General features: G+C 67.0%; 112 protein-coding genes and 1 pseudogene (2 of these 113 only partly in view). 62 read left to right on the top strand and 51 right to left on the bottom strand.

Going from position 1 to position 113,013, the window contains the following annotated elements; translation table 11 throughout:
• Window positions 1–26, top strand: partial view of a lipocalin-like domain-containing protein gene (locus tag LDL21_RS12790; RefSeq protein WP_225280203.1) — the 3' portion only. It extends 1,060 nt beyond the left edge of the window; 26 of the gene's 1,086 nt are visible here — the last part of the coding sequence; its start codon lies beyond the left edge, outside the window; its stop codon occupies window positions 24–26.
• 22 nt (window positions 27–48) lie between these two features.
• On the opposite strand, the gene LDL21_RS12785 is transcribed toward LDL21_RS12790, so the two are convergent.
• From LDL21_RS12785 to LDL21_RS12775, 3 genes are all read right to left on the bottom strand, one after another.
• Complete coding sequence (locus tag LDL21_RS12785; protein ID WP_225280202.1) at window positions 49–672, bottom strand: TetR/AcrR family transcriptional regulator; 624 nt, start codon at window positions 670–672, stop codon at window positions 49–51.
• Window positions 673–783: 111 nt separating this feature from the next.
• Window positions 784–2,559, bottom strand: coding sequence for a hydroxysqualene dehydroxylase (locus tag LDL21_RS12780; protein ID WP_225280201.1), 1,776 nt, complete (start codon window positions 2,557–2,559; stop codon window positions 784–786).
• Entirely contained in the window at window positions 2,549–3,958 is a 1,410-nt protein-coding gene (locus LDL21_RS12775) for an NAD(P)/FAD-dependent oxidoreductase (RefSeq protein WP_225280200.1), read from the bottom strand. Before LDL21_RS12775 ends, LDL21_RS12780 begins: the two co-directional genes overlap by 11 nt.
• 202 nt (window positions 3,959–4,160) lie before the next feature.
• Here LDL21_RS12775 and LDL21_RS12770 point away from each other — a divergent pair, with 202 nt between their 5' ends.
• Complete coding sequence (locus tag LDL21_RS12770) at window positions 4,161–4,808, top strand: TetR/AcrR family transcriptional regulator (protein ID WP_225280199.1); 648 nt, start codon at window positions 4,161–4,163, stop codon at window positions 4,806–4,808.
• Between the two features lie 101 nt (window positions 4,809–4,909).
• Here LDL21_RS12770 and LDL21_RS12765 read toward each other — a convergent pair whose 3' ends face one another.
• The 6 genes from LDL21_RS12765 to LDL21_RS12740 form a co-directional block, all read right to left on the bottom strand.
• The gene (locus LDL21_RS12765) at window positions 4,910–6,238 is read right to left on the bottom strand and encodes a hypothetical protein (RefSeq protein WP_225280198.1); all 1,329 of its coding nucleotides are present in this window, start codon (window positions 6,236–6,238) and stop codon (window positions 4,910–4,912) included.
• The gene (locus LDL21_RS12760) at window positions 6,235–6,603 is read right to left on the bottom strand and encodes a hypothetical protein (RefSeq protein WP_308017127.1); all 369 of its coding nucleotides are present in this window, start codon (window positions 6,601–6,603) and stop codon (window positions 6,235–6,237) included. The genes LDL21_RS12765 and LDL21_RS12760 overlap by 4 nt, the downstream gene beginning before the upstream one ends.
• Window positions 6,600–6,791, bottom strand: coding sequence for a hypothetical protein (locus tag LDL21_RS12755; protein WP_181696471.1), 192 nt, complete (start codon window positions 6,789–6,791; stop codon window positions 6,600–6,602). Before LDL21_RS12755 ends, LDL21_RS12760 begins: the two co-directional genes overlap by 4 nt.
• Window positions 6,791–8,620, bottom strand: a complete 1,830-nt coding sequence (locus LDL21_RS12750) for a hypothetical protein (protein ID WP_225280347.1) — start codon at window positions 8,618–8,620, stop codon at window positions 6,791–6,793. Before LDL21_RS12750 ends, LDL21_RS12755 begins: the two co-directional genes overlap by 1 nt.
• Window positions 8,621–8,784: 164 nt before the next feature.
• A complete protein-coding gene (locus tag LDL21_RS12745) occupies window positions 8,785–9,987 on the bottom strand; it encodes a lipid-transfer protein (RefSeq protein WP_225280197.1) in 1,203 nt (400 codons plus the stop codon).
• On the bottom strand, window positions 9,980–10,426 hold the full coding sequence (locus tag LDL21_RS12740) for a Zn-ribbon domain-containing OB-fold protein (RefSeq protein ID WP_370465644.1): 447 nt from the start codon (window positions 10,424–10,426) through the stop codon (window positions 9,980–9,982). Before LDL21_RS12740 ends, LDL21_RS12745 begins: the two co-directional genes overlap by 8 nt.
• Before the next feature lie 122 nt (window positions 10,427–10,548).
• Between LDL21_RS12740 and LDL21_RS12735 the strand changes: the two genes are divergently transcribed.
• Entirely contained in the window at window positions 10,549–11,289 is a 741-nt protein-coding gene (locus LDL21_RS12735) for a GTP-binding protein (protein WP_225280196.1), read from the top strand.
• A gap of 20 nt (window positions 11,290–11,309) precedes the next feature.
• On the opposite strand, the gene LDL21_RS12730 is transcribed toward LDL21_RS12735, so the two are convergent.
• Genes LDL21_RS12730 through LDL21_RS12720 form a run of 3 tightly spaced genes read right to left on the bottom strand, consistent with a single transcriptional unit; the run spans window position 11,310 to window position 16,379 of the window.
• Window positions 11,310–12,920, bottom strand: a complete 1,611-nt coding sequence (locus tag LDL21_RS12730; RefSeq protein ID WP_225280195.1) for an MFS transporter — start codon at window positions 12,918–12,920, stop codon at window positions 11,310–11,312.
• 41 nt (window positions 12,921–12,961) lie between these two features.
• Window positions 12,962–15,346, bottom strand: coding sequence for a beta-glucosidase (locus LDL21_RS12725; protein ID WP_225280194.1), 2,385 nt, complete (start codon window positions 15,344–15,346; stop codon window positions 12,962–12,964).
• A gap of 22 nt (window positions 15,347–15,368) precedes the next feature.
• Entirely contained in the window at window positions 15,369–16,379 is a 1,011-nt protein-coding gene (locus tag LDL21_RS12720; protein WP_225280193.1) for a poly(ethylene terephthalate) hydrolase family protein, read from the bottom strand.
• Window positions 16,380–16,585: 206 nt separating this feature from the next.
• On the opposite strand from LDL21_RS12720, the gene LDL21_RS12715 reads away from it, so the two are divergent.
• Window positions 16,586–17,830, top strand: a complete 1,245-nt coding sequence (locus LDL21_RS12715; RefSeq protein WP_225280192.1) for a helix-turn-helix domain-containing protein — start codon at window positions 16,586–16,588, stop codon at window positions 17,828–17,830.
• 85 nt (window positions 17,831–17,915) lie between these two features.
• Here the strand turns inward: LDL21_RS12715 and LDL21_RS12710 are convergent, their stop codons facing one another.
• The 3 genes from LDL21_RS12710 to LDL21_RS12700 are packed head-to-tail and all read right to left on the bottom strand — an operon-like array spanning window position 17,916 to window position 20,733.
• Entirely contained in the window at window positions 17,916–18,581 is a 666-nt protein-coding gene (locus LDL21_RS12710; protein WP_225280191.1) for a DUF305 domain-containing protein, read from the bottom strand.
• Window positions 18,578–20,128: an LVIVD repeat-containing protein gene (locus tag LDL21_RS12705; protein WP_225280190.1), complete on the bottom strand. Its 1,551-nt coding sequence runs from the start codon at window positions 20,126–20,128 to the stop codon at window positions 18,578–18,580. The genes LDL21_RS12710 and LDL21_RS12705 overlap by 4 nt, the downstream gene beginning before the upstream one ends.
• Window positions 20,125–20,733, bottom strand: a complete 609-nt coding sequence (locus LDL21_RS12700; protein WP_181696218.1) for a TetR/AcrR family transcriptional regulator — start codon at window positions 20,731–20,733, stop codon at window positions 20,125–20,127. The genes LDL21_RS12705 and LDL21_RS12700 overlap by 4 nt, the downstream gene beginning before the upstream one ends.
• Window positions 20,734–20,857: 124 nt before the next feature.
• Here LDL21_RS12700 and LDL21_RS12695 point away from each other — a divergent pair, with 124 nt between their 5' ends.
• From LDL21_RS12695 to LDL21_RS12670, 6 genes are all read left to right on the top strand, one after another.
• The gene (locus tag LDL21_RS12695; protein WP_225280189.1) at window positions 20,858–21,973 is read left to right on the top strand and encodes an Rv3169 family protein; all 1,116 of its coding nucleotides are present in this window, start codon (window positions 20,858–20,860) and stop codon (window positions 21,971–21,973) included.
• Window positions 21,973–23,001: a phosphotransferase family protein gene (locus LDL21_RS12690; protein WP_225280188.1), complete on the top strand. Its 1,029-nt coding sequence runs from the start codon at window positions 21,973–21,975 to the stop codon at window positions 22,999–23,001. The genes LDL21_RS12695 and LDL21_RS12690 overlap by 1 nt, the downstream gene beginning before the upstream one ends.
• A gap of 51 nt (window positions 23,002–23,052) precedes the next feature.
• Window positions 23,053–23,640 (top strand): TetR/AcrR family transcriptional regulator, encoded by a 588-nt coding sequence (locus LDL21_RS12685; protein ID WP_225280187.1) that lies wholly within the window; start codon window positions 23,053–23,055, stop codon window positions 23,638–23,640.
• A 97-nt stretch (window positions 23,641–23,737) separates the two neighbouring features.
• Window positions 23,738–24,751: a TIGR03617 family F420-dependent LLM class oxidoreductase gene (locus LDL21_RS12680; protein WP_225280186.1), complete on the top strand. Its 1,014-nt coding sequence runs from the start codon at window positions 23,738–23,740 to the stop codon at window positions 24,749–24,751.
• Window positions 24,748–25,557: an enoyl-CoA hydratase/isomerase family protein gene (locus LDL21_RS12675; protein ID WP_225280185.1), complete on the top strand. Its 810-nt coding sequence runs from the start codon at window positions 24,748–24,750 to the stop codon at window positions 25,555–25,557. Before LDL21_RS12680 ends, LDL21_RS12675 begins: the two co-directional genes overlap by 4 nt.
• A 25-nt stretch (window positions 25,558–25,582) precedes the next feature.
• Window positions 25,583–27,817: an acyl-CoA dehydrogenase family protein gene (locus LDL21_RS12670; protein ID WP_225280184.1), complete on the top strand. Its 2,235-nt coding sequence runs from the start codon at window positions 25,583–25,585 to the stop codon at window positions 27,815–27,817.
• On the opposite strand, the gene LDL21_RS12665 is transcribed toward LDL21_RS12670, so the two are convergent.
• Complete coding sequence (locus LDL21_RS12665; RefSeq protein WP_225280183.1) at window positions 27,712–29,016, bottom strand: fatty acid desaturase family protein; 1,305 nt, start codon at window positions 29,014–29,016, stop codon at window positions 27,712–27,714. The two genes, LDL21_RS12670 and LDL21_RS12665, sit on opposite strands and share 106 nt — an antisense overlap.
• Window positions 29,017–29,150: 134 nt before the next feature.
• On the opposite strand from LDL21_RS12665, the gene LDL21_RS12660 reads away from it, so the two are divergent.
• Window positions 29,151–29,528, top strand: coding sequence for a DUF5994 family protein (locus tag LDL21_RS12660; protein ID WP_225280182.1), 378 nt, complete (start codon window positions 29,151–29,153; stop codon window positions 29,526–29,528).
• Here LDL21_RS12660 and LDL21_RS12655 read toward each other — a convergent pair.
• On the bottom strand, window positions 29,513–30,205 hold the full coding sequence (locus LDL21_RS12655) for a TetR/AcrR family transcriptional regulator C-terminal domain-containing protein (protein WP_225280181.1): 693 nt from the start codon (window positions 30,203–30,205) through the stop codon (window positions 29,513–29,515). The genes LDL21_RS12660 and LDL21_RS12655 overlap by 16 nt on opposite strands.
• Before the next feature lie 146 nt (window positions 30,206–30,351).
• On the opposite strand from LDL21_RS12655, the gene LDL21_RS12650 reads away from it, so the two are divergent.
• Window positions 30,352–31,233 (top strand): DUF5994 family protein, encoded by an 882-nt coding sequence (locus LDL21_RS12650; RefSeq protein WP_225280180.1) that lies wholly within the window; start codon window positions 30,352–30,354, stop codon window positions 31,231–31,233.
• 109 nt (window positions 31,234–31,342) lie between these two features.
• On the opposite strand, the gene LDL21_RS12645 is transcribed toward LDL21_RS12650, so the two are convergent.
• Both LDL21_RS12645 and LDL21_RS12640 read right to left on the bottom strand, forming a co-directional pair.
• Window positions 31,343–32,515, bottom strand: coding sequence for a hypothetical protein (locus LDL21_RS12645; RefSeq protein ID WP_225280179.1), 1,173 nt, complete (start codon window positions 32,513–32,515; stop codon window positions 31,343–31,345).
• Window positions 32,512–33,027 carry an OsmC family protein gene (locus LDL21_RS12640; protein WP_225280178.1) on the bottom strand — a complete coding sequence of 172 codons (516 nt, stop codon included), beginning with the start codon at window positions 33,025–33,027 and terminating at the stop codon, window positions 32,512–32,514. Before LDL21_RS12640 ends, LDL21_RS12645 begins: the two co-directional genes overlap by 4 nt.
• Window positions 33,028–33,168: 141 nt before the next feature.
• Between LDL21_RS12640 and LDL21_RS12635 the strand changes: the two genes are divergently transcribed.
• Window positions 33,169–33,465: a DUF4242 domain-containing protein gene (locus LDL21_RS12635; RefSeq protein ID WP_225280177.1), complete on the top strand. Its 297-nt coding sequence runs from the start codon at window positions 33,169–33,171 to the stop codon at window positions 33,463–33,465.
• Here LDL21_RS12635 and LDL21_RS30040 read toward each other — a convergent pair.
• Window positions 33,462–36,344, bottom strand: a complete 2,883-nt coding sequence (locus LDL21_RS30040; RefSeq protein ID WP_308017126.1) for an ATP-binding protein — start codon at window positions 36,342–36,344, stop codon at window positions 33,462–33,464. The two genes, LDL21_RS12635 and LDL21_RS30040, sit on opposite strands and share 4 nt — an antisense overlap.
• 143 nt (window positions 36,345–36,487) lie before the next feature.
• On the opposite strand from LDL21_RS30040, the gene LDL21_RS12620 reads away from it, so the two are divergent.
• Together LDL21_RS12620 and LDL21_RS12615 are read left to right on the top strand one after the other, a co-directional pair.
• Window positions 36,488–36,850, top strand: a complete 363-nt coding sequence (locus LDL21_RS12620; RefSeq protein WP_225280176.1) for a cupin domain-containing protein — start codon at window positions 36,488–36,490, stop codon at window positions 36,848–36,850.
• 34 nt (window positions 36,851–36,884) lie between these two features.
• Window positions 36,885–38,261: an FAD-binding oxidoreductase gene (locus LDL21_RS12615; protein WP_225280175.1), complete on the top strand. Its 1,377-nt coding sequence runs from the start codon at window positions 36,885–36,887 to the stop codon at window positions 38,259–38,261.
• Between the two features lie 39 nt (window positions 38,262–38,300).
• On the opposite strand, the gene LDL21_RS12610 is transcribed toward LDL21_RS12615, so the two are convergent.
• The 4 genes from LDL21_RS12610 to LDL21_RS12595 all read right to left on the bottom strand — a co-directional run bounded on the left by LDL21_RS12610 (window position 38,301) and on the right by LDL21_RS12595 (window position 41,428).
• A complete protein-coding gene (locus LDL21_RS12610) occupies window positions 38,301–39,473 on the bottom strand; it encodes an NAD(P)/FAD-dependent oxidoreductase (RefSeq protein WP_225280174.1) in 1,173 nt (390 codons plus the stop codon).
• Window positions 39,474–39,555: 82 nt separating this feature from the next.
• Complete coding sequence (locus tag LDL21_RS12605) at window positions 39,556–40,500, bottom strand: RNA polymerase sigma-70 factor (protein ID WP_225280173.1); 945 nt, start codon at window positions 40,498–40,500, stop codon at window positions 39,556–39,558.
• 44 nt (window positions 40,501–40,544) lie between these two features.
• Window positions 40,545–40,826, bottom strand: coding sequence for a hypothetical protein (locus LDL21_RS12600; RefSeq protein ID WP_225280172.1), 282 nt, complete (start codon window positions 40,824–40,826; stop codon window positions 40,545–40,547).
• 113 nt (window positions 40,827–40,939) lie between these two features.
• Window positions 40,940–41,428 carry a TetR/AcrR family transcriptional regulator gene (locus LDL21_RS12595; RefSeq protein ID WP_308017130.1) on the bottom strand — a complete coding sequence of 163 codons (489 nt, stop codon included), beginning with the start codon at window positions 41,426–41,428 and terminating at the stop codon, window positions 40,940–40,942.
• A 321-nt stretch (window positions 41,429–41,749) separates the two neighbouring features.
• Between LDL21_RS12595 and LDL21_RS12590 the strand changes: the two genes are divergently transcribed.
• On the top strand, window positions 41,750–42,970 hold the full coding sequence (locus tag LDL21_RS12590) for a cytochrome P450 (protein ID WP_225280171.1): 1,221 nt from the start codon (window positions 41,750–41,752) through the stop codon (window positions 42,968–42,970).
• A 36-nt stretch (window positions 42,971–43,006) separates the two neighbouring features.
• Here LDL21_RS12590 and LDL21_RS12585 read toward each other — a convergent pair whose 3' ends face one another.
• Window positions 43,007–43,945 carry an SDR family oxidoreductase gene (locus tag LDL21_RS12585; RefSeq protein WP_225280170.1) on the bottom strand — a complete coding sequence of 313 codons (939 nt, stop codon included), beginning with the start codon at window positions 43,943–43,945 and terminating at the stop codon, window positions 43,007–43,009.
• 141 nt (window positions 43,946–44,086) lie between these two features.
• On the opposite strand from LDL21_RS12585, the gene LDL21_RS12580 reads away from it, so the two are divergent.
• Window positions 44,087–44,938: a helix-turn-helix transcriptional regulator gene (locus LDL21_RS12580; protein ID WP_225280169.1), complete on the top strand. Its 852-nt coding sequence runs from the start codon at window positions 44,087–44,089 to the stop codon at window positions 44,936–44,938.
• 75 nt (window positions 44,939–45,013) lie between these two features.
• Here LDL21_RS12580 and LDL21_RS30285 read toward each other — a convergent pair whose 3' ends face one another.
• On the bottom strand, window positions 45,014–46,162 hold the full coding sequence (locus LDL21_RS30285; RefSeq protein WP_504804701.1) for a PucR family transcriptional regulator: 1,149 nt from the start codon (window positions 46,160–46,162) through the stop codon (window positions 45,014–45,016).
• Window positions 46,163–46,445: 283 nt separating this feature from the next.
• Between LDL21_RS30285 and LDL21_RS12565 the strand changes: the two genes are divergently transcribed.
• On the top strand, window positions 46,446–47,633 hold the full coding sequence (locus LDL21_RS12565; RefSeq protein ID WP_225280166.1) for a PucR family transcriptional regulator: 1,188 nt from the start codon (window positions 46,446–46,448) through the stop codon (window positions 47,631–47,633).
• A gap of 52 nt (window positions 47,634–47,685) precedes the next feature.
• Here the strand turns inward: LDL21_RS12565 and LDL21_RS12560 are convergent, their stop codons facing one another.
• The 3 genes from LDL21_RS12560 to LDL21_RS12550 form a co-directional block, all read right to left on the bottom strand.
• On the bottom strand, window positions 47,686–49,101 hold the full coding sequence (locus LDL21_RS12560; protein WP_225280165.1) for a phytoene desaturase family protein: 1,416 nt from the start codon (window positions 49,099–49,101) through the stop codon (window positions 47,686–47,688).
• A 31-nt stretch (window positions 49,102–49,132) separates the two neighbouring features.
• Window positions 49,133–50,947 (bottom strand): DUF3556 domain-containing protein, encoded by a 1,815-nt coding sequence (locus LDL21_RS12555; RefSeq protein ID WP_225280164.1) that lies wholly within the window; start codon window positions 50,945–50,947, stop codon window positions 49,133–49,135.
• A gap of 90 nt (window positions 50,948–51,037) precedes the next feature.
• Window positions 51,038–52,474 (bottom strand): class I adenylate-forming enzyme family protein, encoded by a 1,437-nt coding sequence (locus tag LDL21_RS12550; RefSeq protein ID WP_225280163.1) that lies wholly within the window; start codon window positions 52,472–52,474, stop codon window positions 51,038–51,040.
• A gap of 160 nt (window positions 52,475–52,634) precedes the next feature.
• Between LDL21_RS12550 and LDL21_RS12545 the strand changes: the two genes are divergently transcribed.
• From LDL21_RS12545 to LDL21_RS12535, 3 genes are all read left to right on the top strand, one after another.
• The gene (locus LDL21_RS12545) at window positions 52,635–53,855 is read left to right on the top strand and encodes a PucR family transcriptional regulator (protein WP_225280162.1); all 1,221 of its coding nucleotides are present in this window, start codon (window positions 52,635–52,637) and stop codon (window positions 53,853–53,855) included.
• A 206-nt stretch (window positions 53,856–54,061) separates the two neighbouring features.
• The gene (locus tag LDL21_RS12540; protein WP_166655812.1) at window positions 54,062–54,229 is read left to right on the top strand and encodes a hypothetical protein; all 168 of its coding nucleotides are present in this window, start codon (window positions 54,062–54,064) and stop codon (window positions 54,227–54,229) included.
• 93 nt (window positions 54,230–54,322) lie between these two features.
• A complete protein-coding gene (locus LDL21_RS12535) occupies window positions 54,323–55,585 on the top strand; it encodes a PucR family transcriptional regulator (protein ID WP_225280161.1) in 1,263 nt (420 codons plus the stop codon).
• 81 nt (window positions 55,586–55,666) lie between these two features.
• Here LDL21_RS12535 and LDL21_RS12530 read toward each other — a convergent pair whose 3' ends face one another.
• Both LDL21_RS12530 and LDL21_RS12525 read right to left on the bottom strand, forming a co-directional pair.
• Entirely contained in the window at window positions 55,667–56,602 is a 936-nt protein-coding gene (locus LDL21_RS12530) for an SDR family oxidoreductase (RefSeq protein WP_225280160.1), read from the bottom strand.
• Complete coding sequence (locus LDL21_RS12525) at window positions 56,599–57,012, bottom strand: hypothetical protein (protein WP_225280159.1); 414 nt, start codon at window positions 57,010–57,012, stop codon at window positions 56,599–56,601. Before LDL21_RS12525 ends, LDL21_RS12530 begins: the two co-directional genes overlap by 4 nt.
• 143 nt (window positions 57,013–57,155) lie before the next feature.
• On the opposite strand from LDL21_RS12525, the gene LDL21_RS12520 reads away from it, so the two are divergent.
• Complete coding sequence (locus tag LDL21_RS12520; RefSeq protein ID WP_225280158.1) at window positions 57,156–57,821, top strand: TetR/AcrR family transcriptional regulator; 666 nt, start codon at window positions 57,156–57,158, stop codon at window positions 57,819–57,821.
• Between the two features lie 232 nt (window positions 57,822–58,053).
• On the top strand, window positions 58,054–60,114 hold the full coding sequence (locus LDL21_RS12515; protein ID WP_181696189.1) for an AMP-binding protein: 2,061 nt from the start codon (window positions 58,054–58,056) through the stop codon (window positions 60,112–60,114).
• Window positions 60,115–60,137: 23 nt separating this feature from the next.
• Here the strand turns inward: LDL21_RS12515 and LDL21_RS12510 are convergent, their stop codons facing one another.
• Window positions 60,138–60,806, bottom strand: coding sequence for a hypothetical protein (locus tag LDL21_RS12510; RefSeq protein WP_225280157.1), 669 nt, complete (start codon window positions 60,804–60,806; stop codon window positions 60,138–60,140).
• A 319-nt stretch (window positions 60,807–61,125) separates the two neighbouring features.
• Between LDL21_RS12510 and LDL21_RS12505 the strand changes: the two genes are divergently transcribed.
• The 3 genes from LDL21_RS12505 to LDL21_RS12495 are packed head-to-tail and all read left to right on the top strand — an operon-like array spanning window position 61,126 to window position 64,588.
• On the top strand, window positions 61,126–62,064 hold the full coding sequence (locus LDL21_RS12505) for a polyprenyl synthetase family protein (RefSeq protein WP_225280156.1): 939 nt from the start codon (window positions 61,126–61,128) through the stop codon (window positions 62,062–62,064).
• 41 nt (window positions 62,065–62,105) lie between these two features.
• Window positions 62,106–63,632, top strand: coding sequence for a phytoene desaturase family protein (gene crtI, locus LDL21_RS12500; RefSeq protein WP_225280155.1), 1,527 nt, complete (start codon window positions 62,106–62,108; stop codon window positions 63,630–63,632).
• Entirely contained in the window at window positions 63,629–64,588 is a 960-nt protein-coding gene (locus LDL21_RS12495) for a phytoene/squalene synthase family protein (protein WP_225280154.1), read from the top strand. The genes crtI and LDL21_RS12495 overlap by 4 nt, the downstream gene beginning before the upstream one ends.
• Window positions 64,589–64,648: 60 nt before the next feature.
• Here LDL21_RS12495 and LDL21_RS12490 read toward each other — a convergent pair whose 3' ends face one another.
• Window positions 64,649–66,124, bottom strand: coding sequence for an SDR family oxidoreductase (locus LDL21_RS12490; RefSeq protein ID WP_225280153.1), 1,476 nt, complete (start codon window positions 66,122–66,124; stop codon window positions 64,649–64,651).
• Window positions 66,125–66,136: 12 nt separating this feature from the next.
• The gene (locus tag LDL21_RS12485; RefSeq protein WP_181696183.1) at window positions 66,137–66,598 is read right to left on the bottom strand and encodes an SRPBCC family protein; all 462 of its coding nucleotides are present in this window, start codon (window positions 66,596–66,598) and stop codon (window positions 66,137–66,139) included.
• A 247-nt stretch (window positions 66,599–66,845) separates the two neighbouring features.
• On the opposite strand from LDL21_RS12485, the gene LDL21_RS12480 reads away from it, so the two are divergent.
• From LDL21_RS12480 to LDL21_RS12445, 8 genes and pseudogenes are all read left to right on the top strand, one after another.
• A complete protein-coding gene (locus tag LDL21_RS12480; protein ID WP_225280152.1) occupies window positions 66,846–67,517 on the top strand; it encodes a TetR/AcrR family transcriptional regulator in 672 nt (223 codons plus the stop codon).
• Window positions 67,518–67,523: 6 nt separating this feature from the next.
• Complete coding sequence (locus LDL21_RS12475; RefSeq protein WP_225280151.1) at window positions 67,524–68,534, top strand: SDR family NAD(P)-dependent oxidoreductase; 1,011 nt, start codon at window positions 67,524–67,526, stop codon at window positions 68,532–68,534.
• Window positions 68,524–70,176, top strand: coding sequence for an AMP-binding protein (locus LDL21_RS12470; RefSeq protein WP_225280150.1), 1,653 nt, complete (start codon window positions 68,524–68,526; stop codon window positions 70,174–70,176). Before LDL21_RS12475 ends, LDL21_RS12470 begins: the two co-directional genes overlap by 11 nt.
• A 29-nt stretch (window positions 70,177–70,205) precedes the next feature.
• A complete protein-coding gene (locus tag LDL21_RS12465) occupies window positions 70,206–71,708 on the top strand; it encodes a flavin-containing monooxygenase (protein WP_225280149.1) in 1,503 nt (500 codons plus the stop codon).
• A 24-nt stretch (window positions 71,709–71,732) separates the two neighbouring features.
• Window positions 71,733–72,570, top strand: a pseudogene (locus tag LDL21_RS12460) (SDR family oxidoreductase).
• The gene (locus LDL21_RS12455) at window positions 72,567–73,493 is read left to right on the top strand and encodes a patatin-like phospholipase family protein (protein WP_225280148.1); all 927 of its coding nucleotides are present in this window, start codon (window positions 72,567–72,569) and stop codon (window positions 73,491–73,493) included. The pseudogene LDL21_RS12460 and the gene LDL21_RS12455 overlap by 4 nt, the downstream one beginning before the upstream one ends.
• 334 nt (window positions 73,494–73,827) lie before the next feature.
• Complete coding sequence (locus LDL21_RS12450; RefSeq protein ID WP_443678042.1) at window positions 73,828–75,165, top strand: lipase family protein; 1,338 nt, start codon at window positions 73,828–73,830, stop codon at window positions 75,163–75,165.
• A 119-nt stretch (window positions 75,166–75,284) separates the two neighbouring features.
• Window positions 75,285–75,671 carry a VOC family protein gene (locus LDL21_RS12445; protein WP_225280146.1) on the top strand — a complete coding sequence of 129 codons (387 nt, stop codon included), beginning with the start codon at window positions 75,285–75,287 and terminating at the stop codon, window positions 75,669–75,671.
• Window positions 75,672–75,811: 140 nt separating this feature from the next.
• Here the strand turns inward: LDL21_RS12445 and LDL21_RS12440 are convergent, their stop codons facing one another.
• On the bottom strand, window positions 75,812–76,381 hold the full coding sequence (locus LDL21_RS12440) for a TetR/AcrR family transcriptional regulator (RefSeq protein WP_225280145.1): 570 nt from the start codon (window positions 76,379–76,381) through the stop codon (window positions 75,812–75,814).
• An 86-nt stretch (window positions 76,382–76,467) separates the two neighbouring features.
• Here LDL21_RS12440 and LDL21_RS12435 point away from each other — a divergent pair, with 86 nt between their 5' ends.
• Both LDL21_RS12435 and LDL21_RS12430 read left to right on the top strand, forming a co-directional pair.
• On the top strand, window positions 76,468–77,037 hold the full coding sequence (locus LDL21_RS12435; RefSeq protein ID WP_225280144.1) for a hypothetical protein: 570 nt from the start codon (window positions 76,468–76,470) through the stop codon (window positions 77,035–77,037).
• Between the two features lie 38 nt (window positions 77,038–77,075).
• Window positions 77,076–77,873 carry an SDR family NAD(P)-dependent oxidoreductase gene (locus tag LDL21_RS12430; protein WP_225280143.1) on the top strand — a complete coding sequence of 266 codons (798 nt, stop codon included), beginning with the start codon at window positions 77,076–77,078 and terminating at the stop codon, window positions 77,871–77,873.
• 83 nt (window positions 77,874–77,956) lie between these two features.
• Here the strand turns inward: LDL21_RS12430 and LDL21_RS12425 are convergent, their stop codons facing one another.
• On the bottom strand, window positions 77,957–78,622 hold the full coding sequence (locus LDL21_RS12425) for a cyclase family protein (protein WP_225280142.1): 666 nt from the start codon (window positions 78,620–78,622) through the stop codon (window positions 77,957–77,959).
• Window positions 78,623–79,307: 685 nt separating this feature from the next.
• Entirely contained in the window at window positions 79,308–79,991 is a 684-nt protein-coding gene (locus LDL21_RS12420; protein WP_225280141.1) for a TetR/AcrR family transcriptional regulator, read from the bottom strand.
• A gap of 102 nt (window positions 79,992–80,093) precedes the next feature.
• Between LDL21_RS12420 and LDL21_RS12415 the strand changes: the two genes are divergently transcribed.
• Window positions 80,094–81,515, top strand: coding sequence for an MFS transporter (locus LDL21_RS12415; protein WP_225280140.1), 1,422 nt, complete (start codon window positions 80,094–80,096; stop codon window positions 81,513–81,515).
• Between the two features lie 277 nt (window positions 81,516–81,792).
• On the opposite strand, the gene LDL21_RS12410 is transcribed toward LDL21_RS12415, so the two are convergent.
• A complete protein-coding gene (locus tag LDL21_RS12410; protein ID WP_225280139.1) occupies window positions 81,793–82,986 on the bottom strand; it encodes an MFS transporter in 1,194 nt (397 codons plus the stop codon).
• Window positions 82,983–83,159 carry a hypothetical protein gene (locus tag LDL21_RS12405; protein ID WP_225280138.1) on the bottom strand — a complete coding sequence of 59 codons (177 nt, stop codon included), beginning with the start codon at window positions 83,157–83,159 and terminating at the stop codon, window positions 82,983–82,985. The genes LDL21_RS12410 and LDL21_RS12405 overlap by 4 nt, the downstream gene beginning before the upstream one ends.
• Before the next feature lie 89 nt (window positions 83,160–83,248).
• On the opposite strand from LDL21_RS12405, the gene LDL21_RS12400 reads away from it, so the two are divergent.
• Window positions 83,249–83,833 carry a helix-turn-helix domain-containing protein gene (locus LDL21_RS12400; RefSeq protein ID WP_181696167.1) on the top strand — a complete coding sequence of 195 codons (585 nt, stop codon included), beginning with the start codon at window positions 83,249–83,251 and terminating at the stop codon, window positions 83,831–83,833.
• A gap of 20 nt (window positions 83,834–83,853) precedes the next feature.
• On the opposite strand, the gene LDL21_RS12395 is transcribed toward LDL21_RS12400, so the two are convergent.
• Window positions 83,854–84,213, bottom strand: a complete 360-nt coding sequence (locus LDL21_RS12395; protein ID WP_225280137.1) for a nuclear transport factor 2 family protein — start codon at window positions 84,211–84,213, stop codon at window positions 83,854–83,856.
• 143 nt (window positions 84,214–84,356) lie between these two features.
• Between LDL21_RS12395 and LDL21_RS12390 the strand changes: the two genes are divergently transcribed.
• From LDL21_RS12390 to LDL21_RS12345, 10 genes are all read left to right on the top strand, one after another.
• A complete protein-coding gene (locus tag LDL21_RS12390; protein ID WP_225280136.1) occupies window positions 84,357–85,301 on the top strand; it encodes a sigma-70 family RNA polymerase sigma factor in 945 nt (314 codons plus the stop codon).
• 92 nt (window positions 85,302–85,393) lie between these two features.
• Window positions 85,394–86,263 (top strand): YybH family protein, encoded by an 870-nt coding sequence (locus LDL21_RS30035; RefSeq protein WP_308017125.1) that lies wholly within the window; start codon window positions 85,394–85,396, stop codon window positions 86,261–86,263.
• Between the two features lie 190 nt (window positions 86,264–86,453).
• Window positions 86,454–87,431 carry an alpha/beta fold hydrolase gene (locus tag LDL21_RS12375; protein WP_225280135.1) on the top strand — a complete coding sequence of 326 codons (978 nt, stop codon included), beginning with the start codon at window positions 86,454–86,456 and terminating at the stop codon, window positions 87,429–87,431.
• Between the two features lie 82 nt (window positions 87,432–87,513).
• Complete coding sequence (locus tag LDL21_RS12370) at window positions 87,514–88,041, top strand: TetR-like C-terminal domain-containing protein (protein ID WP_225280134.1); 528 nt, start codon at window positions 87,514–87,516, stop codon at window positions 88,039–88,041.
• Window positions 88,038–88,397 (top strand): hypothetical protein, encoded by a 360-nt coding sequence (locus LDL21_RS30180; RefSeq protein WP_372462164.1) that lies wholly within the window; start codon window positions 88,038–88,040, stop codon window positions 88,395–88,397. Before LDL21_RS12370 ends, LDL21_RS30180 begins: the two co-directional genes overlap by 4 nt.
• A complete protein-coding gene (locus tag LDL21_RS12365; protein ID WP_225280133.1) occupies window positions 88,282–88,809 on the top strand; it encodes an SGNH/GDSL hydrolase family protein in 528 nt (175 codons plus the stop codon). Before LDL21_RS30180 ends, LDL21_RS12365 begins: the two co-directional genes overlap by 116 nt.
• Before the next feature lie 190 nt (window positions 88,810–88,999).
• Window positions 89,000–89,656, top strand: a complete 657-nt coding sequence (locus tag LDL21_RS12360; protein WP_225280132.1) for a DUF7691 family protein — start codon at window positions 89,000–89,002, stop codon at window positions 89,654–89,656.
• A gap of 301 nt (window positions 89,657–89,957) precedes the next feature.
• Window positions 89,958–90,389, top strand: a complete 432-nt coding sequence (locus LDL21_RS12355) for a hypothetical protein (protein ID WP_225280131.1) — start codon at window positions 89,958–89,960, stop codon at window positions 90,387–90,389.
• 218 nt (window positions 90,390–90,607) lie between these two features.
• Window positions 90,608–91,228 carry an SGNH/GDSL hydrolase family protein gene (locus LDL21_RS12350; protein ID WP_308017124.1) on the top strand — a complete coding sequence of 207 codons (621 nt, stop codon included), beginning with the start codon at window positions 90,608–90,610 and terminating at the stop codon, window positions 91,226–91,228.
• A 314-nt stretch (window positions 91,229–91,542) separates the two neighbouring features.
• Entirely contained in the window at window positions 91,543–92,889 is a 1,347-nt protein-coding gene (locus LDL21_RS12345; protein ID WP_225280130.1) for an alpha/beta fold hydrolase, read from the top strand.
• 24 nt (window positions 92,890–92,913) lie between these two features.
• Here the strand turns inward: LDL21_RS12345 and LDL21_RS12340 are convergent, their stop codons facing one another.
• Window positions 92,914–93,486: a VOC family protein gene (locus LDL21_RS12340; RefSeq protein WP_225280129.1), complete on the bottom strand. Its 573-nt coding sequence runs from the start codon at window positions 93,484–93,486 to the stop codon at window positions 92,914–92,916.
• 80 nt (window positions 93,487–93,566) lie between these two features.
• Here LDL21_RS12340 and LDL21_RS12335 point away from each other — a divergent pair, with 80 nt between their 5' ends.
• Entirely contained in the window at window positions 93,567–94,571 is a 1,005-nt protein-coding gene (locus LDL21_RS12335; protein ID WP_225280128.1) for a helix-turn-helix transcriptional regulator, read from the top strand.
• 180 nt (window positions 94,572–94,751) lie between these two features.
• On the opposite strand, the gene LDL21_RS12330 is transcribed toward LDL21_RS12335, so the two are convergent.
• The 4 genes from LDL21_RS12330 to LDL21_RS12315 all read right to left on the bottom strand — a co-directional run bounded on the left by LDL21_RS12330 (window position 94,752) and on the right by LDL21_RS12315 (window position 97,359).
• Window positions 94,752–95,264: a hypothetical protein gene (locus tag LDL21_RS12330; RefSeq protein ID WP_225280127.1), complete on the bottom strand. Its 513-nt coding sequence runs from the start codon at window positions 95,262–95,264 to the stop codon at window positions 94,752–94,754.
• Window positions 95,265–95,499: 235 nt separating this feature from the next.
• On the bottom strand, window positions 95,500–96,069 hold the full coding sequence (locus LDL21_RS12325; RefSeq protein ID WP_225280126.1) for a dihydrofolate reductase family protein: 570 nt from the start codon (window positions 96,067–96,069) through the stop codon (window positions 95,500–95,502).
• A gap of 82 nt (window positions 96,070–96,151) precedes the next feature.
• Entirely contained in the window at window positions 96,152–96,733 is a 582-nt protein-coding gene (locus LDL21_RS12320) for a dihydrofolate reductase family protein (RefSeq protein ID WP_225280125.1), read from the bottom strand.
• Window positions 96,730–97,359 carry a TetR/AcrR family transcriptional regulator gene (locus LDL21_RS12315; RefSeq protein ID WP_225280124.1) on the bottom strand — a complete coding sequence of 210 codons (630 nt, stop codon included), beginning with the start codon at window positions 97,357–97,359 and terminating at the stop codon, window positions 96,730–96,732. The genes LDL21_RS12320 and LDL21_RS12315 overlap by 4 nt, the downstream gene beginning before the upstream one ends.
• A 216-nt stretch (window positions 97,360–97,575) precedes the next feature.
• Between LDL21_RS12315 and LDL21_RS12310 the strand changes: the two genes are divergently transcribed.
• Window positions 97,576–97,866, top strand: coding sequence for a hypothetical protein (locus tag LDL21_RS12310; RefSeq protein ID WP_225280123.1), 291 nt, complete (start codon window positions 97,576–97,578; stop codon window positions 97,864–97,866).
• A gap of 354 nt (window positions 97,867–98,220) precedes the next feature.
• Here the strand turns inward: LDL21_RS12310 and LDL21_RS12305 are convergent, their stop codons facing one another.
• On the bottom strand, window positions 98,221–98,823 hold the full coding sequence (locus LDL21_RS12305; protein ID WP_225280122.1) for a TetR/AcrR family transcriptional regulator: 603 nt from the start codon (window positions 98,821–98,823) through the stop codon (window positions 98,221–98,223).
• A 70-nt stretch (window positions 98,824–98,893) separates the two neighbouring features.
• Here LDL21_RS12305 and LDL21_RS12300 point away from each other — a divergent pair, with 70 nt between their 5' ends.
• Window positions 98,894–99,709 (top strand): class I SAM-dependent methyltransferase, encoded by an 816-nt coding sequence (locus LDL21_RS12300; RefSeq protein WP_225280121.1) that lies wholly within the window; start codon window positions 98,894–98,896, stop codon window positions 99,707–99,709.
• Between the two features lie 207 nt (window positions 99,710–99,916).
• Window positions 99,917–100,105 carry a hypothetical protein gene (locus tag LDL21_RS12295; RefSeq protein ID WP_225280120.1) on the top strand — a complete coding sequence of 63 codons (189 nt, stop codon included), beginning with the start codon at window positions 99,917–99,919 and terminating at the stop codon, window positions 100,103–100,105.
• Here LDL21_RS12295 and LDL21_RS12290 read toward each other — a convergent pair.
• From LDL21_RS12290 to LDL21_RS12275, 4 genes are all read right to left on the bottom strand, one after another.
• Window positions 100,102–100,833, bottom strand: a complete 732-nt coding sequence (locus LDL21_RS12290) for a hypothetical protein (protein ID WP_225280119.1) — start codon at window positions 100,831–100,833, stop codon at window positions 100,102–100,104. The genes LDL21_RS12295 and LDL21_RS12290 overlap by 4 nt on opposite strands.
• Before the next feature lie 314 nt (window positions 100,834–101,147).
• Window positions 101,148–101,699, bottom strand: a complete 552-nt coding sequence (locus LDL21_RS12285) for a hypothetical protein (RefSeq protein ID WP_225280118.1) — start codon at window positions 101,697–101,699, stop codon at window positions 101,148–101,150.
• Window positions 101,700–101,859: 160 nt separating this feature from the next.
• On the bottom strand, window positions 101,860–102,741 hold the full coding sequence (locus LDL21_RS12280) for an alpha/beta fold hydrolase (RefSeq protein ID WP_225280117.1): 882 nt from the start codon (window positions 102,739–102,741) through the stop codon (window positions 101,860–101,862).
• Window positions 102,738–103,418 (bottom strand): TetR/AcrR family transcriptional regulator, encoded by a 681-nt coding sequence (locus tag LDL21_RS12275; RefSeq protein ID WP_225280116.1) that lies wholly within the window; start codon window positions 103,416–103,418, stop codon window positions 102,738–102,740. Before LDL21_RS12275 ends, LDL21_RS12280 begins: the two co-directional genes overlap by 4 nt.
• 329 nt (window positions 103,419–103,747) lie before the next feature.
• On the opposite strand from LDL21_RS12275, the gene LDL21_RS12270 reads away from it, so the two are divergent.
• Window positions 103,748–103,963 carry a hypothetical protein gene (locus LDL21_RS12270; protein ID WP_225280115.1) on the top strand — a complete coding sequence of 72 codons (216 nt, stop codon included), beginning with the start codon at window positions 103,748–103,750 and terminating at the stop codon, window positions 103,961–103,963.
• Between the two features lie 305 nt (window positions 103,964–104,268).
• On the opposite strand, the gene LDL21_RS12265 is transcribed toward LDL21_RS12270, so the two are convergent.
• Window positions 104,269–105,408, bottom strand: a complete 1,140-nt coding sequence (locus LDL21_RS12265) for a threonine synthase (RefSeq protein ID WP_225280114.1) — start codon at window positions 105,406–105,408, stop codon at window positions 104,269–104,271.
• A gap of 567 nt (window positions 105,409–105,975) precedes the next feature.
• On the opposite strand from LDL21_RS12265, the gene LDL21_RS12260 reads away from it, so the two are divergent.
• The 9 genes from LDL21_RS12260 to LDL21_RS12220 all read left to right on the top strand — a co-directional run.
• The gene (locus LDL21_RS12260; RefSeq protein ID WP_225280113.1) at window positions 105,976–106,584 is read left to right on the top strand and encodes a DUF3558 family protein; all 609 of its coding nucleotides are present in this window, start codon (window positions 105,976–105,978) and stop codon (window positions 106,582–106,584) included.
• Window positions 106,585–106,767: 183 nt separating this feature from the next.
• The gene (locus tag LDL21_RS12255) at window positions 106,768–107,361 is read left to right on the top strand and encodes a hypothetical protein (RefSeq protein WP_225280112.1); all 594 of its coding nucleotides are present in this window, start codon (window positions 106,768–106,770) and stop codon (window positions 107,359–107,361) included.
• A gap of 245 nt (window positions 107,362–107,606) precedes the next feature.
• A complete protein-coding gene (locus LDL21_RS12250) occupies window positions 107,607–108,269 on the top strand; it encodes a TetR/AcrR family transcriptional regulator (RefSeq protein WP_225280111.1) in 663 nt (220 codons plus the stop codon).
• Window positions 108,270–108,423: 154 nt separating this feature from the next.
• Window positions 108,424–108,975, top strand: a complete 552-nt coding sequence (locus tag LDL21_RS12245; RefSeq protein WP_225280110.1) for a hypothetical protein — start codon at window positions 108,424–108,426, stop codon at window positions 108,973–108,975.
• A complete protein-coding gene (locus LDL21_RS12240; RefSeq protein ID WP_372462163.1) occupies window positions 108,975–109,853 on the top strand; it encodes an MlaE family ABC transporter permease in 879 nt (292 codons plus the stop codon). Before LDL21_RS12245 ends, LDL21_RS12240 begins: the two co-directional genes overlap by 1 nt.
• Complete coding sequence (locus tag LDL21_RS12235) at window positions 109,853–110,707, top strand: ABC transporter permease (RefSeq protein WP_225280108.1); 855 nt, start codon at window positions 109,853–109,855, stop codon at window positions 110,705–110,707. The genes LDL21_RS12240 and LDL21_RS12235 overlap by 1 nt, the downstream gene beginning before the upstream one ends.
• Window positions 110,708–111,973 carry an MlaD family protein gene (locus LDL21_RS12230; protein WP_225280107.1) on the top strand — a complete coding sequence of 422 codons (1,266 nt, stop codon included), beginning with the start codon at window positions 110,708–110,710 and terminating at the stop codon, window positions 111,971–111,973.
• Window positions 111,970–113,007 carry an MlaD family protein gene (locus LDL21_RS12225; protein ID WP_225280106.1) on the top strand — a complete coding sequence of 346 codons (1,038 nt, stop codon included), beginning with the start codon at window positions 111,970–111,972 and terminating at the stop codon, window positions 113,005–113,007. The genes LDL21_RS12230 and LDL21_RS12225 overlap by 4 nt, the downstream gene beginning before the upstream one ends.
• 4 nt (window positions 113,008–113,011) lie before the next feature.
• Window positions 113,012–113,013 carry a 2-nt sliver of an MCE family protein gene (locus tag LDL21_RS12220; RefSeq protein WP_225280105.1) on the top strand. Its footprint extends 1,009 nt past the window's final position, so a 2-nt sliver of its 1,011-nt coding sequence is all that appears in the window; its start codon straddles the right edge of the window (only 2 of its three bases are visible, at window positions 113,012–113,013); its stop codon lies off the right edge, out of view.

Here is a 113,013-nt window from a genome sequence, read left to right as displayed (position 1 = left end):
TGCACGAACTGGTCGCGCTGACCTGAGCGCCGACCAGGAAAACCGGGCTCAGCACCGTGGCCCGGCGCTGGTGATGAACCGGAAGAACTCGCGCCGCTGATCCGCCGTGGGAACCGGCAGGTTCTGATTGCCGTGCACGAAACCGATGCCCGCGAAGCACATCAGCCCGGCCCGCATCTCCGCCTGCTCGGGCGAGAACCCCAGCTCGATCAGGGCTTTGGACAGGGTGTGGAAGATCCGCTGATCCAGCGCCTTCACCGCCTCGGCCACCTTCGCGTTGGTGCGCGCCCAGTCGCGGACCGCGAGCTCGACCTGCCAGACCCGCTCCTCGGTGAGCAACGCGCCCATCCGCTCCAGGCGTTGCTCGACGGGCAGTTCGTCGAGGTCGTGGAAGCCGCGGGCGGCGTCGTTGTGATCGGCGCACCAGAACTGCGCTGTGGTCTCGAGCAGCTGGTCGATTCCGTCGAAGTGCCAGTAGAAGCTGCCTTTGGTGACCCCGAGTTCCTCGCAGACCTTGGCGATGGTGACGGCGCCGACGCCGTCGCGCAGCAACACCCGCAGGGCCGCGCTCGTCCAGTCCTCGACACCGAGCCTGCGGGCCGCTCCCCGGGCCGCCGCTTTGCGTTTGGACACCGGCGCCGGCGGTCGGGAATTCCCGGGCTCGTCGGTCATGGCCGTCTCCTCTCGGCATCGCGGGCAGTCGACCGTTCGGTTCGCGGTCACCGGACAGTGTTTCACGGAGCAGGCCTGCCACGTGCCGATGGTGCGGGCGCGCTGACCGAATCAGCTGTCGAGCAGGTGCGGCAGTCCGGCTCGGAAGCGGTCGGCGTCGACGGCTTTGGCACCGGCGAAGACGGGCAGGTCGACCAGCGGGAAGCGGGTCGCCCGGCTGCCCGGATCGTCGGCCGAGTCGAGGACCGCATTGGCCGCGGCGCGCCCGGATTCGTTGGCCCCCTCCATCGTCGCCAGGTCGATATGGCTGCGAATGTGGTCGCCGCCGAAGTAGAGATTCGGAATCGCGCAGTGCGCGTCGGGCCGGTTGTCGTAGGACCCGACCGTATTGACCAAGAGCGGGGTCTCGTTGTGAATGCCGTTCCCGGACCAGGTGATACCGGGGTCGAGGTGCCAGGAGTGGATGTCCTCGTCGCGCAACCAGCCGGTGCCGGTGTTGAGCCAGGTCGTGAGCTGCGCCCACACCTCCGCCGCGATCTCCTCGGCACCGCACTCCTTGGCGGTGCGCCCGTAGAGGATCCCGGGGGTGTCCCAGTCGGAGATGTCGACCGACAGGCATTCCACGACGGAACCGTCGCCGTAGGTCGCGGCGAAATCTCCCACCCACATCGGTGCCTGGCGCAGCGCGGTGATCGCCCACGGTGACCCGAGTGCGGCGATGTGGCCCTCGGGGATGTCGGTGGGGCGGCGCAAGAAGTACTGGATGCCGACCATCCAGTCCGTGACCAGCTCGCGCATCCCGGCCAAGCGTGGGTCGGCGTCGAGGATGGCCGGGCTCAACAGGTCGACGACCCGGTCGACGGGAACGGCGCAGATGTAGTGATCCGCGGTCACCGTGGTCGCGGCACCGCCACCGGCCACCGTGGCCGACTCGACCCGGCCGCCGGCCAGCCGCAACGAGGTCACGGCCTGGCCGAGGACGAACCGGACTCCGAGGGAACGCAGATACGCCACCCACGGATCGATCCACGCGGCGTTGGTCGGCCGGTTGAGGATGCGGTCCACCCCGCCGGAGAACTCCGGCACGAGCCCCGTACCTGCCAGAACGAGTGCCTCACCGATGGTGCCGATCGTGCGCGCCGAACTGGTCTGCGGTTTGGCGGCCACGGTGATCCGGGTCAGTGCGCTGACCAGGTACTTGCGATAGGCAGGCGACTTGCCCTCGGCCCGCATGATCTGTTCCCAGGTGACGTACTCCCACTGCCCGAAGCGACGTTCCGTGCTCGAGGTGAACCACATGGCCATCTGTTTGGCGAAGAAGGCCAGTTCGTGGGCGGGCAGGTCGGGGATGAACCGCAGCGAACCGATGATGCTGTTCTGGATCACCTGCGGGGTCAGCTGGGTGAGGCCGCCCGGTTCGACAGGAAGGAAGATCGGCGCGGTGTTCTCGAAACCGGCGACCGTGCCCTCGACCCGCACGAGGTTGTCGAGTACGCCGTTCGGGTTGCCCGGGAACGGGATTCGGCTCATTGTATCGGGGACATTGCGGTAGCAGCCGGGAAAGAAGCGGAAGCCGTGCTCGCCGGGCAGATCCTGCCTGCCCGGGCCCGCGGTGCCGGGAACGCCGAGGCTGCGGGCTTTCCCGCCCAGATGAGCGGGTTCGTAGACGGTCACGTCGTAGCCGCGTTCGGCCAGTTCGTGCGCTGCGCTCAGGCCCGCCATCCCGCCACCGAAGATCGCGACAGTTTTGCCCGTCGTTCGGAGCAGCGGCGAGCGTGGGCCGGGCGCGGCGCCCACCGTGGGTGCCGGGACGGCCAGTGCGGCACCGACGGCCAGCCCGGCTCGCAGGGCTGTGCGGCGGGTGCAGGTGAGCGGGCTATCGGACATGCTGAGCTCCGGGTGTCGCAGAGGTGAGCGGTGTGGGCATCGGCACCCGAGGAGGATTGCCACGCAACGTGGTTCGCGTCATCTGTCGTTCGGCGACCGCGTCGCGGATCTCGCGCGCCATGTCGGCGAGGACAGCGGGCACCTGGTCGCGTTGATGGCGCAGCGCGTCCCAGCCGAGCCGCAACGCGCGAACCGGGGTGTAGAGATCGGCGGGTTTGCGCGTGCGCGAGAAGATGCCGGTGGTGATCTCGGCCAGCTCGGCATCCACCTCGGCGATGCGGTAGAGCTCGATCTCCAAGGGCCGCATGGCCTCACCGCGGGCGAGCCGGTTGGTCCAGTGGAAGATGTCGCGGCACTCGATCACCCGCGTGCGCTCCCACTGTGCCAGTGCCGCATCCAGATCGGCCGGGTCGTCGAGGACATCGGTGACGGCTTCGGCCAGCCGCCGACCGTAGTGCAGTGCGTCACGGATCCCCTGCGCGGTGACGGGATCCTTGAAATGGCCCGCGTCGCCGGGCAGCGCCCAGCCGGGGCCCGCGGAATGACGGAAGTACGAGGCGATGCCGACGGCCGACCGGACGCGCCCGACTCGTTCGCAACCGCGTAGCCGGTCGACCAGCCCCGGAATCCGTTGAACCGCCGAGGAATAGCGGTGCTCGGCCACGCCCGAACCGAGCCTGCCTTCGACGCGTGGCGGTTGCACCAGGCTCAGTACCAGACCGTCGTCACAGGGGAACGCGGTGCCCAGATCCGCCCCGACCCGCCACTGCGCGGCGATGTGGCGTGCGGCATCGGGTGAGTCACGCCAATAGGCGAAATAGCAGTCACGGCCGCTGGGCACCGTCAGGAACGGCTCCTCCGCGCCGACCGCGCGGGCGACGGTGCTGCGCCGCCCGTCCGCACCGACTACCAGCGCCGCCTTGATCTCGGTGACGGCGCCGGCGCTGTCGCTGTATCGCACACCGGCACAGCGGTTTCCGTCGAAGACCACGGATTCCACCCGGCATCTCGGCCGCACGTCGGCGCCCGCCGCGATCACCGCCCGCACGAGCACCCCGTCGAGTCCGGTCCGCCGCACGCACATCGCGTAGTCGATGCCGTCGACCGGCTGGAACGCCGACCCGATACCGAATCCCGCGCCTTCGGCATAGGCGTGGGTCAGCTGGGGCGCGCCGAGTGCGGCCACCTCGGGAAGGACGCCCAGTCGCTGGAGTTCGGCCATGCCCGCGGGCCAGAGCAGATGTGTGGACAACGTATCCGAGGGCAGGGGAGCGGAATCCAGGACGATCACTCGGCGACCGGCCGCGGCCAAGGTGAGCGCTGTCGCGGAGCCGGCGCAGCGCGCACCGACCACAACGACATCGGCGGACTCGATGCTGGGGACTGGGGAAGGGGTCATGTGAGCCGCCTCGGTCATCGAGTCTCGGACAGTATGTCCGATAAAATGATGAGGTGCGTCACACTCCGAGTCAATACCGCACGGCCACAACATGTTTGCCGGAGGTGTACCGCTCCCGGGAGCGACATACGCGGCGCGGCAGGCACAATGAGGGCATGCCCCCAGCACACGAGCGCGGCGCCGAGCGGGATCCAGGGCGCCGATGCCCTCGCTGACGCGCGTCCCGCGATCGGCCCGCAAATCCTCCGACGACCGGCGGGTGGAGTTCGAGCGCCGGGTACTGCGCGCGGTGGAGGACCTGCTCGCCGACGGCACGCCGTACACCGAGCTCGCCGTGCAGCGGATCGCGGCCGCGTCCGGCGCGGCCCGATCGACCTTCTACCGCTACTTTCCGGACAAGAGCAGCCTGCTGGTCCGGATGGCCGAACTGGCCACCGCCGACCTCTTCGCGGCCGCCGAAACGTGGTGGCGCGCAGAACACACCGACGAGCAGGCCGGTGTCGTCGCGGCGATCGCCGCGATGATCAGCGGCTTCCGTGCACACCGCTACCTACTGCTCGCCCTGAGCGAGGTGTCGGCCTACGACCGCGCGGTGGCGCGCTACTGGCGGACGAGGGTTGCCGGCTTCGCCGAACTGGTGTGTACCCGCCTCGACACCGAGCGCGCGGCAGGCCGCGTAGCACCCCGACTCGATCCGCCGTCGACCGCCCTGGTTCTCACCTCGATGGTCGAACGGACACTCACGGTCGCTTTCGCTTCGGAAACGGGCATCACCGACGAGGAGCTGGCCGAATCGCTGGGCCGCGCCATCTGGCTCGTCGTCTACGGCGACGCACAGACGACCGCCTGACGTCCGCCGGCGTGACCGTGTTCGCACAGGCGAAAGCTGCCAGGTTCGAATGCCCTTGGGGCACAGGGCCAAGCTACCAGCGGACGTCGTGGTCGAACGTACTATCCCCCGAACAGCAGATACAGCCCGGTGAAGGTGAAGGCGACCATGGTCAGCATCAAGGCCAACTGGCCGGTCAGCCGGTGACGAGGGGGGAGTAGGAGCAGGCATCGGTCGTGTGCGGCGGCGACGCCGAGGAGGTGGCCGATCAGGACAGCGAGCACCTTGCAGGTGGCGAGCACACTCGGATGGCTCGACAGCACGTAGGCAACGTCTCGATCGGCCAGGCCCGCGAGATTCCAGCCACGGTCGAGCGGGTCCGCGAACAGCAGCACCGTCGCCTGTCCCTTCTCGACGAGAAACGTGAGGTAGTGGGCGACAAGGTAACCGGCGATGATCGGGGTGAGGCTGAGCGCCAGCCGCCGTGGGAGCAGCGCGCGTTCGGCGGAGGAGACACCGCCGGTGGCGCGCGCGGCGACGGAGAACAGCCCGCCCACGACCCCGATGAAGACCAGCAGCCCGGCCGTGCGCACCAGTGTCGGGTCGACCACCGGGGCCAGGTCGTCGACCCGTTCGCGCCACCACGGGAATGTGGAGAAGCTGTCGAAGGCGGTGGATCCGAGCAATGTCGCGGCGACCGCTACCGATCCGGCGAGCCCGGGGGTTCCCGCGAGATTGTTCAGCGGCATCCGCAGCACCGGCTGTCCCGCGCGGTCGCGGCCGAACGGACTCAGGTGCGCCAGTAGCGTGCTGTACACCTCGAGCGGGTCGGCGCGCTCTGCCCACACGGTGCCGAACAGTACGAGGCCGATCGGGGTGACGACGAGGTAGCCGATCAGCCAGGTCAGCACCGAGGCCACCGAACCCGGTGTACGCCAGGCCAACTCCAGCCACACGAAGGAGAACAGGCCGACAGCGGCGGGGAGGTTTCCCCACTCCTCGCGATAGCGGATAATTCCGTGTTCCGGCGTGCGCCGCAGCAATAGACAGCCGAATCGATGGATCGCCCTGATCGGGGAGATGACCTTCCAGACCGGTCCGATCAGCAGCGACGCCACCATCACCCCGACCCAGACGCCGATATACAGCACTCCGGGAACCGGATTGAGGGCCGGATCGGCGGAACCGAACACCGCGATGACGAGCACGCACACGGTCGACACCACGCTGATCGCGGAAATTATGCCGCGAGTCACGGGAGCGTCGATCATCAGCCGCACCGGCGTGGGTAGCGGCCATCCCGGCGACTCCGGGTCGAGTCGCGGCTGACGCCAGGCCACGAACAGCAGCGCGAACGAGAAGGTCAGCGCCCACGCCGCACCGACCAGGGCGTACGTGAGCGGAATCGGCAGGTCCGCGGCACCGTTGAGGCCGTGGGCGAGGGGGCTCAACGCCGGACCAGCAGCGTCGTCACCGTCCGTCCGAGGTGGTGGAGTTCGATGTCCACCTGGCCCGGAACCGCCACCGTGAATTCGAACTCCTGGCCGGCGGCCGCGGCGACGGGAAAGGTGTGCGCGGGAGCGGAGTGGACATGCAGTTCGTCGGTGGCGTCACTGTCGACCCGCAACACGATGCGTTGCCCGACCTCTGCTTCGGTGCGCGTATTGACCGGAGACACTTCGCCGTCGGCTATCCGGATGTCGATGGTGCGTGCGGTCGCCACCGGCTCGACGGTCGGCTCGCCCGATGAGCAGCCCATCAGCAGCGCACCCACGGAGACCGTCACAAGACCGAACCCGAGTCGACGAGTACTCACGGATTCTCCTCACTGCCATCGGTCTGCGTGGATTCGGTTCCGGCGCCTTCGTTTTCGCGCCTCTCCGCGCGCCGATCGCGCATCGCGATGAACAACACCAACCCGACCAGCGCGACCGCGGGCAGGAAGGCCGGAATCGCCAGCAGCAGGGAGTGGTCGGCGAGAATGTCGACGTTCTCCTGGCGGATCACGTGTCGACCGTTGCCTTCTGATCCGGTGTGCTGCCCGCCGCCAGATAGCGATCGTTGACGCGCGCGGCGCCCCACGCCATCGCCGCGATCAAGGCCAGGCTGCATGCCAGCACCACCAGGCCGGCCAGGCCGATCAGCCAGGACGGATGGTCGAAGGACCGCTCGCGCTGCAACACCGAGATCTCCTCGACGAACGGCCGCGTGAAGCTCGCGGGCGCGGCCACCTCCGCGGCGCCGATGCCGGGATCGAGCGGCATGAAGAGGGGCAGCGCGGATTGCATGCGCCCGTCCTGCAGGCGCAGCACCGTTTTCCAGGTGCCGTGCACGGGCACCGGGCGGGTGGAAACGAAGTGGTCGTCGGCGACGCGACGCAGTTTGTCCACGACCAGGCCGTGGCCGGGACTGTCGTCACCGGTACCGCCCTGCCAGGCCAGGATCTCCACCCATTCCGGATCGGCACCGATCAGATCGGTGGGGGAGAGCCGGATGTCGGCGGTGACCATCCGCCCGCCCCGGACGGGCTCGGCGTCGGTGAGCACGACCGTCGCCGACGCGTTCTCCGGTACCCGGATGATCAGCCCGTTCGTGGTGGCCGCGGCGGCGATCACCACCGCGGCGACAACCAGTCCGCGGCGCACCGCGGGCCTGGGCAATGGCTCGCCGCGCAGCACAGTGCCAAGCATCGCGCCGATCACACCGCCCGCCACACCGACCGGCACCGCCATCGCCAGCAGTTCGGGCCACATCCCGGCGACCCAGGGATTGACGAACATCCGCTCGATCCACAGCGATTCGAGCCAGATGCCCACCGTCGCCACCCCGAGCCCGGCCAGCGCGCCCCACCAGAGCGGTCGGCGGATCAACGGCAGGAGAGCCAGCAATTCGACCACGACCGCGGCACCGAGGTACAGCGGAAACACGTTGCGCGGCGCCTCGAATCCGGTGCCGACCAGGACCGCGACGACCCAGCGCACACCGAAGGCGAAGGCCACGAGCAGCAACGTGCTGAGCGGGCCGAGCGTGAGCCGCGCCGAGATCAGGGCGATCGTCGCGGCGAAGACGATCAGCATCGGTTGCAGCACCAGCCGGAACTGCTGCACACCGAAGTCGAATTCGACGCCGAACACCGACAGCCCGATCACCAGGCCGCCGAAAGCGAAGCCCTGAACCGCCCACAACACCCGGCCGTCGATGCGCGCGGGGTCGGGCCGGTTGTACCGGCCTTCGAGTTCGAGCAGCAACACGCCGATCAGCGACAGGCCCGCACCACCGATGAGCATCAGGTGAGTGGGCCCCCAGAGCGTGACATCCTGGCCGAACAGCCGATGCCAGATGTCGTCGAGCGGAAAACCGATCAGCGCGTACAGACCGGCACCGGCGATCAGGATGCCGCCCACGGGGGCGTACCAGTCGCGGGTGATCTTCACCGCGGCCCGGCCCGGCTTCTCGTCGAGCGGCAGGATGACGGCAAGCATGCCCGCCATGAAGAGGAAGAACAGGCCGACAAGGATGAAGTAGTGCGCCGGATTGGCCAGCGGTCCGGCGTCGCGGCCTTTGCCGACGTGCAGGCTCACATCCCAGATGAAGCCGAGAAACGCCGTCAAGATGGTCGCGAGGAACATCGCGATCGGGAGCGCCACCCAGCCCGGCCGGTTCATGATGCGCCCGCTGAAGTCGGCCAGCCGCTGCAGCCAGGTGATGCGGCGGGTCCGGTGCAGGTAGGCCACCCACAGCAGCACCGCACCGATCACCGCGGCCGCACCGGTCATGAGCGCGACCTGATCGAGGGCGGCGCCACCGCCTTCGGTGCCCTGCGCGACCGGCATCGTCGACGGAGCGGATATCGCTGTGGACACGGCAGTCCTCCGATGGGTCGAAGCGCCCGGTCGATGGGGTAACGAACAGTATCCCGAATTCCGCGCGGCGCCGATACCCCACGCGCGCAGGTCGCGGATCCGATCCTGCGCGCCGCGGGGAACGACGCCGTGGGTCAGCGTGTGGCGATGATCGCTGATCCGTGGCCGAACAGGCCCTGGTTCACCGCGATGCCTGCGCGGGCGTTGTCCACCTGGCGGCCCTCGGCCTGACCACGCAACTGCCAGGTGAGTTCGCAGATCTGGGCGATGGCCTGGGCGGGGATGGCCTCGCCGAAGCAGGCCAGGCCGCCGCTGGGATTCACCGGCACCCGTCCGCCCAAGGTGGTCGCGCCACTGCGCAGCAGAGCCTCCGCTTCGCCTGTCTCGCAGAGCCCGATGTCCTCGTACCAGTCCAGCTCCAGCGCGGTCGACAGGTCGTAGACCTCCGCCAGGGACAGGTCTTCGGGACCGATACCGGCCTCCTCGTAGGCGGCGTGGGCGATGGCCGACCGGAAGGTGCGCGAGGGCGGCTCGACGGCCACCGCCGAATCCGTCGAGAAATCCGGCAGATCGAGCACGGTCTTGGGGAACGTCGGCGTGACCGTCGACAGCGCGGAGATGCGCACCGGATCGGTGATGCCGTGGCGGCGGGCGTAGTCCACCGACGTGAGCACCAGGGCGGCGCCACCGTCGCTGGTCGCACAGATGTCGAGCAACCGCAGCGGGTCCGAGACGACCGCCGAGGCGGAGATCTCCTCGACCGAGACCTCCTTGCGGTAGCGGGCGTTCGGATTGTTCAGGCCGTGCCTGGAGTTCTTCACCTTGACGGCGGCGAAGTCGTCGAGGGTGGCGCCGTGCAAGGCCATCCGGCGGCGGGCGTACAGCGCGAAATAGATGGGGTTGGTGGCGCCGAGTAGATGGAAGCGCAACCAGTCCGGGTCGTCGCGGCGCTCGCCACCGACCGGCTGGAAGAACCCCTTCGGAGTGGTATCCGCGCCGACGACCAGCGCGACCTCGCACAGTCCGGCCAGGATCTGGGCCCGCGCGTTGGCGATGGCCTGCGCACCCGAGGCGCACGCGGCATAGCTGCTCGAGATCTGCGCACCCGACCAACCGAGCGCCTGCGCGAACGTCGCACCCGAGACGAAGCCGGGGTAACCGTTGCGGATGGTGTCGGCGCCGGCGATGTAGCCGACGTCGCGGTGGTCCAACCCGGCATCGGCCAGCGCCGCACGCGCCGCCACCAGACCGTACTCGACGAAATTGCGGCCCCACTTGCCCCACGGGTGCATGCCCGCGCCGAGGACAGCGATGTCGCGATCGTTCGTGTCAGTCATTGACCGGCCTCCACATCCACACCGTGTGCTCGGCGTCGTCGTCCTCGTACAGCGTGCCGACGGTCAGTTCGACCGGCATACCGACGGCGAGGTCGTCCACGGTGAGACCGCGCTCGACCTGCCCGAGAATCACCATCTGCTCCACCTCGAGCTCCACCGCCGCGACGACGTAGGGCACGAACGGATCGGCCGAGACGTAGGGCGCGGGCGGCTTGTACCGAGCGTCCGCGTACGACCAGATCCGCCCGCGCGTGGAGAACAGGTACTCGACGAGCTCGGAGCCGTCGTGGGCACCTGTGCACTGCGGATTGCGGCAGGCGAGCGTGTTCTTCGGGAAGTACGGCGTGCCGCAGTCGTTGCAGCGGGTTCCTTTGAGGCGTACCTGGCCGTCGTCCGCAGTGAACCAGTCAGCCACGGCGGGGCGTTGTTCTTTCTGCACGTGGCCGACGGTATAGGAACACGTTCTACTTTGGGGCGGAATTCCGATCCGGCGCCGCTCGGGCGGAGGTACGGTGAGCGCGTCGAGGATGCGATGACGTCGATCTGGAGTACCGCAGCGCGATGGGCACCAAAGCTATTGACCCGCAGTCGATCCGCAATGTCACGATCATCGGCGATCCCGCCGGGGCGACCCGGCTGACCCACCGCCTGCGCCGGTGCTTCGGCGACACGGACGACACCGTCCGCTGGTCGACGGACGGTGCCGAGCACACGATTCGCGTCGCCGCGCCGTCGAACGAGGCGCTCATCGCCGACCTGGAACGCTGCATTCGGGTAGCCGACGGAGTCGTCGTGGTCGTGAACGCCGCCGCGCACAGCACCCCACGGCTGGAAACCATGTTGCGAGTCGCCGACGACCATCAGGTCGCCCGCCTGTGCCTGCTCACCGGCCTCGACCGACCCACCGCCGATTTCGACCGCTGCGTTCGTACGATCACCGACACTCGCGGGGCAGCACCGCTGGCATTACAGGTCCCGGTCGGCACCGGAGACGGCTTCGACGGTGTCCTCGATCTGGTGTCGGCCGCGGCGCTCGAGACTGCCGGTAGCCGTGGAGAGTCCGCCGGGTGCTGGTACCGCGCGCTCGTCGAGACGCTGACCGAATCGTACTCCGCGGACTCCCTTTCGGCGCGGGACCTGCACAACCGCATCCGCCGTCGCACTCGCAACGGCGACGTCGTCCCCATCCTCTGCGACGCACCCAGCGCGAGCGACGACATCGCTGCCCTCCTGGACGCCGTCGTCCGCTACCTACCGTCACCCCTGTTCGTCTGCCAGCCGGAACATGCCCTCGACTACTGATCGACGAGGGCGTGTCCGGGTCAGTGCGCGGTGCCTCCGGTGGCCGGGGTGCGGCCGTGTTTCATCACCAGCGCGAGCGAAAGGGCGAGCACGGATGCCGCCGCGCAGACCCAGAAACCGAGCCGGTAGCCGTGGTCGCCGAACAGGTCGGGCAGCGGGGTCGCCGGTTGGGGTAGGCCGCCCACGCTCACCAGGGCGCTCACGCCGTTGTTGTGCAGGAACGCGGTGACGACGGCCAGGCCGATCGCCACGCCCATCGACTGCATGACCCCGAGCATGCCGAGACTCACGCCCTGCTGTTCCTGCGGCACCGCCTCGACCAGCAGGATCGGCATGCAGGCGTAGTACATGCCGAAGCCGACGCTGAAAATCGAGTTGACGACCAGGAAGTTGGTGGTGGTCAGTGGTAGCAGCGCGAACGCGATGCCCGCACCGGCGAAGATGATCAGGGCGACGATCAGGGGGAGCCGGGCACCGATTCGCTTGGCCAGCAGACCCGCGACCGCACCGAAGATCATCGTGATCACCGAACCGAGCAGGGCGATCCGGATCGCGAACTCGAGCAGGGAGTACCCGCTGCCGTAGGTGTAGCCGGGATCGAGGGCGACGCGCACAGCGTCGAGCGGTACCGCCTGACCCGTCAGGCGCTGGATCTCGGCCACCGTCGACTGCCCGATCCCCGCCGTGACGACGGAATCCGGTGGAGTCTGGGCCATGTAGGCGATGGCGTAGGAGACGATGCCGATCTGTAGCGAGGCCAGCAGCGCCCCGGCCAGGACCAGCGCGACGCGCGGGTGGAACAGCAACTTCATGTCCATGATCGGTGTCGCGACACGCTTTTCGATGACGACGAACAGGACGAGCAGGGTGATGCCCGCGACCAGCCAGAGCAGCGTGGTGGGCTTCGCCCAGCCCCAGTCGTGGCCCTTGTCGACGTAGATCAAGGTGAGTGCGGCACCTCCGGACAGCAGTGCGGCGCCGACGATATCGATCCGCTCGGGCACCCGCAGCTCGGACTCGGGCACGATGAACCAGACCAGCGGCAGCATCGCCAGGGTGAACGCCGCCAGCACCCAAAAAATGGCGCGCCAGCTGTGGTTGTCGACCAGGTAGCCGCCGAGGACCGGACCCGCGATGGAGGCGACGCCGAAGCCGGTCGCGGTGAGCCCGAGCGCCAACGGAATCATAGTGCGCGGCAGCAGATCTCGGATGAGGCCGTAGGCGATGACCGCGGTGGCGATGGCGGTGGCCTGCAGGCAGCGACCGAACAGGAAGACCGCCCAGTTCGAGGTGGTCGCGTCGAGTACGCAACCGATGACGAACAGGGCACCGCAGATGAGGAACATCCGCTTCTTGCCCCAGACGTCGCTCATCTTGCCGATCAACGGAGACGCGGCCGCGCCGATCAACCCGAAGACGATGATGGCCCAGTTGATGTCGGCCCCGACACCGGGGAAGCTCGGCGCGATCTTCTGTAACGCCGCCGCCACGATCGTGTACTGCATCGGGGCGATCTCGGAGAACAGGACGATCACCGCCAGCACGGTGAAAATCCTGGTGCGCGAGGCTCCGTCGAGCCGTCCGGTGTCGTTGTGGTCGTCTTTGTCGAGTCGAGGGGTACTGGTGGACATGGCCACGCTCCGTTGTTCGGTCGAGCAGGTCGAGCTGAGGGTCAGATGAGGGAAGCGGTGTGGGGCAGGTCGGTGACGGAAGTGCCTACGTGCACGGTGAATTCGCCGGGTTCTGTTTCCCAGCCGTCGGACCCCCAGTGCTGGAAGGCGCGGTCGGGCAGGTCGAGCGACACGGTGCGCGACTCGCCCGCGGCCAGGGTGACGGCGGCGAAGCCTGCCAGCCAGCGCACCGGCCGGTCCACCGTGCTGTCGGGGCGTGCGAGGTAGGCCTGGACGACATGTTTGCCGTCGCGGTCTCCGGTGTTGGTCACCGTGATCGAGACGGTGTGCCCGTCGACGACGAGGTCGTCGGTCGACCATGTGGTGTAGCCGAGGCCGTGACCGAAGGGGTAGGCGGGTTCGGTGCCCGCGCGCAACCACGCGCGGTAGCCGATGTGGATGCCCTCGGTGTAGTCGAGGACGCCGTCGACGGGTGTGGTGTTCAGGACCGGAACGTCGGCCATGGTCGCGGGCCAGGTGGTGGGCAGTCGGCCGCCGGGTTCGGTGGTGCCGGTGAGCACGTCGGCCAGTGCTGCGCCGAACTCCTGGCCGGGGAACCACGACAGCAGCACGGCGGCGACGTCGTCACGCCACGGCATCTCCACCGGCGCACCGGAATTCACCACCACGACGGTGCGCGGGTTGACCGCGGCGACGGCGGCGACGAGTTCGTCCTGGCGGCCGGGCAGCCGCAAAGACGTGCGGTCGATGCCCTCGCTCTCGATCTGCTCGGTCGTGCCGACCACCACCACGGCCACCTCGGCGGCGCGCGCCAGTTCGATCGCGGCCGCGAACTCCTCGTTGTCGTCACGCTGCGGACGCCGGATGCCGAGGGTGGCGCCGAGAATGATGCCGAGGCCCGGCATCGCGTCCTGAATGCTGGTCACTAGCCGCACCTCGACCTCCTCGCCGGCGGCGAGGGTGCGGGTCACGTGACGTTGGGGCGGGTCGAGCAGCGCTGCCGCCGGGTCGCCGGATTCCAGGGTCACGTTCTCGTCCAGCACGGTCTCGCCGTCGATGTCGAGCCGGACGTGGCCGACGCCGCCGAATCCGATCTGCCAGTCGCCGGCCATATCCGCGCGCAGACGTGTGCGCAACTCGATCGCGTTCGACTGCGCGGCCAGCGGTTCACCGAGCAGCACGAGACGGCTGGTGGTGCGGTGCTGGACGCCGAGTACGGTGCCGTCCTTCAGGTACCGCGCGGACAGGCCGGGTTCGCCGGTCTCGGGGTCGGTCATGATCGTCACCGGGGCGGGAATCAGGTCCTCGGACAAATGGACACCCGCGGTGTGGGTTATCGGCAGGCGCCCGGTCAGGCCCTCCACCGGGGTGCTGGTATGCCCGGGGATGACGGTGGCGCTGCCACCGCCGAGGAAACGTGGTTCGCCCGCGGACGGGCCAAGGAGGGCGACCGTCGTGTCCGGTGCCAGCGGCAGGACACCGTCGTTGCGGACCAGCACCATCGCCTCCGCGGCGACCCGGCGGACCAGATCCTGTGCCTGTTCGTCGCTGAAAACCGGGGTGGGCTGCGGGGTTCCGTTCAGCGCACCCACGCGCTGGGCGAAGCGCAGGATGCGGCGCACCTTGTCGTCGACGGCGGACTCGGCGATCTCGCCGGCGCGCACGGCGGCGGCCAGCGGTTCACCCCACAGGTGCGGCGGGCCCGGCATGCACAGGTCGGTTCCGTTCGCCGCGCTCTCGGTGCTGCGCACCGCCATCCAGTCCGACACCACCACACCGTCGAATCCCCATGTGCCCTTGAGCGGTTCGTCGAGCAGTGGGTTCTCGGTCATGGTGGTCCCGTTGACGGCGTTGTAGGCGTCCATGATCATCCAGGCGCCCGCTTCCACGGTGCGTTCGAACGGGTAGAGGTAGAGCTCGCGCAGTGCCCGGTCGTCGACGCGCACGTCGACGGTGAAGCGGTCGGTCTCGGAATCGTTGGCCACGTAGTGTTTCGGGCACGCACTGACGCCGTGCGCCTGCACGGCGCGCACGTACGCGTCGGCCATCTCGGCGGTGAGCAGCGGATCCTCGGAGAAGCACTCGAAATGCCTGCCGCCGAGCGGGGAACGGTGCAGATTCATCGTCGGGCCGAGCACCGCGTAGACGTCCTTGCGGCGGGCCTCGGCGGCGATCAGGGCGCCGATCTCGGTGAGCAGCGCCGGATCCCAGGTGGCGGCGATCGCGGTACCGGAGGGCAGGCTCACCGACGGGTCGCGTTCGTCCCAGTTCTCGCCACGCACCCCGGACGGCCCGTCGGACACCGGCATCTCGGCGAGTCCGATAGCGGGGTCACCTGCCATCCGGAACAGGCTCGCGCCGGAGATCAGCCGGAGCTTGCCGTCCAGATCCAGCTCGGTGAGCAGTTTCTCGATGTGGTCTTCCATGGAAGATGCAGCCTTTCGTCGGTCAGCGGGTGATGGTGCTGGCTTGATCGGACCAGTGTGGGTTGTGCAGGAGTTCGCCGGTGCCTGCCAGGAACGCGCCTCGGGCGACCTGATCGCCGCGCAGCCGGTCCATGAACCAGGCGGTCAGGTAGCCGAGATAGCGGTGCACGCCCTCGGTGCAGCCGAAGTTGGTGCAGTCGGGCTGGCCCTGGACGTCGTTGTGGTGGGCGCCCACCACCGCGGCGCGGGCCTTGGGTACGCCTGCGGGCATCGCGTCGTAGTACGCCTGCATCGACTGCAAACCGATCACCTCGGGTGGGAGCGCCTGCGTGGCCGGCGAGATGCCGTCGGCCGTACCGTTCACCAGCAGGACCGAGCCGGAGGTCACCGCGGTGGGATCGATGCAGGCGCTCTGGCCGTCGACGGTCGGCAGCGACGCGCAGGCCGCCGCCATCGGCATCTCGAGGGTCACCGCGGTGTCGACGAGGCCGCCGCCGCGGGTGAGCGCGTTGATCGCGCCGAGCCCACCCTGCGAATGGCCCGTGGCTCCGGCCGCGTCGGTGTCGATCTTGTTGTGGAAGACGCTGTTCGGGTCGCCGTTCTGGTCGCTCAGGTAGCGCACCGCGTCGAGCATCTGCGCACCGGTGCCGGTGTCGGTGCGATCGGCGGCGATGACCACGAATCCCCACGACGCGAGATGCGAGAGCAGGTACGCGTATTCGCGCGGGTGGGCCATGGTGCCGTTGCCCCAGGTGATCACCGGATGCACCACACCGCCCGCGCCGAGGTCGGCCGGATACCAGATGTCGTAGCTGTCGCCGGTGGACGTGCAGCAGTCGACACCGGTTCGTTGGGCCACCACCCACGGGCCGGGCGCGTGATAGGTGGCTTCGAGCGGTGCGGCGGGTCGGTACGGCGCCGCCGCTGCCGGCGTCACCCCGGTCGCCGCGGCGACGATCAGCGCGAGAGAGGTCAGCGCGGCCCGCGCACCATTGCGCGGGCGCCGACCGGACAGGACAGTTTTGTTGCTCACGATCTCGGACGATAGGGAGACCAACCGCTGCGCAAGGCCGGGCCGCGCCGTCTTGCAGACGGTTTGCAGACACCCCGCGCGGGGCGAGACCGGGGACGTATTGTCGAGGTGATGAGAAAGCCGATCCCAGTCGCGAACCTCGCGCAAGCGAATGATGTGCGGGCGCGCATCCGCATGGCGCGGCCGAGCGCCGGTGCGGCACGCGCATGAGCGAAGTGGGCTCGGCGCTGCGCGTCGCGCGGACAGCCGCCGGGATCAGCCTGCAGGGCATGGCCGCTCGCACGAACTACTCCAAGCCGTACCTGGGTCAGCTCGAGACCGGGGCGCGCGCGGTGCGCGCCGAGCACGTGGACGCCTACGCGTCGGCGTTGCACACGTCGCTGGATCACCTGCGTGACCGGCTGACCGTCGAATCGGTCGGCGAGCTCGACGACCTGCCTACCCAGCTGCGGTCGCTGCTGCTACCACCCGCCACGTACGCGCGCGCCGATTACCCGACCTTCTCCGCCGCCGAATTGGCCGCCGCCGAGCAGCTGGCGATATGGGCGCGAGGCAGGCAGTGGGGCGACGGGCAGGCGCCGCGCCGCGCCGTCACGGCGTGGTTGGGCGCGAATCTGCCTCGGTTGCAGCAACTTTCGGATTCGAACCGGTATGGGCGCGCACTCCGGATCGGTGCGGAACTGGCCGACATCGCCGCCGCCATGAGCTGGGATGTGGAGGACGTCGCCGCCGCGCGCAGGTACTCGGTCGATGCCGCGCGGCTGGCCCACGCCGCAGGCGACCCGGTGCTGACCGCCGCGATCCTCACCGAGTCGACCTGGCAGCTCCTCGACAGCGGCAGGCCCGCGGAAGGACTGGAGGTGGCTCAGCTCGCACAGTATCTGTCGCGCCGCACCGCGACACCCCTGTTGCGGGTCGCCCTCGCCGAACTCGAGGCCTACGCGAACGGCATTCTCGGCGAGCAGGCCGCGTTCCAGCGCGCGATCGTCGTCGCGGCGGAATGCCGTGGTGAAGCCGCCGAGGCCGCCCCCGCGGACAATGCCGCCGACCGCAGCCTCACCGCGGCCGCCATCGGCATGCTCCTCGGACCGCGTCGCGACTGGCCGGGGCCGGGGCAGCAGTCGCGGCTGCTCGGCCACAGCTACCGTCAACTCATCGCGACTCGCCCCGACCTGGCCCGCATCGCCTTCGGTGATGGCCACCCGCCGCTGTCGCGGGAAGTCCTGACACCGGAGATGGCCGCGATCTCCTCGGCTCGCCTGCGGTTGATGCTCGGCGAGCCCGAACGCGCGGTCGAGGAGATCGGTCCGGCATTGTCGCTGAACCCGGGTCCGACCGGCCGCACAGCCGCCCGGCTTTCGGACTTTCTGCACGAGTCGGTCGAATTCGCGGCCGTCCCCGCTGTCGTCGAGGTCCGCGCTGCGATCCGCGACATGGTCACGCATTCGTGAGCGCGGTGCCCGGCGTCAGTGCCGGGTCTACGCGGCAACCGTCAGCGAAGCCGGTGACGACCGGCAGACCGCGCATCCAGCTGACTCAGCCCGTCGCGGCCGCACCGTACCGGGCGATCAGCAGACCGATGATTCCGGACTCCTGGCTCTGCGTGCTGATCATGTCGCGCGCGGCCTGCTCGACCGGGCCGCCGGTGGACAGCTCGTCGAAAGCCTGGGCCATGGCGACGCCGCCCTGGTGATGGCGGTACATCAGGCGCAGGAACATCATTTCCGCCTCGGCTCCCCGGGCCACGGCGAGGGCGTCGAGGTCGGCGCGAGTGGCCATGCCGGGCATCGTCGTGGCGCCGGCATGCCGGTGACCGGTGGGCATCCACGACATCGGGTGCGCGCTGGTCGGGGTCGTTCCGGCCAGCCGGAGCCAGCCGAGCATCATGCCGATCTCGAGGCGCTGGGCGTCGGCGATCTGGTCGGCCAGCCGCCGCACCGCGGGGTCGACGTCGGGCGCGAGGCGCTCGACCATGGTCAGCGCCTGTTGATGGTGACCGGTCATGTCCTGCACGAAACCGATCTCGGTCGATGTCAATACCGGTGCGGCCGTGGGGGTCTCGGATACCACGAGCGGTCGCAGGGCCGCGCCGATCACCAGCAGGAGCAGGATCGACGTGGCGGCACCGAGCACCACCCGCGGCGTGCTTCGTCGGTAACCGACCGCGGCGGACACATCGCGTGTAGGCATTCGCTCGCTCATGAGCCGACGGTCGAGCGCTGGTCGGCGGGCGGGGTGTACACCTCGGGTGACAATTCCAGGGTGAGCAGGCCGTTGTCGGCGCAGGCGGCCCACAGCTGGTTGCCACGCCATTCGGGGGCCGAGAAGCACCAGTCCGTGGACAGGTCACCGAAGGCCACGTCGCCGGTACGCGAGCTGGTCGCCTGCTCGGGATCGAAGGCGCCCGACTCGACGGCCTGCATCACCGATGGCGCGCTGAGGAGCGGGACACCGATGATCGAGGCGAGAGCGTGCGGGGAGTTCCACAACTCGCTGTTCTGGCCGGTGCGTGCCGGTGGGTTGAAGTAGGCGATCTCGCGCACCTGGAACGGATCGCGCACATCGAACACCCGGATGCCGGAGGAGATCCAGCCGCAGGCGAGCGCGGTGGGATTCACCGGCCGGTCGGCGGAGCAGTAGTGGGCGTCGTAGGCGAACAACGATCCACCCATGCTGGAGGCCATCGCGCTGTCGCGGTGCTGCGAAAGATTGATCTCCAGCTTGATCGTGTTCACCACGCGCGGCTGGGTGTCGTCGGAGATGTCGATGAGTTTCACGCCGCCGGAGCCCGCCTCGTCGGCGCTGAACAGGTACGGCACGCCGTTGTAGGTGACCGGCACGTTCTGCTGGGTCGCCCAGCCGTCGGTCCAGGTGAGCTGGGCGATGATCGGCACCTGGGGGTCGGGATCGCGCCGCTGCACGGCGGAGGTGTCGAGGATCGTGAGCCCACCCATGTTGTCGGCCAGATACATCCGGTTGCCGTCGGCGCGCAGGCCCATACCGTGCATGGACTTGCCGGGCATGCCCTGCCAGATCACGCGGGGCAGAGCCGGATCGGTCAGGTCGACAGCGCTGACGATGCCGGGAACGACCCCGGACGCCCAATAGGTGCGGCCGTCGGGGGAGAAACCGCCCTCGTGCGCCGTGATCTGCACCGGCAGGGTCGGATCGGTGCCCGGGCCGGGGTTGAGCAGACGCGGGTGCGCGCAGTCGGAGATGTCGTAGACCGAGATCAGCCCCGCGCCGGTGAACGCGGGAACCCCGGTGCCGACCAGCAGCTTTCGCTCGGCGTTGACCTTGAGACTCTCCCAGGTTCCGGCCAGCATCGCGGGTTCGGTGAGCGTGGTGGTGAGCACCGGATTCGCCGGATCCGCGACGTCGATCACCTGCACGCCTTGCGCCGGGCCGAGCAGGTTGCCGGGGAAGAAGCTACCCAGATAGACGCAGTGGTCGAATTGCGTCGAGGTGATCCCCGCGCCGCGACCCGCGTAGCCGCCGATACGGGTGATGTTGCACCGGTAGCCCTGGGTACTGCGGCCGCTGTCACGGTCGGCGGCCGGCACGTCGCCCTGCAAGCCGGGTTCGGGAAGCGCGTCGCCGGTGCAGGCAGCCCGGGCGACAGCTGTGTCGGCGATGTCGCGACTCTCCAGCACCCGCCCTGAGGAGTCCGGTTGTGCGGTGCCGATCGCGGCGGGGACCAGCAACGCGGCGGCCGCGGCGACGAGCAGACGTCGATAGAGGGTTCTCATTCCGTACTTTCGTGATGGAGGGCGAGGGTGACCAGGGCCGCGGCCGTCTGGCGGCAGAAATGTTCGCCGTCCTCGTCGCCTCGGGTGAGTGCGCGCAGCAGGGTCGCGCCACGCAGGAATTCGAAGAGCAGGTCCGGATCGCAGGCAGGGGAGACCTGGCCGGTTTCGACGGCCGCATCGATGGTGGCGCGCAACGCGACTCGCGCCATGCCCTCGCCGCGGTCGCGCAGTCGCCGGTAGCTCTGTTCGTCGTCGTGGTAGGCCGAGAGCAGGCCGGGGATGCCGGAGCGGGCCGCGGGATGGGTGGCGGCGGTGAAGAACAGCCGGGTCCAGGCGAGCAGGTCCGCGCGGATGTCACCGGTGGGCTGCGGGACCACCCCGGTGTCGAGCGCGAAGATCGCGTCCTCGACGAGGTGGATCTTGTTCGGCCACCGACGGTAGATCGAGGTGGCGACCACTCCCGCGCGGCGCGCGACGCCCTGAATCGTCGTGGCCTGAAAACCCTGCTCTACCAGCAGTTCCTGCGTGGCGCGCAGCACTTGCTCGTCCAGTTGTGGGTCCCGTGGACGACCGCGGCCCTGGCGGTTCTCGATCTGTTCGGTCACCGATCACTCCTCCTTCGACGTCGGCAGAGCGTAGCCGAGATCGGATCTTTTTAAAAACGCTACATGGTGTATTTGAATTCGCTAACTTGAAACCTGTTCCGCCCCCCACTCGTGAAGGACCCCCATGCTGACTCCCCAGGACGAACTGCTGTGCCACCAATTGCCGACGACCTTCGACCACGTCGTCCAGAGCGACCTGCGCTGGACCGAGCGCGTCGTGCTCTACGGCTTCGACACCACCGGCCGGGTGAGCGTCATGACCGGCATGGCGCGCTACCCCAACCGCAATGTCATGGACGCCTACGCGATGGTCACCATCGACGGCAAGGCGCATGTGGCGCGCCTGTCGCGTGAGATCGGCGGCAAGTACGACGACCTGGGCGCCTGGCAGGTGGGCCCCTACCGCTACGAGATCACCGAGCCGCTGCGCGGGGTGCGCGCGAGCCTGGGCGACAACGAGCACGGACTGCGCTTGGAGCTGAACTTCAGCGGTCAGTTCCCCGCCTACGAGCAGGAACCCGCGTTCTTCCGCACCCGCGGGCGCGTCCGCGAGGACGCGCGACGCTACTACCAGAACGGTGAGATCTCCGGCTGGCTCGAGGTCGACGGTCAGCGGATCGACATCGACCCGAGCACCTGGTGGTTCGGTCGCGATCACTCGTGGGGCACCAGGCACGGCGGTGGCGGCGGCAGCCTCGGCGAGGGCAGCGGTCTGCAGCCCTCGGAGATCCCGGACGGTGTCCTGTACTTCATGGGCATCTTCCAGTTCGGCGACGAGCTGGTCCATTTCGCTCAGCGCGAGACCGCCGACGGGCAACGCTGGCACTTCGAAGGCTCCATCCAGCAGCCCATCGAAGCGCAGGCGCCGACCGTGCCGATCATCGGCGTCACCCACGACCTGAAGTTCCGCGACGACTTCCGCATCGTCACCGAGGGCGCGTTCACCACGACCGCCGCCGACGGCAACGTGCGCACCTTCTCCGTGACGGCGCTACACGATTTCTGGCCGGGCCTGGCCGGCTACGACATGTACCGCGGTTACGCCTCCGGTATCTGGAAGGGCGAGTCCTACAGCGACGGCTTCACCGTCGACCTGACCGAAACCGGGGAGCTGCGACAGGTCAGCATGCTCACCGAGACCTTCTGCAAGGTCGAGAGCAGTGACGGGAAGGTCGGCTACGGCTTGGTGGAGATGGTGTTCATGGGCCGCAACGCCCGCTACGGGTACGAGGGCTACTGATGACCGCTCGACCCACGGCAGCAGACCTGCCGACCGCCGTCGTGCCCGTCCTGCGCGAGGAGTTCCCCGACGCGCGCTCCGCCCGGGTATCGAACTGGACGGCCAGCCCGCGCGGGCTGGCGACCGAGACGTTCCTGTTCGACCTGGAACGCGACGACGCCGAGCAGGTGTCGCTGGTGCTGCGCCGCCCGCCCGAGGTCGCGCTGTTTCCCGACTACGACCTGCTCCGGCAGGTGCTGGTCATGCGCAGGCTCGCGGGCACCGGCCTGCCGGTACCCGCTGTCCGCTGGCTGGATCGCGGCACCGAGGCGCTCGGCAGCCCGTACTTCGTGATGGACCGGATCGAGGGCTGCGCGCCCGGTGACCTGCCGTCCTATCATTCGGCCGGACTGTACTTCGATGCCGAGCCCGCCGAGCGGGAAAAGATGTGGTGGGGTTGCGTCGACACCATCGCCGAGATCCACCAGCTCGACTGGCGCACCCTGAATCTGGACTTCCTGGCGTTCCCGCAATTCGGCACGAAGCCACTCGAGCAGATAGTCGGCTACGTCGGCGCCGCCCTCGACTGGGCGTCGACCACCGCGCCACCAGCGCTGCGCCGTGCGGTGGACTGGCTACGCGCGAATTCGTACGAACCCGACCAGGTCACGCTGTGCTGGGGTGACGCACGCATGTCGAACATCCTCTACGACACCGAATTCCGGGTTGTCGGCGTGCTCGACTGGGAGATCTCCTACATCGGCGACCACGAAGCCGACCTCGCCTGGATGCTGTTCCTCGACTGGGCGTGTTCGGAATTCCAAGGCACCGAACGGCTTCCGGGCACACCGACCAGGCAGCAGACCATCGCCCGCTACGAGGAACGCAGCGGGATGAAGGTGCGCAACCTGCGCTACAACGAGATTCTGGCGGCGGCCCTGCTCAGTATCCCGCTGCTGCGGATGGCGCACCGGTTGCAGCTGCCGCCGGAGGTCGATGTGACGGCGTTCTGTGTCCAGCGGATCGAGCAGTTGCTGGCCGAGGACTGATTGTGGTCACGGGTCGCGGCAGCGCCGAATAACGTTACAGTCTAGTATGTAATGGTGACCTCGGAATCCTCGCCGCGACCCGGTCGGCCGCGTGACGCCGACAAAGACCTCGCCGTGCTCATCGCCGCCCGGCAGCTGCTCGCCGAGGTGGGGTATCCGCAGACCACGGTGGTGGCGATCGCCAAGCGCGCCGGCGTCAACACACCGGCGATCTACCGGCGCTGGCCGACTCGGCAGGCCTTGCTGGAGGAGGCCATTCACGGTCCCGGCGCGTACGCGCCGCCGGAACCGACCGGCGATCTGCGCGCCGACCTGGCGACCTGGGTGCGCATTTTTCTCGCCCGTGCGGACAGCCCGGCGGCGCGCGCCGGAGTGCCGGGTCTGCTGGCCGACTCGCAGACCGAAGAGGCGCGGCGACGGCTGCTGGCGATCGGTGCGCCGGTACGCAAGGCCTTCGCCGAGTTACTCGCGGGGGCGGTCGACGACGCTCGGCTCGCGCCCGGCGTCGATCCGGAGCTGGTCTTCGAGATCCTCGCGGGGACAACGACATTCCACGCGCTGTCGCGAGGCGGTGAAGACGCCGAGCGGTTCGTGACGCGCATGGCGGACGCGTTGTACGTGCTCGTGAACCCGCGCTGAACCGTCGCTCGCGGCGAATTCTCCCCTGGTCGCGCCATAACGTTACATGCTACTATGTAATTATGATCGCAGTACTTCCGCAGTTCACGGCGGACCGATGAAGGTCGATCTCCAGCTCGACGCCCGCCCCGACGAAGTCGTCTCCCGCACTGCCGAATTGACCGCGTGTGGCGCCGACGGCCTGTTCACCTTCGAAGGTCCCCATGACGCGTTTCTGCCGCTGATCCTGGCAGCCGGCGGTGCCGAACCTGTCGACCTGATGACCAACGTCGCCATCGCACTGCCACGTAGCCCGCTGCACCTGGCGCACGCGGCCTACGATCTGCACCTGCTCAGCCGTGGCCGGTTCCGGCTCGGACTCGGTTCGCAGACTCGCGCGCACATCGACAAGCGGTACGGCGGCCAGTGGTCGCGGCCCGCGGCACGGATGCGCGAGATCGTCCAAGCGGTCAAGGCCGTCCTCGACGCGTGGCAGAACGGGACCGCGCTGCGCTTCGAAGGGGAATTCACCCGGCACACCCTGATGCCGCCAACCTTCGATCCCGGCCCTAATCCGTATGGGGTGCCGCAGATCTGCCTCGGCGCGCTCGGCCCGATCATGACCAGAACCGCGGCCGAGGTGGCCGACGGGCTGCTGGTCATGCCGTTCAACAGCGCACGCCATTTCGCCGAACGCACCGTGCCCGCCATCGAGGAAGGGCTCGAGCGTGCCGGGCGGGCGGCCGCCGACCTGGCGATCTACCCGCAGGTGATCGTCGCGATGGGCCGGACGCCGCGCGAGCTCGAGTCCGCCGCCGTCGGGGTACGGCGGTTGCTCGCCTTCTACGGATCGACCCCCGCTTACCGCCCGGTCCTCGAGGTCGAGGGATGGGGTGAACTCCAGCCCGAACTGAACGCGCTGTCCAAGCGTGGCCAGGTCGGCCCGATGACGGAGCTGATCGACCACCACATGCTGCGTACGCTCGCCGTCTATGGCACGCCCGAGGAATGCGCCGACCAGATCGTGGCACGTTTCGGCCGGGTCGCCGACCGGATCTGCTGCTATTTCCCCGGTTACACCGCTCCGGACGCGCAGATCAGGGACCTGGTCACCGCATTGCAGGTCGTATGAGCGGCGTCCGGATCGAGATCTGCGACGGCGTCGCCGTGGTGACTCTCGATCGACCGCAGCGCCGCAATGCCTTCACCGCCGCGATGGGTCACGCGCTCGGCCGGGCCTACCGCGACCTGGATGTCGACGCCGCGGTCCGGGTGATCGTGCTGACCGGTGCCGCCCCGGCCTTCTGCGCGGGAGCGGACCTGGGCGGCGGAACGGCCACCTTCGACGGTCCCGACCGCGCCACCTTCTCCGCCTCACCGGTCGACCCGCCCGCCTTCGCCCTGCGAAAGCCGGTGATCGCCGCGGTGAACGGACACGCCATCGGCATCGGGCTGACCCTTGCCATGCAGGCCGACATCCGTCTGGTCGCCGACGACGCCCGCTACGCCGTTCCCCAGGTGCGCCTCGGTGTCGTGCCCGACGCGATGGCGCACTGGACGGTGGCCAAGGTCGCCGGGATGTCCGTCGCCGCCGACATCCTGTTGTCCGGACGCACTTTCGACGGCGTCGAAGCGGTCCGGCTCGGCCTCGCCAGCCGGTGCCTGCCCGCGGCCGAAGTACTGCCCGCCGCCCTCACGATGGCCACCGACATGGCCACCTACGCCTCGCCGACGTCGATGGCAGCGAGCAAGCGACTGCTGTGGGACGCCGCGATCCACGGCTATGGCCCCGCCAGGGTCGCCGAGCTCGAAACCGAACTGCACCTGCGCGTGATGGGCAGCCACGATGCCGTGGAAGGGATGCGCGCCCGGCTCGACCACCGCGCCCCGGTCTGGGCCGCGTTGTCGAGCGAGTGCCAGGACCGAACGCCGTCGTGACCTTTCCAGCCTTCAGGAGCCGCAGATGTCCCTAGCCGTAGACCCCGACCAGCAGGCACTTGCGGAATCGGTCGCCGCCTTCGCCCGCAAGCTCGCACCGCTGTCGCGGACGCGTGAACACCTCGCCGACTACTCGACCGGCGCCGGACCGTCCGACACCTGGACAGCCCTGTGCGATCAGGGATTACACGCACTGCACCTGCCTGCTGTCTACAGTGGCGACGAGTGCGGGCTGGACACCCTCGTAGTGGCGGTCGAGCAACTGGGCGCGGCCCTGTTCCCCGGCCCGTACCTGCCGACTGTGACCGCGAGCGCGCTCGCTACGGCGGCGACGGACGCCCCGGCACTGTTGACGGCGTTCAGCGCGGGCATGACCGGATCCGTCGTCACCGGCGCAGGACTTCGCGCCGAACCCGACGGAGACAGCTGGGTGGTATCAGGGACCTCCGATCCGGCACTCGGTCTGCCCGGCGCCCAACGGGTGGTGGTGCGGGCCGACATCGACGGCGCGGCGAGCCTGTGGTTCTGGTTCGACCCCGCCGACACGGTTCCGTCGGGCTCGTCGGCCCACGTGACCACCGCCGAGGCCGTCGACCTGACCCGCTCCCTGGGACGCCTCGCATTCGACGCCTATCGGGTGGCGCCGGCGAAGGTGCTCGACGGCATCGACCCAGCCCTCGCCCAGCTGTGGATGACCACCCTGGCCGCGGCGGAGGCGACCGGAATCTGTCGCCGGCTGCTGGACACCACCGTCGACTACATTCGCGTCCGGCACCAATTCGGCCGCCCGATCGGTAGTTTCCAAGCGGTACAGCACAAGACGGCACTGATGCTGGTCCGCGCCGAGGTGACGACCGCGGCGACCTGGGACGCCGGTCGCGCCGAGTCCCAATCCACCGAGCAGCGCCTTCTCGCCGCCGCGAGCGCCGCGCTGACCGCCCTACCCGCCGCGATCGATCAAGCGGTGGACTGTGTGAGCCTGCTCGGTGGCATCGGCTTCACCTGGGAACACGACGCCCACCTGTACTGGCGGCGGGCGATCGCATTGGCCGCCGTGATCGGGGGCGAGGACGCGTCGGCGCGCGAACTGGGACAGCAGTGCCTGCGTGCCGAGCGCGATTTCACGTTCGTCACCGCCACGACCTCGCCGACCCTGCGTTCGACCGTGGGTGCCGTGCTCGACGAGGTCGTCGCCTTGCCCGACGACGAGATCCCCTCGGCGGGTTGGGCTCCCGCGCGCGGCGGATCCCGTCGTACGCGGCTGGCCGCCGACGGCCTGGTCGCCCCGCACTACCCACCCCCGTACGGACTCGGCGCCGGTCCGGCCGAACAGGCTGTGATCGCCGACGAATTCGCGCGCCGCGGTCTCGCCCAACCCGAGCTCGGAATCGGCGGATGGGTGCTGCCCACCCTGATCGAACACGGTGACGACGAACAGCGCGCGCGGTTCGTCACCGACACCCTGCTCGGCCGGATCATCTGGTGTCAGCTGTTCTCCGAGCCGGGAGCGGGTTCGGACTTGGCGGGGCTGTCCACCGCCGCGCGGAAGGTCGCGGGCGGGTGGGTGATCACCGGGCAGAAAGTGTGGAATTCCCAAGCACAGGAAGCGGATTGGGCGGTCTGCCTGGCTCGCACCGATGCGACTGCGGCCAAACACGCGGGCCTGACGTACTTCCTGATTCCGATGGACGCCGATGGTGTCGTCGTCCGCCCGCTGCGTCAGGCCACGGGCATCTGGGAGTTCAACGAGGTCTTCCTCGACGAGGTCTTCGTGCCCGACAGTCAGGTGGTCGCGAATCCCGGTGACGGTTGGCGGATCGCGGTCACCACCCTGTCCAACGAACGATTCGCCATGGGCTCGGCCACCTTCGGTCACGGCTCGAGCGCTCTGGTGCGCCGGCTGCTGGATTCCGGTGACCACGCGGGCACTCGCGACGACGTGGTGCGTGTCCTCGGCCGCAACGCCGCACGCGAGCTCTCGGTCGCCGCACTCACCCTGCGCAATGCCGTAGCGGGGACGAACGGTATCGCTGACGGCGACACCGCGGGCAACAGTGTTCGCAAGGTCTGGCACGCCATCGCTCAGCGCGATGCCGCGCGTGCCCTGGTCTCTGTTCTCGGGCCGCGCGCCGCCGTAGGCCACCCCGAACAGCCCTACACCTTCGACTTCCTCGGCCTGCCCGCCATCCTCTTCGGTGGCGGCACCATCGAGATCCAGCTCGATATCATCGCCCGCCGAGTGCTGAAATTGCCCCGGTGATCACCGGACCGGGCTCCCGCGCGTAGTGCGGTGCGTAGCCCGCGCCGGATGGTTCCCGGCTCGGCGGGGACCGCGGTGGCGAACTTGCGTTCGGATGCGGTTTCGGGTGCGTCGTCGGTGGTTGCCAGCAGGAAGGTGTCGGGGAGGGCCAGTTTGTTGATCGTGCGCAGGGTGAGCAGGTACTGCCGGGGCAGCGGGCCGGTGGTGTAGGGCAGGTCGTATTTGTCGCAGAGTGCGCGGACCCGAGTTGCTATCTCGGCGTAGCGGTTGCTCGGCAGGTCGGGGAAAAGGTGGTGCTCGATCTGGTGGGAGAGATGGCCGCTGAGGAAGGCCAGGATCGGGCCGGCGTCGAAGTTGGCGGAGCCGAGCATCTGGCGCAGGTACCACTCGCCGTGCGTCTCGTGCTCGATCGCTTCCGGGGTGAATTTCTCGGCGCCGTCGGGGAAGTGGCCGCAGAAGATCACGACGTAGGCCCAGAGATTGCGCAGCGCGTTGGCGGCGATGCTCGCGGTCAGGGTGCGGCGCCAGCGTCGTCCGCTCAAGATCGGGAAGAACACGTAGTCCTTGGCCGTCTGCCTGCCGATCTTGCGGACCAGCGCCCGGGTGTGCGCGGTCTTCTCGGTGGCGGTCGCGGAGCGGTCGCGTTCGGAATACAGCCCGTGCAGGGCGATGCCCCATTCGAAAGTGGCTGCCAGGAGCAAATTCTGCAGCGGTTGCAGGAGCAGGCGTGGTCGCCACTGCTGGTCTCTGGTCACCCGGATGACGCCGAATCCGACGTCGTCGTCCATCCCGACCACATTGGTGAACATGTGATGGCGGTAGTTGTGCGAGTAGCGCCATTGTGACGACACCCCGGCCATGTCCCATTCCCAGGTGCGGGAATGGATCTCGGGATCGTTCATCCAATCCCATTGGCCGTGCGACACATTGTGGCCGATCTCCATGTTCTCGATGCTCTTGGCCGCGGCCAGCGCCGAGGTGCCGACGAGCCAACCCAGTCGTGAGCCGGTGCCCGCCAGGAGCAGTCGCGCACTCGCGTCGAGGATTCGCTGGAAGGCGATCGTGCGCCGGATGTAGTCGGCGTCGGGGGTGCCGCGCCGCTCCTCGATGTCGCGCCGGATCGTGTCGAGTTCCTCGCCGAGGGCTTCGACATCGGCTCTGCTCAGGTGCGCGTAGACCGCGACTTCGGTGATGGCCATGATTCCTCACTGGTCGTACCGCTGATTCTACGTCCATCTACAGCAGACGTCTACAGCGTAGACTAACGGTATAGACGCACACGGTGACCGCTGTGTGACGGAGTCGGCGGGAGCCGGGACAGGAGCGCCGGATCATGACGCGAACATCGGCCGGACGTGTTCCCGGACCGCATTCGGATGCCTCGACGACCTGGTGGCCGCACGGCTCGGATCTGACCGCCGAGCTGCCCGATCTGCTGGCGCGGCTCGAGCCCCGGCGCGGCCCGGTGCATCGACTCAGCTACAACATCGACGAATGGCCCGCTGCCGCACGGACTTTCGATCATCGAGGTCATCGAGTGCGCTTGGACGGCTACCACTACATGCGACCGCACACGGTCGATGTGCTCGGCGTCGACGGCCACTGGTTACACCTGCGGGTGGTCCCGGCCGACATCGACGGCGAGTCCGCCGAGCAACGCTGGGAGTCCGAGGGTGGGGCCGAACCCGACAGTGATCAGCCCGAGAGGTGACTCAGGGTCGCGGTGAGGCCGGTGAGGAGGATGTCCAGGCCTCGCTCGAGTTCGGCCGCGCCGTCGTAGGCGGCCAATATCGGTGCGAGCTCACGCACCAGGGGGAACTCGGTGATCGGCAGCCGATGCAAGCCGAGCCGCAGGACCTCGTCCGATTCCTCCGGCCGCTCGATCACCTCTTGGAGCTCGTTGAGTACGTGACCGTAGAGGAATCCGAACAGCGCGCGGTAGACGTGCAGCGCGTCGGCGCCGGAGAACCCGGCATTGGTGAGCAGTCGCAGGATGTTCTCGAGCGGCCGGACCACCGCGATCGGGCGCATGCCGAGCGGGGTCGACAGCGGCCGGGTCACCAGCAGCGGGACGACATTCGGGTGGGCCAGCGACAACGCGCGGAAGGAGCGCGCCACCGCGCGCAGCTGTGCCGCCCAGTCCGGGTCGCCGGCATCGACCACCAGCTGTTCGAACACCATCTCGGCCACGCCGTCGAGCACGGCGGCCTTGTTGGGCAGGTGACGGTAGATCACCATCGGGTCCCGGCCGACCGCTTCGGCCAGCCGCCGCATCGACAGTGCGTCGACGCCGTCGCGATCGACGATCATGAGCGCCGCGGTGAGCACAGACTCCCTGGTCACCGCGTTGGCGGGACGGCGGGCGCCATCTGTCGAATCCTCGGCCACGAGGGCACCTCCGTCTGATCCAGTTTCGTTGCCAGTGTAGACCTACAGCGTTGACAAGCAAGCTGCCCAAGGCGTCTACTGGAGGATGTACAGGTCCCCGGAGCTGATACCGATTCCTCGGATCCCGGCCGAAAGGACCGATCGTCATGCGCCTTCGCGAAAGCCGTCATCCCGACGCGGCACCCGCCCGCCACGAGGTTCCCCCGCTCTATACGCCGCGACTGCGGATACGGGCGCGTTCTGCGGCCGGCCATTACATCGACGGTGCCTGGTGGCCGCGCTCGGACGACCTGTCGGCCGAACTGCCCGACTTGCTCGCCGTGCTCGGGGTACGGCTGGGCCCGGTCTGGCGCGTGGTGTACGACCCCTCGTGCTGGGCGTCCGCACCCTCTCGGATCACCGTCGCGGGGGAGACCGTCCGGCTCGATGCCTATCACTTCGAGCTGTGGAACACGATGTACGTGTTCGGGCGCGACGCGGCCATGATGGTGCTGCAGGTGATCCCCTCCGGCACCGACGCCCGAATCGCCCACGAATCCCTGATGGCCGCGGCCGAAGCCGACCCCGAGGACAGCCCGCCCCCCGCCCTCGATCCCCAGGCGACAGACACTGCGGACAGCGATCGGCAACCGTTCGGAGAACCGACCCGGACGCCGCGACTCCTGTTGCGCGGCACCGAAAGTCATGCCGAGCTGTTCGACGGCGCGTGGTGGCCGAGGACGGAGAACCTCACCGCCGAACTCCACGATCTGATCAGCGCCCTCACGCCCCGCCTGGGCCGGACGGCGCGAATCAGCTTCGACTGGAACGTGACCAGCCGCAACCAGCGCCGCATCGACCGCCCCGACGGTGTCGAACTGCGGGCCCCCGACATCGGCCAGCTTCCCGACACCATGCACCTCGCCGGCGCGAACGGCGTCCACCTCACCCTGCTGGTGATCCCCGCGGACACCCCGATCGACGTGGCGAACGCCCAGCTCCTGCACGCCGTCGGCCGAGTCGGCCCCCATCCGCCGACCACCGGCTGACTCGGCGTCGGAGAACACCCGTCACGAGCCGGCGTCGGGAGTACCAGGCTTGCCGGATGTGCGGACCCACGACGACGGCCTGCAGGGCTGATGCGGAATCAGGTCGAGATCAGCTCTGGTCGAGGTAGTTTTCGACGGCCGTGCCGACGGCGCGGGCGACGGTGGTAAGCGCTTCGGGTGAGGTGGTGTTGTCCGGTGTATCGGCCGGGGTGTGGAAGGCGGGAGTGATCCCGACGAACGACATCAGCGGCGCGGGGCTCGCATCAGCCCACAGTTCGCCTTCGCCGAACCACTTCGGCGGGTTGAGGATCGGTGCCAGCCCGGCCGTGGCGAGGGCCTTTTCCACCGGGCCGTAACGGCTTTCGTCCATCCTGACGAACAGCGAACGCCCGACGGTCGGGAGGTGGTGCGGGTCGGTCACCGATGGTGCGAGTTCGAGGGGTGCCTCGGGTGCTTTCCGCACTCCCAGTGCGACATTGGCGCCCAGATGCACGATCAGCGCGGGATCCATGTCGAAGGTGCGCAGGTAGTGCTGCAAACCGATGTGGTGCAGGATCTCGTGTCCGGGCGCTCCGACGACGACCACCGGGTGCCGTCCGGCGAAGCGCTCCGCGAGAGCGAACGCGACGGCGATGCCGGTCGCGCGTTCGGCCGCGCATCCGAACCAGCCACTGAGCGGTGTCGCGAGTAGGAGGGGCGCGGCGTCGGCGTTGTCCGCGGCGAAGGTGGCGATCACGTTCGTGCTCGAGGCCGCGACTGTCTCGGCAGAGAAGCGCAGGTGGACCGATGTCGAGGCGAGGTCGTCGGCCACCCGGCCGGGGACCAGGACCACCGGCATCCGGCCGACGACGGTGGGATACCGGTTGGGCATCACCAGCTGACCCAGCGGGTTGAGAGTCGCGATCACCGCGGCAGACGCACCCGCATTCTCCGCAGCCGTGATCGCGGCGTCGAGGTCGGTGGAAGTGCGGTCGCCCTCGGTCGCGTGCACGGCGGCCGTATACGGGGAGTCGGTCTCGAGCACGCCGACGCTCTGGTAGTACAGCGCGTCCGACTCGACCGGCTCTCCGTCGATGGTCACCTGGGTATTCGCGACGTAACGGTCGAACGTGAATCGCTGGTATTCGATGCTCGCGCCCAGGCTGGTCAGCTCGTCGGCGAACAATGCATTGGTGTCGTGGTCGACGTCGGTGCCGACGCGATGCTCGCCCATGCTCGCGTACTTCTCGACGAACTCGTAGAGCCGAGTCCCATCGGCCCATGACCCCGGTGACGAGCTCATCGGCTTGCCACCACCCGGATCACCGGCGGGTGCACGAGGCTCCGGCCGACCACGCAGTATCGCTCGGTGAGTTCGGCGAGTTTCGCCAATGCGGCAGCGTCGACGTCGGCCGAGGTCGTGACGGTGATCGTCACCCTGATCGGCGATACCCCGACTTCGGCGGTCCGGTCGATACCGAGGGTGCCGGCGGCGTCGAACGACCCGGTCGCCTCCACTTCGGCGCCGGTGATGGGCAGCGCCATGGCGGTGGCGACGCTGCGGCAGGTCACCCCGGCGCAGGCGGCCAACGCCTCGAGCAGCATGTCGCCGGAGCAGGCATCCGAACCGTCACCACCGGTCGCCGGATGCAGCCCGGCGCGCACTGGTCCAGCGAATGTCCGCACGGTGCAGGTGATGCCGGGGTCGGCGAACGAACCCGCCGCACGCAGTGGCGTGACTGCAGCGGCCCGGTCGTCCCGGTAGCGCTGTTTCACCGCAGCTTGCAGGGCTTTCAACTGCGCCACCGTGGTCATCTGCCAAGCGTAGTCCGCTGCGACGGTGGGTCTCCGCAGGCTGTGCGGAAGGTCGACCGGCGAGTACCGTGAAAACCGGGGACCGCCGTTCGGACCGGTGCACCGTGTGGGCCGCGCTCGAGCACAACCAAGGGGCATCCGATGCCGATATTCATGGTGGAGCGGCAATTCGCCGAACAGCTCGAGGTGGCCCCGGAGACCGCCGCGGAGATCAACCGGATCAACGACGAGTTCGGGGTGCGCTGGCTCAGTTCGTTTCTGTCGCTGGACAAACGCAAGACGTTCTGCCTCTACGAGGCCGACAACATCGACGCGATCCGCGCCGCCGCGGTGCGGGCCGGAATCCCCGCCGACGCCATCATGGAACTGTCCGGAACCATCACCCCGGACGGAGCCTTCGCTCCGCTGTCCACCGCAGACGGGACCGCCTCCGGCTAGAGCAGTCCGTGCTCGGTGGCGAAGATGGCGGCCCTGGTCCGATTGGGCGCGGCCGTCTTGATCAGGATGCTGCGTACATGGTTGGCGGCAGTGTTGGCGCTGATGAACAACCGCTCGCCGATCTCGCGATTGGACAGTCCGTCAGCGACCAGGCGGAGCACATCCACCTCGCGATCGGTCAGCCCGTTCGGCAGCGTCACGTGCTCGCGGCGCGGCGCCGGGTCCGCGTCCAGATCCCGCAGAATGCGACGGTGTCCGATCCGCCGTGCCAGCGCGCGTGCCTCGGTGGCGAGGTCGGCGGCGGTAGGTCCGGGCACGGCGGCGGGACGACGCAGCCGGTGCCGATACCAAGCCGCCAATGTCTCGGCCTGGTGAGTCACCGCTCCCATCCGGCGGTCCATCGCGAGAGCGCGCTCGAAGTGCATGTCCGCACCGCCTGCACCGAGCACCGAGTCCAGTTCGGCGAGATAGCGATCCGCACTGCCGAATACCGCCACGCTCGCACCGGCCATCAGATTGGCGCCGGCGTACTCGGCCATCAACGGGCGCAGGGTCGCCGCCACCTCGGTGTCGTCGAGCCGGACCGCCGCCTCGGTGGCGAAAGCCAGCACGCCCGCCCATTGGGCGCCGAAACGGTGATCGGCGAGTCGTTCGCAGAGGTGAGTCAGCAGGCGCGCGGCAGGCTGCCACATCTCCAGTTCCGTGTACAACGCCAAGAGTCCCGGCAACCAGTGGTCGTCGAAGCTCTCATCGCCGGACACGAGCGGACGAACCTGCTCCAGCCCACCGGTGACCCGCCGGAGCATGAACTGCTGCACACCCCATGAGCCCTCGGTGGCGCCGCCGAACTCCTGGGCGAACTGGTCGTCGAGCCAATCGATGATCCGCTCGGTGCCCGCGAAGTCGCCGACGGCGAACCGGTGCGCGCACCGCGAACATCCGGCGACATACCGGAAGAACGGCTGACCCCGAGCCAACGCCAACTCGGTCAGATCGCGCTGGGCGCTGCTCCACGCCACCGCGTCGCCGAGCAGGTAGGCGAACACCGCGCGGTGGAAAGCGGCGGGTCCCCGGTAGTCGTCGTCACCGAGGCGCGCCCCGATGTCGTTGAGCTCGATCGCCCGTGCCAGCAGTTCGGGTGCCAGGTCCGGGCGCATACCCTGCCACAGCGTCGTGCACAGGGCGTGCGCGAGCAGCTCCGGATCACCGATGACCCTGGCCCGCGCCAACGCATCCTCACCGATCCGGCGAGCCTGCCGGGAGTCGCCGGTGAACGACGCGGCACGCCCCATGCTCGCGCGAGCCCGCACCGACAGCGGGTCGTCAGGGTTCAAGGCGGCGGCGCCCAGAGCTTCGCTCAGCAATGCCAGCGAGCGCTGACCACTCGCGGAGGGCCGCCACGACGCGTTCTCGTGCCCGATCGCGGCGGCCAGCCGGACGCGCGGATCCCCGTCCGTGGCCAGCTCCTCGTAGAGCCGACGGGCGGTGTCGAAGTCGCCACCGTGCAGGTGACAGCGCGCCGCCGCCGAGAGAAGCTCGACCCTGGTCGGGCCGTGCGCGGCATGCGCCTGCGCGGCGCGCTCGTACAGCGACGCCGCCTCGCGATGGGCGATGCCACGCTCGGCCTGGCGGGCCGCGAGCACCAGGTAGTGCACCGCCTTGTCCGCGTATCCGAGGGCACGGGCCCGGAAATAGTGATGAGCCAGCGCGGCGACCCGGGTGGGGTCGCGCTGGTCGAGGGCGAGCGCGACCCGGGCATGCGCGGCCGCCAGATCGCCCGCCGACATCCGGTCGAGCACGGCCTGGCGAGCGAGGGCGTGCGCGAAGCGATACTCGCCGTCGGCGGTCCCCGCGACGAGAAGTCCGGCACGCACACCGAAGTCGATTCCCGCGAGGACCTGGTTCGAGTCGAGTCCCTCGGTCAGGATCTCGGGATCGACGACATCACCGGCGACCGCCGCCAGTTCGATCACCCGCGCGTGGTCCACATCGAAGGCCGCCAGTCGGCGGGCCAGCGCATCCTGGACCGATCGCGGTGCGGCGACAGCGGAACGTACCGCGGTCAAGCCGCCGCGGGTCGCCAGGTCGTGCCAGTACTCCTGGAGGAAGAACGGATTCCCGCCGGTGTGGTCGCGCAGTACCGGCGCGGCCGAGAGCGCCGAGCCCCGCGACACCCCGGCCGCCCGGACGAGGTACTCGGCCACCTCCTCGGTGCTGAGCCCGGCGAGGTCGATCCGGGCGACACCGTCGAGACGATGCAGATCGGCGAGGGCGAAGCTCACCGCGTCCGTACGGTCCGGTGCGGTCGTCCGCAAGGTCGCCAGCACGAGCAACCGCTCACCGGCAGTGGACTCGACCAGATGAGACAGCATCGCCAACGTCGGTTCCGATGCCCAGTGCAGATCCTCGAGGACGAGCACCAGCGGGCAGCGCTCGGCGGCCGCCAGCAAGACCCGCATGAGGGCGTCGAAGAGGGCGGGTCGCGAGTCCCGGTCACGCGGATTCGGTTGCGCCGACGGCCAATACCGCGACACGCTCGTGGTGAGTCGCAGCAGCGGGGCGGCCGCGGTGGGCGCGATAGCGCGAAGGGCTTCCGGCGGGGCCTGCTCGATCGCCTGCTCGAGAATCGCGACGAAGGGCCGGTACGGGATGTCGAGGTCTTCGCGGCACGCGCCCCACAGCACGGTGGCGCCCTGCGCGCGCAACGCGGTGGCCGCCTCACTCACCAACCGGGTCTTGCCGACGCCCGGCTCGCCGCCGACGAAGACGACCTGCCGCCGATCACTCTCGACCGCCGCCCACACGGCCTCGAGCCGCGCGACCTCCGCGCCGCGACCGACAAAGGCCGTACCGCTGCTCGGCGACGCCGATTCGGTCACTCCTCGACCTTAGCCGGATTCGACGCCCATCGAGATAGTCCGATCCGACCCCCTCGCGCCCGCGCCGATTCGGTCAGATCAGGTCAGGTGCGCGGCATCGGTTCTCCGTAGCGTCACAGGTAACGCCGACCGAGGAGCACATCATGGCGACGAGGATCGAAGACCTGCCCATCGAGGTCGCCCAGGGCGAGTTGACCACCCGGTACATCGAGTGGGGCGACATGGCGGTCCGATACGCCAGCGTGCCGCCCGAAACCGACTTCGGACCGGTCCTGCAGGGCCTCCCCGACGACCGTTGCCCCAGCCCACACTGGGGAATCGTGGTGGAAGGATCGTTGCGGCTCGAGCACGCCGACGGCACGGTGGAGACCGCCGCCGCGGGGGAGGTCTACCACTGGCCTGCCGGGCACACCGCCACTTCCGCCGGGGGAGCCGTCTTCCTCGAAGTCGGCCCGGTGGCGCAGATGCGTCAGTTCCACGACCACGTCCTGCGCCTGTTCGGCTGACCGCCGCACCGGCCCGACCCTGCAGGGAGCAGAAATGAACGGCACACCAGCACTGACCATGCTCGAAGCGGTCCGCGGCGAGGTGATCACCGCGCAGTCACCCGGTTTCGACCAGGCCCGTTCGGTCTACAACGGGATGATCGACCGCAAACCTCTCGCGATCGTCGGCGCGGTCGACGTCGCCGACGTGCGCGTCACCATCGACACCGCCCGGGCGAGCGGACTCGACCTCGCCGTGCGCGCGGGCGGGCACAGCGTGCCCGGTTTCGGCACCGTCGACGACGGCATCGTCTTGGACCTCAGCGCGATGAAGGGCATCCGCATCGATCCCGACAAGCGGATCGCCCGGGTCCAGGCAGGCTGCACCTGGGGCGACTTCGACCACGCCGCACACACATTCGGCCTCGCCACCACCGGCGGCATCATCTCGACCACCGGTGTGGCCGGCCTGACGCTCGGCGGTGGCATCGGCTACCTCGCCCGTGCCTACGGGCTCTCGATCGACAACCTGCGATCCGCCGACGTCGTCCTGGCCGACGGCACTTTCGTCACCGCGAACGCGACCGAGCATCCCGATCTGTTCTGGGCGTTGCGCGGTGGCGGCGGCAACTTCGGTGTGGTGACCGAGATGGAGTTCGACCTGCACCCGGTGGACACCATCTACGGCGGACCCATGTTCTTCGAACTCGAAGCCGCCGAACAACTGTTGCGGACCTACCGCGACTGGATCGCCGCGGCACCGCGCGCGATGGGTGCCTTCCCCGCCTTCCAGATCGCCCCGCCGCTGCCGTTCATCCCCGAAGACCGGGTCGGTGAGCCCTTCATGCTCCTGGTGTCGTGCTTCAACGGCAGCGACGAGGAGGCCGAGGCACTGCTCGCGGACCTGCGCGCGGTCGCGGCACCGGTCGCCGAGCACGTGGGTCGGATGCCCTACCCGACCCTCAACGGCGCGTTCGACGCGCTGCTCCCCGCCGGGTTGCAGCACTACTGGAAGGCGGCCTTCCAACCCGAACTCACCGACGGCGCCCTCGCCGCGCACCTGGAGTTCGGTCCACGGGTGCCCGCCATGCAGTCCACCATGCACCTGTATCCGATCGACGGCGCCGTCCACGACGTCGCGGCGGAAGACACCGCGTTCGCCTACCGGACCGCGAACTTCGCCCCGGTCATCGCGGGCATGTGGCCGGACGCGGCCGACAACGAAGCCAATATCGAGTGGGTACGCGACTACCACGCCGCGCTCGAACCGCATACCGCCGACGGTGGCTACATCAATTTCATGGCCTCCGACGACCAGGGCCGCATCCGCGCCAACTACGGGCCCAACTTCGACCGCTTGGCGGCGATCAAGAAGTCCTACGACCCGGCAAACCTGTTCCATCTCAACCAGAACATCGCACCGGCGAAGTAGGACCACGAATGCGCGGCCGATGGGACGAGGCGCGGCGAATCAGGCCGTGTGCGCGGAGTCCGAGGAGGTCGCGGTGATGCGTCGTCTGCGCGACGGCATCATCGTGGTCGGGTGCGAAACGCTCCAGGCCGCGCTCTTGCAGATGAACTCCTTGAGGCGCGCGGCCGGTCGTCCGGTGAGCGCGGAGGACTTGGGCCGGTCGTCGGGGGTGACCCACTGCACGAGGGCGTCGCGGCGGCCGAGGCTCACGCACTGGCCGGTGTAGCCGATTTCGTTGCGCGGCACCGCGCGTCCGGTCAGGCGGGCGGCGATGGCATCGGCCGCCTGGTACGCCGTGGGGACACCGGAAGCGCAGGACATACGCAGCGGGTCACCGCCCGCGCCGGGGGCGAGTGCGGCATCACCGATGGCGTAGACATCGGGATGCGAGATCGAGCGCATCGTCTCGTCGACGACGATCCGACCGGTGTCCGACACGGTCAAGGTGGTGGCCGTGGGGATCGGATGGACCGCGAAACCTGCTGTCCACACCGTCATCTCGGCCTGGATGACCGCACCGTCACCGGTGACTGCACCGGTTTCCAGCACGCGGGCGATATCGGTGTGCTCGCGCACTGTGATGCCGAGCCGGTCGAACGCGGTGCGCAGGTGTCGACGCGCTTTGTCGCTCAGCCAGTCGCCCAGGCCACCGCGCGCCACGAGCACGACGCCGAGATCCGGTCGGGCTTCGGCGATCTCGGTGGCCGCTTCGATACCGGTGAGACCACCGCCGACGACCAGCACGGTCGCACCGGCGCCCAGGCTCGCCAGCCGCGCACGCGTGCGGAGCGCGGACTGCTTGCCCGCGATGTCGTACGCGTGCTCGGCCACACCCGGCGCACCGGAAGCGGCAGTGCTGCCCAGGGCGTAAACCAGTGTGTCGTAAGCGATCTCGTTGCTGTCATCGACGGAGACCGTCTTGTGGTCGACATCGATGGCGGTGACCCGCCCCAGCCGCACGCGCACCCCGGTACCCGCGAAGACCTCGGTCAGCGGGCGGCTCTTCAGGTCCTGTCCGGCCGCGAGCTGGTGCATACGGACCCGTTCGACGAACTCCGGGTCGGCATTGACGACGGTGATGTCGACGTCGGCCGGGTGCAGCCGCTTGGCCAGACGTCCGGCGGCATTGGCTCCGGCGTAACCGGCGCCGAGAACGACGATGCGATGCTTCATGGTCTCACTCCTGTCTGGGTGGTGTTCGCTTCCTGAACCGGACAGCGATGCGAAACCTGACAGCAGCGGTCTGTGATCTAGGTCACCACCCGGTGAGGAGTGGGTCGGCGTGCGGGATTATCGCCCAGTGCCTGGTTGCGCGCTCGAGCTTGGCCGGGTTGGCCTGGGTGTGCACGGCCACGATCCCCTCGGTCGTCACGTCGAAGGTGATGAGGGCGACGATGCGGTCGGCGGCCACGATCACCAGCGCGGGAACGCCGTTGGCGACGGCGGCGAACAGGTCGGCGCGGCCGCCGATCATCGCCCACTTGTGTTCGTTCGGCACGAACAGGCGACGCAGGAACCGCGCCACCTGCAGCGAGCCGGTGATCGGCCGGTCCAGCGACGGAACCACACCACCACCGTCGCCCGCGCTGATCGCGTCGTCGGTCAGCAACCGGATGAGCGAGTCGGTGTTGCCGCTCAGTGTGGCGGCCAGGAATTCCTCGACCACCTTGCGCGCGGCCGCCTCGTCGACGTGCACGCGCGTCCGGTCGTCGGTCACATGCTGTTTGGCGCGCCGGTAGATCTGGTAGCAGTTGGCCTCGGTGATATCGAGGATGTCGGCGATCTCGTTGTGCGCGTAGCCGAATGCCTCGCGCAACACGTACACGGCGCGTTCCCTCGGCGAGAGCCGTTCCATCAGGGTGAGTACGGCCATCGACACCGATTCGCGCTGCTCGACGGTGTCGGCCGGGCCCGTGATCGGGTCGGTGGCGAAGACCGGCTCGGGTAACCACTGGCCCACATACGCCTCCCGTCGAACCCGCGCCGACGTGAGCTGGTTGAGGCAGATATTGGTGAGCACCTTCGTGAGCCATGCGGCGGGCGTCTCGACGAATGCGTGGTCGGCGGCGTGCCAGCGCACGAAGGTGTCCTGCACCGCGTCCTCGGCATCGCTCGCCGAGCCCAACAGGCGATACGCGATCGCCTCCAAACGCGCCCGTGAGTTCTCGAACTCCGCGAGCTCGCGCGTACCAACCGACATGGGTCGAAGCTAGTGGTTCCCCGACCGGTTCGCGAACTCGGGCGCTACTGGCAGTTGCGTTCGTCGGTCCCGTCGCCGCAGTCGTCGTCGCCATCGCACAGCCATTGTTTCTGAACACACCGATCGTTGTCGCATTTGAATTCTGTCGGTTCACAAGGGAACCGGCCGCCATGACATTCGGTGCGGGTATTTCCCGGTCCGAATTCGAAGGACACCAGCGCGTCGGTGCCTACGGGGCTGGATTCTGCTTCGGCTGGTGCGACCGCCAGGGCCAGCGATAAGGCGGCGGATCCAAGCATTGTCGCGAGAACGGAAACAGCACGCATGAAAACCCTCCATAACTAGTGGGGGACACGCTTGCGGAAATGCGGTATTCCGGCAGTGTATGACGGTGAGGCGGAAATTCTCGCAATGAGGTGAGGGGCACGTCCGCGCGGTCTCAGCGAAGGCCTGGTTCGACGTAGCGCTCGACGAGCAGCCGCTCTTCGGCCGGATCGTCCAGTGGCCAGGTGAGCAGCGACATCACGACTCGAACGATCCATCGCGCCGCCGCGTCGTCGGGGGCGACACCGGTGAGTGCGGTCGCGAATCTGCCGAGTTGCGGTGAGGCCGCGAGATAGCTGTCCGCGCGGGTGGCGCGGGACCGCACATACCACTGGGCCAGTACCGGATTCGTGCGGACCGCGTCGACCGATGCCAGGATCGCCTCTACGACGCGCCGCGACCCGTCGAAGGGTTCGACGGCGAGGGCGACTTCCTCCGCGACCACGGACGCGGCACGCGCGATCACACCGTCGACGATGGCCGATTTCCCGCCGACATGCCGGTACAGCGTCGCTCTCGAGCAGCCCGCGCGCGCGGCGACCTCGTCGACGTTCACGGCCTCGATGCCTCGTTCGAGAATGAGTGCGGTTGCCGCGGCGTGGATTCGTTCGGCGGCGATGTCGCGACGACGCCCACCGGCGAGCCAATCGGCTCGATCATGATCTGTGATGGGGTGCCTCCAGCAGTTGGAACGGGCCTGCGTGAGATCTCATAGTGAGACAGAATTGCGTTTGTGTCTATCATCGCCGTGCGCGAAAGGGCCGCCGACCAGCTTCAATGGCCTGAGCCTAGTCGGCGTTGAGACAGATGAAACCGCAGGTAAAGGCGTTGAATCGCAATTCTCCACGTGATCTTGACACCCCTGTTTCGGACATGGACGGTGGTGCTACTGAAACACGTTCTACCGATGGTCTGGGAGTAGCTGATGAGCGTCATACCGCTGGACGAGATCGACATCTTCGATTCGGCTCACCTCGAGAATCCGTACCGCCTCTACCGATCGTTGCGTGAGACCGCACCGGTTCATCGGGTACCCGGCACCGACTTCTACCTCGTTTCGACGTGGGAGCTGGTGACCGAAGCCGTACGGCGCACCGAGGACTTCTCGTCGAATCTGACGGCGGTTCTTGTCCAGCAACCCGCGGGTCCGCCGACGACTTTCGACCTGGACGGCGGTGGACAAGCGGTGCACGTCCTGGCGACCGCCGACGACCCGACTCATCTGGCTCACCGCAAGCTGGTGTTGCCAGCTCTCGGTAAGCGGATCCGGACCCTCGGCCCCGCCGTCGGCGAGCTGGTCGACCGTTTGTGGTCCGACGGAATGCGTGACGGCCGGATCGACTGGGCCGGCGAGATGGCTGATCGTTTGCCGCTGGCAATGGTCGCGCACCTGATCGGACTGCCCGAACAGGACGTGCCGCAGCTGCTCGTCTGGGCTTACGACAGCACCGAGATGCTGGGCGGTGTGGTCGGCGAAGGGCAGCTGGGCAGGCTGTTCGCGTCGGCGGCAGAACTCGCTCAGTACCTGCACCACCAACTGCAACGTGCCCGACAAGATCCGGGCAACGACCTACTCGGGGTCTTGGCCCACGCCTGCGCCACCGGCGAGATCGCCGAGGAAGTCGCCGTCCTGGTCTTGGTGCAACTGGTCGGAGCCGGGGGAGAGTCCACCGCAGGTCTGATCGCCAGTGCGGCCAGAATCTTGGCCACCCGCCCGCATCTCCAGGAGCACTTACGAGCGCAGCCCGACCTCGTCGCCCCGTTCCTCGAGGAGGTTCTGCGGCTCGAGTCCCCGTTCCGCGGCCACCACCGGCACGTCACCACCTCGACGACCCTCGGCGATGTCGAGTTGCCCGAGGGCAGCCATCTGCTGTTGCTCTGGGGCGCCGCCAATCGCGACCCCGCGCGCTTCCCGGCCCCGGACGAAGTGGACATCGATCGGAAAAGCCTGACCGGTCATCTCGCCTTCGGCAAAGGCGCCCACTTCTGCCTCGGATCGGCACTCGCTCGAACGGAGACCAGGGTCGCGATCACCACGCTGCTCGAACGCAGCGACAACTTCACCCTCATAGAGGGCGACCAACCACTTTGGGTACCAAGCATTTTCGTGCGCCGCCACCGGACCTTGCCGCTACGCATCCACTGACTCGCCAACGCGTCGCAATGGAGATCCGGTGGCCTCTCACCCGTACGAAACGCCGGTCAGATCCTCCGAGATCTTCCACAGTCGCGAGGCGCTGTCGGCGTCGCGCAGTGGTTTCCACAGCTTCTGCTCTCCGGGCGGGCCGCCGACTCGGCCTGGCCATTGTGGACCGTAGAAACCACCGTCTTTGGATTCAGGAGTGACCGCGGCCATGAGCGCGGGAAGTTTCGCGCTGTCCACGGTTCCCGCGATGATTCCGTGCGCCGAAAGCCAACGGATGATCCGTACCTGCATGGTGTCGCCGGTCCGTCCGATTTCCGGGCGTGCTGCGAGCAGGCTTGTCGGTGCGACACCGGGATGAGAGATATTGCTGGTGATTCCCCAACCTTTCGCGCGGCTGAGGCGACCGAGTTCGAGCCCGAGCAGCCCACACGCAAGCTTGGATTGCCGGTAGGACCGCATTCCGTCGTATTTCCGTTCCCAGTTCAGGTCTGCCCAGTTGATCTCGGCGTTGCGGGCCGCCACGCTCGATTGCGTGGTCACCCGCGCGTGACCGGCGCGTAGGAGTGGTAGGAGGTGGCCGGTGAATGCGAAATGACCGAGGTGGTTGGTGCCGAACTGCAGCTCGAATCCATCGGTGGTGGCCTGCCGCTCGGGCGGGGTCATGACGCCCGCGTTGTTCAGCAGGAAATGGATCGGTGAACCGTCGGCACGCAACTGCTCGCCGAGCGCCGCGATCGACGCCAGCGAAGACAGGTCCAGATCGCGCAGAAAAAGTATCGCGTCAGGGTGCTGCTCGCGAATCTTCGCAATGGCCGCCTCGCCTTTGCGGCGATTACGGACGGGCAGGACGACTTCGGCGCCCGCGCCGGCGAGCATCGTCGCGATACCGAGTCCGATGCCATCGCTTCCTCCCGTCACGACCGCTCGTTTACCGGAAAGGTCGGGGATCGCGATGTCGTAGTTTTTGCGCACCATGGGCTACTCCTGATGTCGACCTGCGTTTGCACCGTTTCGGTACCTCAGGACGAGCCTTCCGCTCGCTACGGAACTTATCCAGGACTCGACGATCAGTGGCTGAGAGTCCGCGTCCCGACGGAGAAGGGGGAAGATGTACATATGATCGATCGAGCGGGACTCGCGGAGTTCCTCCTTGGCCGACGGCAGGCATTGCAGCCCGAGGATGTCGGTCTCCCGCGTGGCAAACGTCGTCGAACTCGTGGGTTGCGGCGCGAAGAGGTCGCCGCGCTGTGTCACATGTCCCCGGACTATTTCGCGCGTCTCGAAAGAGCAAGCGGCCCGCAGCCTTCCGAGCAGATGATCGCATCTATCGCGCAGGGCCTGCACTTGTCGCGGGACGAGCGCGACCATCTCTTCCGCCTAGCCGGGCACCAGCCGCCGAGCCGAGATGGCGACAGCGAGTTCATCAGTCCGGGCATGATGCGGATTTTCGACAGACTGACCGACGACACTCCGGCCGAGATCGTTACCGAACTCGGTGAAACGTTGCGCCAGACTCCGCTCGGTGTCGCGCTCGTAGGCGACCTGACTCGATACACCGGACCGTCGCGAAGCATCGGATACAGATGGTTCACCGATCCAGCGGCCCGTGCCCTTCATCCTGCCGAGGACCACGAGTTCTTGTCGAGACTGTATGTTTCGGGTCTTCGGGGCGTGCTCGCACTCCGTGGGCCGACGTCCAAAGCTGCCCACCTCGCGGAGTTGCTCACCACCGAAAGCGAGCAGTTCCGCACCCTGTGGAAAGACCACGAAGTCGGCATCAAACCACGAGCGGTCAAGCGATACCTACACCCGACCGTCGGACCACTGGAACTGAACTGTCAAATCCTTCTGGACCCAGACCAATCGAATCTATTGCTCGTCTACACAGCGGTACCAGGGAGCGAAAGCTACGAGAAACTGCAGCTGCTGTCCGTCATAGGTACGACCACGCCTCTCGAGGCGCGTTGAACCCGCAACAAATCCTCCCGAACCAGACCTTCGGTGGCGGGAAAACCACCATGCCGGGGCACCCCTCGGTGCCGATCATGAGGCTGGTCCGTCGGCCTCGTCCGCGCGGTGGGAGCGTACGGCCAGCATGTACTCGCGCACGGTCAGCGCTGCCCTCAGTCTCGTGATGAGCTCCGGGTTGCGGGGGTCGAGTCCGGCGAGTCGGTAGATCCGGCGGAGCCGGTAGTCGACGGTGTTTTCGTGGATGTGCATCTCACGTGCGGTGAGCCGGCGATGTAGTCCGTTGTTCAGATGGACCCGCAGCGTGGTCACCAGCTCGGGATCTACCGCTACCGCGTCGAGCGCGGTTTCGAGGCGGTCGCGGCCGGGGCCGGGACGAGTCAGCTGATATTCGACTGCGAGATCGTCGAAGTGGTACAGGCCTGGTCGTTTGCGGAGTCTGCGCGCGACGTCGAGCAATTCGTGGCCGACTTCGGTGGCCGCCGGAATATCGTCACCCGCTGCCTCGATCGCGATCACGATCAGCGATGTCCGCACGAGCATGTGCCGAATTGTCTCGGTATCCGGCGTGCCGTGAATCAACACGGTGCCACCGAGCGTGCTGTGCAACGCGGAAACGGGTTGTGGGAGACAGTCTTCGAGCATCTCGACGAAGTTTCCGGGTGAAACAGTCCCGGGCCCGGGCGAGTGGGCGGCCACCGACAAGACGAGGTACCGATCGGTGAGCGGTGTTCCGTGTTCACGGGCGACCGCGGACGCGTTTCGCCCGCTGAGCAGGGCACGGGCGACTGCCTGCCGACCATGGTGATCGGCGACGAACCGATCGACCTCGAGATAGACCCGGTAGATCGTCGTATTGACCGTTTGCATCGCCTCCATGATCTTGGCGACATTGCCGAGGTTCTTTTGGTACCTCGGATTCGAGGTGTGGTCGTTCAGGTGAACGCGGAACCCTGTCTGCACGAGCCGGTGGACGGTTTCGATGGGAACACCGGTGGTCGCCCATCGTGCGGCAGCGGGGCGGAGCGCCGCGCGTACATCGTGTTCGCGCGCGCCGCTCACCAATTCCAGACATTCTCTGACAACGGCATGTATTTCGTCATGCAGGACATTGCTGGGCGCATTGTGCGGGCGAATCGCGTGCAGAACTCCGTCGACGATCCGCTGCGTCGCCCGCGAGATCTGCGCGGACGGCGCGGTCGGTAAGGCACTGGTGTCGAACATGATCATCGTTGGTGTCGGCCGCATCTCCGAAAGTAGGGTCACGACAGTTTGGCGTGCACAGGACCGCATCGTCACTCCACTGAGCGACGATTACGAGTAGTAACACGTTGTAGTCGGAGACGTTCGTTGCACCGTGCGCTGAGATGACGGTGACGAAATTGGTGCGGACGCCAGGGTTTGGCCGTATTCGACCGGACCTACCACTGCAGGCCTGTCTTCGGAACACAATCGGGGCATGCTCGTCGAAAAGCCTGTTTCCGTGCGACCCGCTCTGACTGCCCGCATGCTCGCTCGATGGCCGCAGATCTCCGAACGCATGCTCGCGGAAGGTCTCGGTGCGACCACACCCGCCGACCTACCCGCCGACCACTTCACCGCGGAGGTGCTGCCGACGATCCTGACCTGCGGCCGCGCGGTCTTGGAGGCCATCGCCGCCGGTCGTGACTTCAGTCAGGCCGAGGTGGCGGTCTTCGTCGGACCCGTCGCCGAACGGCACGCCGAGGACCGGCTGCCGCTGCGAATGCTCATCGCCGCGATCCACGCATCGGCGAAGTCGTTGCTGGCCGAGGCATCGGCCTTGGTCGAACCGGACGAGATGGACCAATTCCTGATGGCATTCGGCAGACTTCTCGATCTGCTGCGCGATATCAATCTGACGGTCGTGGAGGCATACACCGAGGTCGAGCGCTCGATCTATCACGCCGAGCGGGAGGCGCGTCGCGAATTGTGCTCGGCATTGGTGCGGGGCCTGCCCGCCGAGGAACTCGCGGCCCGCGCGGACACGATTCTCGCCGATCACTACACCGTCTTGGCGATACACCTGAACGAACCGCTGCTGACTGGCAGCGCCGCGAATCTGGTGGCCCGGCGCCGGATCCGGGTGCTGCAACACGCACTCGACGACCTCACCGGCACCACCACGCCCGCCACTTTCGACGGGAAGACCGGAATCGCCTTGGTGAGCGACAGCTCCGAGACCGGAACCGTCGAAGCCCAGCAGTTCGACCGACTCGCCGCGCGACTCTCGGAGCAATTCGGCGTGACCGTGTATCTGGCCGAACTCCCCGGCGTCGGTCGTGCGGATATTCCGGCCGCCGCCGAAGACGCGATCGAACTGACCGAATTGGCGCGCCTGCGCGGCAGACCGGGTGGCTGCTACCGGCTCGACGATCTGCTGCTGGAGTACCAGCTCACGCGTCCGGGCCCCGCGCGAGCGAGACTGGCTCAACGCGTGATTCCGTTGTTGGCCAGCCCCCATCTGCTCGACGCGCTGGAAGCCCATCTGCACTACGGCGCCGACCGCAAAACAGCATCCCGTCGCCTCCACGTCCACCCCAACACCTTCACCTACCGACTGCACCGCATCGCCGAACTCACCGGCCTCGACCCCACCGTCCCCCGGGAATCCCGCATGCTCGCGGCCGCCCTCACCGTGCACCGACTCGACTCGTCCCGACGCGCGGTGGATTGAGTTACGCCTATCCGGTGGTTCGGGTCGACGTAACCCGCTGGTCGACGAGGCCTCAGGAATGCGTCTTCCGCAGTGCCCGCTCGGCGGCGTTCGCGCCACACATGCCGTGCGCGCCCGGGCCCGGTGGCGTCGCTGCCGAGCACAGATAGTGGCCCGGGACGCCGATGTCGTAGGGCTGGAGGGTCTTTCGCGGACCGAAGACCAGCTGCGGGATGTCCTTGGCGCCGGTCATGATGTTGCCGCCGACGAAATTCGGGTTGCCCGCGGCGAATTCGGCCGTGCTGTGGACCGACATGCCGATCACCCGTTCGCGGAAGCCGGGGGCGAAGCGCTCGAGTTGAGCGATGATCGCCTCGGTGGCGTCACCGGTGTAGCCGTTGGGCACGTGGGCGTAGGTCCACACGGGGTGGATGTCACCGACCGAGCGGCCGGGGTCGGCCAGATACTGCTGTCCGACCAGGACGAAGGGGCGCTGTGGCAGCCGGCCCGCGTGGATGTCGCGTTCGGCCGCGGCGATCTCGGCGAAGTCGCCACCCAGGTGCACGGTGCCCGCCCGTCGCGCGGCGGGCGCGGTCCACGGGACACCACCTTCGACAGCGAAGTCCACTTTGAAAGCGCCCGGCCCGTAACGGAATCGGCGGTAGGCGCGGGCGACACGGGCGGGTAGCCGGTCGCCCAGGATCTCGGCGACCGCGGTCGGTGCGAGATCCCAGATCGTGATATCCGAGGGCGGCAGGTCCGACGTCGAGCGCACCCGGACACCGGTTTCGATCTTGCCGCCGTGGTCACCGAGGACCGCGGCCATAGTGTCGGCGATGCGCTGAGAGCCGCCGACCGCCACCGCCCACCCGTATCGGTGGCCGGCGGTGAGGATGCCGAGACCGATACTGGCGCTGAGCGGTCGGTGCAGCGGATGGAAGGCGTGCGCGGCGACACCGCCGAACAGCGCCCGACCCTGCTCGGTGCGGAAGGCCCGCGCCAGGAAAGTGGCGGGCAGCGTCGCGGGAATCCCGAAGCGCGCCAGCCGGATCGGATACCGGGGCAAGCGCAGCAGCGGCCGCATGATGTCAGCGCTGGTGAGATCGTAGCCGGCCACCGGGCCCTCGAACAGCCTGCGCCACAGTCGCTCGTCGGCGCCGAGTCCGGCGGCGGTGTCGCGGACCGAGCGGTGCAGCACCCCCGCGCTGCCGTCGTCGAGGGGGTGCACGCAATCCAATTCCGCATGCGCCCAACGCAATCCGTACCGTTCCACGTCGATGCCGCGCAGGAAGGACGAGCCGACGGCCATCGGATGGATGGCCGAGCAGTGGTCGTGCAGCAGGCCGGGCACGATCGCCTCGTGGGAGCGGGTGCCGCCGCCGACGGTGTCGGCCGCTTCCAGCACTGTCACTTCCAGGCCCGCCCGGGCCAGGGTGATCGCCGCTGCCAGCCCGTTGGGGCCGCTGCCGACCACTGTCGCCGTCTTCATGAACTCGTCCTGTCTGTCTGCGGTTTCCGGGCTATTCGGTGGGCTGGACCGTGGTGTCCGCACGGCGGGCCACGATCGGGGCGTCGACGTCTTCGCGCCGCCAGGTCACCTGGTGGAGGATGGGACCACCGGGCAGCCAGGGCAGTGCCTCGACCGCGTCGGCGACCCGCCAGGTGCCGCGCTCGATCACGCCGACAGCGGCGTCGATCACCATGTACTCCTGGGTGGGTTTGTGGATGGGCTGCGATTCGACCCAGACCACGATCCATTCTCCGGGCGCGAACCCGACCCGCTGCTGGACCGCCTCGATCAGGTCGAGGTTGTGCAGGTGCCCGTCGCCGAAGTTGAAGCCGATCAGCGAGTTGCAGGCGAACTCGGCTTCGCGCACGGTCCAGCGGTCGATATCGGGAATGTGCTTGTACAGCAGGGAGAACAGGCCGCGGCCCTGACTGTGCATGGAGCGCCAGCCGATGGTCTGCTGCATGGTGATCTCGGCGACGGTCGGCTCGTAACCCATGGCCTGGAGCTGCTCGAGCTGGTTGAGCGTGGGCCGGTGCTCGATGGTGTTCAGCTTCTGCTCCGCTCCGGGGGCGAAGGCCCACAGCGCCGAGGCCCAGTTGCCCGCGTACTGACGCATCGACGGCAGGAACGACACCAGATCCGGGCGCAGGTTCCCGACGATCGGGAAGAACGCCAGCGCCACGACGATCGCCAGGGTCAGCCACGGCGAGGACATGTCGAACACCGCGTACCCCTCCCCGTTCGGGTAGCCGAGGAACAGGAACACCGTCAGGTAGGCGAACAGGATGTTCCATTCCAGCGGTACCGCCAGCGGAAAGGTTGAGGTGATGAACAGGTGGAACACGACCATCATCGCCACGCCGGCCAGGGTGAGCCAGTGGTTGGTGGAGAACAGCAGCACGATCGGGGTGACCACCTCGACGGTGGTGCCGCCGACGTGCGCCATGAACGCGGCGAGCCTGGACGGGCGGATGTCGTGCGGGAAGTCGCGGTAGTGGGCGCGCTTGACCGATCGGAACGGCACGGAGGGGCTGTTGGACACCATCGGCGGCACGACATTGGTGAAGTGCTTGCCGAACTTCGACACCCCGGCGCCGACCCATACGATCACGATCAGCAGCTTGGCGGCGATGATCATGTCGGTGAACGGCAGCAGGGCGAAGAACACCAGCGCGGGCAGATATTGCTCACCACGCGCGGCCAGGAAGATCGTCTTGTCCCGCAGCCCGCACAGGATGTACAGCGCGATCGCGGCGATGAGCAGCGCGGGGCTGATCAGCCCGGAAGTGTTGTCGGGCAGGCGTTCCAGCAGCGACTGCGACGGGCGTCCGGGCGCCAGCAGCGCGAGCCCGAGGGTCGCGAGGAAGCCGAGGTACAGCACGACATCCAAGGGGGTGCGGGTGTTGCCCGCGGTGAACGGCACCCGCCGCCACGGTCGTAGCCGGATGGTTCCCGGCCGGGCGAAGAACAGCACGCCACCGGTCATCGGCTTGAATTTGCCCGCCAGCGGACCCCAGGATCCGGCCACGCCGATCGCCTCGAGCAGGACGGTCCACACCACCAGCTTCTGGTAGACGATCGGTTGATTCCACCAGGCACCGATGTCCCAGAACGGGCCGGTTCCCGAGGTCAGCGTCGACACCAGGACGCCGCCGAAGATGTAGAGCACCAGCAGTTTCAGCACATAGACGGTGTGGATCATCTTCGGTGAGCCGAAGCCGTATTCGACCCAGTGCAGGGCCAGGGTGCGCACACGGTCGCGCAGTGGCAGATCGAGAAATGTCTCCGTATCCACCGGGGGGAAATCACCTGTTTTGAACCCCATTGTTCTCATGCCTTTCTTGTCGTGTTCCGGGCGCGCGCGACCGCGACCGGAATTGCCTCGAATTCCGAATTACCTTCCGGTGGAGGGTGTTCAGGCGGTCGTCGCGAGCGCGCGGAGCCGGTTCTTGTCGATCTTGCCGAGGGGATTGCGCGGCAGTTCGGTGGTGAGCACGATCGCCGCGGGCACCTTGAACGCGGCCAGCCGCGCGCGGCAGTGCTCGGTGAGTTCGGCGGCGGTCACGGCGCCGGTGGTGACCACGTGCGCGACCGGCACCTCCCCGAGCACGGGATCGGGCGCTCCGACCACCGCCGCCTCGTGCACGGACGGATGGGTGTAGAGCGCGTTCTCGATCTCCTTCGGGTAGAGGTTCTCCCCGCCACGGATGATCATGTCCTTGATCCGGTCCACCAGGACCAGATAGCCGTCGGGGTCGAAATAGCCGATATCGCCGGTGTGCAGCCGGCCGTCGATCACCGTCTTCGCCGTCTCCTCGGGCTTGCCGAGGTAGCCGCGCATGACATTCGGTCCGCTGATCACCACTTCGCCGCGTTCCCCGGCGGGCTGCGCGACGCCGTCGAGGTCGACGACCTGCACGGTCTGACCGGGCAGTGGCAGGCCGACCGTGCCCGGCTTGCGTTGTCCCGACGCCGGATTCAGTGTCGAGGCGCACGTGCCCTCGGACAACCCGTAGCCTTCCACGACCGGGACACCGAAACGGTCCTCGAATCGGGCGATGAGCTCTGCGGGCATGGGTGCCGCGCCGCAGATCGCCAGCCGCAGCGAGGAGGTGTCGGGACACAGCTCGGCGGGCTGGGCCACCAGCATGGCGTAGATGGCGGGGACGCCGGAGAAGTAGGTCGGGCGGACCCGCTCGACCAGGTCGAAGAAGCCGGTCGCGGAGAACTTCCCGGCAATCGTGGTGCGGCCACCGGCCAGCAGCGGCGACAGCACGCTGACCACGATCCCGTTGACGTGGAACAGAGGCAGGATCAGCAGACTGTGGTCGGTGTGGTCCAGGCCGAGCGCGCCGATGACCATCGCGCACATGGCGGCGAGGTTGTCGTGGCCGAGTAGCACGCCCTTGGGGCGGCCGGTGGTACCGCTGGTGTAGATGATCAGCGCCAGACCGTCGCGAGGGGCCACTGCCGCGACCGGGCCGGCGGAATGCGCCAGTTCGGCCACGTCGAGGGTTGTCCCCGCTCGGCTGGGGTCACCGACGACCACCAGTGCTCGCGAATCGGCGATCTGAAAGCTGATGTCGTGGTCGGTCAGTCCCGGGTTCACCGGTGTCACCGCCGCACCGAGTTGCCAGGCGGCGAACAGCACGACCACGAGGTCGACGCGGTTGGGCAGCACCACCGCGACCACGTCACCCGCACGCACACCCGCCTGGCGCAGCACCGAGGCGGCGCCGTGCACCCGGTCCCGGAACTGCGCGTTCGTCAGCGCGGTGGTGTCGTCGGCCAGGCACGGCGCGTCCGGCGCGGAAACCGCTCGGGTGGTGGGCAATTCGACGATCTGTCGCATGATTCCTCACGAGGCTGATTGTGATCTGGGTTACATCACCCACGGTAGGGACCGGCCTCGGTGGCGGCTACGGGCCGGGAGACCAGCGTTGCGACCCCCCGTTGTGCCACGGGTACAAACAGCCTGGTCGGCGGGTAGGCGCGGGGTAGTGTCGGCGCCCATGGCCCCCGACTACGACGCCCTTGTCCGCGAGGTGGCGGGCCGGATCAAGGCGGATCTGGACCGGCTCACCCCCGCGATGACCACGATGTTCGCCGACACCATCCCGGAGTTCCGCCACGATGACGAGATCCGCAGACTCATGGTGGCAAGCACCGAGTCGAACCTCACCGCCATCATCGACATACTCACCCTCGGCATCGGGCTCGACGACATCACCGTGCCGCCCGCCGCCGCCGAGTACGCCCGCCGCTTCGCCCAGCACGATCTGTCGCTGGAGGCGCTGCTGCGGGCCTACCGGCTCGGCGAGCACATGTTCGTGCAGTGGACGATCACGCTGTTGACCGAGCTGGCGCCGCCGACCGACATGGCGCTGGCGACGGCCGCACGCGTCGCCGAGCTCGTCAACAGCTACATCGATCAGGTGATCGAGGGCCTGATCGATATCTACGGCACGGAGCGACGCCGCTGGGACGCGCGCACCGATGCCGCCCGGGCCGCCCAGGTCCGCGCGGTGCTCGACGCCGAGGAGCTGGATCTGGCCTCCGCGGAGCAGATGCTGTCGGCGTCGCTGCGCGGCTGGCACCAGTTCGTGCTGCTGTGGACACCGCCGGGAACCGCCGACCCGGGGCCTGTGTTGCGGGCCGGCATCCAGGTGCTGGCTGCGGTGTCAGCCCGTTCGCCCATGACGGTCGAAATCGACGAGCACACCCGCTGGGTGTGGCTGGCTTCGACCGGCAGGCCCGTCCTCGACACCGCGCGGCTGGCCCGGGAGCTGCGCGCGACACCGATTCTCTCGATGGCCGTGGGGGATCCCGCGACCGGGCTCGCGGGGTTCCGGCAGAGTTTCCACGACGCACAGCGGGCTCGCTCGGTGGCGGTGGCCGCCCGATCCCGCGGTGTGCTCGCCTACGCGGACGTGGCGCTGACCGGGCTGCTCGCCGATGACGTGACGCGGGTCCAGGCCTGGGCGGCGCGCGTGCTCGGCGGACTGATGGGGACCGACGAGACGGCGGCCAGGCTCCGGGAGACGGTGCGCGTATTCCTCGACGCGCGAGGCAGTTACACCGATGCCGCCGCTCGTCTGCACGTTCACAAGAACACCGTGCACTATCGGGTGCGCAAAGCCGAGGAGGTGCTCGGGCATCCGCTCACCGAGCACCGGCTCGACATCGAGGTGGCGTTGCTGGCCTGTGTGCAGTTGGGGCTGCCGAGAGCCTGAACCGGCGTGGTGCCGACGACCGCGTACATACCCGATGAGGGGTGGAAACGGCCGTCACCATTTGTTGTGGATTCCTCCGAGGATTGTGCGGCGAGCGAAATGGGAACGTCAAAACCTCGCCCGGACGAATGAGATTCGAGAGTCGTCGTGATCTGATCGAGATGTCCCGAGGATGGGATGTTCACGAGCACAATGAGGAAGTACATATGAACGCCAAAATCAGCCGCCCGCTCGCCGTTGCCGCGCTCGTCATGTCGGCTGCCGCGCTGAGCGCCGGCACCGCCACCGCCGCCGCGCCTGCACCTGTTTCGGGTTCGGTCGAGGTCTGCCTGCCGTTGCCGCTGGGGCCGCTGGAAGTGAGCTTCTGCCTCTGATCTGCCGGACCGTGCGGCCGGTGTGGGCGAGCGTCGGGGCGCCCGCACCTGCCCGCGCCCGGTAACTACGAACTCGGGTGGGAAGGATTCACTATGGCTGTTACGACCTCCATCGAACCGTTCTTGACCGCCGCGGGCCGCCCGGTGTCGACGCCCCTGAGCGATGTGCGCGCGATCTCGCGGCAGATGGTTGTCCATTTCATCGAAAATGTCGTCCCCTGCGGCACACTGCCCGGTGAAGCGCTCGACGGCGATATCACCACCGTCACCAGGATCTGCCTGGAACTCACCCGAAGCATGCTCGACGGCCGTGATCTGCCCGGCCGGGTGGAGCGCGTACAGGCTGCCGCCGGCGACTGGGCGCGCGAGGGCATTCCGATCGACACCATCCACCACGCCGTGTACGAAGGCTTCAAACTCGGCTTCGACCTCATCATCACCAATGTCGCCAACCATGATTACGACACCATGGTCGGCGTGGTACGGCGGCTGATGGACGCCCAGGACATGATCACCGCCGCGGTGTCGGCGGCGTATGTGCGGGAACTGCGTGCTGTCGTCAGCGAGCACCATACCGCCGTGCACACCCTCACCTCGGCGCTGCTCGGCGGCCAGAACACCGCGACGATGGCGCGGGAATGCGGCATCGAGATCGACGCCGAGTATCACGTCATGGCGCTCGAACTTCCGCCCCATGCAAAGGAATCGGAACCGGGGTTGAACGCGAAAGTAGTCGCCCGACGCAAGCTGCGGCGAGTCCAGGCAGAACTGGCCGACCGGTGCGACGGCAAGGCGCTCTCGCTGCTCAGCGTGGACGGTGGCACGTTGCTGCTGCCTGCCTCCGAGTTCGCCGGAGCAGACCTCGACGAGCTGGTGGCACACCTGTCCGCGGCCGCCCAGGTACCGCTGCGCGCGGTCGTGACGACGGCGGCGCCGACAGAGATTCCGCGTGCCGCCGAAGAGGTTCACGAACTCGTCGAAATAGTGCACCGCCTCGGTGGGCCGAGCAAAGTGTACCGTCCGCACGAATTGGCTTTCGAATATCAGCTCACCCGACCGGGGCCCGCCCGCGACTATCTGAGTTCGGTTGTCGATTCCCTCGAGCCGCATCCTGAATTGATGCAGACGCTCGAGGTGTATTTGGCGACGAATATGCAACGTGCGCGCACCGCGCGAAAGATGTTCATCCACACCAATACCGTCGATTACCGGCTGAAGCGGATCACCCAGATGACCGGATTCGACCTCAACGACATCACCGGGCTGTGCTATCTGCGCGCGGCCCTGCTGATCCGGGCGCACCGCAGCACGAAAACCGCCGAAGTCCCCGAAGATCCCGGCTCGCGCGCGAGCTGACACCGTCGCGACATGGGTCACTGCGTCGAGACTGTCGGCCCGCGAATTCATCCGACACTTCGCCGCTGTTGCGGAAGTCGGTCAGCGGCCCGGCTCCGGGATGTCGAGTTCGATGTCATCCATCGGCAGGTCGGCCAGTGTGAGAACGCGATGGAGGGAGTGGATTCCGTGGGGGAGGTGCGGCGCGTGAGTCGCGGCTGCGGCGGCCACGATCGCGGTCGCGCGGGATTGGTTTGTTCCGCGTGCCCAGCGCGTGGTCCCGTCGTGGCCGCGGGCCAGCACGATCCATCGGTCGGTCCCTGGGAAGTGGAGTCCGCGTGGCGCTTTCGAGGCGCCGGGGAGCCAGGTGAGTGCGGCGAGTGCGGTGGTGGCGAGTCGGGAATCGAGGCCGAAGAACGTGCGGACAGCAACGTCGAAGTCGCGCTGGAGGGTGTGCTGGTCGGCGAAATCGAGTCGGTAGAGCCGCCGTGGTCTCCGGTGCCCGGGTAGCAGGAAGGTCTCGGGCTGTGTGTAGTTGCGGATGTAGCCGTCGCCGTCGCGGAAGTGCTTGCCCAGCAGTCGATATGACCATTCGACGGCGGCAGCGCCGTGATGTTCGCCGGCGCCGAGGAATACGGCGAGGTCGATCGGGCCCGGCGAGGTTCGGTGGACTGCTGCTGCGAGCAGGTTGGTGAGCCCAGGGGCGAGGCCGACCTCGACGACGACCGGGGATCCCACGTTTGTCCGTGCGAGGTCGTCGAGATATTCGGAGGTGGCCGAGATTTCTATGAACGCGGACCCGTGGTCACCGGCGAGGGCGGCCAGTCGTGGATTTTCGGCTCCCGAGGCGTTGACTGTCACGTCGGTGCCGGGCAGCGCCGCACGATAGGCCGACAGTCGACGGTCTTGGAGATCGATGACCGTGTCCGAGCGGGCCGGATCGCGGCCGGCGACGACCACCGCGTCTCCTCGGCGGCGGAGCTCGGTGACGAGATGGCCGCCTACGGCGCCGTAGCCGCCGAGCACCAGGACTCTCATCGGTTTGTTCCGGGCGAGGCGTCGAGACGCGCGGATGGGTCGGTTGATTTCCTGGCTCGTAGTACGCCGACGCCGACGAACCCGTAGACGAGACCGGTGCCGATCTCGGTGATCGCGCTCAGCCAGGAGAACCAGGTGACGTTGGTGTGCGGCAACGAGATATAGCTGTCTTGATAGTCGGCCCAGAATGTCGGTAGCAGGTGGGCGTAGGTGAACACGGCCGCGCTGCCGAAACCGATGCCGATCGCCGCTTCCGGCGCCCGGTACCGGTGAGTCATCGTCATCAGAACGGCGACGGCGACAAGCACTGCCTGCACGTTGCCGCCGATCATGATCGACATCGGCGAAGCGTCCATGCCGCGGCGCAGATGATCCAAGCCGTGGACGCCGAACCCGATCGCGAACGTCACAGCGGCCAGTCGCAGGTTTCGTGTCCGACGTCGATTGTCTTGGATGGCCATTACCTACCTCGATACCGGTGCAATATGTCCATACCGTTTTGCAATATGAGCGTATCGTGACACAGTATGCTCGTATTGTCTATGGTTGATTCGTGCAGCCCACGTCGCCATTTCCCCTACCGGCAGGCCCTGGCCCCTCGGCCGCGGACCGGATCCGCGCTGCCGCGTTGAAGTGCTTCGCCGCCGACGGGGTTTCGGCAACCTCGCTTCGTGCGGTGGCGGAGAAGGCGGGGGTGTCGATCGGGCTGGTGCAACATCACTTCGGTACCAAGGCCGGACTCGTTGTCGCTGTCGACGAGTACGTCCTGCGAGTCGTCGCGACAGCGGTTGCGTCTCGGCCCCTACCGCCACCACCGGAGGATTCGCTCGGCGAGCTGGGGCATCGGGTCACCTCGATCATGACCGACCATCCCGAGGTCGTCGACTACATCGCGCACGCGTTCGTCGAGGGCGACACCATCGGCACGACCATCTTCGATGGACTGGTCTCCATCAGCACCGCGCAGTGGCACCAATTCGATGAACAGGGGCTGCTACGACCCGATGTCGACCGCACCTGGGCAGCGCTGCATCCATTGATCTTGGTCATCGGTACGGCTGTGTTGCGGAAACAGATCGACCGGCACCTGCCCGAGCCGCTCACCTCATCAGCACAATTGCGCCGCTGGGACGATGCTGTCGCCCAGCTCCTGCACGGCGGATTGTTGGCCGACCCGCCCCCGGCGGCGGCCGCCGATCCTGCTCAGCGGGTGGACTGAAATACGCGGGCCCCTACCCGACTTCGGGTCGGCCGAGGATTGGCAGTGTTCACAGTTGGTGCGCCTGTTCTTCGGTAGACCGTCAAGCATCCGGAGAATCCTCGTTCGGCCACGACCCGGTGCGCGACTATGACTTCTGGTGCAGTGCCTGACGAAGGGCGCCGTCGCGGCACAGTGGCCGGGATGCGTGGGCACTTCCCGGCAGCGTGGCCGGGCCGAGGGAGGCGCAGAGATGTCGAGTGATGTCGTGGATGTGACCGTGGACTTCGCCGTTGCGAGGCAGGCGTTGTGGGAGGTGCTGCTGGAACCGCAGAGCTATCCGCGGCTGTGGTCCGGCATCGGGGGATGCCAGCGGTTGACCGGTACCGAGGGAGACACGAGGTGGCAGGTCCGCATCGGCGACGCGGATGTCGGCGTGCGCACCGTCGATCTGGCCTTGCGGATCGGTCGCTGGTACGAGAGCTTCGAACTGCACAACCCGGAGACGGGCAGTTTCGCGCTGATCCGGCTCGCCGGTGACCAGCAGCGAACCAGCGTGAGCGTCACCGCCTTCGCCGCGCCGCGGTTGCATCCGGCGCTGGCGGAGGCACGCGACGCCGAGACCGTCCGGTGGATCAGGGCCGGGCTGCGGCGTGCGGTCGATGTGGTGCGTGGGGCGCAGACATCGGTGGTGGGAAACGGCGAGCGGGCGCCGATCCGTCGCAAGTCCGAGCTCGTGCGCTGGGTGGTGAATTCCGGGCTGGTCGCGCCGCCGGTGACCTCGGCGCGGCAACTGCGGTCGTTGTACCGGTGGGGTTTCAACCTGGCGGGCGGTTACGCGGCGGGCGCCGCGCACAGTCCCGACCAGCTCGCCCTGATCGACACCGTCAGTACGGCCACATTCGCCGAAACCGACAAGCGCACCACCGCGCTGGCCGGTGCGATGTACGAGGTCGGATTGCGTGCGGGCGACGCGATCGGGTTGCTCGCCGCCAACCACTGCGGCATGGTCGAGACGATGGTAGCGGCGGGCAAGCTGGGCGTGGACGTCGCACTGCTGAACGCCGGCCTGTCGGGTAGGCGGATCGAGGAGATCGTGCAGCGGCACCGGCTCTCCGCGTTGTTCGTCGACACCGATCTCAACCACCTCGTGCAGTACCTGCACAACGGCGTGCCGCGCTTCGTCACCGACGACCTGCCCGCGGACCCGGGGCGGATCACCATCGAGGATCTGATCGCCATGGGCCACACGACTTTTCCGGTCCCCACGGTGCCCGGTCGTCAGATCGTGCTCACGTCGGGAACCAGCGGCACGCCGAAGGGCGCCAGGCGTCCGCATCCGAAGGGATTCGACACCCTGGTCGCGCTCCTGTCGCGAATCCCGATCCACGTGGGCAGCACGATGATGATCCCGGCGCCGCTGTTCCACACCTGGGGTCTCTCGGCACTGCAATTGAGCACCGCCGTACGGGCCACCGTGGTGCTCGCGCAAGGATTCGATGCCGAGGAATGCCTTCGTCAGGTCGCCGAACACCGGGTGAACACCCTCATCGCGGTGCCGACCATGATCCAGCGCATGGTCGACCTGCCCGCCGCGGTGCGCGCTCGCCACGACCTGAGCAGTCTGCGTCACGTCGTCAGTTGTGGTGCTCCACTCGTCGCGGCGACCGTCGATCGCTTCCTCGAGGACTACGGTGATGTGCTCTACAACCTCTACGGTTCCACCGAGGTCTCCTGGGCCAGCGTGGCCGCGCCCGAGGACCTTCGTGCCGCTCCCACCACGGCGGGCCGCCCGCCGCTGGGGACCCGGATCGCGATTCTCGGCGCCGGCAACCAGCCGGTGCCGATCGGGGTGACCGGACGGATCTTCGTCGGCAACCACATGCTGTTCGACGGCTACGTCAACGACACTCCGCCCGAGGAGGCCGACGGCATGCTGAACACCGGTGACCTGGGCTACCTCGACGCGGAGGGCAGACTGTTCGTGGCGGGACGCGACGACGAAATGATCATCTCCGGTGGCGAGAACGTCTTCCCACGTCCGGTCGAAGAGGCTTTGTCGTATCTGCCGCAGGTCAGCGATGTCGCGGTGGTGGGGGTACCCGACCGTGAATTCGGTCAGCGATTGGCCGCATTCCTCGTCAAACATGAAGGCTCCAGCCTGGATTCGGGCATGGTGCGCACCTACGTCCGCAACCGGCTCAGCCGCTTCTCGGTCCCGCGCGATGTCACTTTTCTCAACTCGCTGCCCCGCGGGGAAACCGGCAAAGTGCTCAAGCGCCTGCTCGTCGATCCCGCAGGTTTTCCCGACTGAACGATCGAATTCCGTTCACTCGATCACGAGGCATGCGGATATCCGATTTCGGAGATGTCTTGGGCCAGGTCCGCCAGGGTGGCCTCTGGGTTCAACGACGACACGAGTTCCTGGTCCAGCGGCCGCAAGGCATACACGTCACGCACCGCTTTCAGGTCCACGGGGACCTCGTAATAGTCCTCGGCGAAGCGCTGGAACGCTTCAGGTGAGCGGTCGACCAGTAGTTGGAACAGATATGTCGCCCCGTCAGGGTCGGCATGGTCCGGGGGGAAGTCGATCGTGCCGTGGTGCCACTGATCATCCGTCGCCTCCCGCCACAAGCAGGCCGTCACAGCAAGCACGCCGTCTTCGTCGGTGAATGCCGGCTCCTCGACCAAGGGCATGAAGACATCGGGAACTTCGTCGATCACTCCCGGCCAGGGCAGGCGGTCATGGCCATACGGGCTCATCGGCGACTCGTGGCTGAAGCCCCGGACAAATACCCCGGCCACCGAGAAAACGATGGAGTATTCGTCTCCGGACCCGTTGCGCATCGAAGCCATCTCCTGGCCTTCGGCCCAGGCGCCGTTGAAGGAGTAGTACCGGCTTTCCCGGTCCGGGCTCAGGATCGCGTCGAGCATCGCAAGCGCGCGGCACAGGTCCCGCAGGTCGGCGATGGCAGGAAGCCGGCGGGCTACGTCATAGACAGTCACGCGCTCATCCAACCGGATCCCTCCGACACCCGGCCGCGGTGCGGAACAACTTGTGCCGGCGAGGGAGAGCCGACGCGGCAGTAATCGACGCACAAACGATGCATTTTTGGGAAAACGGTGTCACAATCGTGGCGTGAATGCAGAGCGAGCTGCGACCGCAGCCGGACCTCGCGGACTCTCCACCGACGACGGCTCGACACAGTTCGAACGGTGGCTCGCGCAGACACAGAGGTCGGTCCGCGATCACGTCGATGAGTTCGTCCGGGCGCGTTGCGCGGCGGAATTGGACCCGGCGGGGTTCTCACTGCCAGGTCGGCTGATGGTCGACTTCGCGTCGGGTGGCAAGTGCGTGCGGTCGGTGTTCGTCTATCTCGGTTGGCTGTGTGGTGGCGGCGGCGAGTTCGAACCAGCGCTGCGCGCGGCCGCAAGTGTGGAACTGCTACACGCGTTCGCGCTCGTGCAAGACGACGTGATGGACGAGTCCTGTGTCAGACGGGGACGACAGTCGACCCATCTGCGTCTGGCCGCGTGGCATACCGAGCAGGGGTTGTCGGGATCGGCGGCCCGATTCGGCGAATCCGCGGCGATCCTCCTCGCCGACCTGTACCTCGTGTGGGCCGAGCGCATGTTGCGCGAAAGTGGCGTCGGCGCCGCAGCGTTGGGCCGGGCATGGCCACGCTACGACGCGATGCGCAGCGAACTGGCAGTAGGTCAGCTCGCGGACCTGTCCAACGACGCGAACCGCTTTCCGTCCTTGACCGCGGTGATGGACATCGCACGCCGCAAGTCCGGCAATTACACCGTGCGCCGACCCCTGGAACTCGGTGCGGCGATGGCCGACTGCGACGACACCGTGATGGATGTTCTCGGTGCCTACGGCGTACTGGTCGGAGAAGCATTCCAGCTTCGCGACGACCTGCTCGGCGTTTTCGGCGACCCGTCGACCACCGGAAAGCCTTCCGGTGACGATATCCGAGAACGCAAGGCGACCACGTTGATCGCACTGGCCGATCAGCTCGCCGGGCCGCCGGACCGCGCCCGGCTGCGAGATCTCTGGCGGGAAGAGCTGATCGACGAGCAGGGCGTCGCCTTCGCACAGGCGGTGATCGTCGACAGCGGCGCGCGGCAGTGTGCCGAGCGGATGATCCGCGACCGAGTCGAACACGCGCGTCAGCTTCTCGACCGCGCCGACCTCGAACCGTCGGTGGCCGACGCGCTGCACCGAATGGCGCTGTTGTGCACCGACCGTACGTCCTGACCGGCCAGCGTGCCATCGAGAAGTTCGACGGGAAGGTAGAGATGCGAACGATACCGGGAAGAACCGATGAGGTTGTCGTCGTCGGGGCCGGGCTGGCTGGTCTGGCCGCCGCGCTGCACTTGGCGGGACGCGGCCGCGGTGTCACGGTGGTGGAGCGCGACTCGGTCGCAGGCGGTCGAGCCGGGCGGCGCGATATCGACGGTCTTCTGCTCGACACCGGGCCGTCGGTACTCACCATGCCCGACATCGTCGCCGACACCCTCGCCGCGGTGGGGGAGAGTCTCGACTCCCGGCTGGACTTGCTGCCGGTCATCCCGGCCTACCGCGCGCACTTCGCCGACGGCAGCGGGCTCGATATTCACAGCGACGCCACGGCGATGGAGGAATCGGTCGCGGCATTCGCCGGGCCCGAGGAAGTCGCGGGTTACCGCCGATTGCGGGCGTGGTTGAGCGAACTGTATCGCGTCGAATTCGATCGGTTTGTCGCCACGAACGTCGATTCTCCGTTCTCTCTGCTCACACCGGCGCTCGCGCGGTTGATCGCGTTGGGCGGCTTTCGTCGCCTCGACCGGGCGGTCGGATCTTTCCTGACCGACGAACGGCTGCGGCGGGTGTTCACCTTCCAGTCCCTCTACGCGGGTGTTTCGCCACAGCGAGCCCTGGCGCTGTACGCGGTGATCTCCTACATGGACACCGTGGGCGGTGTGTACTTTCCGCGCGGCGGAATGCGCGCGCTACCGGACGCCCTGGCCGCCGCAGCCGTGGATGCCGGTGTGCGGTTCTGCTACGACGAGACCGTCCACGACTTGGAACGGAACGGTTCACGCATCACCGCTGTGTTCACCGAAAATGGACGCAGAATCCCTTGCGACGCAGTCGTTTTGGCGACTGAACTAGCCACAGCCTACGAATTGCTCGATCGCTCTCCGCGGCGTCCGATCAGCTGGCGACCGGCACCGTCTGCGGTCGTCATGCATGTCGGCTTTCCCGCCGGCGTGCCGACCGCACATCACAATCTCGTCTTCGGTGCCGCCTGGAAACAGACCTTCGACGAACTGATCGATGGGGGAGAGTTGATGACGGACCCGTCGCTGCTGGTCACCCGGCCCACCGCGACCGATCCTGGCCTCGCCCCACACGGGCAGGACCTGTTCACAGTTCTCGCCCCGGTGCCCAACCTGTACCGCGGCGAGGATCTGGACTGGGATCGCCGCGCCACCGCTTACAGCGAGGAACTCGCGGCGATCGTCGAGGACCGGTTGGTTCCGGGCTTCGTCGAGAACTCCACGATCGTGCATGTGGACACCCCCGCCGATTGGCAACGGCAGGGCATGCTGGCCGGTACTCCGTTCTCGCTCGCGCACACTTTCGCCCAAACCGGTCCGTTCCGTCCCGCGAACATGCCACGCGGAGTGACCAATGCGGTGCTGGCCGGCTGTGGCACCGTTCCTGGTGTCGGCGTGCCGACGGCACTGTTGTCGGGTCGTCTCGCCGCCGACCGTGTAACCGGCGCTGTGACCACCTCGCGGTCTTCGTCCTCCACCGCGGCCAGGAGCGAACGACGATGACTCGCACGGAACTCGACGCCGCCGGTATCCGCGATGCCCAGTTGCGTGAGTCCTATCTGAGATGCCGGGAGCTCAACGCCCGGCACGGGCGCACATTCTTCCTCGCCACTCGGCTGCTCGCGCCAGCCCAGCGCCCCGCGATCCACGCGCTCTACGGTTTCGCCCGATGGGCGGACGACATCGTCGACGAACCCCCGACCGGCGACGCCACCGGTTCTGCGGCGGCACGCCTGGACGCGGTGGCGAAGACCATGCGCGACAGTCTTCGCGGTACCCACGACGACCCGATCCTTGCCGCGCTTGCCGATACCGCCGCCCGATACGAGATCGAGCACGCGCTGTTCGACGATTTCCTCGACTCGATGCGGATGGATCTGACGGTGACCGACTACCCGGATCGGGCCGCGCTGGATCGCTATATCCACGGTTCGGCAGCGGTGATCGGCCTGCAGGTACTGCCGGTGCTCGGCACCATCGGCCCCCGACCCGAGGCCGCTCCCTACGCGGCGGCGCTGGGAAAAGCCTTCCAGCTCACCAACTTCCTTCGCGACGTTGCCGAAGACCTCGACCGTGGCCGGGTGTATCTGCCTGCCGACGAGCTGGCTGCTTTCGGTGTGGACCGCACCCGGTTGCAGTGGTGCCGGACCAATCGGCGCACCGACCCCAAGGTGCGGTCGGCGCTGGCCGCTCAACACGCCGTCGCCCGGGACTGGTACCGGTACGCCGATGCCGGAATCGCGTTGCTGCACCCGGTATCTCGACCGTGCGTCGCCACCGCGGCCATCTTGTATTCGGAGATTCTCGACCGGATCGAACAGAGCGAGTTCGCGGTGTTCACCGCGCGAGCGACCGTGGGCAATGCGCGCCGGACTCGCGTCGCCGGTTCGGCGCTGGCTCGTGCGTTGTGGGCGCGGCGAGGTAGCCGGGCACGGGCACTGACCCCGACCGAAGGCTGATCTGTTCGGGTCGAACCCAAGATGCGGATACCTCGGGCCCCGATCCGAGGGTCCGAATCTTCAACCTTTCGGCGTGCTGTCGGGGGTGCGTTCCGCAGTACTCGTGATGTTGCGGACCATGCCCCCGAAAACGGCGCTGTGGAAGGGGCTGATCGCCTTCCAATACAGGTGCCCGGCAAGTCCGTGCGGTTGAAAGATCGCGCGTTGGCGGTATCGGGAACCACCGTTCGGGGTGGGTTCGACACCGAGCTCGAGCCATGCCAGGCCCGGGACCCGCATCTCGGCGCGAAGGCGCAGCAGGTGTGGCCGGTCGATATATTCCACGCGCCACCAGTCCAACGCCTCGCCGGAGTGCAGGCGCCGAGGGTGTTTACGGCCGCGGCGAAGTCCGACACCCCCGGCCACCCGGTCGATCCAGCCGCGCAGCGACCAGGCCAGCGGGAACGAATACCAGCCGTTCTCACCGCCGATGGATTCGATCACCGCCCATACCGTGTCCGGATCTGCGGAGGTGTGATGTTCGCGAACGTCCTCATAGAGGGAGCCGCCGGACCAGTCCGGATCGGTGGGCAAGGGATCGGAGGGTGCGCCGTAGGTGCTTGCATCGGACCAACGAGTGGGCACCTCGGCGTTGCGGATGCGGGTCAGCGCCAGCTCCACGGCACGTCCGTACCGGGTGAGGCCCTCCGGCGGATCCGAGATGTATGCGGCGATGTCGTGCTCGCCACAGACGACCTCGTGGACGAGCGACTCGATGAGCGGCACTGCGAGCGCACGGGGCACCGGGGTCACCAGATTGACCCACTGCGCGGACAGCCACGGCGTGAGCACCGGAACCGGCAGCACGACTCGACGATTCAGCCCGGCCACGACGGCGTATTCGCGCATCATGGTCAAGTAGGTCATCACGTCGGGTCCGCCGATATCGAAGGCGCGGTTGACCTCGGCGGGCAACTCCGCGGCGTGCACCAGGTAATACAGAACGTCTCGAACAGCAATCGGCTGAATCCTGTTGTGAACCCACCGCGGGGTGACCATCGCGGGCAGGCGCTCGGACAGATACCGCAGCATCTCGAAACTTGCCGACCCGGATCCGATGATCACCGCCGCACGCAACTCCACAGTGGGAACACCGGACGCACGCAGGATCTCTCCGACCTCGGCACGGGAGGCCAGGTGGCGGGACAGTTCGGTGTGTGGCGGGACGATCCCGCCGAGATAGACGATGCGCCCGACCCCCGCCGACAACGCTGCCGCCCCGACGATCTGGGCGGCTTCACGGTCGATATCGGCGAAGTCGCGGCGGGTCAACGAGTGCACCAGGTAGTAGACGACCTCCCGACCGGCCACCGCCGCGCGCACCTGGTCGCTGTCGGTGACATCGCCCTCGACCACCTCGACCCGATCGAGCCACGGCACTTCGGCCAGTTTCGCCGGTGTCCGGGCGACCACCCGGACATCATGACCGGCCTGAAGCAATTCGGGGACCAACCGGCCACCGATGTAGCCGGTCACCCCGAAGATCACACACCGCATGCTGATTCGCGACTAGGGCTTGGGGCGATCGACATCGCCGCGCCACGCTCCGGTTTCCGACCCACGGCTTTCGATGAAGTCTTTGAAGCGGCGCACGTCCCCCTTGATACGGCGATCGAGCACCCCGGTCTTGTCCGCGATGTTCTCGACGAAGCCCTCCGGATCGATGTCCATCTGCACGGTGACCCGGGTCGTCGAGTCGTCGAGCCGATGAAAGGTGACCACTCCGGCATGCTGCGGTCCATCGTCGGATTTCCAGGCGATGCGTTCCTCCGGGTGCTGCTCGGTGATGGTGGCATCGAATGTCCGGGTAGCTCCGGCGATGTCGACGGTCCATCGGGTGTGGGTGTCGTCGAGTTGTTCGATGCGGTCGACACCGTGCATGAACTGGGGGAACGATTCGAACTGGGTCCACTGGTTGTAGGCGGTCGCCACCGGCACGTGCACGTCGACGGCTTCGATGACAGTGCTCATTCTCGGCCTCCTCGGGGTTGAATTCGTCCAGCTAGCGGTCGAGTGCCCACTTGCTTCGAATCCACACCGATTGATGCATATTCGCTTCAATGCCGACGACTACTCCCACTCGCGAGGAGCCTTGTTGTGCGGCGCAGCGCCCTGCACGCCCAGATATTTGAATCCTGTTCAGAAAATCCTTGACCGACGTCGCCGAAGCCGCTTACGCTCAAGTTACTGAATCTGATTCAACAACTCGGGAGGTGTGATGGTCGGCAATCGGCGCGGTGAGGCCTCGCGTGCGGCGCTGCTCGCGGCAGGCAAGGCGGCGTTCAGCAGCGACCGCTACGAAGAGGTCTCCATCGTCGACCTGGCGCGCTCCCTGGGGGTGGCAGCGGGGTCGATCAGCTACCACTTCGGCGGGAAACGAGGCTTCTACCTCGCGGTATTGGAGCAGGCCGCCGAAGAGTTCTGGGGAGATCTGCTGGCCATGCGCGGCCCGGCCCTGGATCGACTGAACCGGGGCATCGACCGGCTGCTCGATGAAGCCGAGCAGCAGCCGCGCGCGTTCGAAGCGCTGTTCGCCGATGTCGCCGACGCCGAAGTGCGTCAGATCCGCGACCGGCACCGCACCCAATTGACCGAAGCTCTGCTCATCGAGGTGACCGGCTCGGACTCGTCACCGGTGTTGCGGGCGGCGATAAACGGCTTCGTGTCCTTCATCGAAGGTCTGGTCCTGCACTGGTCGCGCACCCGCGAGATCAGCCGCGAGCAGGTCAAAGACCTGGTCGTCGGCAATATGTTCGGCACGATCCTGGCCGCCCTGCGCACCGACCCCGATATCGAGCTGACCCAGCGGGCGATCGACGCCACGCTGTCGGATCCCCAAGCATTGGCCTTTCTGGGCTCCCTGTCCACCATGTCGAAGACGACGGAGTGATCACTGATGTCTGAAGTTCTGCCCACCGGTCCCTCGCGGATCGTCGAAACTCCGTTCGCCCGCGCGGTCGCCTGGGTCATCGGACCGCGCGGGTTGCGCAGTCAGGCGGCATTGCGTCGTGAGGTCGAGGGCAAGGTGGTCGTGATCACCGGTGCGTCGTTCGGCGTCGGCGAAGCGACCGCGCGATGGTTCGCGGCGGCTGGTGCCCGGGTGGTGATCGCCGCTCGTTCGATGGAACGGTTGCTCGAGGTGGCCGAGGAGATCAACGCTGCTGGGGGAGAGGCCTATCCGTACCGGCTGGACCTGACCGACGAGCAGTCGGTCGCCGAGTTCGCGGCGTCGGTGCGTTACGACCTCGGCGAGGTCGATGTGCTGATCCACAACGCAGGCAAATCCTTGCGCCGATCGATCCACCTGTCCTACGACCGGCCGAAGGACATCACCGCCACCACCGGCGCGAACTATCTCGGGCCGATGCGCCTCACCCTGGCTCTGCTGCCGGGGATGCGGGCGCGCGGTAGCGGTCACATCGTGAACGTCTCCACCGTGGGGATCATGTTCCCGAACGCACCGAAGTGGGGGTTCTACCTCTCGTCGAAGCTTGCTTTCGACTGGTGGATGCGTGCGGTCGGGATGGAAGCGCGCGCCGACGGGGTCACCTTGACCACGTTCTACGGCGGATTGCTGCACACGCGGATGAGCGCGCCGAGCCGGTGGATGCGGGTGCTGCCCGGTCAGACTCCCGACGACGCGGCGAAGGTGTTGGCCAAGGCGGTGGTGAAGAAGCCGCGCACGATGACTCCGCTGTACGGATTCCCGTCGGCGATCAACGCGACCGTGTTCCGGTGGCCGCTGGAAGTGCTCGTCGAGCGGATCTTCCGCAATCTCGGTGACACCGAGGCCTCGCTGTCACGGCTGCGCCCGCATGTTCCGGTGACCCCGGCCGAGGCCACCGCACCGACGGCGCAGGCCACCGGCCCTTCCACGAACGGGCAGGTGCGCACGGATGTCCGCTGACCTGAATCACAGTCTGCGTCAGTGGAGTTCGGCGATCCCGGCGGTCCTGTCGTCGGGAATGCTGACCCCGGTCGGCCCGCGCAAGGCCGTGGCGTTGGCGCGCAGCTTCTACCGGTACGGCCCGACACCGGCGATGTTGTTGGCAGCGACCGCCATCCGGCACCCGGACAAGGTCGCGATCATCGACGACACCGGGCAACTGACCTATCGCCGGCTGCAGCAGCGGGCCGAAGCGATCGCCGCGGCCCTGTTCGCCGCGTGCCCGGCAGCGCCGAAATCGGTGGGCATCATCTGCCGCAACCATCGCGGGTTCGCCGAGGCGATGGCCGCGGGCGCGCAGCTGGGCGCGGAGCTGATCTTCATCAACACCGAACTGCCGGCCCCGCAATTGCAAGCGATCCTCGCCCGGCACGACCCGGATGTGCTGATCTACGACGACGAATACGCCGTCACCGTGGAGAAGGCCGACTTCGCGGGATTGCGGGTGCTGGCTTGGTGTGAACCGCACGCCGACCTCACGGGGTTACCGACGCTGGACGACCTGGCCGCCCGCAGTCATCCCGCACCGCCGAGGGTGCGCCATGCGGTGAAGCTGACCTTGCTGACCTCGGGCACCACAGGTCTCGCGAAAGGTGTGCCGCGCGCGGTCGAACCGCGCGCAATCGTGTTGCTGACGTTGACCGCGATGGCGATCCTGCGGCTGCGGTCAACCGACCGGGTGTTGGTCGCGCCGCCGATGTTCCACGGCTTCGGGCTGTTGTCGCTACTCGGGCCACTGGCCTTGGGCGGTACCGCGATCTGCCGACGTCGTTTCGACGCGGCGACCGCGCTCGACGACATCGCCCGCCACCAGGTCAGCGTGGTGATGGCCGTGCCGGTCATGCTGCAACGACTACTCGCTGTGCCGGGGCTGGCCGAGAGCCGGTCAGCGCGGTCGTCACTGCGAGTCATGGTGACCGGTGCGGCACCGATCTCGCCGACCACGATCTCGAAGCTGATCGAGGCCTTCGGCCCGATCCTGGTCAACGGGTACGGCTCGACCGAGGCCGGTCTGGTCACCATCGCCACGCCGGTCGATCTCGTCGCCGCGCCTGACACGATCGGCCGGGCCGCGCTCGGGGTGTCGGTGCGGATCCTGCGCGCGGACCGCAGCGAGGCGGCGACAGGTGAGATCGGTGAGATCTTCGTGCGCAGCGGTCTGGAATACACCGGATACACCCCCGACCCCACCGCGAAGGTCTCGACCAAAGAGGTCATCGACGGGCACGTCTCCACCGGCGACATGGGCCATTTCGATGCTTCGCGACGGTTTTTCATCGACGGCCGCGCCGACGACATGATCGTCTCCGGCGGAGAGAACGTCTTTCCCGGCGAGGTCGAGGACCGCCTCGCCACCCACCCCGACATCACCGAAGCGGTCGTGATCGGCGTCCCCGATCCCGAATTCGGACAGGTCCTCAACGCGTTCGTCGTGCTCGGACCGGGTGTTGCCGCGCCGGGGGAGGACGCGCTCAAACAGCATGTGCGCGAAGGTCTCGAGCGCTACAAGGTGCCCAAGCGGTTCGTCGTGCTCGACGAGATCCCCCGCAACGCCAGCGGCAAGGTCCTGCGGGCGAAACTGCACGCACTGGCCGGGTCGTGAACCACTCCTCTGCTCGAAAGGCAAAGCTGATGGCAATAAGGCCGGTTCGTGCGCCGAAGATCATCATCATCGGTGCCGGTGTCGCCGGGATCGCCTCGGCGGTGACGTTCAAGAAGGCCGGTTTCGACGATTTCGTGATCCTGGAGAAGGGATCCGACGTCGGTGGGGTGTGGTTCTGGAACCGCTACCCCGGATTGACCTGTGACGTGCCCTCGCAGCTCTACCAGTTCGGGTTCGCGCCCAAGCCCGATTGGAGCCGGGTCTGGGCCACCGGTCCGGAGATCCAGCGCTACCACGCCGAGGTCGTCGACAAGTTCGGGCTGCGTGAACACCTGCGTCTGAACAGCGAAGTGACCGACGCGGTCTTCGACGGACGCGGTTGGGTCGTCACCCTTGCCGACGGCACCGAGTCGACGGCGGACTTCGTCATCGCCGCGACCGGGGTACTGCATCACCCGTTCGTCCCTGAGATCCCGGGCCTCCACACTTTCACCGGCGACACGGTGCACACGGCGCGATGGGACGATTCGCTCGTTACCGTGGACAAACGGATCGCGGTGATCGGCTCGGGATCGACTGGTGTGCAGGTTGTTTCGGCGTTGCAGCCGGGGGCGGCGAAGCTGAGCCAGTTCACCCGCACTCCGCAATGGGTGTTGTGGGCACCGATGGGGTCGGCCCAATCCAAGCTGGTGGCAAAGCTTCTCGCCGCCTCACCCACGGTGCATGATCGGGTGTACGCGGTGTCGCTGTGGGCCTCGGGCATCCTCGCCGATGTCGCGTTGCGCCCCACCTGGCGGCGGACAGCGCTGCAACAGCTCGCCCGGTTGTCGCTGCGAGCGCAGGTGCGGGACCAAGACCTGCGAGACGCGCTGACACCGGACTACCAGCCGCTGTGTAAGCGGCAGGTCGTCTCCGGCACGTACTACCGGGCCATTCAGGCCGACAATGCCGAGCTGGTGACCGACAAGATCACCGAGATCACCCCGAACGGGATCCGCACCGCCGACGGACGCGAACATCCTGTCGATGTCATCGTTTTCGCCACGGGTTTCCACCCGCACAACTACATGCGTCCGTTGAACCTGCGCGGCCGCGACGGCCTGCACATCGACGAGGCTTGGGCGAAAGGCCCACGCGCCTACCGGATGACGGCGATCCCCGGTTTCCCGAATCTGTTCACGGTGCTCGGCCCGAATTCGCCGACGGGCTCGATCTCGCTGCAGTACTCGGCCGAACTGACCGCCCGCTACATCACCCGCTGGTTGCATCGGTTCGCCACCGGTGAGCTCGACACCGTCGAGGTCACCGAGGCTGCGACAGCCCGGTTCAACGACGCAGTCGCTGAAGCGATGGGCCCGACGGTGTGGAACACCGGCTGCAATTCCTGGTACTTCACCGACCAGAACACGATCGACCTGTGGCCTTTCGACCGAAAGACGATGACGGCCATGCTCACCGAACCCGACGACCGCGACTTCCTCATCGGCTCGCCCGCACACCATGGCGCTGTAGCCGAGTCGACGACCGTCTGACAACCGACCAGGACAAGGACAACGATGTCTCGCAATTCCCGAATCGACCTCAACGGCGCTGTCGTCGTGATCACCGGCGGCGGCCGGGGAATCGGTGCCGCCACCGCACAAGCGTTCAGCGCCAAGGGCGCCCGGGTGTGGATCGGTGACATCGACACCGACGTCGCCGCGGCCACCGCCGCCTCGATCCCGCACTGCCACAGCGCACGCCTGGACGTCACCGGCGTCGAGTCATGGCGCGAATTCCTCACCGAGGTCATCGGCGCCGAAGGGCGCCTCGACGTCCTGGTCAACAATGCCGGGGTCATGCCGCTGGGCAGCTTCACCGAGGAAACCGAAGCAACCACCGACTTGATCCTCGACGTCAACGTGCGCGGGGTCGTCAACGGCATGCGCGCCGTTCTCCCCGGCATGGTCGAAACCGGTCGCGGCCACATCGTCAACGTCGCCTCGATGGCCGGGATGATCCCGATCCCCGGCATGGTGACCCACCATCACCGCGGTACTGCCCTCCGCGGTGCGCACGGAACTGTCGTCGGGGGCCACCCTGGGCAAAGGAATACCCACCGTGGATCCCGAAGACGTCGCCCGCGCCGTCGTCGACAGCGTGCACCGCACACCCGAAACCATCTCTGTCCCAGGCTGGTTGGCGCCGGGCTGGTCGGTGGTGCAGGCACTGGTGCCCAGCTTCGTCGAAAACCGCGTGCGTCGCCTCGTCGACGACCGCCGCGCGCTGACCGGCATCGATGCCGAGAGCCGTCGCGCCTACACCGAGCGCATCGAACGCCACGCCGATCAACACGCCACAGCCGTCACCGCCTCGGCGGCGCCGAAGCGTGGCCGAAAGGCCGGTTCCCGATGACCTCACGCGCACTGGTGATCGGCTGCGGCGGCACGATCGGCGCGGCTTGGATCGTCGCCGCCCTGGATGCTCTGTCGAAGCAATTGGACTGGGATCCCCGCACCGCCGACCTCATCCAAGGCACCTCCGCGGGCGCTGAACTGATCACACTGCTCGCCGGCGGGGTCTCGGTCGACGAGTTGGTCCGCATGCAGCAGGGCACGGCCCACGACAGACGGTTGCGTGATCACCACGACGCCGCACCACCTTCCTTGCCGCCGCTACCCATTCCGCGCCTGCTCAACCCTGGCTTGCTGCGTTCGCAGCGCGGACTGGCCGCCCTGTCGGGCATCGCCCCGACCGGGCGTGGCGATGCGAGCTGGCTGGCCCGCCTGGCCGAGGCATACACACGCGAAGGGGCATGGCTGAACCATCCCGCTGCCCGGATGGTCGCGGTCGATACCGAGTCCGGTCAGCGGGTCGCGTTCGGTGCCCCCGATGCTCCTGCGGTGTCGGCGGCGACCGCGTTGCAGGCCTCGTGGGCGGTGCCGGGTTGGATGCCGCCGGTCACAGCGGGCGGCAGGACCTACATCGATGGCGGGGTGGCCTCGACCGCGTCGCTGGATCTGTTGGCAGACCACGGTTTCGACGAGATCTACCTCATCGCACCGATGGCCTCACCGGACCGCGCACGCATTCCCGGACTCGGCGGCTTCCTGGAGGACAGGTGCTTGCGACGACCGATGACCGACATCCTCACCGCGGAGATCGCCACCGTGCGTGCTCGCGGCACCCGGGTGATCGCGATCTGCCCACGCGTCAACGATCTGGCGCACCTGCCGGCGAACTTCATGAACCGGCGCGCGCGCCACGTCGCGTTCGCCGCCTCGATGCACACCGCCCGCCTAACCGTCTCGCGTGCCCTGACCGTCGCCGCCAGCTGAGAGCTGTTGCCCAGGGGCGGCCTGGATTCATGGCATGGGGTCAGTTCCACATGCCCGCTCAGGATGTGCCCCGCGGCGGGCACCGGCTGACCGGGATACGCCGTCGTCCGAGGCCGTCGCGGTTCCTTTCCGGTCTCCGGCGATGCTCGCCACCAGGCCGAGCCCCGCAAATCGGCAATGCGACTTCGGTGGAGATGTGACCGTTGACACTCTCTCCCTCGCATGGGAATCTGAATCGAATTCATATTGAATTCGATTCAGAAAAGAGGAATTGATGTTCACAGAATCGGTCGGAGCACAGCGCATACCGGTCGGCCGGCGTAAGACGTGGGTGATGCTCGCCGTGCTGGCTCTGACGGCCACGGCGGCCCTGAGCGTCGGAGCCGGATCAGCCGCGGCTGCGCCGGATTCCGGCTCGGCGACGGGGTCGTCCTCGGGTTCGGGGCAGGCTGGTGACTTCTACCTCCCGCCCACACCCCTCCCGGACGGCGAACCAGGCCAGATCCTGCGCAGCGAGCCATATGCGCTGGCCTGGGCCATGCCCGGACAGCAAGGCCAACTACCCGCCAACGCCACTCGCATCATGTACCTCAGCGCCGACACCCACGGTGAACCGGCCGCAGTCACCGGTACCTATCTCGAACCCACTCTGCCGTGGCACGGGCCGGGCCCACGCCCGCTGATCGCGGTCGCGCCGGGCACCCAGGGTCAAGGCGACCAGTGCGCACCGTCGAAAACCTTGGCCGAGCTCATCCACTACACCTTCCCCCTCGACATCTGGGTCAGCTACGAGATGATCACCGTCTACGCGCTGCTCGCACGGGGCATGGCCGTGGTCATGACCGACTACCACGGCCTGGGCACCCCCGCCGTGCACGACTACGTCAACCGGGCCGCCGAAGCCCATGCGGTCCTCGACTCCGTTCGCGCCGCCGAAGCATTGACCGGAATCTCGCGTCCCAGTGGCATTTTCGGCTACTCCCAAGGTGGTGGTGCCGCAGCCGCGGCCGCCGAACTGCAGGGCGAATACGCTCCCGAACTCGACGTGCGCGGCACGTACGCCGGAGCTCCGCCCGCCGACCTGCGCGATCTCATGCTCAGCGCCCCGGCCGTCAACGGGATCATCCCCGGTGTGATCGGTGGCTTCGGAACGGGATTGCTGGGCTATGTACTCAACGGAATCGTCGCCAACCATCCCGAAACAGCCCCCATCATCGATGCCGCAACCAACCCCGCCGGCAAGCAGATGATGGCCGAGCTGGCCGACACCTGTATCGGCGAAGCCGTCTTCCGCACCATGCTGCGCCCGGCGACCTGGTACACCACCGGTGGACGCATGCCCGCCCAGATCATCGACAGCTCACCGGAACTGTCGGCCATCATCGACGAGCAGCGCATCGGCAGGCGCAAGCCCATCGCACCGGTCCTGATCGCCGCAGGCACCAACGACGATGTTCTGACATACCCTCAGGTCCGCCGCCTCGCCGTCGACTGGTGCGCACACGGCGCGACCGTGCAACTGGACACCACCGCCTGGCTACCGCCGCTGTTCCCCAGCACCGCGATCGGACACCTGCTGGCATACCTACCCGCCACCTTCGCCGCACATGACTGGCTCACCCAACGCCTCGCCGGTGCGCCTGCCCCGAGCAACTGCTCCGCACTGCCCTGATCTGCTGGAAGTCAGTCGATGACGCGCCCGGAGCGTTGCGTTTCGCGGGCGGGGTCCGGTCGAACGGACCGGCGGCACGAAGTTGACCTGCACTGCGGTTGAGGTTGCACAGTGGCCGGATGCGGATGAATCAGATCACCATCGGTGCTATCGACCTTGCCCGGTCCAAGCAGTTCTATGCGCTGCTCGGGCTACAGCTGATCGTCGAAAACGACCACTACCTGCGTTTCCGATGCCCTGATGGGGACAGCACGTTTTCGGTCGAGCTCGTCGACTCCCTGCACGGCGATGGGCGGGTGTCCATCTACTTCGAATCCGACGACCTCGACAACCAGTGCGCTCGGCTACGTGCCGCGGGTGTGGTGTTCGACAGTTCGCCCGTCGACACACCATGGCTGTGGCGCGAGGCATGGCTGCACGATCCGGACGGTCATCGGCTCTGCCTGTTCTACGCCGGAGAAAACCGGCTCGACCCACCGTGGCGGATCGCCGACCCGGCATCATAATTGCGGCCGACCGACAGTCGATCAGGGCTCTCGGCCACCGCACGAGTCACTGCCCATCCTGCGTGCGGGTACTCGATGTGCCTGTGCGGCAGCGTGATCGGAGAATCGCGGCTGGTTCGCTGATTTCCGGACCGACGGCCTCAGGAAGCGGCCTTCGGCGGACCGGATGCGGTGGTGAGGCTGCGGACGAGCAGGTCGATGACCGCTCGCTTGTCCGCGTCGTCGTGCTTATGGGTGAGGAGTCCTTCGACGACGAAGGTGCCGATGGCCGACATGGTGGCGAGGTCGGTCTCGGCGACGCCGGCTGCGCGGAGATTCGCGGCGAACAGCGCGTCGGCCAGCTGGTGGAAACCGGTGTGCCAGGCGTCTACCGAGCTGGAGGCGGCTACCCGGGCGTGCACGGTGTTGACCAGCCCGTGCAGCTGTTCGAGTTGGTCGACCACCCACAGCAGCTGCTCGTTCAGCGGCAGGCCGTCGATCTCCGCGTAGGTGGCCAGCGCCTCGGCAAGGATGCGGTCCAGGACCGCGATGAGCAGCTCGTCCTTGTCCTGGAAGTACCAGTAGATCGTATTGACGGTGACTCCCGCGCTCTTGGCGATCCGCGCCGTGGACGCCGAGTCGAAGCCGTCGTCGATGAGCAGGCGCCGGGCAGCGGCGATGATCTCCTCTCGCTTCTCCTCACGGTTCTGCGGACGTCGATTCCTTGGCACCTCACCACTTTATCTTGAACCTCGCTCAAGAAGGCGGTACGTTTCTTGAGCGACGTTCAAGAAATTGCGAGATGAGGCTGGTTCCCATGGACTCCGACAACGTGGCCGACGAGCTGCGCCGACTCGACACCCGAGGTCTGCTTGCCCTGTTCACCACCCTGGAAGCCCCAACGATTGCCGAAATCGACGGCGAGTACGCCGCGGCTCTGCTTGCCCAGCCGAACCTGTTCGCCGTGGTGACCGGAAAGATGGCCGTGGCCAACCCGCTGGAGCCGTGGCGGTGCAAGGCGTTCCGGCCCGTCGACGAGAACAGCGGACGTGGTTACAACACCTTCGGCGTGGGCGGCCGAGTCCGGCAGCGCTACCCGATGCGCACGCTCTCGGCCCCGTCCCGCTATGACGGCGCACCGTCCTACACGCTCGTCTATCGCGCCTACACCTCGATCTGCGGCTCGATCCACATGGTGGACGAGGTGCGGCGTGCCGCGCCCGGCGTCTACCTGGGCATCGGCACCTGGGGATTCACCGATGCCCAGCGCCGCATCCCCCGGCCCTTCCTGCTGACCGGCCCCATCGGGTCCTATCGCGGCGACATCGGTAAAGCCCGCCGTGACTTCACCCCCGGCTCCCGCGAGCTGCCCGGTCCGCCCGCCTGACACCACTCGTTTCCCGGCCCAACCCGAATGAAGGAATCATGACCACAACTCCTCGCACCGCGCTGATCACCGGCGCGTCCGCCGGCATCGGCGCGGCGTTCGCCCACCACCTCGCCGCGAACGGCTACCAACTGCTGCTCGTCGCCCGCCGCGCCGATCGTCTCCGGGAACTCGCCGCGCAGCTGAGCGCACGCCACGATGTGCGCTGCGAGGTGTTCGCCGCCGACCTCACCGACAGCGCCGCACCCGCCGCGATCGTGGACTACGCCGACGGGCAGGGCTTGGACGTCGACGTCCTGATCAACAACGCCGGTCTGTCGGGCAAGACGGCTTTCGCCGACACCGCATGGGACTCCCTGGCCGGGGAAATCCAGCTGATGGTCACCGCCCCGACCGAACTCGCCCACCTCGTCATTCCCGGCATGAAGAAGCGTCACTGGGGACGCATCATCAACCTGTCGTCGGTCGCTGCCTTCGCCCCGCCCGGCGCCGGTCTGCTCTACACCGGCATCAAGTCCTACGTCCTCGACACCTCGCAAGCCCTCGACATGGAACTCAAACCCCACGGCATCCACGTCACCGCACTGTGCCCCGGCTTCACCCGCACCGAATTCCACGATGTCATGGGCACACGCGACAAAGCCGACCACCTGCCCCGCATCCTCTGGCAGCAGCCCGACGCAGTAGTCACCGAGGGGTGGGATGCAGTGATGAAGGGCAACCCCGTGTGTGTCCCGGGCATCGTCAACAAGATTTCCGCCGCCGCAATGAAGCCCCTGCCCGTCCGCCTGGGCTACTTCCTCGGAAAGACGTTCAACCCCTTCAAGAACAGCTGAATTCAATCGTCCGGTGCATTGATCCAGGAACACCGGTTGGATTTCCCGGCTCGGCTTGTTTGAGGTGTTGCCGGAGAGATTGCTCAGTCGAGACCTCGACCCCCGATCCGGGCCACCGCCCGGATCGGGGCGCCATCGGCTCCACGCAGCGGTAGCGGGAACAACGAAACCTCGATCGATTCGCCTGCGGCCTGCGCGTTCGACAACTCGTCGAGCGCGGTCAGGTTCTCGGCGATCACGGCGTGCGCGCCGCACAGGATCCGGTGCGCGGGCAGGTCAGAGTCGTCGATCCCGGACGGGTCGATGCTCGGCGCGTCGATGCCGATGGTCCGGATTCCCTTGTCCACCAGCAGTTGCGCTGCTTCCGGGTGCAGATACGGGTGCGTGAAGTAGTCCGAGGTGCCCCATCGCGAAGCCCAACCGGTGGCGATCAGCACGATCGTGGCAGCCGGCAGGCCGACGTCGAACAGTGTCGGTCCGATCGCGGTGCGCGCCGGCACCGACCGCGCATCCACGATCCAGGCGGGGCCGACGAAGCGCTCGAGAGGTAGCTGGTCCAATGTCGGCAGGCTGTCGTCCAGATGAGCCGGTGCGTCGACGTGTGTCCCGGATTGCGACCCCAGATGCACGCGCAGCACGTTCACCCCGTCGGTGGCGGCACGCAACGCCGGTTCCAGCAGAACTTCCGGATCGCCCGGAAACACCGGCATGCCGGTGTGGATCGGCCGGGTCAGATCGATCAGGCGCACCACGTCAGCATACGAGAGCCGTCGACCGCGCCCGGGCCGTTGTGCTGCTCACACGCGAAAACTGTTGGCGCCGCGTGATATTCGCCGGATAGCCTGGATGAGACCCGCCGAGTAGCTCAGGGGAGGAGCGAAACTATGTGGGACTGGGGGAAATCTGTCGCCGAGCACGCGGCCGCCACCGCGTGGACCGCCTGGCCACCGCCGGAGAAACCACCGACCGTAGTCGACCCACCGCCGGGTCGCGCGACACGAAGCCGGTCATGTCGAGTGGTTCGAAAGAGGGTCGAGATGGTGGATCCGCAGTAGATCGCCTCGTCGGCCGACCGCTCGGTCTCGGTCACCTGGGTCGAGGAGACCGCCGATCGAGTGTTCGATGGGAGACGCGTGGTTGGGTCGGACTGCTGCGGGTAACGGCCTGATAGATCTCGGCATCTTCCCGGGAAAATGCGGAGATCGAGAACGCGCCGGTTCAATGGGTAGCCGGCGCGTTCGCCCGCCGGTCGGTTCGGGTCGGCTTCGAGGTGATCCACCCTCCAGGCATTGCTGCTCCCGTCTCGCGCCCGTGCCGACGGGCGAGCACGCGATCATTCGCAATCGCTGCTAATGGCAACCATTTTCGACAGTAGTAGCCGAACCTCGGCCTGTCGGCCGATCCGGCGAGCGGGCGGTTGGCTGGAGGTGCGGGTCAGTCGTCGGTCGGCGCGAGATTGGCGACGAGGCCGTCGACGACGTCGCCGACGGCCCTGCGGACGTCGTACCGCGCCATCGCGGTCGTCCATTGCGGCAGTACGCCGACCGCGGCGGGGAATTCGTCGAGCAGGTCGGTGGCTGCGGACTCGGTCCAATGCGGAGGTGCATGACCGCGGCGGGTCGCATCGGCGCGGTCGTCGGCCGCCCGGCGGGCGGTGAGTTCGCCGAGGGCGAAGCGCCAGAGCACCGAATACAGGTAGACCGCTTGCTCCTCGGTGGCGCCGAGAGCTCTTGCGCAGCTGACGAACTCGTCGAGGATCCACATCGCCGCCCGGCCGTAGGTCTCGCCGGTGACGAGAATGTCGACCACCCAGGGCAATTCGTGCAGGGTCTCGATGAGGTAGAGGACTACCGCGACCAGCCGGTCCCTGGGGTCTTCGGGGAGATCCGGCTTCCGCAGGTCGTCGGCGCGGGCATCGAGGACGGCGAAGAACAGTGCGCCCTTGGTGGGGAAGTGGTGGTAGATCGCCGCCGTGCTGACGCCGAGTCGCCCGGCGAGTCGCCGCATGCTGAACGCGTCGGCGCCGTCGGTGGCGAGCATGTCGCCGGTGGCGGCGACGACCGCGTCTCGCTCCAGGCGGACCGGTCGGCCGCGGCGGCGGGGGGTGGAGGTCGGCACGGCGCTCCATTCTTCCGATGGCGCTCTCGACAGGTGAGTTCGGGTGTGCTTCCATGATAAAAATACGCGTTCGTAAAATCGAATCACGCTGTGGAGAGTCGGATGTCGCAAGTCAACAAACCGGCCGCCGTCTTGGCGACCGTGGTGATCGTGCAGTTCATGGTTTCGCTCGATCTGTCGGTGGTGAACGTCGCGCTGCCCGCTGTCCAGGCCGAGTTCGGCCTTCCGGCCACCATGCTGCAGTGGGTGGTCAACGCCTACGCGGTGGTCTTCGGCGGTTTCCTGCTGCTCGGCGGGCGGCTCGGCGATGTGATCGGCCGCCGTCGCACGATGATCGCCGGGCTCGTCTTGTTCGGTGCGGCCAGCCTCGCCGGTGGTCTGGCCACCCATGAATCGGTGCTGATCGGCGCGCGGGCGGTGCAGGGTCTTGGCGCCGCCGCGTTGTCGCCACTGTCGCTGGCGCTGATCACCGTGACCTTCGAGGAGGGGCCGGCCCGGACCAGAGCTGTCGGGCTGTGGGCCGGGGCGACCATGCTCGGCGGCGCTCTCGGCGTCGTCGCCGGCGGTCTGCTCACCGATTTCGCCGACTGGCGGTGGGTCCTGCTGATCAACGTCCCGATCGTGCTCGCCGCACTTGCCCCCGCGGTACGTGGCATCGGCGGCGCGGTCGAGCAGCAGCGGCCCAGGCTCGACGTTGTCGGCGCCGTATTGGTCACCGCGTCCATGCTGCTGCTGATCTTCGGTGTGGTCCGCACCGACGAACACGGCTGGGCGTCTGCGGTCACCCTCGGCACGCTCGGCGCCGGAGCGCTGCTGCTGGCCGCGTTCGTGGCGGTGGAATTGCGGGTCCGCGAACCGCTCATGCGCCTGGGGCTGCTCACGCACGGCAGCGTGGCGGGCGCCAATATTTTCGGCTTCATGATCACCGCCGGCCAGCTGACCGCCTTCTACTTCGTGTCGCTGCACATGCAGTCGGTACTGCAGTATTCCCCGGCTACCGCGGGCATCTGCTTCGTCCCGTTCGCGCTCGGTGCCGTGGTCGGCATGCGCCTGGTCGCGCCGATCGTGGGCCGGTTCGGCTATCGCGCCGCGTTGGTGGCGGGCGGCCTGCTCGGCGCCGTCGGCATCGCCTGGTTCGGCGCAGGCGGACCCGGCGGCACCTTCCTCACCGACATCCTCGGCCCCTCGATCGTGGCCAGCGTCGGCATCGGCATCAGTTTCGTGGTCATGGGAACCATCGCCATGCGCGGTGTGTCCGCCGAGGAAGCCGGTATGGCCTCCGGCCTGCTGAACAGCTCCCGCCAGCTCGGCGGCGCGCTCGGCCTCGCGGTGCTCACCACGATCGCCGCCACCGTCACCGGAGACGACCGCTCGCCCGCCGGGCTCAGCGACGGCTACTCCACCGCGCTCCTGCTCGGTGGTGCGCTGATCGCCCTCGGAACGGTGATCGCGGGTCTGCTCGTCCCGCGGACGGCGGCCGAGCAGAAGGACGCGGCTGTCCCAGCGCAGGAGGCGCGGTCATGACCGGCTACTGGGCATGCACATGATCGGACATCTCGCGCCGGAAACTGTTCGCGGACCTGGTGCCTCGGCTGGTATCCGGAGCGTGATGGTGTTCAACGTGCAGCCTCCCGACAGCGCGGAACCGCGGAAGCTCCGCCGTTCACGGTGGAGCAGGGGCATTTGCGGTACGAGGGGTCGGGCCGAGCTGTGCCCGTCGGCCCCGAACGGCTGCGGTGGACGATGACCTACCGCACGCCGCACGGAGACCGTGAGATCGGAAGAGCCACAGCGGCTTACGCTAGGCTGCCGGTCGTGACTTGTCGAGCTGGATCAGGGGCCCGGCCAGCACTGCGAGAACGGCTCCGAGCAGGCAAACAGACGTCAGAGCCATTTCCTGCGTGAGGATCACGGCCGCCAACACCGGGGTGCAGCTGATACCCAATTGGAAGGCTGAGACCGTGGTGGCTCCCGCGAGGGTCGGCGCGTCGCCTGCAATGGCGAACACCCGGCCGTACAGGGCGGGGTTGAGCACAAACGCCGCAACACCCAGCAGAAATACGGCTGGAACAACGATCCAGACCTGTCGCATCGACACCGCGAGCACCACGGACAGAATCACGATCGCGCCGGTTCCGGTGCCCAGCGCCAAGTGGGGGCGCCGGTCGGAGATCCGGCCGCCGATCGTCAGTCCGGCGAAGGCGCCGATGCCGAAGAGCGCGAGGACGGCCGGGATCCAGACCTCGCCGATATCGGTGATGTCGGCCAGCATGGCGGCCAGGTAGTTGAACGTGAGCATGTATGCCGCGGTGGTCGCGATGGTGATCGCGTAGATCACCCACAGCCTCGGCTTGCGTATCGTGGCGAGTTCGCGTGCCACGACCGATCCGGTGCCTGATCGGGAAACCGTTGCGGCAGCGGGAATCCCGAGAACGCAACCGGCGATCCCGACGAGTGTGAGGGCGACCACGGCCCAGAATCCGCCCCGCCACCCACTGAAATGGCTCAGTAGTGTGCCCAGCGGTCCGCCTGCGACCATCGCGACGCTGAGCCCGCTCACCACCACGCCGGACGCGCGGGCGTTGCGGTCGGGAGTGACCAGGCCGATCGCGGTCACCGACGCGATCGCGAAGAACCCGGCATAGGCGATACCGGCCACGATTCTGGAAGCCAGCAGTACCGGATAGCTGCCGAGCAGGCCGATCGCGATGCTCAGGGCGAAGACGGCCTGTGTGGCAATCAGTGCGGTGCGGCGCGGCAACCTCAGGCTGAGTACGGCGAACGGCGGTCCACCGAATACGACACCAAGCGCGAAGGCGGTGATGAGCATGCCGGCCGACGACAGCGGCACATCGAGGTCGGTGGCCACCTCGGGAAGCACACCTGCGAGCAGGAACTCGGCGGTGCCCATCGCGAACAGGCTGAAGCCAAGCAGGTATACGCCGACGGGCAAGCGGTCGCTGCGTCGTTGCGTGAGTTGTGCGGTGACGGTCATCGACGATCACCTGCCGACGCGACCTCGCGCACGGACCCGTCGAACAGGCGCAACCTGTACGCCGCCAACCGTTCTCGTTCGGCCTCGATTCCGTCGGTCGCGACGAACTCCGTCGGCGGTATGCCGTCGCGGGATGGGAACCCGTGCATCGCTGTATCCACTGTCTCGTTCATGTGAGCACCTCCGAGACGAGCATCGGTGTGCCTGTGCGGTATCGGCAAACAACCTTGCCGATTCCGGGATGGATTGGTTGGCTGGCCGGATGGATGATCAACCGACCGTCGGTGCCGTGATCGAGCAGATCGCGCCACGTTTGCGACGTGCCCGCGAACAGCGCAAACTCAGTTTGGCCGACCTTGCCCGAGCAACCGGACTGTCGACCAGCACGCTGTCCCGGCTCGAATCCGGACAGCGCAAACCCAGCCTCGAACTGCTCCTACCGATCACGGTCGCGCTCGGGATACCGCTCGACGAGATCGTCGCCGCACCCCGGATCGTCGATCCTCGTGTGCCGCAGGAACCCACCAAGAACGACGGCCGGGTGCTGGTCCCACTGTCGCGGCACCAGGGCGATCTCCGCGCCTACAAGATGATCATCCCCGCCCACGACGAAGAGCCCTACCTGCGGACCCACGAGGGCAACGAATGGCTCTACGTGCTGCGCGGACGACTACGCGTACGGCTCGGCGAGCACGATTTCGTCATGGACGCCGGTGAGGCAGCCGAGTTCGACTGCCAGATCCCGCACTGGTTCGGTGCGGCGGGCCGCGGCAGCGTCGAACTCCTCAGCCTCTTCGGGCGACACGGCGAACGCATCCACATCCGTGCCCGGACCACCCGCCGCTGACAGCGCACACGCACCCATCATCAGTCCGTCGCGCTGGCGTGTGCTGCGATGATCCGCCAGCCGTGCTCATCGTCGTGCAACCATGAACGCGTGTAGCGCATCCTGGCTCCGAAAGGTTCGCCGTTGACGGTGCCCTCGACGGTCCCGAGGAACCAGGTCACCCCGGCGCGCCCGTCGGTGAGGACGTTCAGCTCTTCCTCGACCAAGGCCGTCACCACCTGCGTGCGGGTGCGGTGAAGCTCCAGATCATCGGCTTTGGTGTAGACGTCTGCGCCGAAGGTGAAGATCAACCGGTCATCGAGCAGACGATCCAGCGCCTGCACATCCCCGGCGAGTTGCGCGGCCTGCAACCGCCGCTCGGCGTCCCGCAAGTTCTCCATGCACCTCACCCTGCCAGCCGATGTCCACTCACGCCATGTTCGTTTTCGGCCGAGAGTGAGGCGCCGACAAGACCTATCTGAATCGCGCCGTCGACAAATCTGGGCCCGGGCACCCCGGCCCTGAGGTGTGCCATGATCGCGAGGTGGACACTGCCGATGGTCCCGCCGTCGATCGCGCCGAGTTCGACCGCCTCGTCGGCCCTTTGCGCGCGGAACTACACGTGCACTGCTACCGCTTCCTCGGTTCGGTCCATGATGCCGACGACGCCCTGCAGGAGGCCTTGCTGCGCGCGTGGCGCTCGCGCGCGAACCTCACCGATCCCGGCAAGTTCCGGCCATGGCTGTACAAGATCGCGACCAACCGGTGCCTGACCATGCTCGAGCAGCGCGGCCGCCGCGAACTCCCGATGGATCCGGAGCCGGATGCGCCTGCGGCCGAACGGATATGGCTCGAACCGTATCCAGGCATCGGGGTGGGGGAGCCGGGGCCGGAGGCGCGCTATACGGCGCGCGAGTCGATCGAATTGGCGTTCGTCGCGGTGATCCAGCAGTTGCCGGGCGTGCAGCGGGGTGCCTTGCTGTTGCGCGATGTCCTCGGCTTCACCGCGAGCGAGACCGCCGAATTGCTCGACGTGACCGTGGCCTCGGCCAACAGCGCCCTACAACGGGCGCGAGCCCGCCTCGATCAGCGCGAACCGTCGGTAGCGCCCGACGATCCGCAGGCGCGTCGCCTCGCCGAGCGATACGCCACCGCCTGGGAGAACGCCGATGTCGACGGCATCATCGCGCTGCTCGCCACCGACGCCCGCTACGCCATGCCGCCACTGCCCGAGTGGTATGCCGGACAATCCGCGATCCGGGAATTCCTGGTGACCGGCCCGCTGCACTGGCGCTGGCGTTTCCGCCCGGCCGTGGCCAACGGTCAACCAGCGTTCGGCACCTACTGGTGGGACCCCGAGCGCTCCGTCTTCGCGGCCATGGCCCTCGACGTGCTGACAGTGCGCGGTGGTGCGATCACCGACGTGGTGTCGTTCCTCGACCCCGCACTGTTCGCCCGCTTCGCCCTCCCCGAATTCGTGACCGACTGACGATCAGTTCGGCACCGCCGGCTGGGTCATACCGGTAGTGGGACGTTCCCACCGGCCGGGGCCCGACCTCGGCACCCCGAAGGGAGACCGTCATGTCGCACGACGAAGACCAGATCCGCACCCTGATCCACGAGTGGGCCGCCGCCGTCCGCGCCGGTGAACTCGACCGTGTGCTGGCCGACCACACCGCCGACATCGTCATGTACGACGTTCCGCCACCGCAGAACGGCGTCCGTGGCATCGATGCCTACCGGCAGACCTGGCCACCGTTCTTCACCTGGCTCGGCCGCGGCGCCACCTTCGACATCGTCGAGCTGAACATTTCAGCCGGCGCCGACATCGCCTACGCACACGCTCTGCTTCGATGTGGATCACCGGAAGAGCTTGCGGCCGAACCCGATACCCGCCTACGCCTCACTCTCGGTCTGCGCAAGGAAGGTGGCCGATGGAGGGTGGCCCACGAACACCATTCGTTCCCCGACACCACCGCCGACCCGGCCGCCGACGTCGCCGAGATTCGCGCACTGCATCAGCGGTGGTTCGCCGCGACTGCCGAGAAGGACCTCGACAGCCTGATGGCGGAGATCGCCGCCGACGTCGAATCCTACGAACACGACGCACCGCTGCATTACACCGGCGCGGACAACGTCCGCGAGGTCTGCCGACGGGGACTCGAATCCGCCCCCCGGCGGGTGACCTGGGAAGTCCCCGAGATGGCAGTCGAGGTCCGTGGTGATCTCGCCGTGGTGTGGGGCCTCAACCACATGAGCGCCGAGGACGCCGATGGACGGGTCCATCACTCCTGGTCGCGAGGCACCCGGGTATTCCGCAAGCGCGGCGGACGCTGGTTGCTCGTGCACCAGCACGTGTCCTACCCCTACGACCCGGAAACCGGCGCGGCAGCAACAGATCTCGTGCCCGAAGACGAGCCGCTGCGGAGTTGTGGCGGTCTGATCCGGTGACCTATTCGGCCGTGTCGCGCGCCCGGCGATGATTCTGGGGGATTTGCTGGAGTGGCAAGGTCCGTTGTCGAGTCGTGGCGGTCGCGGGAAAGGTGGTGGGGCGGAACGAAATCCTCGAAACTACAGGAAAGCCACAATGATCATCACGGCTCGATCTACGACAGGACGCTTGCGTCGATACGCCCGCGCGGTGGGGATCACCGCGGTCGCCACCGTGCTCACACTCAGCGCCGCGGCATGCGCCACCGAGGCGACGGGGGAGGAGGTGCCCCCGTATGCCTTTGTGACCAAGGATGATCCAGCTTTCGACAAGACCTTCCGACACGAATTCGCCGATGTCGACGGTGTTCGTATGCACTACGTGGCCGGTGGCAGCGGCACACCGGTGGTGCTGATCCACGGGTGGCCGCAGAGCTGGTACGGCTGGTGGGAGATCATGCCCGCGCTCGCCGAGAAACACACCGTCTACGCCGTCGACCTGCCCGGATTGGGTGACAGCACAGGCTCACCGAGCGATTACAGCAAGGCCACCCTGGCGCGCTATGTCCACACCCTCGTGGCCGATCGGCTCGGGGTGCGCGACGCGCACGTCATCGGACACGACTTCGGCGCGGCGGTCGCCTTCCACTACGCGAGCCAGTTCCCCGCCGACACCGCGAGCCTCGGCTACCTCGACCTGCCGCTGCCCGGGCCTGCCGTCGACGCGGCCACCTATCGTTCGATGAGCTGGCACATCGCTTTCCATTCCCAACCGGGAGTGCCCGAAGCGATGGTCGGCGACGAAGTCCGCGACTACCTCGCCCTGTTCTTCCCCCAGGTCTCCTATGGCGGAACAGCTTTCGGCGGGACCTCGCGACGGTCGCCGTTCACCGACGCCGAGATCGACGAGTACGCGAGGACCTATACCCGCCCGGAAAACCTGGCGGGCGGTTTCGAGCTGTACCGAGCCCTCGAGCAGGACGTCCGCGATTCTGCCGCAGCGGCGCCGACACCCGTTCCTGCCCTGCTTCTGACGGCGCAGGGGCAGGTCGAACCGGTGCGGGCGAGCACGGCCGGTCGGCTGACGAACATCGTGCGCGCGGTGGATGTGCCCGGTGCCGGGCACTGGCTCGTCGAGGAGAACCCGCGATTCGTCACCGCGGAGCTGCTGGCCTTCCTCGATGACTGAACGGCCCGCGGTATGCGCGTCGGCCGAGCTGGCGGCTTGCCCGCCCAGCTCGAACTCCCGGGTTATCGACTTCCTCGCAGTGGTGCGTATTGATTCGCGCCTCGCGGCCGTGGCCAGATCGTTCGGCGTGCGAACCCCGAGCCTGTACTCGCATGTCGAAGACCTCGCCGACCTACGCGACGGCATTACCGCCCTGGCGCTCGGCGAACTCGCGGCGAACATCGGCGACGCAATAGCCGGCCGGTCGAAGAAGGACGCGCTGGGTTTCGCGACCGCACACCGTGCGTACTCGACCGAACATCCAGGCCGATGGGCGTCCTTGCAGCGACAGGCGGGGCAGGCCGCCGTCGATTCGGGCGCCGCACGCCGCATCGTGCAGGTGACCGACGCCGTCCTGCTCGGTTACGACATCGCCGTCCCCGATCGGGTTCACGTCACCCGCATCATCGGTAGCGCGTTGAGCGGATTTCCGAACCTCGAACGCAGCGGGAGCTTCGCCCACAGCATGCCACCGGCCGAGCAGTCGTGGCCGGAACTGATCGACGCCCTCGACTTCCTCCTCACCCATTGGCACAACCGCGGCACTGCCCGCGAGAGAGCAATTCCATGATCACCACACAGTTCGCCGCCGAATTGATCCGCGGTGCAGTAGAACTGGAATCATCCGAGCGCGGCGCACGTTCTCACAGACTTCCCCGGCCGATCCGAGAGCGGTTCGCCGATCCGCAGCTCACCCTCATGGAAGCGCAACCTTCCGGGGTACGAGTCGCCGTGCGCACCACGAGCGTCGACATCAGTATGCAAGTGCACGCCACCCGCGTCAGCTACCGCGGCGCGACCCGCGCCCGCGGTGCCGTCGACGTGGTGGTCGACGGCGTCTTCCACCGTTCTCACCTCCTCACCGGGGGACACCATCGAGATCGACCCGCACACCGGCACCCGAACGTTCGAGCCGGGGGCTTCTGAACTCGTCACCATCACCGCTCTCGCGCCCGGGGAGAAAACGGTCGAGATCTGGCTCCCGCACAACGAACAGATCGATCTGATCGCACTGCGGTCCGACGCCCCACTGCAGCCCGCACCGCCGAGCGGTCCGGTGTGGTTACACCACGGCAGCTCGATCAGTCAGGGCTCCAACGCTACGAGCCCCACTCGCATCTGGCCTGTCGTCGCGGCGCTGCGCGGCGGCGCGCAGCTGCGCAACCTGGGCTTCGGCGGCAGCGCGCTCGTGGATCCGTTCATGGCCCGCCTGGTTCTGGTCGCGAATCTCGGCACCACCTTGGTCGCGAATCCCAACACCGCTCGATGTGGTGTTCGTGAATCTCGACAGCACCCAGCCCGCCGACCGGTACCGAACCGCCCGCGAGACGTCTGTTGATCGCCGCCCGTCATCGGACCACTCAGCAGCCAGGTGTCTGACCACCGACTGCCCTGATCCGGCGAATGAACATGTTTCAAATCGGCGATGCGGTACCGGTCTTGGATGAGCCCTGTCGAACGCACTGTATTGCCGATGAGCGAGCATCCCAGTGCCCGCTCTTGTCGGTGCGCCTTGCGACCATGGGCGCATGGGTAGTCACTGCATCGAGTTGCGTAGCGCCAAACTCGACAACGTTCTTTCGTATATCGGCGCAACATCATTGACCGCGAATCAGGTGCGCGTCCTTGACACTATGAAGGATCGAGCCAGCGCCTATCAGGACGCCCTCGATCACCAAGACGTCTTCTGGGATCTGTCCATACCTGACGCGCTCGATCACCTGGTCCGAGGCCGTGCCGATTCGCCAGGAGAATACGCAGGCTGCGCGTATCACGCCGCGCTGCAGATCATCATCGCCAGCAGTGGTTCCGATCCCGTGCAGGTCGGGTACTTTCGCAACCCCATCTCGTACTTCTTCGAGCTGGACAAGGAACTTCAACGCTGTGGGGTGCCTCAGGAACTGTGTTCGTTCGGGTTCCTGTTTGCCGGGCCGCCAGCCGAAATCCCCTTCCGCATACCGGGTTCGCTGGAGGGATACCCTGAAGTCGGCCACCTGGCACTGTCACGAGCGAAAGCTGTCGCCGATGCCTATCGGTCGGTCATCGACAAGATCGATCAAGACTTCGTCGACGATCTCACCACCCTGGTGGAGAAGCTGGAATTCGAGCACGAGACCTGGCTGAGCGGGCAGGGACGAGGTCCCAGTTGGTATGTCGCGGACACCCTGTTCTTTTCGACCGATTGACCACGTCGACCCCGGGACACACGCACTCTTCTGCCGCATACCGCGCGGTCACGAACGTCCGCATCTGCCGACGGCAGATCTCACTACTTGGGAAGCAGGCGAATAGGCGGGAATAGCGCTCTGACCTGGGCTACCGGTTGCGCGTGAGGTACCCGGATTTACCCCATCTGACCCTGGCTCAGGGCACGAATGGGGCACGGCCGGTAAGCGTCTCCAGGCGAGTTGCCAGCGCGGTCGAACGTCGGTTCATGCCGATGAGCGTGAAAACGTGTGCGTCGGTCCTGCCACATACGATGCCGTCGTGAGTGATCAACTTTTGGCGGAAGCACATCGATTCCTCGACTGGGCCAGAGGAGAAGGTGCCAACCTCGACGGGACCGACCCGAGCGTCTTTTTCGTTCAGGGAGTCGTCGGATCGATGGCCGAAGACCCCGACGAAGAACCTTCCCTCCGCGCGGTCAAGGTGTTGGCGTACGCGGTGTACCTAGCCGAACTACTGGCCAAGACGTGCTCCGGGGTCCGGTGCGTCATCGATGGCGAAGGTATGCGTCTCGATGACGTCCGCGCAGTCAGTGATACCGGAGTCACGCAGTTCACGCTGAACTGGATCTACAACTGCCTCGACGATCCAGATGCAGACAACCTCGGGTTCAAGCTCGCCGGTGCGCTTCGTGACTTCGGCGAGCAGGACCGCGCCCACTACTTGACCGAGCTACTCGACTACCGCAGTTGAAATCTCGACTCTCGGTCAAGACTTTCAGACGTCCGCTAATGCCGCCTATCGGTTCATCCGGGGAACCCGGACGCGACACCAAAGAATGCGGGAACACGTTCCAATGCTGCTGTCCAGGTCCGCCGGGCGGCAACGCGACGATGCCTCACGATCACTGCTGACAACCCCCGATACGGGAGATCAGTTGGGTACCGCCGTACTGCAACCAGGTTGGTGCAGTGGTGTCGAGATTCGCGACCAGTCGTGAACAAGACGCTGTCGAGATTCACGACCAGACGGTGGCCGAATTCGCGATCAAAGCCACCCGCCACATGCGCGACACCCCAGCGGACGTGATCAGTGTCAAGCTGGGAATCAATGTGGTGAACCACGACTCCATGAGGCTTCGCACCTTCGTTCCCGCCGTTCACGGCTTCCTGGACACCATCCGTGACGGCCACCTCACCACGCCGCTGCTGCTGATCTCGCCCATCCACTGCGCGATCCACGAGGACACCCCCGGCCCCGGCGCGATCGATCCGACCACGCTGGGCACCGGCTCCGTGCAATTCGTCGCGACCGGAAAGAAGGGCGATACCACCTTGGGCCGCCTGACCCTTCGGGTCATCCGGGATGCCTTGACGGAGATCATCGACAGCAGGTCCGACGATCCGAACCTGCACTACCTCGACGGTCGCACTCTCTACGGCGAGCGCGACGCACAGCGCCATCCACTTCCCGACGGCCTGCACCCGGACACCGACACACACGCCCTCATAGGACAACGGTTCGCGGACAAAGCATTCGGGCCGGGAGGAGTGTTCAGAAAAGTTCGGCGCCCAGCGGCCGCCACCCACTAGCTCGGGTGGCCGGGGTCGTTCCGCCGAACACCCACACCGGGCGAACACCCGTCGGCCGGATCTCGAGGCTCCATTCGACCCACGGCTTTTCGGCGATTACTCAGCGGGGACAGACATTGCGTCGGGATACAACATGTGCGCTGAACCTGCTGTGAGGTAACACAATTGGTGTCCGGCTGCCCACGAATCGGGTGGGAGCTACCTAGGCTTCGTAGTGGGCAAGGTCGCCTTCGGCCGTTTGTGAGATGGGGTCTGTGGACCCGGGCTTCGATATCGCACAGCTCGTCTATCGAACCCAGGAAGACCCTGAAATCGTGTCCGAAACTGATCATTCGCCAGGGCCGAGAAGTACCGAACCGCGCCGCGACGTCCCGCAGCTCCCCTCTCTCGACCCCTTCATGCGCTGTCCCGCCGATATCGCCGTGTACGCCCCGGGCTCGTTGATTCGGAGCAGGCGGGTCGAACTGTCACTGTTCGGATCGGTCCGGCAGCAGGTCCAAGCCTGGCAGTTGGCCTACCGCAGCAATGACCTTTTCGGGCGGGCGGAGATCGCGATAACTACCGTCGTGCTCCCGGCTGGGGCTGTCGCGGACCAGGACCGCCCGCTGTTGTTGTTCCAGTCCGCAATCGACTCGGTGACCGAGCGTTGTGCGCCGTCCTACGTGCTGCGCCACCATACGCGGGCGCCGGGTTCGATCACCCGGCTCGAATGGCCGCTGATCGCGAATGCGCTCCGGCGTGGCTGGGCGGTCAGTATCGCTGATCACGGCGGTATGAAGGGAAGTTTCGGCGCGCCACGGGAACCGGGCTATCGCAGCTTGGACGGGGCAAGGGCCGCGCTGTCGTTCACGCCGCTCGGCCTGCATCCGCGGACGTCGATCGCGTTGTGGGGGTACTCCGGTGGTGGCATGGCCAGCGCGTGGGCCGCCGAGATGGCTCCGAGTTACGCGCCCGAATTGAACCTGGTGGGTGCGGTGCTCGGGGCACCGGTCGGCGATCCCGGCGAGGTGTTCCTCCGCCTGCACGGCAGTCGATTCTCCGGTTTTCCGCTGATGGTGGTGGCGGCACTGCGTCGGCTGTATCCGGACCTCGACGCTGCCCTCGACGCCGATATCTTGCCCGAGGGACAGGCGTTGCTGGCAGCCGTCGAGAAACTACCGCCGATTGTCGCGCTGCTGCGGATGTCGGGACAGAGTTTCGACGACCACCTACGACGTCCGCTCGACGAGATCCTCGCCGAACCGAAGATCCGCGCGGTGCTCGACGATCTGCGGTTGGGTTTGTCTGCCCCTGCCTGTCCGCTGCTGGTGATGCAACCGGTCGATGATCAGGTGATCCATTGCGGCAGTGTGGACGAGCAGGTCGAACGGTACCGGGCTGCGGGCACCCACGTCACTTACGTACGCGACCGCATGAGTGACCACTTCACGTTGCTTCCGCTGTCGACCCCGATGAGTCTGCGCTGGTTGTCGGACCGCATCGCTGCCGATCCCTTGGCGCCACCGAGCACGCGAACCGTGCTGTCGTCGAGCATCTCGGCGCCGAGTCTGCGCGGACTGATCGGGGTGGTCGGTACCGCGCTGGCGGTCGCGACCGGGCGGCCGCTGATCGGTGCGCCGATCACTTCGCGCCGACCTCACCCGGTCGAGAAAGCTGCCTAGGTTTCTGTCGACAATCGCAGCGGGTCAGCGGGTGCGCGGATCCTGCAGAGAGGCCATCGCCTCCATCAGCGAGGAATGAACAGCTGCCAACTCCGGTGTCGCGAACGATTCCCAGGACTGCTCGTCGGCGCCCGAATCGGTTTGCGCCCATTCGGATCCGCTGTCGGACGCCGAGCCATCCTCCCAGGAGACGGCTACCGGGTTGTGCTTGTAGACCCACCACAGATGCCCGAACGGATCCGCGAAACGGGAGAGCACATCACCCCAGAAATCGGTCGGTTCGGTGACGATCCGGGCGCCCCGATCGGCGGCGCGTTGCAGCGTGGCCTTCGGATCGTCGACATACACCCGGATGAACGCCGGCGTGTACGGCCAGCCGGGCTTGCGATCGGCGATCGTGAGCGTCGAGTCGCCGATCCGCAGCTCGGAATGCAGCACCAGCCCATCGGTGTCCGCGGTGCGGGCCTCGGGGACCTCGACCGCGCCGAACACCTCGACCAGGAAACTGATCAGACCCGGCGCATCATCGGTCCAGATGAAGGGGTCGACGGTCGCCGAGCCGGCCGGCGCCGAGGGAACTGCGGGATTGTCGGACATACTGAACTCCTTTGATTGGTGACCCCAGCTTTGCCCCAGTTCCGGACAGTATGTGTCCACAAGTGCCCTAATCTCGAGGTGTGTCCACCAGTACTCGCGCCCTTGCCCTGCTCGGTCTGCTGCAGAGCCGTCGTCATTGGTCGGGAGCTGAGCTGGCGCGCCGCCTCGGCGTCGGCGAGCGGACTGTCCGGCGCGACGTGCTCGGTCTCCAAGAGCTGGGCTATCCGATCCTCACGACCCGCGGAACCGGCGGCGGCTATCAACTCAGCTCCGGTGCTGCCCTGCCGCCACTGGTGTTGAGCGAGGAGGAGGCCGCGGCGACAGTCCTCGGTCTCAAGGAGATCGCGACCGGTATCCACCCGGCCTCCGCGGAAGCCGCCATCAGCGCGATGGCCAAAATCGTCCAGGTTCTACCCGCCCGGATTCGACGCCGAATCGACAGCCTGCGAACGGTGGTCACCCCGGCGGGCGAGGGATACCGACGGGCCGCCATCGACGATGTCACCGCGCTGACGACCCTCGCGCTGGCCTGTCGCGACGCCGACACCGTCTCGTTCACCTACCACGACGGCGAACGCGTGCTCTCGGACCGAACAGTTCAGCCGCACCGGATCGTCAATGTCGAGAACCGCCTCTACCTGGTGGCGTGGGATCTGGACCGAACCGACTGGCGCACATTCCGCATCGATCGCATCGCGCGAACCAACCGCACCGGAGCGCGGTTCGCTCCCCGCGGCCTACCCGGCGACGACCCGGTGGAATACGTCCGCAACCAGCTCGGCTCGATGCCCGCCAGATACCGTGTGTACGCCACGGTCGAGGCTCCGGCCGAACAGATCAGAGCTGAAATCGCGCACTACGGAACCGTCGAGGCCCTCGACGCCCGAATCTGTGATGTCCACATCGCCGCGGAGTCACTGGACTGGGCGGCCTTCTGCCTCGCCTCCATCGGAGCACCGTTCGTTGTGCACGGACCGCCCGAAGCGATCGAGCACATCGCCGGCTGGGGGTCGCGGCTTCTGGCTGCCACGGAAAACAGCTCCGAACCAGGACCTTCCAGCGAAAAGGTCAGGGGCACGGTCTGATTCGCCGACAGCGGCAGACACCCCGCCAGTCCGGTCACTTCCACCGGCGCACTCCGGCGCGCTTCCCAGCCCTGGGGGTCAGTCGCAACCGCCGGATCACCGCCGGCTTGCCGCGCACCGCATGCACTTCGAGCCCATCGGGCTCATCCCTCCATCATCGCTACCGGATGCCCCTCGAGGTTATAGGGGGTGCGTGGACCATGCTGTGAGCAGCAGCGCAATCCCGAGGCCGAGGTCGAGGACGAAGCAGGCCTCGGTGAGTGAGCGGCTGACGACCTTGTCGCGAATGAAATGGACTACGTCCCATACGGTGTGTCCCAGCGAGGCGGTGGCTGCCAGGTAGAGGGCCAGGGTCGGGCTTGACATCATGGCGGTCAGGGCGATGGCGCTGAAGCCGATGAACGCAAGAGCCTGCCGGCCGACCTCTCGTCGATCTGCCCCGGTTCTGCGGAGAAGCCCGAAGATCGCGAACCCCGCTCCCAGGACAAGAACCGTGGCGGTCGGGTCGAGTCCCGTGAGCTCGGCGAGGACGACGGCCACGCTGACGAGTGCCACCATCAGCCAGCCGCTTCGTCGAGAACCGACGGCGGCGGCCGCGAGGTAGCACGTCGCTGCGATGATGATGATCATCGCCGTGACGTGGGGATCGGCTCCGTCTGTGTTGTTGGCAAGCAGTGCGAGCAGGCCGAGCACCGACGGCCAGCGTGCGAGTAGGTGGCCTCCGATAGCCGCAGCGCGGACGGACGGACGGGTGGGGGTGGGCGTGGGGGTCGAGGTTCGTCGTTCTGTTGTTCATACTCGGCGGTCTCTGTTCGGCTCGCGCTCGGTGGGTGTCCGGCGCTCGAGTTGGGGAAGGACGACTCGTCGTGTCCGTCGCGGGAAACGTCGTTCATCGCAGGACAGCGGCCGATGTTCCACGACGATCGCGTCAAGCGGTTACATGGGTGGGCCGGTATCGCACGGCGACCGCGCCCGATTGGAAGTCCCGCCGATCCACGAGCTCGAGTTCGATGCGTTCGCGCAGGCCGGCGAGCAACGTCGGTCCGCGCCCGGCGAGGACCGGGTGCACAAGGAATTCGTACTCGTCGATGAGTCCCAGATCCGCCAGCGCCAGGGGGAGTGTCACTCCGCCCACCCATAGGCCTTCGCCCGGTTCCTGCTTGAGCTGTTGGACTGCTTGCCCCAGGTCGCCCTGTATGAGCTCAGCGTTCCAGTCGACCGCGCTGAGCGTGCTCGACACGACGTACTTTCGAACCTGGTCGATGGCCTCGGCGAACGGGATCTCCCACTCATCCATCCAGTCAGGCCACACGCCCGTGGCCGGGCGCCGCCACGCCGACTCCATCATCTGGTAGGTCACTCGACCGAACAGCAGGGCATCGGCCCGCTCCATCTCAGCGGTCCAGTAGCGCATGGACTCCTCGTCCGGCGGCAGCCCCGCCTCGTGATGGCAACAGCCGTCGAGCGTGACGTTGATCGAGTATCGGAGTGGCCTCATATCGTTGCTCTCCCTTGAATTGCGCCCGGTTTGTACTCACCGGACATGGTGTGGACATGTTGTTTCTCGCTCGGGGGATCGGTCAGTTCGTCGTCGAAGTCGCTGCATACCGGAGGAGGACGGCACCGGCGGAGAACGGCCGACATTCCAGCAGGTCCATCTCGGTCCGGCGCTGGTCTTCGTCGAAGAGGGGCTTGCCGCGGCAGAGCAGGGTCGGATTGACAATCAGATGGAACTCGTCGATCAGGCTCAGCTCATTGAGTGCGGCGATCAGGCTGAGACTGCCGTAGGTGATCACGTCACCGTCTGCATGGTCTTTGATGTGCTGGATTCGGGCGGCGGTGACGTGCTCGACCTGTTGCGTTCCCGGCCAGTCGGCGATTTCGCCGGAGCGTGAGGCGGTGAACTTCTCGAGCTGATCGAGGCGACGCGCGTAGCGTCTGGTGCCTTCGTCGGCGTCGATCTCACCGGCGGCGACCGCGGGCCAGTACGCGGCGAAGTCGTTGTGGGTGATCCTGCCGAGCAGAAGGCCGCCGGCGTTCTCGACCAAGCTGGTCTCGTACTCCATGAGATCGGCGTCGGCACGCAACCAGTCCATCGAGTCGTCGAGCCCGGCGACAAAGCCGTCGACAGTGGTCCACATGCTGGCGATGAGCCGAGTCACGATCGCTCCTTCGTGGCGGCGGGGGCGAACGCGGGTTGAAGTACGGCGTCGATGAAACGGGCGGCATCCCGGGGGTCGAGGCGCGCTGCGGCGATTTCCTCGGCGGCGGCGTTCATGACGACGTGAGCCGTGGCCAGCAACCAGCTCACCGGCAGGTCGCCGCGAAATGCCCCTTCCCGCTGCCCCCGTTCGAGCAAATCGCGCATCCGCGCTTCGGCCTTCTCGTGCAGCTCGCGAATCCGGGTCGCCGAGAGTTCTTTCTGTGCGGCGGCGAGCAACGCACGCGACTGGTCGACGAGGTTCCAGCTCGCCTCGACCAGGCGCGCCAGCGCTTCGGCGGGTCGACCGTCGAGCGGGACTTCGGACAGAACGGCGTCACCGCGTTCCAAGCTCTCGACCAAGGCTGCCTCGATCAGCTCGGCACGGGTGGCGAAGTGCCCGTAGAGCGTCATCCGCCCGACACCGGCCTCGGCGGCGATGTCCGCGACGGAGGCGTCGGGGTTCTTCCGCAAGGCGACGGGCGTCGCTGCGAGGATCGAGATCCGGTTGCGCTGGGCGTCAGCGCGCCGGTTCCCGGCTCGGCCACCTGCAGTTGTCGCGGCACCTGCTCGGTCGGTAGCGCTCATGTTGGTCCGTCCCTGTATGTCAAACAGTGGAGTACGAGTTAGTTTAACCCAATTACTCGTACACCGCTGATCGACTTATGGAGCGGGCGGCGTCCTCGAAGGCCGGCAGGAAGCCGGTCAGCGCCTGTCTGTGCTCGATCAAACTCAAGGAAGGCGCGTGAGGTGTGCGAGAGTGCCTGTGTCGGTACAGAACATCGTGGAGGCATCGTTGACGGTGTGGGTTCTCCTGTGCAACGCGAATTCGACATCAGTAACGGTCCTGAACGCCCCGTGCCGACGGACGACTTCGGCCTTGAACAGGTCGATGATCGACTCGGCGAGTGCGTTGCCGCAGGCATCGCCAACGCTGCCGATCGAGGCCGACACTCCTTGCAAGGCAAGGGTTTCAGTGAACAGGACCGAGGTGTATCGACTGCCGTCGATGGCACAGTCCAGCCCACGATCGACCTCGAGAACACGTCGAAGACGAACGCCACATACGCCCATTCCGTTCAGGTCGAGCTGTAGGTGAATCGGCGACCCATACGAGGTTCGGCGCCTGCGCACCGGCGGCCGGAATCTAGCTTTTCGGTACTTCGAAACTGCTCGCGCCACCGCTCTACCACGGAGTTTCCGGTCAGTGTGGTGACGAGTCCGGCGGTGCCCCAAATGCTCGTGTCCGGCGAACTCGGTCCGGGAGATCGACTCCGCGGCAGTGGCAATCAGAGGTTCGAAGAACAATATGCTGCGCTGGCAGCCACTGCCCGCGCCGACTGAGAGCTCATCCGGCGCGGTTCGTTCGATGAGTGGCAATAGGGCTCTTGCCGTCAGCTAATGAATTTCCGTTCTGGGCCCAGTCTGGATCGGTGCGCCGGTGGATGCTCAGTCGGGTCGTCGCTGCAGGGCGGTGGAGATGACCGCTGTCACGAATTTTTCGATCGTTGCTGTGGTCGGTGGGCTGGGGTCGCGGTCTGTGAACAACAGGTGCCCGCCGCCGACCAGGGAGAGGGTGAGTGCGTCGATGTCTGCGTCGGCGGCGATGCGGCCCAGTTCACGTTCTTCGGTCAGGTAGGTGGAGATCGCGGTTGTCGCCTCGGCGAGGATCGCCATACCGCCGCCGGGCCTGGCTTGCCGCAGTCGCGCGCGCAGCTCGTCACGAAAGGTGATGAGCGGGATGATCGCCACCGGAACCGGCCCGAAAAGAAGGGGCAGTGCGCTGGTCAGATTGGCGGCCACCGTGCCGGTGCCGGCGGACGCACGCAGCGCGTTCCCCTGGGCCTCGAGCAGCGCGGCCCGATCGATCACAAGGTCGGCGAGAAAAGCGTCGAAGTCGGTGAAGTGCCGGTGCAGAACACCTTTGGCGCAGCGCGCCTCCTCGGTGACTGCCCGGCTGGTCAACCCGTTCGGACCGTCACGTAGCAGTACGCGTTCGGCAGCATCGAACAGATGCTGCCGCGCATCGCGAAGATGCATCCCAGTCGGCACTGGCGGTCCTCTCGTGCGTCGATTCACCGGTATTATTGCCTAGTGGGCATGCGCCCACTAGAGTGGGCGCATGCCCACTCTATCGCGAGAAGAACCACCCCTGCCGCGCGAGGATCGGCGCATGGCCGAGTCGTTCGGCATCGACGCGCAGCGCTACGACCGCGCGCGCCCCCGCTACCCCGCAGGACTGGTGGAGCGGATTCTCGCCGGGAACTCCAGGGCGGACGTGCTCGACGTCGGCTGTGGTACCGGCATCGCGGCCCGGCAGTTCCAAGCCGCGGGCTGCGACGTGCTCGGCGTCGAACCCGATGCCCGGATGGCCGACTTCGCGCGAGCCCACGGCGTGCAGGTCGAGGTGGCGACCTTCGAGAGGTGGCAACCACGTGGCCGCACCTTCGATGCGGTCATCGCCGCTCAGTCGTGGCATTGGGTGGACCCCGTGACCGGTACCGCCAAGGCGGCCGACGTGCTGCGTCCCGGGGGACGACTGGCGATCTTCGGTCACGTGTACGAGCCACCCGCCGAGGTGGCGGAACCGTTCGCCGCGGCCTACCGGCGGATCGCGCCGGACTCCCCGCTCAGCGGCCAGCCCGCTCGACGCCCCCTTGCGCTCTACCAGGAGGGATACGCGAGATTCGCCGCCCAGATCCGTGAGAACGAACAGTTCGACGATCCCGAACAGTGGTTATTCGACTGGCAGCGGTCCTATACACGCGAGCAATGGCTGGAATTGCTTCCCACCACAGGCGGTCTCACCCAGCTCCATCCCGATCAGCAGGCGGAGATACTGGACGCGGTTGGAAACGCCATCGACTCCTTGGGCGGATCCTTCACGATGAACTACACCACCCTGGCCGCAACCGCCGTACGCACAGCCAACCACTGACAACGACTCGATGACGACGGTTGGCCGCGCCGGCATGTCGCACTGTGAGGTTCAGATGATGAGCCCGTCACCGGTGCGCCGTCGGAACAAGTAATCCATGCACCAGATCACGGTGGGATCGCTTCGTCTTGGTAACCCCTGAAGGCCAATACGAATCGACTGCACCCTGATTGTAGAGTTGCAAGCACGCGATATCTTCGCCAATGGTTGGATACCCGACGACACATCTTCGATTTCGGTGAGCAGGCGCTGTCGGTGAAAGTCGACGTCGCGCATTGGTGGACTCGGCTCGACGCCGCCGGCCCGGACCGAAAGTGGCTTGCCCTGCCCTACCGCCCCGGATTCGCCATGACCATTGCAGTGGAATGGCTCGAAACAGTGGCAGGCAATACCTAGCCGAGTTCGTTGGCGAGCCGTCGGGCCCGATCGCAGTTTTCCGCTTCTGTCAGGTTGCCGAGCGTCGGAACATCGGCGTATGCCACCTTGTCGCCGAAACGTACCAGCACGCCGTGGGTGGGGTCGTCGGCGTCCTTGGTGACCGTGCAGAACGCTTCGTCGCCGAGCCGGGTGTCGCTCGAGAAGAAGGTTCTCAGCGTTTGCGTGTCCTGGGGGTCGCGGTTCAGAGCATTTTCCCGCTCACGTCGGAATACAGCTGTCGCATCGCTTCCGGTCTGAGTCCTCGCGTACACCATACTGTTGCCCCGGCGGTCGCCGTCCTTCCATCCGCTGACATACCGAGCGCAGATGTCCCCTCCCGCCAGCACGTTTCTGTCCGCGCCCGGGTCCGGAGCCACGGAAGGCTGAGGCCTGTAATTGAATCCGTCGACTTCCGCTCCTGCACCTAACACACCGATGACGTCGCTATTCGACAGCTTTTTACACCCATCCCTGAATTCGGAGATCAGAGGGAGGTAGCTACAACCCGCTGACGCGACCGCCGCCGCTAGCACGAGCGTCACTGTCGCTGCCGCTTTGGGCAGCGTCAGTACGCGTTCATGGCCGACCGGAGTCTGGATACGTGTCGACAGCCACTGTTGGAACTGCTGGAAGGAACACCGCTGCGGAGTGTCCGGATCGAGGCGACCGGGGTCGATGACCTTGCGGCCGACACGCTTTGACTCCATCCGTACCCCTAACAGTGCCTTCGTGTTCGTCGAGCACACTAGTACAGGCTGAGATCCGTGGCCGCTCGAGCGAATTCGATTGGGTGACATGATCTAAGGCGTGGCCCCGCACTCGCACTCGGCGCGGCTACGGGCTGGGTGCCACCGACTTTCTAGGGGGTCAAAGCCGTACTGTGCCGATGGTTCGGTGTTGTTGATTTCGCAGACGACCGCGCTGGCGCTGTTGGCGATCGTCGCCTTTGTCCGCTGGCGCCCATCCGGGAGCCAGGCTAGCCGGGGTCTTTCCACAGGGTCGAAACGGCTCGGGACAGACCTCACCACCAGCGGAGTCCTGACTGTTCTGATCTTGTGATGACCAGGCCAGGGTTTCGTCTGAGGAGTTCATCAGCGATGTCGTCCAGCGATATCGGGCGTAGCCAGCGCTCCGAGACGGTGAGCGGGTATCCGGCATAGATCTTGCCGATCGGGCCGTACACCCATCTGGGCCAACGCCTTTCAGTGAGCTTCGGCCCAGGCTCGACCAGTTCGATGGCCAGGTACCTCATGGTCTGGGATGCGCGCAGATGGATACGCGATATCCCGGCCCACGGAATTCGGCCGAACGGGCCGAACGTCACCCCGTGATCGTCGACTGCTACATCGGGTGAACGACGGACGAGGTGATGCAGTCCGAGCAGCAGAGAAAGGGTTCCCGAGATGATCGCACCGAGGACAGGGAACGTCAGCGCGGATTGGGTGGTGGTGAATACGAGGAGCAACCAGCCGCCCGCGATCCCGATCAGCCCCAACAGAATCAGCTCCAGCCAACGGACCCACGAAGATCGAAAGATCGTTGGCGGTGTTGGTACTTCCTGAAGCTGATCCACGATCCTCGACTGTAATGGATGTCGTTGAGGCCAGGCGGGGGCCACACGAACATCGTGGCGGGTGGCAGCGTCTGTGCTGGAATCACTGATACCGTCAGATGATTCAGCCGACCGATCAAATGGGTGGTTCTCGGAAGAGCGCTGTCGCGAAGCGGCTCGGTCAACAGCGATCGAGTGTCGCCTCCAAGAACTCGCGAGCAAGACGATTGAATTCCTCGGGCTGGTCGTAGGTAACGATGTGTCCGGCGTCAGGGATGGTGACCAGGTGACTGTTTGGTGTTGCGGCGGCGGCAGCCGAGATCTCGGCTGCACCGACCAGTGAGTCGTTGCCACCGCGGATCCACAGCGTGGGTGTGGTCAGGTTCTGGAGGGCCGGTAAATGGTTGAGGCGCATGGCGAATGGGCCGTATGCGCGGGTCATCCAGTCGTCGAGAACCGGTTCGCCGTGTTCGGCTTTCGCTACGGCTTCGGCGGTGGCCAGCTCGACGATGGTGTCGAAATCGGGGGTGTTCGCGCCTGCGGTGAGGGTGCTGGCCATCGACTTGCGGATCGATCGGGGATGGCGAGCGAGGTATCGGCTGGTGACCCGCAGGACACCGGGGGTTCGGATGAGTAACCAGGTGAGGAATTGTGCTGGGCGTTTTGCGCCGATTCCGCCGGGGCCGATGGCGATCAGCGCGGTGACTCGTTCAGGGTGGTCCAAGGCGTATCCGGTCGCGACGCCTGCGCCGAGTGAGATACCGATGATCGCGACTCCGGGCAGGTCGAAAGTGTCGAGCAGCTCGTGGACGAACCGCCGGTAGAAGGCGTCGTCGAGGACTCCTTGCCAGGGGCGGCTGTTGCCGTGGCGGGGGAGGTCTATGGCGTAGACGCGATGGTCGGTGGCGAGGTCGGGCACGATCCGCCGCCACACACCTTGCGCGGTGTCCAGCATTCCGCCGTGCAGCAGGAGCAACGGCGGCCCGACATCGCCTGCGCGATACAGCCGTACCGGGCCTCCGGCGACGGTCACGTCGGTGTAGGTGTCGAAAATGTCGGTCATGGCGGCTCCTGCGGATCGAGTTGGGTTTCCAGCCGTTCGAGCAATTCGAGCTGTGCCGCGCGCGCCGCTTCGGGATCGGTGGGGAGGCCGGTCGCGAGCCCGCGCCCGACGAGATCAGCGAACAAACCCACAGTGGCCGAGAGCATTTCCGCGCTGGTCGCACCGAGCGTTCCCGGCGCATGGACCAAACCGACGGTGAACACGCTGAGTAACTGGGTGATGGTGTCGGCGGGGATGGTCGCGTCGATGACACCGATGTCTTGAAGGCGAGCGATATAGTCACCGAGCCAGTCCTGGCGCTGCAGATAGCGGTCGTCGGTGACGGTCTGAACGTGGTCGCCGAGCACGTTCTGGTCACCGGTGTACAGCGCGCACATCAACGGATCCGCGAGGAGAGCCTCGACCCCGAAGCGGTAGACCGCCGGCAGATCGACGAGGTCCGGGGCCTCGACCACCCGGGTATGCACCTGAACGCTCAACTGCCGCATCCGGTCTTGCAGGACTGCGGCGAGGATCGCGGGCTTGTCCGGAAACTCCAGGTATATGGCACCTTTGCCGATACCCGCACGAGCGGCGATCGCCGACACCGTCGTTGCGGGCCACCCCTTGTCCAGCAGCAGTTGCTGTGCTGCGGCAAGAATGCGCCCCCGGCGGTCGGGAAGTAGACGTCGGGGCATGTGCGCTCCTTTGTAGTGACCCAATGCTGTCATATGGTCACTACGCGAGGCAAGACCTCGGGCGGTTGCATGTTCTCGTAGGCGGCCGCGATGGGCCCGCGCCAGCTTCTACCTGCCGAAGAAGAGATGACCGCGTTAAGCCACAGTGTTCGCGTTCGGCTGAGACCGACGCGTGGTGACGACCGGCGCGCGAAGGCGGCTGGCAGGATCCGTCCTCGGTTCGGCTACGCCACAACGGCATTGGGCTCGTAACGGCCGGTGTTCGTTGATCGATGTGCTGAGCGAGGTCATATTCGTGACCGGATCCAACTCGAGCAGATCGGTTTCATATGATTCGCGTCGATCGCGTCCTCATCGCCAGCGCATTGCTGGGCGGTGCGGTTCTGATGTCTGTTGCCCCGGCGCATGCCGTCGCCGTACCGCAGAGTCATGAACTCCACCCGATCGGTACCGGCGCTATCGCCAGCGGTTCCGCTGATCTCAACAACTTCTTTTGCGGCACAATCTGGCGTCCCGTGTGCTTCCCCGACGGACTTCCGTCCTGAACCGGCTTCTGCCGTAGTAGACCGTCATCGCGGGTATGCAGATAGGTGGGCCGTACCCACCTATTTGCTGCTGGCGGCGACCCGGTTCGTACCCGGGATCAGTTCCACGGCGGCACTAACGGTTCCAGATGACCTGGATCAGGCCATCCAACCCGCTGAGGGTGACGGCAGAGATCGGTTTGTAGTCGACCCTGAACCCAACCTCGCCGCTTTGGTCGTCCCGATGCCGTTTCCGACCGGATCGGAGTCCAGACCCTCGACAAATCGCGGTCGCGAGCGAAATGCGGAGTTGTGTGCGATGCCGCTCATTCGTGCGCTGTATCCAGCAGTTCGGCCACCGTGGGCGCGGCCTTCAACCCTGAGCCGGTGAGGAAGACCACGGTTTCCTCCGCCGGCGTGATGTGTCCCGACGTCAACAGGGCCGAATACGCCGCGGCCGCGCATGCGCTGGTCGGCTCGACGAACAGGCCGCTCGAGCACAGTTTTTCCAGCGCGTGCACGATGTCGTTCTCGGGGATCGTGACCGTGGCGCCCCCGCTGTCGCGCAGCGCCGCGATCATCTGTGTCAGCCGTAGCGGGCGGGCGATCGACGTGCCTTGCGCGATCGTCGGCGCCACCGCGCGCTCGACCGGCTGGTCGGTGCCGGCGGTGAAGCTCGCATCGACCGGTGAGCAGTTCAGCGGCTGCGCGGCGAACAGGCGCGGCATCCGCTCGATCTGTCCCGCGCGCAACAGTTCACGGAACCCGAGCCAGCATCCCAGCAGACTGCTGCCCGCGCCGACCGGGACGACGACATTGTCGGGCGCGCGAAACCCGAGGTCTTCCCACAGCTCGTAGGCGAGGGTCTTGGTGCCTTGCAGGAAGAACGCCTGCCAGTTGTGGCTGGCGTAGAAGGCGTCGCCCTCGGCTTGCCGGATCGCCTCGTTCTGCGACTCCTCGCGCAGGCCCTCCACCAGCTGCAACTCCGCGCCGAAGGCTCGAACCTGCGCGATCTTGGCCGACGAGGTCGACGCGGGCGCGAGGATCTTCACCCGTAGACCGCCCGCGGCGCCGTACCCCGCGATCGAGGAGCCGCCATTGCCGGAGCTGTCTTCGAGTATCGACCGGATTCCGCGATCGCGCAGATAGGACAGCATCACGCTCGTGCCGCGGTCTTTGAAGCTGCCGGTCGGATTCAGGAAGTCCAGTTTGAACAGCGGTCGCCCGCCACGCTCCCATTCCCGTTCCAGCAGCGGCGTCGAGCCCTCACCGAGCGAGATCGGATCCGAGAACTCCACCGGCAGCGCCGCGCGGTACCGCCACAGCGACCGTGCGGAGACATCGATATCGGAACGGTCGAGTCCGGCTCCCGGGTCGATCCACAGTGGGCGTCCTGCCGCAGACCGCCACCGGGGCTCATCCAGGGGGTACTCGCTGCCGTCCACGGGATCCCGATACACGCTCACGCCAACACGCTAGACGCTCCGTCTTCGAGCGGACAACCAGTCCACACGACATCAAAGGCTGCTCAGTTGAGCTCAGGCGCAACGGATTACACATCGAACCGGCATCTCCGAGATCGCAGTCCCTCATGCTGAGTCATTGCCTGCCATGAGGACTCGAGCCGATCGGGTTCCTTATAACTCCCACGGGTTCTCCGGATCGCCAGACGACTGATGGTGGGGTTCGCCTGATATCGGGAGAGTCGATTACGGAGTGTACGAGGCTGATCCGCGCAGCCCTTGTACGACGTGGGTCATGGTGGAACGCGACCGGCATGCATGAGCACGATCAGGCCCTCGAACAGGTTACAGCCGAGCCGGTCGGCCTCCTGCGCTTTTCGCTATCCAAGGCCAACACAGGGCCCGTACCCTGACGGACCACTTGCGTTGCACCAGCGGAGTCGGCATCGAATTCACCGACAGTTTGTCCGCACCACTACGCGGTTGATTTCAGCAGCACCCAGGCCTCGGAGCGGCGCGCTGTGCGCCGTGTTGCGAGCTCTGGTTTCATGGCGGCGGGAGGAATGTCTGATGGCGATAGGTTCCTGCGCCCGTCCGTGGTGGCTGGGGTGGTCGGCTATGGGGGTGGTTGCCGTGGCGACGGCCGGGTGTGGCATCGATGTCGGCTCGAAGCCTGCGGCCGTGACGACGGCGAGCGCAATGACCTCGCCAGCTCCCGCGTTGGCACCGCAGCCGTGGACATTGGCCGAGCTCACTTATCATCCATGTAGCGTGCTGGACAGTGAGGATCTCGCACGCTTCGTGCTCGACCCAGTAGTTCGAGCCGACACACCCCCGGAGGGCTTGTCGGCGTGTTCGTGGTTCTCGATCCAGACGTCGTTGTCGGGGCGTTTCAACATTCGATTCGCTCCGGCCAAAGCAGACCTCAGCGATCTCTCTCAGCGAAGGGTGTCGGATCCACTCGAACAGCAGGTCGCGATCGGGGGACAGCGCGCGGTGTTGAAATCTGAGGTACGTCCCGATGGCCGAAACGGCAGCTGTAGCGTGCACGTATCGGTACCCTCCGGTGGCTCGTTCTATCTCGGGATCGCCGCAGCGGGGATCACCTCCGGCGTTGACTGGGACGTGTGCGCCAAGACGATCGACATCGCCACAGTTATCTCGGCGCGTCTACGTTGAGACGATTCAGGCGGTGACCTCGAGCTGGTACTGGGACCACAAACGCGGTCTATCATGTCGGCGGCTCCGCAGTAGCTGAGCACCGACCGAGGTTGCGGTCGAAGTAGCGGGCATGACGCACGGTGAAATTTGCCACCGCTTCACCGGTCGGGCCGATGGTGTCGACGATAAGGGGGATTCGATGTGGATGCCGGGGTTCGGTCTCTGATGATAGTTCGTATCGCGGCAGTGAGGCGGTTCCACGACAATGACACGGTGCTGCCGGATGAGGACTACACGAGCCTGGTACCGAACCCGCCGACCCGCTTCGGGGTGGGTGAGTTACGCGATGCTTATGTCGACGTCGTTACCGACGAACGTAATCCGCGGTGGATGGCCGCGGAACGCCGCGCCTACTTCGATGGGCTGTGCGGGTTGTTCGACCTGGATCTGCCGACCTCACGTCAGAGTGTCGGCCGAGGCCGCAACCAGTATGTGCATGGCCTGCTGCTCGACACGGCGGAGTCGTTGCAGCGCACGGGAACCCCGTGGGACGGTTACCTGGTGGCGGGAGCGCTGCTGAAAGAGTTGGACCACCTCGGAATCGGTGAAGCGCACGGGGAGTTCGTGTCCGAACTGTGCGCGGCAGTGGACGCCTCGCGAGCCAAGCATCGCGAATTGCTCGACCTGCTCCTGGGCGGTCTACTCGGCGATCGAGCGAATCAGGTGTTCACCCTGGATGACCTCGAGGCAGCTGGGATCGAGCGTGCTGTCCCGATCCGCTATCTGCCCGACTGATCACAAGGCGTTCCGGCAGACGATGTCGGTGCCTACCGGCATCGAATCGCAACGAGCCGCAACCCGGTCTGCCCCGTTTGCGGCAACCACACCATCCGTGTCACTTCGTCGCCGCAGTGTCGAATCCGGACCGGTGCGGCATCGCGACAGTTTCACCGCGCTCCTCCGGTGTTCCCGATTTCCGAGGCTGGAGGATGCGGGGGAGGGGCGCACGTTCGTTCGGGCGGCGAGGTTAACGTAACGGAGTGAGACGGACATCTGACGCGGATTCTTCGACGGAGATCATCAATGTCGTGGTCGACATGCTGATGTCAGAGGGTTATGACGCGCTGCAGGTGAAAGAGGTGGCCCGCCGCGCCCGGGTTTCGTTGGCAACGGTGTACAAGAAGTTCACCACCCGTGACGAGTTGATCGTCGCCGCCGTCGCGCGATGGATGGACATCAACAGCTACTCCGAACTCGATCAGCCGCGCCCGGACGAGTCCTTGGCCGATGGGCTGATGCGGGTGCTGCACCATGTTTTCGAGCCGTGGGAACGCAATCCGCGCATGCTCGAGGCCTACCATCGCGCCCGCCGCACCGCCACCGGCAGGCGACTCGACGCACAGGGCGTGAGTGCGGTGTGGCCCTTCGCCGAGGCGTTGTTCGAGGGGATGGACCGGGACTACGTCGAGGACATCGCGCTGGTCCTCACAAACATGATCTATGCCTTGACCGGCCGGTTCGTCGACCGGGACATCGAGGTCACCGACATTCTGCCGATCCTCGACCGCGCGATCCGCAGGATCACGCTGCACGGCGATCCGCGGCGTGCGGGTGTCGATGCGGCGCCGCGTCCGGCCGCCTCGGAACCGGTGGTCGACCCCTCCTTCGCCGGGCCGTACGGGCCGGATCGACCGCCGCAGTGACGTGATGCAGATCACTATTTAGTTGCCGCAGACCGCTGCGCATCGATGAGTAATCGGATTACCGTGTGGTTCCGCAGGGGGTTCGGGCACCGAAACAATCCGCCGCCCATCGACCCCTTCGCGATCGTCAGTTTCGAAGATCGGGACGGGAACCATGGCTGCAATCGTCGATTCCGCGCACTGGAGAGCCCACGCCCGCAGGCATCCCCTCCGCTACCGCTTGGCGATCATCGCGCCGAACGCGCTGGAGGTCGTGCGGCACGCAGGCGGTTGGCTCTTCGATCAGACCACCGCGGGCTGGGAGGTGACGGTTCTCGTGATCGATCACTCCGATGTCCGCCCGCTCCGGATCCTCGGCGCCACCGTCCTGGACTTCGAGCAGTCGCTGGCCGAGCCGAAACATGACACCTGGCCGCACGCGCTCGCCGCGCCTGCGCAGATGTGTGCCACCGACCCGCGGGTGCGCGAGGGAATTCTGCACTGTCTCGACCACGGTGCCGCCGAGGTCGCGCTCTGGGGTGACGCTCTGCCCGACGAATTCGCGCAGCGTGTCGGGACCGCGCATCACCCGGTGAGCCGCGCGGCGCGAGCATTCAAGGCGTGCGCGGTGGCCTCGGCGGGTCATCCCGGCGAAAAGATCAGTGCCACAGAGGTCTTCAGCGTCGGCGCGTTGCGTCACACCGCTGGGCTGGTCTCCGCGAGCTGATGATGACCTCAGCCGACCGAGCCGACATCGAGGTCGGCGCGTCGAAGGCGAAACCGGCGGCGACCCAGATCGGCGACTGGGGACGCGGCTATCTGCGCCGCCATCCGATCACCGCGCTGGAAACCGTCGGCGGCCAATTCCTGCTCGGCACAAGCGCCGTGCGATTCCTCGTCGTCGACCTCGTGACCGGCCGCTTCGCGTTCACCGAGTTCGTCCGGCAGGCCACGTTCATGGCATCGTCGGCGGCGCTGCCCACCATCTTCGTCGCGTCGCCCATCGGGGTGACGCTGTCCATCCAATTCGGTCTCCTGGCAGGCCAGGTCGGTGCCACTTCGCTGGCCGGGGCGGCGAGCGGGCTCGCGGTGATCCGGCAGGGCGCGCCGATGGTCGCCGCCCTGTTGATGGCATCGGCGGTCGGCTCGGCGATCTGCGCCGACCTGGGATCGCGCAAGATCCGTGACGAGCTCGACGCGATGGAGATCATGGGTGTCTCGGTGACCCGGCGGCTGGTCGTCCCCCGCTTGGCCGCCGGTGTGCTGATCGGTGTGTCGCTCACCGGAATCGTGTGCTTCGTCGGGTTTCTCGCGGGATACCTGTTCAATGTGTTCGTCCAGGGCGGGGCACCGGGCAGTTTCGTCGCCACCTTCTCGTCCTTCGCCACGGTCGGTGACATGGCGCTGACGATGATCAAAGCGACGGTGTACGGGGCCATCGTCGCCGTGGTCGCCTGCGAGAAGGGTCTCTCGACCAGGGGCGGTCCGGCAGGGGTGGCGAATTCGGTCAACTCGACCGTGGTGTCGTCGATCCTGCTGTTGATGATCGTCAACGTCGCCTTCACCCAGCTGTACATGATCTTGTTGCCGCGGCAGGGGCTGTGATGGCGGCACGGTACTTTCCGCCGGGGGTCCGGCCCATCTATCTGGCCGCGGTCCGGTTGGCGGCGGCGGCGATGCGGCTCGGCCACATCGGGACCTTCCTGTGCCGGGCCGTGTTCGCGATTCCGGTGATGCTGCGCCACTACCGCGCCGAGTTCGTGCGCATCCTGTCCGACATCACCTGGGGGAACGGTTCGATCGTCGTCGGTGGTGGCACCGCGGGCGTCATCATCGTGCTCGGTGCGGCGGGCGGTGCGATCGTCGGGCTGGAAGGGTACAACGCCCTGCACCTGCTCGGGATGGAGCCGACGGTCGGCCTCATCGCCTCGACGGCCTCGACCAGGGAACTCGCACCCATCATGGCCTCGCTGGCCTTCGCCGCGCAGGCGGGTTGCCGGTTCACCGCGCAACTCGGTGCGATGGGCATCGCCGAGGAGATCGAGGCGATGGAATCCATGGCCGTGCGGGCCATCCCGTATCTGGTGAGCACCCGGATCCTGGCGTCGGTGGTCGCCATGGTGCCGCTGTATCTGGTCTGCCTCGCCGCCAACTACCTCGCGGTCGAAGTGGTGGTCGGGCTGTCTGGTGGGTTGTCGGCGGGGACCTATCAGCACTACTTCCAGCTCGTGCTCAACGGTCCCGATATCGCGTATTCCTTGCTCAAGGCGATCGTCTTCGTCGTCCTTACTTCGACCATCCAGTGCTACTACGGCTTCTATGCCTCGGGCGGTCCCCAGGGTGTCGGCACGGCGGCCGGGCGGGCGATGCGGGCGGCCATCTCGGTGATGATCGTGGTGAACCTGCTGCTCACCGTGGGTATGTGGGGCATCGGATCCAGTGCGCGGCTGGGAGGGTAGATGTCGCTGCCGATGCTGGAGAAGGACGGACGTGGGCCGGGTGGACTCGCGCTCGTGTTGCGCGGGCTGCTGCTGATCGTGGTGACGACGATGGTGGTCACGGCGCTGCTGATGAAGTCGACGGGGCGATTCGACGCACGGGTGGAAGTGATCGCTCTGCTCGACGAACTGGGCGACGGGCTGCCCGCCCGCTCTGATGTGAAATTCCGTGGCCTGCTGATCGGTTCGGTCGCCGAGGTGACCCTCGCCGCCGACGGCGGCGCCAACCGGGTCCGGCTGCTGCTCGACCCGGCGTACGCGTCGGGCGTGCCGAGGACGGTCACCGCACGGGTGGTGCCGAGCAACGTGTTCGCGGTGTCTTCGATCCAGCTGGTCGACAACGGTCCCGGGTCTGCGCTGCATGCCGGTGCCGAGATTCCGCAGGATCGCAGCCTGGCCACTGTCCAGCTGCAGACCGCGCTGACCAAGCTACGCGAGATCATCGCGAGCACCGCGCGGGTCGGGTCGACGGGAACAGTCGGCTTACTCGCCGCGGTAGCCGAGGCGACCGACCGCCGGGGCGACGACCTCGTCCGCGCCGGTCGGCAACTCGACCGGATCACCAGGGAGTTCGACGCGCTGATCGCACCCGACGGCGGTCCCTCCACGCTCGCCGCCATGGCCGATGCCGTGCGCGGTTTGAACGCGGCGGCACCGGATCTGCTGGATACGCTGCACTCGGCGGTACTGCCGCTGCGCACGGTCGTCGAGCGGGAGGCCGAGCTGCTCGACCTGCTGTCGGCGGGCGCTTCCACCACGTCGACGCTCGCGCGCGGCCTGGCCGAATACGGCGACGAGATCGTCACTGTGACAAAAGATCTGGATCCGGTGCTGGATGTGGTCGGTGCGGGTGCGGGTGCCTTCGCACCGATCGTCGTAAGGATCAAAACGATCTCCGACCTGTGGTTCGCCGAGTTCTGGAACTCCGAAACCAACACCGGCACCGGCAAATTCCAGTTCCGGTTGAGCCCGCACACGCCTTACACCCGCGCGGACTGCCCCCGCTACGGCGAGCTGGCCGCACCGAGCTGCGCCACGGCACCGACCACCATCGCCGAACAGGAGCCGGCACCGACGATGGACCCGGCTTCCTACCCGGTGCCCGACCTGTCACCCGAGATTCAGGAGCTGATCCGCAGGGTACTGAGCGGTCAGGGTGACGCCGCGGAACTCGTTCTGGCGCAACTGCTTTCGGACGGCCCACTGCCGCTGGGAGGTGGACGATGAGTTTCCGGCGATCCCTGCTCGGACTGAGCCTGTTCGTCACCGTGTCCCTCGGCCTGATCTGGGTCACCTTCGTGACACTGCACCGGGGGATAGACGGCTCGACCACCACGTATTCGGCGCTCTTCAGCGATGTCACCGGATTGCGCGTCGGTGACGACGTCCGCATGGCTGGTGTCCGGGTGGGTCGTGTCGATGGGATCTCGCTGGTCGGCAACCGCGCCGAGGTGCGGTTCCGGGTGGAATCCGATCAGAAGGTGTACGGCAACACCAGAGCCGCCATCACCTATCAGAACGTGATCGGCCAGCGCTATCTCGGGCTCACCCCGGCCGACTTCGGCGACCCGCGCCAACTGGCCCCCGGCGAGCGGATCCCGCTCGAACACACCGAACCCTCGTTCGATATCTCGGTGCTGCTCAACGGGTTCGAACCGCTGTTCGGCGGGCTCGACCCGCACCAGGTCGACAATGTGACAGCCGCGCTCGTCACCGCGTTGCAGGGCGACAACACTTCGCTGGTCTTGCTGATCGCGCAGGTCTCCACCCTCGCCGAATCCCTCGCCGGGCCGGATCAGGTGCTCGGTGCCGTCATCACGAACCTCAGCGCGGTGGTCGCGGACCTGTCGCGGCACAGCGGCTCGGTGAGCACCCTGCTCACCCGGTCGCGCTCCATCATCGACGGGCTCTCGCGGCACCGCGACGAGGTGCTCACCGCGTTGACCACGGCCGCGTCGACGACCGGACGACTGGCAACCGTCGTCGAGAATGTGCGTCCCCACGCGCACGAATTCCTCGCGCGGGAACCGGGATTCACTCGCCACTTCATGGAGAACAAGGACAGCTTCGCCTACCTCGGTTTCAACCTGCCCGCGATGCTGAAGGGGCTGGCCAGGGTGAGTCAGGAGGGCTCCTACCTCAACACCTACCTGTGCAACATGGGTGTGACCTTCCTGCCCGGGCTCACGACGCTCGTCCCGACCATCGTGGGGCTGGCCTCGCCGACCGGCACCATCCGACAATCACCGATCTGCAGGTGAGGCAAT

The organism is Nocardia rosealba (assembly GCF_020216065.1).
Lineage (GTDB): Bacteria > Actinomycetota > Actinomycetes > Mycobacteriales > Mycobacteriaceae > Nocardia > Nocardia rosealba.
This window is presented reverse-complemented; position numbering and strand designations above follow the sequence as displayed.

Excerpts from the sequence above, each read along its gene's own strand:
- LDL21_RS12785 (WP_225280202.1), bottom strand. The coding sequence starts at position 672 with ATGACCGACGAGCCCGGGAATTCCCGACCGCCGGCGCCGGTGTCCAAA.
- LDL21_RS12780 (WP_225280201.1), bottom strand. The coding sequence starts at position 2,559 with ATGTCCGATAGCCCGCTCACCTGCACCCGCCGCACAGCCCTGCGAGCC.
- LDL21_RS12775 (WP_225280200.1), bottom strand. The coding sequence starts at position 3,958 with ATGACCCCTTCCCCAGTCCCCAGCATCGAGTCCGCCGATGTCGTTGTG.
- LDL21_RS12770 (WP_225280199.1), top strand. The coding sequence starts at position 4,161 with ATGCCCTCGCTGACGCGCGTCCCGCGATCGGCCCGCAAATCCTCCGAC.
- LDL21_RS12750 (WP_225280347.1), bottom strand. The coding sequence starts at position 8,620 with ATGCCGGTCGCGCAGGGCACCGAAGGCGGTGGCGCCGCCCTCGATCAG.
- LDL21_RS12745 (WP_225280197.1), bottom strand. The coding sequence starts at position 9,987 with ATGACTGACACGAACGATCGCGACATCGCTGTCCTCGGCGCGGGCATG.
- LDL21_RS12735 (WP_225280196.1), top strand. The coding sequence starts at position 10,549 with ATGGGCACCAAAGCTATTGACCCGCAGTCGATCCGCAATGTCACGATC.
- LDL21_RS12730 (WP_225280195.1), bottom strand. The coding sequence starts at position 12,920 with ATGTCCACCAGTACCCCTCGACTCGACAAAGACGACCACAACGACACC.
- LDL21_RS12725 (WP_225280194.1), bottom strand. The coding sequence starts at position 15,346 with ATGGAAGACCACATCGAGAAACTGCTCACCGAGCTGGATCTGGACGGC.
- LDL21_RS12715 (WP_225280192.1), top strand. The coding sequence starts at position 16,586 with ATGAGCGAAGTGGGCTCGGCGCTGCGCGTCGCGCGGACAGCCGCCGGG.
- LDL21_RS12710 (WP_225280191.1), bottom strand. The coding sequence starts at position 18,581 with ATGAGCGAGCGAATGCCTACACGCGATGTGTCCGCCGCGGTCGGTTAC.
- LDL21_RS12705 (WP_225280190.1), bottom strand. The coding sequence starts at position 20,128 with ATGAGAACCCTCTATCGACGTCTGCTCGTCGCCGCGGCCGCCGCGTTG.
- LDL21_RS12695 (WP_225280189.1), top strand. The coding sequence starts at position 20,858 with ATGCTGACTCCCCAGGACGAACTGCTGTGCCACCAATTGCCGACGACC.
- LDL21_RS12690 (WP_225280188.1), top strand. The coding sequence starts at position 21,973 with ATGACCGCTCGACCCACGGCAGCAGACCTGCCGACCGCCGTCGTGCCC.
- LDL21_RS12685 (WP_225280187.1), top strand. The coding sequence starts at position 23,053 with ATGGTGACCTCGGAATCCTCGCCGCGACCCGGTCGGCCGCGTGACGCC.
- LDL21_RS12680 (WP_225280186.1), top strand. The coding sequence starts at position 23,738 with ATGAAGGTCGATCTCCAGCTCGACGCCCGCCCCGACGAAGTCGTCTCC.
- LDL21_RS12675 (WP_225280185.1), top strand. The coding sequence starts at position 24,748 with ATGAGCGGCGTCCGGATCGAGATCTGCGACGGCGTCGCCGTGGTGACT.
- LDL21_RS12670 (WP_225280184.1), top strand. The coding sequence starts at position 25,583 with ATGTCCCTAGCCGTAGACCCCGACCAGCAGGCACTTGCGGAATCGGTC.
- LDL21_RS12665 (WP_225280183.1), bottom strand. The coding sequence starts at position 29,016 with ATGGCCATCACCGAAGTCGCGGTCTACGCGCACCTGAGCAGAGCCGAT.
- LDL21_RS12660 (WP_225280182.1), top strand. The coding sequence starts at position 29,151 with ATGACGCGAACATCGGCCGGACGTGTTCCCGGACCGCATTCGGATGCC.
- LDL21_RS12650 (WP_225280180.1), top strand. The coding sequence starts at position 30,352 with ATGCGCCTTCGCGAAAGCCGTCATCCCGACGCGGCACCCGCCCGCCAC.
- LDL21_RS12645 (WP_225280179.1), bottom strand. The coding sequence starts at position 32,515 with ATGAGCTCGTCACCGGGGTCATGGGCCGATGGGACTCGGCTCTACGAG.
- LDL21_RS12640 (WP_225280178.1), bottom strand. The coding sequence starts at position 33,027 with ATGACCACGGTGGCGCAGTTGAAAGCCCTGCAAGCTGCGGTGAAACAG.
- LDL21_RS12635 (WP_225280177.1), top strand. The coding sequence starts at position 33,169 with ATGCCGATATTCATGGTGGAGCGGCAATTCGCCGAACAGCTCGAGGTG.
- LDL21_RS12620 (WP_225280176.1), top strand. The coding sequence starts at position 36,488 with ATGGCGACGAGGATCGAAGACCTGCCCATCGAGGTCGCCCAGGGCGAG.
- LDL21_RS12615 (WP_225280175.1), top strand. The coding sequence starts at position 36,885 with ATGAACGGCACACCAGCACTGACCATGCTCGAAGCGGTCCGCGGCGAG.
- LDL21_RS12610 (WP_225280174.1), bottom strand. The coding sequence starts at position 39,473 with ATGAAGCATCGCATCGTCGTTCTCGGCGCCGGTTACGCCGGAGCCAAT.
- LDL21_RS12605 (WP_225280173.1), bottom strand. The coding sequence starts at position 40,500 with ATGTCGGTTGGTACGCGCGAGCTCGCGGAGTTCGAGAACTCACGGGCG.
- LDL21_RS12600 (WP_225280172.1), bottom strand. The coding sequence starts at position 40,826 with ATGCGTGCTGTTTCCGTTCTCGCGACAATGCTTGGATCCGCCGCCTTA.
- LDL21_RS12590 (WP_225280171.1), top strand. The coding sequence starts at position 41,750 with ATGAGCGTCATACCGCTGGACGAGATCGACATCTTCGATTCGGCTCAC.
- LDL21_RS12585 (WP_225280170.1), bottom strand. The coding sequence starts at position 43,945 with ATGGTGCGCAAAAACTACGACATCGCGATCCCCGACCTTTCCGGTAAA.
- LDL21_RS12580 (WP_225280169.1), top strand. The coding sequence starts at position 44,087 with ATGATCGATCGAGCGGGACTCGCGGAGTTCCTCCTTGGCCGACGGCAG.
- LDL21_RS30285 (WP_504804701.1), bottom strand. The coding sequence starts at position 46,162 with ATGTTCGACACCAGTGCCTTACCGACCGCGCCGTCCGCGCAGATCTCG.
- LDL21_RS12565 (WP_225280166.1), top strand. The coding sequence starts at position 46,446 with ATGCTCGCTCGATGGCCGCAGATCTCCGAACGCATGCTCGCGGAAGGT.
- LDL21_RS12560 (WP_225280165.1), bottom strand. The coding sequence starts at position 49,101 with ATGAAGACGGCGACAGTGGTCGGCAGCGGCCCCAACGGGCTGGCAGCG.
- LDL21_RS12555 (WP_225280164.1), bottom strand. The coding sequence starts at position 50,947 with ATGGGGTTCAAAACAGGTGATTTCCCCCCGGTGGATACGGAGACATTT.
- LDL21_RS12550 (WP_225280163.1), bottom strand. The coding sequence starts at position 52,474 with ATGCGACAGATCGTCGAATTGCCCACCACCCGAGCGGTTTCCGCGCCG.
- LDL21_RS12545 (WP_225280162.1), top strand. The coding sequence starts at position 52,635 with ATGGCCCCCGACTACGACGCCCTTGTCCGCGAGGTGGCGGGCCGGATC.
- LDL21_RS12540 (WP_166655812.1), top strand. The coding sequence starts at position 54,062 with ATGAACGCCAAAATCAGCCGCCCGCTCGCCGTTGCCGCGCTCGTCATG.
- LDL21_RS12535 (WP_225280161.1), top strand. The coding sequence starts at position 54,323 with ATGGCTGTTACGACCTCCATCGAACCGTTCTTGACCGCCGCGGGCCGC.
- LDL21_RS12530 (WP_225280160.1), bottom strand. The coding sequence starts at position 56,602 with ATGAGAGTCCTGGTGCTCGGCGGCTACGGCGCCGTAGGCGGCCATCTC.
- LDL21_RS12515 (WP_181696189.1), top strand. The coding sequence starts at position 58,054 with ATGTCGAGTGATGTCGTGGATGTGACCGTGGACTTCGCCGTTGCGAGG.
- LDL21_RS12505 (WP_225280156.1), top strand. The coding sequence starts at position 61,126 with ATGGTCGACTTCGCGTCGGGTGGCAAGTGCGTGCGGTCGGTGTTCGTC.
- crtI (WP_225280155.1), top strand. The coding sequence starts at position 62,106 with ATGCGAACGATACCGGGAAGAACCGATGAGGTTGTCGTCGTCGGGGCC.
- LDL21_RS12495 (WP_225280154.1), top strand. The coding sequence starts at position 63,629 with ATGACTCGCACGGAACTCGACGCCGCCGGTATCCGCGATGCCCAGTTG.
- LDL21_RS12490 (WP_225280153.1), bottom strand. The coding sequence starts at position 66,124 with ATGCGGTGTGTGATCTTCGGGGTGACCGGCTACATCGGTGGCCGGTTG.
- LDL21_RS12485 (WP_181696183.1), bottom strand. The coding sequence starts at position 66,598 with ATGAGCACTGTCATCGAAGCCGTCGACGTGCACGTGCCGGTGGCGACC.
- LDL21_RS12480 (WP_225280152.1), top strand. The coding sequence starts at position 66,846 with ATGGTCGGCAATCGGCGCGGTGAGGCCTCGCGTGCGGCGCTGCTCGCG.
- LDL21_RS12475 (WP_225280151.1), top strand. The coding sequence starts at position 67,524 with ATGTCTGAAGTTCTGCCCACCGGTCCCTCGCGGATCGTCGAAACTCCG.
- LDL21_RS12470 (WP_225280150.1), top strand. The coding sequence starts at position 68,524 with ATGTCCGCTGACCTGAATCACAGTCTGCGTCAGTGGAGTTCGGCGATC.
- LDL21_RS12465 (WP_225280149.1), top strand. The coding sequence starts at position 70,206 with ATGGCAATAAGGCCGGTTCGTGCGCCGAAGATCATCATCATCGGTGCC.
- LDL21_RS12455 (WP_225280148.1), top strand. The coding sequence starts at position 72,567 with ATGACCTCACGCGCACTGGTGATCGGCTGCGGCGGCACGATCGGCGCG.
- LDL21_RS12450 (WP_443678042.1), top strand. The coding sequence starts at position 73,828 with ATGCTCGCCGTGCTGGCTCTGACGGCCACGGCGGCCCTGAGCGTCGGA.
- LDL21_RS12445 (WP_225280146.1), top strand. The coding sequence starts at position 75,285 with ATGCGGATGAATCAGATCACCATCGGTGCTATCGACCTTGCCCGGTCC.
- LDL21_RS12435 (WP_225280144.1), top strand. The coding sequence starts at position 76,468 with ATGGACTCCGACAACGTGGCCGACGAGCTGCGCCGACTCGACACCCGA.
- LDL21_RS12430 (WP_225280143.1), top strand. The coding sequence starts at position 77,076 with ATGACCACAACTCCTCGCACCGCGCTGATCACCGGCGCGTCCGCCGGC.
- LDL21_RS12415 (WP_225280140.1), top strand. The coding sequence starts at position 80,094 with ATGTCGCAAGTCAACAAACCGGCCGCCGTCTTGGCGACCGTGGTGATC.
- LDL21_RS12410 (WP_225280139.1), bottom strand. The coding sequence starts at position 82,986 with ATGACCGTCACCGCACAACTCACGCAACGACGCAGCGACCGCTTGCCC.
- LDL21_RS12405 (WP_225280138.1), bottom strand. The coding sequence starts at position 83,159 with ATGAACGAGACAGTGGATACAGCGATGCACGGGTTCCCATCCCGCGAC.
- LDL21_RS12400 (WP_181696167.1), top strand. The coding sequence starts at position 83,249 with ATGGATGATCAACCGACCGTCGGTGCCGTGATCGAGCAGATCGCGCCA.
- LDL21_RS12395 (WP_225280137.1), bottom strand. The coding sequence starts at position 84,213 with ATGGAGAACTTGCGGGACGCCGAGCGGCGGTTGCAGGCCGCGCAACTC.
- LDL21_RS30035 (WP_308017125.1), top strand. The coding sequence starts at position 85,394 with ATGTCGCACGACGAAGACCAGATCCGCACCCTGATCCACGAGTGGGCC.
- LDL21_RS30180 (WP_372462164.1), top strand. The coding sequence starts at position 88,038 with ATGATCACCACACAGTTCGCCGCCGAATTGATCCGCGGTGCAGTAGAA.
- LDL21_RS12360 (WP_225280132.1), top strand. The coding sequence starts at position 89,000 with ATGGGTAGTCACTGCATCGAGTTGCGTAGCGCCAAACTCGACAACGTT.
- LDL21_RS12340 (WP_225280129.1), bottom strand. The coding sequence starts at position 93,486 with ATGTCCGACAATCCCGCAGTTCCCTCGGCGCCGGCCGGCTCGGCGACC.
- LDL21_RS12325 (WP_225280126.1), bottom strand. The coding sequence starts at position 96,069 with ATGAGGCCACTCCGATACTCGATCAACGTCACGCTCGACGGCTGTTGC.
- LDL21_RS12315 (WP_225280124.1), bottom strand. The coding sequence starts at position 97,359 with ATGAGCGCTACCGACCGAGCAGGTGCCGCGACAACTGCAGGTGGCCGA.
- LDL21_RS12300 (WP_225280121.1), top strand. The coding sequence starts at position 98,894 with ATGCCCACTCTATCGCGAGAAGAACCACCCCTGCCGCGCGAGGATCGG.
- LDL21_RS12290 (WP_225280119.1), bottom strand. The coding sequence starts at position 100,833 with ATGGAGTCAAAGCGTGTCGGCCGCAAGGTCATCGACCCCGGTCGCCTC.
- LDL21_RS12280 (WP_225280117.1), bottom strand. The coding sequence starts at position 102,741 with ATGACCGACATTTTCGACACCTACACCGACGTGACCGTCGCCGGAGGC.
- LDL21_RS12275 (WP_225280116.1), bottom strand. The coding sequence starts at position 103,418 with ATGCCCCGACGTCTACTTCCCGACCGCCGGGGGCGCATTCTTGCCGCA.
- LDL21_RS12270 (WP_225280115.1), top strand. The coding sequence starts at position 103,748 with ATGATTCGCGTCGATCGCGTCCTCATCGCCAGCGCATTGCTGGGCGGT.
- LDL21_RS12260 (WP_225280113.1), top strand. The coding sequence starts at position 105,976 with ATGGCGATAGGTTCCTGCGCCCGTCCGTGGTGGCTGGGGTGGTCGGCT.
- LDL21_RS12245 (WP_225280110.1), top strand. The coding sequence starts at position 108,424 with ATGGCTGCAATCGTCGATTCCGCGCACTGGAGAGCCCACGCCCGCAGG.
- LDL21_RS12240 (WP_372462163.1), top strand. The coding sequence starts at position 108,975 with ATGATGACCTCAGCCGACCGAGCCGACATCGAGGTCGGCGCGTCGAAG.
- LDL21_RS12235 (WP_225280108.1), top strand. The coding sequence starts at position 109,853 with ATGGCGGCACGGTACTTTCCGCCGGGGGTCCGGCCCATCTATCTGGCC.
- LDL21_RS12230 (WP_225280107.1), top strand. The coding sequence starts at position 110,708 with ATGTCGCTGCCGATGCTGGAGAAGGACGGACGTGGGCCGGGTGGACTC.
- LDL21_RS12225 (WP_225280106.1), top strand. The coding sequence starts at position 111,970 with ATGAGTTTCCGGCGATCCCTGCTCGGACTGAGCCTGTTCGTCACCGTG.